Genomic DNA, 115,343 nt, shown 5'->3' with positions numbered 1-115,343 from the left:
AAAACACTCTAAAATTAATTGGAGCAAATAATTTTAAGCCATTCATTTTGAATGGCTTTTTTTGTATCTTAGAATTAAATTAACTAATACCCTATTTTTGGCATACTTTTTACCAATCTGAAAACATTAAAAAATTAAATATGAAAAAAACAATTTTACTTAGCGCAATGTTCCTGGGTTCTTTCACTTTTGCACAACAAAAAGCTCCGGTTTTAGGAGGGGACAGAGATGTCCATGGCTGTAAAGGCTCTGCGGGTTACACTTACTCACAGATTAAAAATGATTGTGTACGGGTTTTCGAACAAAAAATCAAATTAAAAGAAGTCGGCTCGGATAAAAGCTATACCACAATGACCGCCGTTATTTTTAGCAAAAATATGAAACAGGCGGAAATTTTTATTCCGGATGGGAATGCCAAAAGTATTATTCTGGAGAGAGAAGGGAAAGGAAACATCTGGAAAAGTGGAAAACATATAAAAGAAAGCTATGTCCTGGTTCCTTATAAGAAAAAAGGTTATCAGATCAAGAAAGATGATGTTGTTATTTACCAATAAATCAGGAAGGCCATTCGAAAGAGTGGCCTTTTATTTTGATGCCAGAAATGCTTACCATTATGAGAAAAAAGTTACGTATTGGTTTTTATTTGGAGCTTTTTCCCGCTTTTCGTTTCAATCTTTTTTTTCAAAAAAGGATTTCCTCTGCAATCGGGGCTAGCATTGCCTTGAAATTTTCAATGATCACTCTGATTTATTTTTGAAAATAATCAATAGAAATAATTAGTGTTCTTTAAAATTACCCATAGTTTTTAATCAAAATCTAAAACCTCCGTAACAATTTTTCTCTCTCACTGAAAATCCGTATTTTTGTGCATCTAAAAGTAATAAGAAAGAATGAATTCCTACAAAAATCCATTGGAAGAACGCTACTCCAGTGAAGAAATGTTATTTAACTTCTCGCATAATAACAAATTCCAGAATTGGAGAAAGCTTTGGATAGCTCTTGCTGAAATCGAAAAAGACCTTGGACTTGAAATTACAGACGAGCAGATCGCTGAGTTAAAAGCTAATGCTGAAAACATCGATTATGACAAGGCAGCAGAGTACGAAAAAAAATTCCGTCATGATGTAATGGCTCACGTTCACGCATATGGTGATGTAGCACCTTCAGCAAAAGGAATTATCCACCTGGGAGCAACTTCAGCTTTTGTAGGAGACAATACAGACTTAATTCAGATTCGTGACGGACTTTTAATCTTAAAGAAAAAGTTGGTTAATGTAATGAAAAACCTGGCAGATTTTGCAATTCAGTACAAAGACCTTCCGACTTTAGGGTTCACTCACTTCCAGCCGGCTCAGTTGACAACAGTTGGAAAAAGAGCTACTCTGTGGTTGCAGAGTTTGGTTCTTGATATTGAAGAATTAGATTTCTTCCTTGAAACACTTCGTTTCAGAGGAGTAAAAGGAACTACAGGAACTGCTGCAAGTTTCCTTGAACTTTTCAACGGAGATTATTCTAAAGTAAAACATTTAGATAAAGAACTTTCAAAAAGATTTGGTTTCGATAAGGTTTTCGGAGTTTCCGGACAGACTTACGATAGAAAAATTGATGCGAAAGTGGTAGCTTTATTAGGAAATATTGCACAATCTGCACATAAATTCACAAACGATTTACGTTTACTTCAGAACCTTAAGGAAATTGAAGAGCCATTCGAGAAAAACCAGATCGGTTCATCAGCTATGGCTTACAAACGTAATCCGATGAGAAGCGAAAGAATCGGGGCATTGGCAAAATATGTAATGTCTCTGACAACAAGTTCTGCCATGGTAGCTTCAACACAATGGTTTGAAAGAACATTGGATGATTCGGCCAACAAGAGATTAACAATTCCTCAGGCGTTTTTAGCTGTGGATGCAATCTTGTTGATCTGGAATAACATTATGAACGGAATTGTAGTTTATCCAAACAGAATCAATAAGCACATAATGGAAGAACTTCCTTTCATGGCAACAGAATATATTATCATGGAAGAAGTAAAAGCAGGAGGGGACCGTCAGGAAATCCACGAGGTCATCAGGGTTCACTCTATGGAAGCTTCTAAAAAAGTGAAAGAAGAAGGAAAAGAAAACGATCTGATTGAAAGGATTCTGAATGATGATTCTTTAAAGCTCGATAAATCAAAATTAAAAGAAGTTCTGGATCCTAAAAATTTCATTGGCTTTGCACCTATTCAAACGGAGGAATTCATTAAAAATGAAGTTCAGCCGATACTGGAGCAAAACAAAGACATGATTGGACTGGAGGCTGATCTTAAAGTATAATACCATATGCAGTCTTTTCGGCTGCATTTTTTATTTCATTGCAGGTATGAACAGAATACTATTTTTCCTTTTGATACCCACTCTTTCCTTTTCACAGGGAAAAGATGTTTTAACCTACTTTAAATCAAAAGATTCTTTGGTAGGGGTAAAAGATCATACCGGGAAAATTATTGTTCCTGCGCAGTTCAAAGTCTTTTCATTTCTAAAAGACGGCGATCCTGTAAAAGAAGAAACCATTTATTTCGACGGGTCTAAAAAGGATGAGATAAAAGAAAAAAACGCCTGGGGATATGTCTATGATAAAAAAGGGAATTTCCTTTACAGACCTTTCCTGTACGATAATGGTGCTGACTATTTTTCTGAAGGAGTAAGACGGTTTGTTAAAAATGGGAAGGTAGGTTTTGTAGACAGAAACGGTACAACGGTAATTGAAGCCAAACATGATTTTGTTTCACCATTTAATTACGGATATGCAGCCTATTGTGATGGATGTGATTGGGAAAAAACCAATGATGAGCACAAAGCAATGGTAGGAGGAACATGGGGAGTGATGAATTTTAAAGGAGAAGTGATCCAACCTGTTGCGGCACAAACGAACTCCGTAGAAGTTAATGGGAAATTTTATCCAAATCCATTCAAATATAATGAGAAGGAGAAACGTATTCTTCAATTTTTCGAAAAACAAAATACAAAACTTTCGGAAATCTATTATGTCAACTGGTATAATAAATTATCCAAAGAGGAAAAAAGACTTTTTTTTGAAATCGTTGAAAGACCAAAAGAAAACTTTCCTTTTTATCAGGTAAATACATATGATTACAGGAAAATAGATGTGGGATTAACATTTGATTTCAAATTTTTAGTCTCAGCAGAGGGCCAGGAAATTTTTGCACTGGACTATGATAATGAAAAGGTTCCTTTTGAAAAATGGCTTAAGAGAGAAATCGTAAAAGCTCAGAAATATCAGGAAGAACATCCTGATAATCCTAATAAAATAAGTAAATAAGTCTAATAATATAATATCTGACATCTAATGTCTAATAACAAAAGAATTTTCGTAGAAAAAAGAGGTATTTTCGATGTTGAAAGTCCAAAAATTTTTGATGAGGTAAAAGCGGTTGTTCCGGCTGTTCAAAGCGTGAAAGTATACAATGTGTATGATATTTTCAACCTGAATGACGGAGAATTTGAAAAAGTGGTCAATAACACTTTTGTAGACCCTGTTACTGATATTTTGCATACAGAGAACCCTGCAAAAGCTATTCATTTCGGAATGGAATTTTTACCGGGACAGTATGATCAGAGAGCAGATTCTGCACAGCAGTGTATCGCCTTACTGACAGAAAATGAAAAATCAAAAGTAAGAAGTGGAAAACTGATTGAATTTGAAGGAGTTTCTGAAGCCGATTTGGTTAAGATCAAAGATCTTCTAATCAATAAAGTGGAATCTCAGGAAAAAGATTTATCTATTCTGGATATTCCTGCTGATGAAACACCATCAAAAGTAATCATCCACGAAAACTTCATCAATTTCAATGATGCTGAACTTGAAAACTTTTATAATAATCATGGTTTTGCACTTGGATTGGACGACCTGAAATTCATTCAGGAATATTTCAAAACTGAACAAAGAAATCCTACGGAAACAGAATTAAAAGTATTAGATACCTATTGGAGTGACCACTGTCGTCATACAACTTTTGAAACAGAATTGTCAGACATACAGTTTGAAGGTCAGTTCAAACATACATTGGAAACTATTTTCAATGATTATATCGAAAAAAGAAAATTCTTAGGGCGTGAACTGAAGCCGATTTCATTAATGGATCTGGCAACGGTATGCGGAAAGTATTTCCATAAAACAGGGAATCTTGATAACCTTGTTATTTCTGATGAGATTAATGCATGTACCATTCAGATCGAAGCAGAATACGATGGTAAAAAAGAACCTTGGTATTTATTATTCAAAAATGAAACGCATAACCACCCGACGGAAATTGAACCTTTCGGAGGAGCATCTACATGTTTAGGAGGAGCGATCAGAGACCCGTTGTCCGGAAGATCTTTCGTATTTCAGGCCATGAGATTAACAGGTGCTGCCGATGTTTTAGAACCGGTTGATAAAACATTACCGGGAAAACTACCTCAAAAAACCATTACGAAACAGGCTGCCAACGGATATTCATCTTATGGTAACCAGATCGGGCTTGCCACGACAATGGTTTCTGAAATCTATGATGAAGGCTATAAAGCCAAGAGAATGGAGGTAGGTTTCGTTACCGGGGCTGTTCCTGTAGACTGGGTAAGACGTGAGAAACCTGCTAATGGTGATTCAATCATTATCTTAGGAGGAGCAACAGGTCGTGACGGAGTAGGGGGAGCAAGCGGAAGTTCAAAAGAACAGGACGAAACCTCTATTCACACCATGAGTTCAGAGGTTCAGAAAGGAAATGCCGTAGAGGAACGTAAAATTCAGAGATTATTCAGAAACCCTGAAGTAACGAAGCTGATCAAAAAATCAAACGACTTCGGAGCAGGAGGTGTTTCTGTGGCAATCGGTGAGATCGCAGACTCTTTAGAAGTAAACCTTGATGTATTACCATTAAAATATGAAGGATTAAACGGAACCGAACTGGCTATTTCTGAATCTCAGGAAAGAATGGCTGTGGTGGTAGATCCTCAGGATAAAGAAAAATTCATTAAATTCTGTGAAGCTGAAAACATTGTGGCTGTAGAAGTGGCAAAAGTGACAGATTCCGGAAGAATGCAGATGTTCTGGAAAGGGGACAAAATTGTAGATCTTTCAAGAGCATTCTTAGATACCAACGGATGTTCAAAATCTCAGGAAGTGAAAATCACTCACCTGGAAGAAGTAAAACAAGAAACAAAAGCTTTCACAACAGAAAACTTCCTGAACATCTTAAAAGATAAAAACGTAGCTTCCCAGAAAGGACTGCTTGAAATGTTCGACTCTTCTATCGGAGCCACTACGGTAGCTATGCCTTTGGGAGGTAAATACCAGCAAACCCTGATGGAAGGAAGTGTGCAGACACTACCTATTTTAGGAGCAAAAGATATCAAAACCGTTTCTCTCGCAAGCTGGGGATTCGATGCTGAGATCTCAAAACAAAACTCACTGTTAGGAGCATCTTACGCTGTCGTGGAGAGTGTGGCAAAGATTGTTGCCATGGGAGGTGATTATAAAAATATCAGGTTAAGCTTTCAGGAATACTTTGAAAAATTAGGACAAAACCCTGAAAAATGGGGCAAACCTTTAGCCTCTCTTTTAGGGGCTTATGATGCTCAGATCAAATTGGGTCTGGCAGCAATCGGAGGTAAAGATTCGATGAGTGGAACATACCAGGACCTTAACGTTCCACCAACCCTGATTTCTTTTGCATGTGCCAACGGAGATAAAGAAAACATCATCTCTCCTGAATTGAAAAGTGCAGGGAACAAACTGTATTTCTTCAATCACGTTGCTCAGGAAAGCGGACTTCCAAACTATGATGCTTTAAAAGAAGTTTTTGAATTCATTTTCGAAAATATCAAATCCGGGAAAATTGTTTCTGTAAAAATAGTAAAAGAAGGTGGTCTTGCCGTAGCTTTGGCAAAAATGAGTTTCGGAAACAGATTAGGAGCAGAGATCAATGCTGATGAAAATGTATTATTAGCGAAAAATATCGGAAGCTTAGTTATCGAGGCGAAAGAGGAATTAAACGCAGCTTCCCTTCAGTTGATCGGAGAAGTAAAAGACTCAGGAACCTTAAAAATTAACGGTATTGAATCAGACATTATAGATCTTGTAGCGGCCAATACTAATACATTTGAAAATCTTTTCCCGACTGTAGAAAAAGAAAAGATCACGGTTGAAATTGATGCAAAACATAACTCGGTCAACCCAAGAAATATCATCATTAAAAAACACGGAATCGCACAGCCGAAAGTATTTGCTCCGGTATTCCCGGGAACCAACTGTGAATATGACACACTGAATGCATTCCAGAAAGAAGGCGCTGTAGTAAGCAGCTTACCTTTAATCAATATCAATCACCAGTTACTCGATGAAAGCATTGATGCATGGGTGGAAGAAATCAGAACATCTCAGATCCTTGCATTCTCAGGAGGTTTCTCTGCTGGTGATGAGCCGGATGGTTCTGCAAAATTCATTGTAAACGTTCTGAAAAACGAGAAAATGAAAAATGCAGTTCACGAATTATTAGACAGGGACGGAATGATCATCGGAATTTGTAATGGATTCCAGGCGCTAGTGAAATCGGGACTTTTACCTTACGGAAGAATCAAAGATCTGGATGAGAACTCTCCAACATTAGCTCACAACGCCATCAGAAGACACATCTCCCAGATGGTAACAGTGCAGGTAGTAAATGACGAAAGCCCTTGGTTAAAAGGAATGAAAGGACAGACTTTCACCATTCCGATTTCCCACGGTGAAGGACGTTTCATGGCTTCAGAAGATGAAATCAGGAAATTATATGAGAACGGACAGATTGCTACCCAGTACATTGATCTTGATGGAAACATTGCCCACGGGATGCCTTTCAACCCTAATAATTCATTATTCGGAATTGAAGGGATTACCAGTCCATGTGGTAAGATCTTTGGTAGAATGGGGCATCCGGAACGATTTGCTGAAGGTCTCATGAAGAATATACCAACCGCGAACTATCACAATATCTTTAAAAATGGAGTTGAGTACTTCAAATAAAAATAATAAAAAAATGATCGTCATTAATGGCGGTCATTTTTTTGATCTGGCGGGCTTCTATGACGAAGTTTCAGAAGTACTGATGAAAAATGCTGACTGGAAAGTCGGAACTTTGGATGGTTTTGATGATATTCTGTATGGTGGATTTGGAGTTTTTGAACCCCATGAAGAAATTGAATTGATCTGGAAGAAATCTGGAAAATCCGGACATGATTTGGGTTTCGAGGCCACCCGCGAGTTTTATGAGAAAAAAATAAGGCAGGGAAAACCTTTTAATATAGAAATGATCAGAGAAAAACTGAACGAGCTGATAGCACAAAAGGGACAAACTTTATTTGATATTCTCGTAGAAATTATTGAATCACATCAAAATATTAAGCTAATTTTGGATTGAAATTAACAATCCATTAAAGGGGATAAAGATTATGGTCAGGTAACTTCTTACCGCTTTAAAATCTTAGTGATTAAATTATAAGACTTAGAAATGAAAAGAATGATTTATGCGCTGTTCTTTGGGGACAGTATTACATATGGTGAATATGACGGAGTATTTGGTGGATGGGTTGATATTTTAAAAAGATATGCATTACAGAAATTCCATGAAGGTCACAATGAATTGATTGTTTATAATTTAGGAATCGGAGGAGAAACAACGGAAGGTCTGATAAAGAGGATACCTCATGAGCTGGCTGCAAGGAATTCCGCAGATGGGAATGTTGTTTTTATTGCCTATGGGGCAAATGACCTAGCTATTAAAAATGGAAATAAAATGGTAGCGCCTGAGGATTTTAAAGCTAATATTGAGGAGGCCATCAGAATTGCAAAACAATTTACTACAGATATATATCTGGTGAGCATTCTTCCTTTTTCTAAAAATGTAGATGGAATTGAAGTTGCTTCCGGAAAGCTGAGAACCAATGATGAGGTCCTTACTTACAATAGTATTCTGAAAGGCATGACAGAAAAGCATTCTTTAACCTATATCGATTTTTATTCCGCATTGGTAGACGATAAAGAAGTTCTTCTTTCCCAGGACGGCGTACACCCCAATGAAAAAGGGTATGGAATGATGGCCGAAATTGCAATTCCAACCATTGAAAAATATTTATAGATGCCTTATTTATTTTCATACGGAACTTTACAGAAAGAGCAGGTACAGACCCAAACCTTTGGAAGACTGCTCAAAGGTGATAAAGATGTTCTCATAGGTTATACATTAAAAATGCTTGAGATTACAGATCCGGAAGTTCTGAGAAAAAGTAACCAGAAATACCATCCTATTTTAACGTTTTCAGGTCATGTCGAAGACCAGGTAGAAGGGATGCTTTTTGAGATTACAGACGATGAAATTCTGTTGGCTGATGCGTACGAAGTGGACGATTATAAAAGAATCGAAACGATTTTTAAATCCGGAAGGAAGGGCTTTATTTATGTCGCAAGATAATTCTAGGTAACAGTAATTATTCTAAGCAGAGCACGATTTCGGCTTTCTCTAGCTGAATAGATACTTCGGATAAACCAAAATCCCTACAATTAAAGATACAATAGCCATAAGAATTACAGCACCTGCTGAAATATCTTTAATAAAGCCTATTCTTTTGTCAAATTCAGGCTGAATGATATCGCAGATCCTTTCAATGGCAGTGTTAAGAATTTCCGTACTTAAAACCCCAAAAGAAACGATGAGAACGAGGGCAGTATCGAATTTTGATAACTGTAAATAAAAAATAAGGAAAATGTTGATCAGCAGAGCAATACACTCGATCTGAAAATTTCTTTCTGTTTTTATCATTAAAAAAAGACCTCGAAAAGCATTCCGGAAACTTGTATGAATAGGAGGTTTACGCATGATAAAAAAGATTATGTACAAATATAATTAATTGATCAAAGAAAATGCCTATCTTTAGTCCTTAATGATGGTTTATCCATTAAAAAAGTATCCCGGAAGTAGTTTTAAAAATCTTTTACTCGTTGTTAATAACTCTCAGAATTATATTTTTTAATCTATTTTCTATTTATTATATTTGTAAAAATTTATTTTTAAATCTATGAAATTTATTATTTCAAGTGGTGAATTGCAGAAGGCTTTGCAAACTGTAAGTGGCGTAATATCAAGCTCTCAATCGAGACCGATCTTAGAAAACTATCTTTTCGAATTAAACGAAACCCAGGTTACCATTACAGCATCTGATGGCGAAACAACTCTTGTAACTTCTTTGGAAGTAAAGTCTGATGATTCGGGTAAATTTGCTGTTCCTGCTAAAATTTTTCAAGATTTTATCAAAACATATGGTGAACAACCGCTTACATTTTCTGTAAAGGATAATGCTGAGGGAACGGGTAGCCAGCTGGAAATTTTGGATGAAAAGGATAATTTCGCAGTAGCATTGGATAATGCGGATGATTATCCGGAGCTTCCTGAATTTGATGCTTCACAAAGCGTGACCATGTCCGCAGGTATTTTATCTGAAGCACTTACCAATACTCTTTTTGCAACAAGTAATGATTCTCTTCGTCCGGTGATGACAGGAGTTCTATTCCAGTTCGGGGAAAATGAGACGAATTTTGTTTCTACAGATTCTCACAGACTGGTTGTTTACAAAAGAATGGACCTGATGAACGTAGAACCTATGGAGTTCATCATGCCTAAAAAACCTTTAAATATTTTCAAAAATATATTGGCAAGTTCCAACGAAGACGTTACTATCGATTTCAATGAGAACATGGCTAAATTTACTTTTGGTAAACATATCTGGATCTGTAGACTGATTGACGGAAAATATCCTAACTATACTGCGGTTATTCCAAAAGAAAATCCGAATGTATTAACAATCAACAGAAACCTGCTATTAGGTGCGATCAAAAGAGCATCGATCATGTCTAATAAATCAACCAATCAGGTAAGATTTAAATTATCTGCCAACATCCTTCACCTTCACGCAGAAGATACGGAATATGCAAACAAAGCAGATATGCAGATCCCTTGTGATTATAACGGAGAAGATATCAACATCGGGTTTAGCTCTAAGTTTTTAACAGAAATGTTGACTATTCTTGGTTCTGACGATATCACAATGAAAATGTCTCAGCCAAACAGACCGGGAATCATTGAACCTCTTGACGGTCTTGAAGAAAACGAAAATATCTTAATGTTATCAATGCCGGTAATCGGACTATAAGATTAAGCTCAATTAAATAACAGAGGTTTTGAATTTTCAGGACCTCTTTTTTTTGTTTTTGCGTTCAGTTGGGAAGTTAAAAATTTCGTTATTTCTTAAAAAAACACGACCTTTGTAAACGCAAAATTCGAAGTAAAAATTTTCAAAATAAAGTGAATGAAACCTTATAAGGTTGGCATTTAACCGATAAAAAATAGATTTAAGCAGATGAAAATATCAAATAACTGGCTGAGAGATTACATAAAAACGGAATTGAAAACTGAAAGAATCGGTGAGTTCCTTACAGATATTGGTCTTGAAGTTGAAGGTATAGATAAATTTGAAAGTGTAAAAGGAAGCCTGGAAGGAATTGTAGTAGGTAAGGTCTTAACCTGCGAAAAACATCCGAATGCTGACAAACTTAAGAAAACAACTGTAGATGTAGGAAACGGAAAGGTGCTTAACATCGTTTGTGGTGCTCCTAATGTGGAAGCCGGACAAACTGTTCCAGTTGCAGTGGTGGGAACAAAAATCTACGATAAGACCGGAAACTTTTTTGAAATTAAAGAAGCAAAGATCAGAGGTGAAGTTTCACAAGGAATGATCTGCGCAGAAGATGAGCTAGGCCTTAGTGAGGATCATGGAGGAATCATGGTTCTTGACGAAGCACAATATGAAGTAGGAAAGAATTTTGCAGATTATTTTGAATTGGCAACTGATGAGGTAATTGAAATTGGTTTAACGCCTAACAGGACCGATGCTATGTCGCACTATGGTGTAGCAAGGGATCTTTATGCTTTTCTTTCAACCAATCAGCAAAAAGCCCAGTTTGAAAAGGTAGCTTCGGAACCATTAAATAATGAAGGTGCTCATAACTTTACTTTAGAAGTAGAAGATGCTGAATTATGCCCTAGATATATAGGAGCTGTTATTGAAGATGTAAAAGTAGCAGAATCTCCGGCATGGTTGAAAAACAGATTGAAAGCAATCGGTTTAAGCCCGATCAACAATATCGTGGATATTACCAATTATATTCTTCACGGATTCGGACAACCGCTCCATGCTTTTGATGCAGACAAAATTGCTGATAAAAAATTAAAAGTAGGGACCGTAAAAAAAGGAACAAAATTTACGACTTTGGATGGTGTGGAAAGAACTTTAAACGGTTCTGAAGTCATGATCAAAGATGGAAAAGATAAACCGATGTGTATTGCCGGTGTTTTTGGTGGTGCCAATTCCGGAGTTTCTAATGAGACAAAAACAATCTTTTTGGAAAGTGCTTATTTTAATCCGGTAGCGGTAAGAAAAGGAGCTAAACTTCATGGATTGAACACGGATGCATCATTCAGGTTTGAAAGGGGAGTGGATCCTAACCTTACAAGAACAGCTATTACCCACGCTATCAAAATGATCCAGGAAATTGCAGAAGGAAAACTGGTTGGAGAGTTGCTGGAAGAATATCCAAAGAAAATTGAAGACAGCTATGTTATCATAAGGTTCTCTAAAATAGAACAGATTCTTGGAACTAAAATTCACAGAGAAAAAGTAAAAGAGATTTTAAAAGCTCTTGAAATTAAAGTTTTGAACGAAATTCAAAATGGTTTGGAAATTTCTGTTCCGGCTTACAGAGCTGATGTGACGAGGGAAATTGATGTTATCGAAGAGATTTTAAGGATCTACGGATATAATAAGATTGATGCTCCACAAAAGATATCATTTACACCTGTAAAGCTAAGCGCTAATGATCAGGATGAATTGGAAAACAATTGGGCAAGAACTTTACAAAGTTTAGGTTTTAATGAAGTAATGAACAACTCACTTACTTCTGTAAAAGATGAAACGGATGCTGTGAAACTTCTGAATCCTTTGAGTGGTGATTTGGCTTTCATGAGAAAATCCTTGTTGGAAGGGCTTCTTCAAAATTCCATTTATAATATTAACAGAAAGAACCAGGATATTAAATTCTTTGAGTTTGGAAAGATTTATCACAAAAGAGCTCAATATGAGGAAAGAAAACAGCTGGCTATTCTTGTTTCAGGAAGAGAGGTTGCTGAAAACTGGTTACAGCCGAAATCAGCAACGGATTTCTACAACCTGAAAGCTTATGTGAAAGTATTGCTGGAAAGATTGGCAATCGATTATAAAGAAGTTGCTTTGTCCGATAACAGATTCTCGGATGCAATTGCTTATGAAGCTGATGGAAAAGTATTGGTAAGAATTGGAAAAGTGGCTCCGGAATTATTGAAAGATTTCGATATTGACCAGGACTGTTTCTATGCCGAAATTGAACTTGAATTGGCTCAACAATTACGATCTGGGAATGAATTGAAATTCAGGGATATTCCTAAATTCAATAAAATCAGAAGAGATCTGGCATTGCTGATCGATAAGAATATAACATATCAGGAGCTGTATCAGACAGCCAAAAAGAATAAATCTCCTTTCATTAAAAACATCAATCTGTTTGATGTATACGAAGGAAAAAACCTTCCGGAAGGAAAGAAATCCTATGCGATGAGTTTTGAGTTATTAAATGAGGCAAAAACTCTTGAGGAAAAAGAAATTTCCGAAGTAATGGATTCTTTGATTAAATCTTTCCAGAAAGAATTCAACGCAGAATTAAGATCATAAATATAAAGAAACGGGCTAAAGCCCGTTTTTTTGTTATATACATTGATAACGGACAGGCTTTAGCCTTCTAAGAATAATAAAATTCTTTCAAAGCCGTTTAAATAATATAATTTCCGTAAATTTGGTTAAATCAAAAAAGAAAAAAATGAAAAATCTTTTTTTAAGTATAAGTGCAGCCGTGATTTTGGCGTCGTGCGGAACTATGTCAAGCGCATCTGCTTCAAAAGTAGGAAAATCTCAGCCTTCATTGGTCAATACAAAATGGACTTTAGCGGATAATGTAAAAGGGAAAGTTCCTACATTGAATATCGAGGGAGAAAAGATCAATGGAAATGCCGGATGTAATAACTATTTTGGTACGGTAAAGCTTGATGCTTCTACAGGTAATTTTTCAGCAGGGCAAATGGGTTCTACAAAAATGGCCTGTGATAATATGAATGTGGAGCAGAACTTCATGGATATGATGGGAAAAGCAAACAAATACGTAATTTCAGGAACAACTTTGGAATTGTATAAGGACAATCTTTTATTATTGAAATTTAATAAATCAGAATAAAAAATAAAAGGAACTCAATTGAGTTCCTTTTTTATGTTTTAGGGTTTTCTTATTCTTCCTCTTCTTCGTCGTATTTAGCTAATTCTTCGTCACACCATTTGAACGCTGCTTCTACCACTTTAGTAGCTTCGTCTGCCATGGTCTCTTCATCGTCTCCTTCTAAATCATCCAGCCACTCAACTTCTTCTTCCTCAACGTTCAAGATAAATCTTGGGTATTCTGTATGAACCACGAATAAATCCTCAGGAAATTCCGAATTGTCTGCTAATAAAAACTTTGGTAATTTCATTTTTTTAATATTTTAACTTTCTCAAAGATAATAAAATTATTGATATTTGTTCTTGTCGATCCTAATTTTTTGTAAAACTTTGTACTGGGTAAGTGTAGTTTTCTGTAGGGTATCTTGAGGCTTGAATGTCAGGCTTATATTGGAATTGACTGTGCTTATTAATTCTGCAACCTGTATTTTTTCCAGGTCTTCGGTCGTTTCCAAATAAAATGTGATAGGTTTATCCTTAAGATTTTCAGTCTCTAAAAATTGACTGATATTTTTTCTGTTTTCCAGATAATTGCCTTTTGAAAGCCAGGTAAAGAGTATTCCTGACAGCAAACTTAATGCTCCGATTGCATACACTTTTATATTGAAGATATCAAAGAGTCTTTTGAAGTACATTAGCCACAGAGGTAAGCTGAATGGAGCTAATAACCGATAATCTATAGGATTGACAGGATAAAAATACTGAACAAAAAAGGAACATATGATTCCTGAAATTCCAATAACAAGAAAGAACAGATCACTGTCAGATAACCGGATCTTAATAAAAAGAAATACCATCAGACAGATATTCAGAAATCCGATACCATAAATCACATTATTAATCAAACCACCTCCCGGATCTGCAATATGAATAAAAGGATTAAAAGTAGTAGCCAGACCCTGAAACAATTCAACCAACAGCTGTGAAGTAGGGTGGAGACCCATTTCTAAGGATTGCTTAATGTAGTTTTCATTAAAATAATCCAAAAAAGTAAACTTGTATAAAGCTACAAAACCACAACCAATGAAACCTGAAATAATGAAAGTACGGGCATACTTTTTTTTCCATACCAATAATCCGAAAAGCCCTGTTCCCCCCATAATAAACAATGAACTATAGCGGATATTATATAAGGCAATTAATGATAAAGAAAGATAAAATACAGCTTTTCCTTTTTCCAGTTGTCCAGTAATAATTAAATGTGCTGTATACAGGAATAAAAATACAAATGGAAGGATGAGCGCTTCACTCATCGTAAAAGAGTAAATTGAAACGAAACTGAATAAAGCACTGACGATAACAGATTCTTTAAAGAAAAAGTTTTTTTTCCAGGCAAAGGCCACAATAAAAAGAAAAGCCAGAATCCCGATTACTTTACTGCTCCAGAATTCGTCCATCCCCAGATATGTAAAAAGCTTAATACTTAACGGATATCCTACAGGTGTTGTCGTATTATCAATAGTCGGGAATACATGAGCAAATCTCATATACCGGATTGAATCCGGGCTTACCCTGCCTTTCTCATTGAGTAAAAAACGTAAAATGGTCATCATTACAATAATGATGACCAATGATATCTGAATATTTTTTTCTTTAATTTTCATTAGGGTTGTGATCAATGATAACAGCCAGAACAGACCGTTGTTCAAATGTATAACTTATAACTCACAACTGATAATCACTAGAATTATTTCGAGAACATTTTTGAAACTTTTTCAGCTTTTTTGCTTTCGGAGTAGTCATAAAAACCCTCTCCTGATTTTACTCCCAGTTTTCCTGCCATTACCATATTTACCAATAGAGGATTCGGGGCATATTTTGGATTTTTAAATCCGTCATACATCACATTAAGAATAGCAAGACAAACATCAAGACCAATGAAATCAGCCAGCTGAAGAGGTCCCATTGGATGAGCCATTCCAAGTTTCATTACCGTATCAATTTCTTCAACGCCTGCAACACCGTTATATAATGTTTCAATAGACTCATTGATCATAGGCATTAAAATTCTGTTAGCAACGAAACCAGGGTAATCATTTACTTCCACAGGCACTTTTCCTAAAGTTTTACTCATATCATAGATGATATCAAAAGTCTCTTTGGAAGTAGAGTATCCTTTAATGATTTCAACCAGTTTCATAATTGGAACAGGATTCATAAAGTGCATACCGATCACCTTATCAGCTCTCTTAGTTGCAGCGGCTATCTTTGTAATGGAGATAGAAGAAGTGTTGGTTGCAAGAATACAGTTTTCCGGAGCAAATTCATCCATCTGTCCGAAGATTTTCAGTTTCAGATCCTGATTTTCAGTAGCTGCTTCTACGATTAAATCAGCGGTTCCCACAGCTTCTTTCAACTCTGTAAAAGTGGTGATATTTCCTAAAGTTTCTGCTTTTTGCTCCTCTGTAAGGTTGCCCTTTGCAATTATTCTGTCGAGGTTGGTGGTAATGGTTTTTACTCCTCTGTCTAAAGCATCCTGAGAAACATCTACAAGATTTACTTTAAATCCGCTTTGCGCAAAAGTATGTGCAATACCATTTCCCATGGTTCCAGCTCCGATAACTACAACGTTTTTGATCATTTTTCCTTTAATTAAATTATTTTTTATAGATAGTTAAATTTCTTGAATTGGCTAAATCTGCTTTTGTGACGATTTGCGTTTCATCAAAGTTCACATTTCCGCTGTTGCTTTTTCTTACTGCATTTTGAGAAGATATAGCAGCCTTAAGTCCGGATATGAACTTCTTTTTTTTAGTTTTTGCTAAGGAATCGATCCCGATATAAAGATTAAATTCCCCCTCTCTGCCCAGTCCGCTTTGTTTGTAAATTTCAAAAGGTTTTGTCTTATTCTTTTTTTGAAACTTTGATATGTAATTAATCACAGGATCTTCGGAAGGTGTTCCGCAACAAATGCTTGCGTAGCCTACCTGTAAATAGTTCTGGCTCTTTTGAGAAAAAAAGAAGCTGAAACAAAAAATGCTGAAAAGTATTGCTATTTTTTTCATTGTAATAAATAAGATTAGGTTTAATCACGCCCTAATTGAGCGCTTTTTATTTCGCTTAAAATTAAGCTTTAATATTTACTTACTAAAATCATCCCAAACTGCTTTTGAAATATCTGAAATGATTTTACAGTTTGCAGCTTCTGTTTCCATAGAGTTGCTTACAAATACAGCTATGGCATAATGTTTTCCATTCGGAAGGGTTACAATTCCCATGTCGTTTTCAGCACCGGTAAGCCCATCTTTATTTTTACCTGAAGAGCCTGTTTTATGAGCCACAGGTGTGTTTTTAGGAAGCTGCTCAATCAGTTTGTTTGTTCCTGTTTTGGTGCCTAGCATTACCTTCATCAGGTAATCTGTGGATTTTCTGGAAAGTAACTGTCCCTTATAAAACTTTTTCAAAACCTGTACGATGGAGTTCGTTGAACTGTAATTTTGATATTGTGCATTCCAGTCTTTATGCATTTCATCTTCGTTAAAGCGAATCTGGAAATTTTTTATTCCTTTGGTATCCATAAATTTTTGAACTGTATCCGTTCCGCCAATTAACCTTAAAAGAATATCGCACCCATTATTATCACTCTGCGCAACGGTGAAGTCTATAATTTCACTTAAAGGAAGTTCAATATTACCATTGGGATATTTTTCTCTAAGTGGCGACCATGTATCCTCAAGAAAATCTGATTTTTTAACTAAAATCTTCTGATTTAACAACAGTTTTCCTTTATCTACAAAATTGAGAACAGTGGCAGCAATATGAAATTTGAAGACACTTTGCATTGGGAGCTTTTTATCTCCGCTTTTGCTGTAAAGTGATTGATTTTCCATTTCCAGTACAGAAACTCCTACAGTAGCTTTTTTGTCATTGATGATAGAATTTATTTTTTGTTCCAGGGCTGTATGCTGGGCAAAAGTAAATGTAGAAATCAAGAGAAATAGAAATCCTGCTTTTTTCATAATGGTCAATTTATATCGCCGTAAATTTAAAAAATAAATCTCTTTACATGTATAACCATAGCTTAATTTATTAGGATATACTCACGTCTTGACAATAGAAATGAATAATCCGGAAAAGGTACTCTTCCGGATTAAATAATATCGATTAATTGCTAATCTTTTATAAGGCGCAATACATTAAAAGTATGTCCACTTGGTGCCATTGAACACAGCAACCTGATTAGTTGCCGTATCATAGACCATAAGTCCAGTTGGCGGAGAAGAAAATCTTTCCGACGGCTGGCTTATCGATGGCAATACAAGGGCTTTATCTCCCTGTTTTGCTTCTAGAATAAGTATTCCGTCTGCATCAGAAGTGTCTGACCCGATAATCATCTTTTTACCATTAGCATCCGAACCCGAAGGAGCACCTCCTGTAGTACCTCCTGCAGCAGGTGAATTCCATGCCGGAGTGGTACCTCCATAATATCTGAAGCTTCCTGTAGTGGTATCCCAAACCATAGTACCCTCACTTGCATTCATTGTGGTGGCATTTTCTACTTTAGGAAGTACGATTCCCCTGTTAGAGGAATTACCGAATTCTAATATGGTATTATTATTCGTGATGCTTTTCTTACCAATTGCAACCTGGGCATTAATGCCTGAGCTTATTAGCAATACTGAGATTAAGAATATATTTTTCATCTTGTATGTTTTTTTTAATTACAGAAAATAGAAGTGGAAGTAGAGGTTCCTAAAGTTCTCCATTCTGTTCCATTATATACTTTAAATTCTTTTTTCGTGGTATCATATACGATCATACCCTTAAGTCTGTTTCCTGCGGGAATGTTATTAGCATCCGAAACTCTTGTAATTACCATTCCTTTAGATTTGGCATTAAGTTCCAGCCAAGTGTCAGAAGCAGATGGTAATAACCCCGGAATTGATGATATACCTACCTGACCTCCTTTTACAGTACTTCCTGTTATATTAAGATTAGCTTTTGCAAGGGTAAAATATGAATTACTGTTGTCTGCAAAATTGGGGATAACATCAATGGTATTATTTGTTCTTACAACCTTCTGATAAATAGAATTGGTAAATGACGGATCCTGAGAAATAAGCATGTAGTAGTTTTCTCCTGATGCAAGTGCAGGAATGTTGGTTGCATCGAAACGGAGATTGATACATCCTACTTTATTCGTATCGGTTGCTTTCCATTGAAGAGCAAGCGAATTGTTGAATTGGGTACCGTCAGCCGCAGTAATAGTCTTACCGGTAAAAGTCTGTGCTCCATTATTAGATGCAAAAATAAGGTATTGACCATCAGTCAGCTGATTAGCATGGGTATCATTTTGATTGATGAAATTATTATCTGTAGATGCAGTAATAATGTTGGTAGCTTGTCCGCCATCATTGTTGATGGATTTTGAGATCCGTTGGTCTAATCCACCACGTAAATCTTTTGCTACCCCAAAAATGTCATATTGGTATGTTCCGTCAGCAGTGAAAACAGGATTTCCGGTACTGTTGCGATAGTTGGTATCCGTGGTAAAATCCGCCAATGTTGTTCCATATTTTATGGCAAGATAACTTTCTACCTGGCGGCGCTCTGTTTCAGTTAAAGCAAATCCGAACGCAAGGTGTTCTGCAATCTGTGCAGTAACCCCTACCTCGTTACCTGGCATACTCGACTGGTTATTGGCGCCATATACAAATCCTCCTTGTCCTATGTATACAGTCTGCCCTGTAAGATTGGTTCCAATACCACTACCGTTTAATCTATGTTGTACGGTACTATTGGTCGCACTAAGACTTACATTGGAAATATTGGAAAGCGTTGTGCTCAAAGCCGGATTAAGTACTGTGTTGGTCGCATTATTACTGGTTGGGGTATTTCCTCTCGATAGATAATTAGCCTGTGTAAGAGTATTCCAATCATAGATTGCAGCCCCGGCCGCTGAGTTTTTTAAGTCAAAATTAACTCCAAAAAAACGGTTATTGGCAGTCCATACATTATCTTTTATTACGTAAAACATTTCTAATTCGGAATTAGAACCTTCAAAAGGTGCTACGCCTTCATTTCCTATCGCCTGATTGGTATTGGTAAAATCAATATAGGGATTAAAGTTAAAAGTAGCAGCAGTAGCGGCATCATTTACCTGAACATAATTGGGTTTTGTAGTTACATCCGCAACTTGTGAGGTTTTAATCCCGAACATCTGGTCTACCCATTGGTTTACTGTTCCGGAGGCAGCAGTTACATCTTTATCTGCTCTATTCCAGAAATTCCCCAATACTCCTCCGGGGCCTATCGGAGTTCCTGCAATGGTAAAGTAAAAAGTGCCATTGGAAGTAAATCCGTTGAAAGCTTTAGAAGCTACTCTATAGGGTTCGCTAACATACTTCTCTCCGTCCACAGTATGGGTATTGGTGCCAATAGGTATAAAGTGAGTATTACTTGAAAAATCACTCGTTGTACTCATGATCAGATATAGTGGTTTTTCACTCAATGTAAAACTGTTGATCAAACCTCTAAGAACATTGAAATATACGTCATCATTTCCATTTATATTGTAATTGCTGGTTTGGGCTTTCCACACTTTGGAAAACCGATGCGTAACCGATGGGAATCCTGAGTTGGTATAAGGGGTAAATCCAACTGTACCATTGGTTCCCCAGGTGAGAAATTCCCTATCGTTATCAAATGAGTTAGCCGCAGCATGTGTTGCATTGTCTTGGGAAGCAGAATTACCTAAACTGATCAGTATTTCGTTGGTACTGTTGATGCTTTTAGATTGAACTTGTTTCAGGGCACTTGCATCATCACGACCAATTCCTGCAATATTGTTAGAATAACCGGAATTGGATGCCGCATCCCATATGGTCGTACCTTGCGAATTCACATAGCTGTATGGTGTGGTCTGATCCATGGAAGTAGCATATTTAATAGCAAGATAAGACCGTACTCTTTGAAGTTCAGCATCAGTCAGTACCCGTTCGTATGCAATTACCTCAGACATATTCCCATCCGTAACTTCAGGTTGTGAACCTAATATGGAACCGTTAGCTGTTAATGCATATCCTGCCGCAAAAGTCCCTGGTGCAGAAGTAACAAAAGAATTGAGTCCATGTTTCATTCCACCGGCAACTCCGATTTCCCAGGAAACATCTGATAAATAAGTTTTTCCGATATCCAGTTTCTGATTAGGACTGTTAGGTGGATTGTACGGATAAAGCTGCATGGCTTTATTTCCGTTAAAACTTGCTGTCAATACAGGAGAATTGGCTTGCATAAGGCCTGCTCCGGTTCCTGTATTCCCGAATCCCAGGTAGTCCCGGTAAGTAGTGTCGGAGTTTCTATTGACAATAATAAAAATATTACCATTGAGCCTGTTGGCGGTAAATGGCTTACCCGATGGTACTACCATAAATCGTGCATCTGCACCTGTCGTTCCAAAGCTGACAACCGGATTAAAATTATACCTGGCATTGGCAGGTTGCAAAAAAGGTTGTCGTGAAGCGTTGGTTTGCGTGTAATTGTTACCGGCAGGGGACTGGTCAGTCCATTGGGAAGAAGTAAACCCGTTATCTGCCTTAAGCCAGATTCTCAAATCTCCTGATACTCCTCCTGGTGCCTGCGCATGAGCACCAAAAGATCCTATCAGTATTCCGATTAAAGAATACCGAAAATTTTTTTTTTTCATCATTTATTAATTTACAATTATAACGCATGTCTAAAATGATGCCAACGACTGATACACTGTATTTTACGTGAAAATAAGTGTTGTGTTTTGAGAGCTTAAGTCTGTTTTTTTATGTATATTTTTTACGTAATCTACAATTCAATTAAAAAATTAATAAATAAAGCTGAAATAAATTATTTAAGGAATAAAATTTAAAAAAAATGTTAATTCTATTTTTTTTATTTTAAATCACGCTATTATGAATAAATTTATTTAGGCTGTTTTGAAATACTTCTATTTTATTGTGGTTATTTTACTTCAAAATAATTAACATCAACGCCGTCATTTTCAAAAATGATTCTGATCTTGTTTTCCCCTTTTTTAAGATTAACGTTCTTCACAGAACTAGTTTTCCATTGATTTTTTCCTCCTGTTGATGCCAGTGAAACAACTGCAAGCTGTTTTCCTGCGGCGTCTTCAATTCTCAATTTCGAATCATTACCAGCGGCATATCTTATACCGAAGGTATATGCTTTGTCTGCTTTACTATTAATTGTGTATTGCAACCATTCTCCTTTTTCGGTTTTTCCTACATAATACGCATTAGTTACTTTGTCATTACACAAATAAATATCCACTCCGTCATTTCTCATCTGGTGACCTGCATTCCATTCAGATCTTTTGGCAGGATCACTAACCCACAGATTGATGAAGTCTTTATCCAGATATGCTGAACCCATTCTGCCCAAATCATAGTCGGTAGCAAAGATTCTTCCCGGTGCCTGATGATTTTTAAATGGTTTTGTAGAGTCATCGGTTACCTGTCTGAACATAGCATCGATAACGTCTCTTTTTATTTCAACATTACTGAATTTATAATTATCTGCAATTTTCATTAAAGCTTTTGTTGCAAATTCTTTTGAAGGTTTTTCACCTCCGTTTTTCCAATAGTCTAACAGTTTCTGATACTCGGGTGTAATTTTTACATTGGCAATTCCTGCCGTATTATCGATCTTTTTCATTGGCCAGAAAGCATAGCCAATATTGTGTTTATTCATCAGCTGGATCAGTTCCGTAAACCATACATTAGAGTTTTCCCCTGTTTCTCCCAACCATATCGGAATATTATGCTTTTCTCTTAAATCCAGAATTCCTTTTATGGTCGCGTCATCATTGTTGTTCCAATATTTATGGAAGCTGAAGACCAGATTATTATCCCAAAGAGGAGTCAGGCCGTTATAGTTGTTTCCCCATCCGTTTCCTTCCAGAATAATGATGTGTTTTTTGTCCACCTCACGGATGGCTTCTGTAATTTCTTTCTGGAATTTCCATAATGGGGCATTTGACATTTCATCTGTTCCGTTAGGATTTTTTCCTGTGAAATTGATGTTAGGCTCATTGATGAGGTCATAACCACCTATCCATGGTTCATCTTTATAACGTTCTGCCAGCTTTTTCCAGAATGCAATGGTTTTTTTCTGATTTTCTTCATTTTCCCAAAGTGACGGTTTAGATTTATCGTTGTCTGATATGTTTACATCATTTCCCTGGCCTCCAGGAAGAGCATGAAGGTCAAGAATCAGATACATTTTGTTATCAGCGCACCATTTCAGAAGATCATCCGTCATTTTAAAGCCTTCTTCAAGCCATGTATTCTGTCCTTTTACGGGCTCTTGTTCAATTGGCAATGTGTACAGGTTATAATGCATCGGAAGCCTTATAGAATTAAAGCCTGCTTTTGCAAGCAGATCAATATCCTGTTTGGTTATTCCGTTTTTCCAGTATGCTTTATAAAATTCTTTCATCCCATCTTCACCGATCAATTCAGAAATCTTTTGCTTGATTTTATACTGGGGACCTGCAAAATCTGCTGTTTTGAGCATGTATCCTTCCTGCAGCATCCATCCTCCCAAGCCTAGGCCTTTTAGCTGGATATTCTCACCTTTGTCATTAACTATTTTTTGACCGTTTGTTTTCAATAATTGTGATGTCCCAAATTGAGACAATAAAAGTGCGGATATTAGGATGGTTCGTTTCATAGTTGGATTTTATAAGATTATGGGATTGATTTTAGAATTATAAGTTTACTAATCACAAATATATTTAAAAATTATTGAATTAAAATTAAAAATCCTCTTTAAATATATAAACAATTTAAAGAGGAAGTATGATTGTATTTTTACCACAGCCATTTAAACTGAAAGGCTTTCTGGGATTTAACCTTATTAAACAGGTTTTAAAATAATATCAGTGATTAAATGTGAAAGTCCAAAGTGAAAAGAGTAGTTATTTGCTTGTGATTAATTTCATAATTTCCAATGCTACTTTTAGCGCTTCAGTTCCGTCTTCCAGTGATACTTCTACATTTTTATCTTCAGTAATGGAATCGGCAAATGAGTTGAGCTCATCTAATATGGCATTGTTGGGCTGGATGTTAGGATACTCGAATAAAATCTGATTCTTTTCTCCTTCGGCATTTTCGATGATCATGTCGAATGGAGTAGGTGTTTCCGGAGCATCTTTCATACGGATTACTTCTGCTTTTTTCTCAAGGAAGTCAACAGAAATGTAGGCATCTTTTTGAAAGAAGCGACTTTTTCTCATGGCTTTCATAGAGATTCTTGAAGTGGTAAGGTTGGCAACACATCCGTTTTCAAATTCTATTCTGGCATTCGCAATATCTGGAGTTTTACTTACGACACATACACCGCTTGCATGGATGCTTTTTACCTTAGATTTAACTATACTCAATAAAATGTCCAGATCGTGGATCATCAGGTCCAGGACCACAGAAACATCGGTTCCTCTTGGATTGAATTCAGCCAATCTGTGGATTTCAATGAACATGGGATTTTTAATGTAATCCTTAGTTGCCATAAAGGCAGGATTGTACCTTTCCACGTGTCCTACCTGTGCTTTTATTCCATTTTCACGGCACTTATAAAGGATTTCTTCAGCTTGTTCAAGCGTTTGTGTTACCGGTTTTTCAATGAAGAAATGCAATTTTTTTTCAATGGCCTTTAATGCATAATCATAATGATAAACCGTAGGCGTTACAATATCCAGCATATCAATCTGATTCAACAGATCATCAAAATTTTCAAAATAGGTATAGCCAAACTCGGCTTCCAATTTTTTTCCGTTTTCTACATCTTTATCATGAAAACCTACAAAATCATACTTATCTGATTGATTGAGAAGCTTTAAGTGTATTTTTCCCAAATGTCCGGCACCTACCAAACCTGCTTTCAACATAGCTTTTTTAATTTGTGTAAAGATATAAATTAGGTATGATATTTCAGATATAAAGACTTTTGACTTTAATCATCAAAAATTAAGGTAGCTTCCTGAAATCTGAAATCTAATTCTTACTTTTGTGTGAAACTAGCACCAGCAACCTAATAACTACTATCTAAATGACGCAAGACTCGTTTGTACATAAAGGAAAAAGAAAGATTTTAGTTGAATATCTTCAACAGAGAATTGGGATTACGGATCAAAATGTACTTTCGGCAATGAATGAAGTTCCGAGACATCTTTTTATTGAAAGTATTTTTGAAGACTTCGCTTACGAAGACCGTGCTTTTCCCATTCTGGCCCATCAAACCATTTCGCATCCTTCAACGGTTGCAGAGCAATCAGAGCTTTTACAGGTAATCCCGGGAGAGAAAGTTCTGGAAATTGGAACAGGATGTGGGTATCAGACTGCTGTGTTATTGGCAATGAAAGCCCTGGTGTATACTGTAGAAAGACAAAAAGACCTGTTCGATTTTTCTAAGAAAAAATTAAGGGAGCTTAATCTTTTTCCAAAATTTCAGAGTTTTGGTGACGGTTTTGCAGGATTGCCAACTTTCGCTCCATTTGACAAGATCATCGTTACATGTGGAGCTTCAGTGCTGCCCGTGGAATTACTAAAACAATTGAAAGTAGGAGGGAAAATGGTGATTCCACTTGGACCGACAGATGAGCAGGTACTGTACAGGTTTACAAAAGTTTCGCCTACGGAAATTGAGAAAGAGGAATTCGGAGCCTATAAATTTGTACCTATGCTCAATAATACCAATTCTTAGTTAATGATAAATCCTGACATATCAGATTATAATAACGCACAGTCCCCATCAGATCAGGAGATCTGCACAATGCTTTCACTTGTTATTGATCAGGAGCTGGAACATGCTGAAAATAAGATATGGCACAGGCATCCTGTGTGGTTTCTGGAAGGGAATCCGATTGTAGGTTACAGTAAGCTTAAAGATTCTGTACGGCTGATGTTCTGGAGCGGGCAATCATTTGATGAAGACGATTTAAAGACCGAAGGTTCATTCAAGGCAGCAGAAAAAAGATATACGTCTCGTGAACAAATCAATACAGCTGATCTGAAAAGATGGCTTATGAAATCTCAGCAAATTCAGTGGGATTATAAAAATATTGTTAAAAGGAAAGGGGAATTGATAAGATTAAAATAAATTCGTAATTATGATTCAAAATTTCTATAATCTTTTCTAGGCTTTTCGTGACGGAGAATTGAAAGAAAAAGGACAAATCGGCACTGATTTTCGGAACAGAAATTGAAGCTTTTCTATGACGAAATCACTTAAATCTTATGATTATGGACACAAACAGATTTAAATCGTCACACGACTTTAGTAATATTCAGAAAAACATTTACAATAATCCGGGATATAATGTAGAAAGTCATTCTCAAAAAGCAAAGGTTTATTTCAATGAAATGAAGAGCCGAAATCAGGAAGCAACAAAACAGGGTTTTATAAGTCAAGCACAGAAATCGGCGAAAGAGGTCCGGGATGAAATTCAGAAAATGGCTTCCGGGGTCGGCGATAAAAATAGAAGAGAATCAGAAGAGAAGAAGTAATTTTTATATTAAAGTTAAAGCCTCACTTAGACAATGGGTGGGGTTTTTTATTGAAAAAAAGTTAAGATAATGAAAGTATTCATCAATAAAAGAATTCCTGAAGCAGGAATAAAAATGCTGAAAGAAGCTGGAATGGATGTTATTATCCCTGAAAATGATCAACTTTCACATGAAGAGTGGATAAACTATTGCAAGGATACCGATACCATTCTCAATGTAGGAACCCATTCATTTGACAAGGATTTTTTTAACGAATGCCCTAATGTGCAAGCAATTGCTTTATATTCTGTTGGTTTCGATCATGTGGATATTCAGGAAGCGACCCGTAGAAATATACCGGTTGGAAATACACCGGACGTCCTAAGTAAAGCTACCTCTGATGTTGCGTTTTTGTTAATGCAATCAGTGGCGAGAAGAGCAAGTTATAATTATGGGAAGGTAAAGGAGGGGAATTGGGGAGATTTTGATCCCCTTCATGCATTAGGACAAGAGCTATACGGCAAAACCCTGGGGATTTTCGGTTTGGGAAGGATTGGTTTTGAAATGGCAAAGAAATCCCTGAAAGCTTTTGATATGAATATCATTTATCACAACAGGCACCATAACGAAGAAGCTGAAAGGGAGTTGAACGCACAATATGTTTCTTTTGATGAATTGATCAGGCAGTCTGATGTTCTGAGTATTCATGCCAGTTTTATTCCTGAACATAAAGAACTTTTTAACCGATCGGTCTTTGAGAAGATGAAACCCGATGCTATCTTTATCAATACGGCAAGAGGAGGTTTTCATCATCAGGGTGATCTCTATGAAGCTTTGGTTTCAAGGGAAATATGGGGAGCAGGACTGGATGTTACTAATCCTGAACCTATTGTAAAAGACGATCCGATCCTCGAACTTTCCAGTGTATGTGTATTGCCACATATAGGATCCGCAACAGTTGAAGCAAGGAATGGAATGGCAAAATCAGCAGCGGAAAATATTATTGCTTTTTCAAAAGGAGAAAAAATGCCACATTGTGCTAATCCTGATGTTTATTCTGAGCAATAAACAGAACTTGGAATTATTTTTGTTCTCTATCAGTAACACTAAATACAAATACTATGATACCAGAAGATAACATCAACGAACAAAACAGAAAACTGAGAGAGATGGATTACAATCCTAATGAAGATTTCTTCAATCAGGAAAAGCATGTTCCTTTAGACGGGGACGGAAATCCTATTCTCGATGAAAATGAAGACAGTTATGATATGGAAATGGATCTGGACGTTCCGGGATCTGAAGAAGATGACGATATGGAAGAGATTGGATCCGAAGATGAAGAAAATAATTACTGGAGTACCAGTGATAACGATGATGATCATGAAGAGGAAAATGATGATGTCCTTACATAATAAGATAAAGATTTGCATTCATATATTTAAGATAGTAAAATACACCTTACTCAACTGGGTAAGGTTTTTTTATTGCCTTTAGATTGGTTGTTATACTTCAAAACACTGATACATAATAAAACAGGTTAATGGCTTTATTTTTTTTTGGTTGATCTTAAAATTGATATAGGTTCTGGTAATAGCTTTCGGAGAAAGGGAATTTTTTATGTTTTCATTGCATTATATTTTCTATTTTGAATATCTTTAAAACTTTGAATTTTAAACGAAGAATTTACTCATTGCTATGACATTCCAGGAACTTATACAACAAGGTATACCTAGCGTATTGCCACCATTCAAACCATACGAAACCAATATAAATCACGCTCCCAAACGTAAAGAAATTTTGGGTGAAGAGGAGAAAAAGTTAGCATTAAAGAATGCTTTACGTTATTTTGAGCCTAAATTCCATGCAGAATTATTACCTGAATTCAGAGAAGAGCTTGAGCAGTATGGCAGAATTTATATGTATCGATTCCGTCCGGATTATGAAATGAAAGCAAGATCTATCACTGAATATCCGGGGAAATCGGAACAGGCAAAATCTATTATGCTAATGATTCAGAATAATCTGGATTATGCGGTAGCACAACATCCCCATGAGCTGATAACGTATGGTGGAAACGGAGCTGTTTTTCAAAACTGGGCACAGTATCTTTTAACGATGAAGTATTTGTCTGAAATGAATGATGAGCAAACCCTTGTCATGTATTCCGGACATCCGATGGGATTATTTCCTTCGCACAAAGATGCGCCACGGGTTGTGGTAACGAACGGAATGGTTATTCCAAACTATTCTAAGCCCGATGATTGGGAGAAGTTCAATGCGTTAGGGGTTTCCCAATATGGGCAAATGACTGCAGGAAGTTATATGTACATCGGTCCGCAGGGAATTGTTCATGGAACAACAATAACAGTACTGAATGCTTTCAGAAAAATAAATAAAGAAACAAAAGGTGGCTTATTTGTAACTTCAGGATTGGGGGGAATGAGCGGAGCACAACCAAAAGCTGGAAATATTGCAGGATGTATTACCGTGTGTGCTGAAGTAAATCCTAAAATTACAAAGATTCGTCATGAACAGAAATGGGTGAACGAAATCCATGAAAATGTAGATGAGCTGGTAGCAAGAGTGAGAAAAGCTCAGGAAAATAAAGAGACTGTTTCTTTGGCTTATCTAGGAAATGTAGTTGAGGTTTGGGAAAAGTTTGATGAAGAAGGTCTTAAGATTGATATCGGTTCGGATCAGACATCGCTGCATAATCCATGGGCGGGAGGATATTATCCTGTGGGACAAAGTTTTGAAGAATCAAATACGATGATGGCAGAAAATCCTGAATTATTTAAAGAAAAAGTTCAGGAAACTTTAAGGAGACATGCAGCTGCCATTAATAAACATACAGAAAAAGGAACTTACTTCTTTGATTATGGTAACGCCTTTTTATTAGAAGCTTCAAGAGCCGGCGCAGATGTAATGGCCGAGAATCCGACATTAGGAAGGGAATTCAAGTTTCCAAGTTATGTTCAGGATATTATGGGACCAATGTGCTTTGATTACGGTTTTGGGCCATTCCGTTGGGTTTGTACGAGTGGAAAGCCGGAAGATCTTCAAAAAACAGATGATATCGCCTGCAGGATATTGGAAGAAATTCAGCAAAATTCTCCGGAGGAGATCCAACAGCAGATGAAAGATAATATCCAATGGATCAAAGGTGCACAGGAAAACAAATTGGTTGTGGGTTCACAGGCAAGGATACTATATGCCGATGCAGAAGGAAGAATGAAGATTGCTGAAGCATTCAATAAAGCCATAAAAAACGGAGAAATAGGTCCGGTTGTATTAGGAAGAGATCATCATGACGTATCGGGTACAGATTCTCCGTACAGAGAGACTTCCAATATTTATGACGGTTCAAGATTTACAGCGGATATGGCTATCCACAACGTGATTGGTGATAGTTTCCGGGGGGCGACCTGGGTTTCTATTCATAACGGCGGTGGTGTCGGTTGGGGAGAAGTAATCAACGGAGGTTTCGGAATGTTGCTGGATGGGAGTGATGATGCTGACAGAAGGTTAAAGTCTATGCTTTTCTGGGACGTAAATAACGGAATTTCAAGAAGAAGCTGGGCGAGAAATGAAGGGGCTGTTTTTGCTATCAAAAGGGCAATGGAAGTAGAGCCGAATTTAAAAGTTACCCTTCCTAATATAGTCGATGATAATTTATTATAATTTTTGAAAAAATATTCAATAAAAAACTTTGCTTATTGCAAAGTTTTTTTATTTTTATATAAAACCATGATGAAATGAAAATTTCAACTGCTAATATTTGTGATGAGGTTTGGAATGAAATGCAACCCAATCAAAACAGCCTGTTTTAAAGGGTTCACAGTAAAGAGATTTAAGACTTTAGTAATTTTTCCAATGAAGATCTGATCACGAACTTGAATAAGGATAAGGATGCATGTAGAAAATTTTAATGAAAATTAGTTAAACAGAAATTTAAATTTTTCATCGGTTAACAAAAAATAGCTTTGGGATTGCCACAACACATGGAGATTGTTATCTCAAGCAAAATAAAATAAGAATAGGTGTAGATAATTATTTATTAAGTATAATCCGTTTAAATTTAAAGTAAGCCTTTGAAAAGATATACCGCAAAATTTGAAAAGAGGCAGTTGGTCTTGTTTTCAGAAAATAATTCAGAGATCGGAAAAATTGTGGAAGCAAACAAATTGATCTCATGGAGAAGATACATTGTATGTGATTCTAAACGATATCATATTAAAAATGTAGGATTTTTATGGAATGATATTGAACTTTCGGATGGCAGGAAAGTGATTTATTACACAGATTTTGGAAAAGATCTGATTATAAAAGTAGATGAATCGGATATAAAGATTTGTCGTTTCACATCAGATAAAGGAATGCAGTTGTACGAACAAAAGAAATTAATCATTGATATTCAAACCCACAGGAAATGGTTTGGAAATCCTGTTTTCAGCATTGAGGTAGATGATTCAGTTGATGATGCATTGGCCTTATTATTTTTGTATTATTCTTCAGCGAGCTTAATGAATTAGATTCATTATTTTAAATAAAAAACCTCCACCAATTCTAATTGACGGAGGTTTTTATCCTATACGATGAAAACTTAATGTTTCACAGCTTTAATAGCTGCTTCGTAATCAGGTTCTTTTGAAATGTCTGCTACCTGCTCTTCATATACAATTTTTCCTGAAGGATCAATTACTACGACGGCCCGGCTTAAGAGACCTTTCATCATAGAATCGGTGATCTCTACACCGTAAGTTTTTCCGAAATCAGAGCGGAAATCAGAAAGCATAACCACATTTTTTATCCCTTCGGCTCCGCAAAATCTTTTTTGTGCAAACGGCAGATCTTTAGAAATACAAAGAACTACTGTATTGGGAAGGTTAGCTGCATCCTCATTGAAATGTCGGACTGAAGCTGAGCAAACACCGGTATCTACACTCGGAAAGATGTTAAGAATAAGAAATTTTCCTTTGTAGGAATCCAGGGTCTGATCTTTCATTGAAACATCGGTAAGGGTGAACTTTGGCGCTGCTTTATTTACGGCCGGTAGTTTGGAATACGTTTGTACCGGTTTCCCTCCCATCATAATGGTATTGGCATTGTGGGAGTTTTGAGCAAAAAGGAATACGGAAACAGATAATAGCGTGGTGAAAATTAATTTTGAAAACATTGGATTTTATTTTAAGACAAAATTATTCTTTTTTTGGATTGAATATTAATTTTAATTCAAACAGTCTTTAAATAGACCGAATCTATTAGCTGACTATTTTTATAATCATTTGTAAGGTCTACCTTTATTCTAACAAAGTGGACACTTAATTATTAAAAAGATAAAAAATATGAATTCAGCACAGAACACATCATTCCATGAGATTTTTAAAAGCGAAAATGAAATACCGGAAGAATTCAAAGTTCCGGAAATTCATCAGAGAACCTATTTGCTTAATGGTGAACTTATAGAGTGGAAAGGTGATGTCACGGAGATTTATTCCCCAGTTTGTATTCCTACAGAAAATGGGCTTGAGAGAAAGTTACTGGGAAGTATCCCTAATATCAGTCCTGCAGATGCTATGGAGGTTCTTGAGGCTTGTGTAAAAGCGTATGATAATGGTCTTGGGGAATGGCCGACCATGTCTGTAGAAGGACGCATCAAATGTATGGAAAAATTTGTGTATCTCATGATTCAGCAACGTGATCTTGTGATTAAGCTTTTGATGTGGGAGATCGGGAAAACCCTGGCCGATTCTACAAAAGAATTTGATCGTACAGTAGATTATATCAACCAAACCATAGACGCACTGAAAGACCTGGACCGGGAATCTTCCCGTTTTCAGCAGGCGGAAGGAACGATTGCACAGATTCGCAGAGCTCCTCTTGGTGTTGTTCTGAGTATGGGACCTTTTAATTATCCTTTAAATGAAATATTCACAACCCTTATTCCGGCTCTGATCATGGGGAATACCATTCTGTTTAAACTTCCCAAACATGGTGTTTTAGCTCACTATCCTTTATTGAATGCCTTTAAAGAAGCGTTTCCAAAAGGAACTGTGAACACACTTTATGGGAAAGGATCTGAAATCATTACTCCTATTATGGAAAGTGGAAAAGTGAATGTTCTAGCGTTTATAGGATCCAGTAAAGTGGCTAATGGGTTGAAAAAGCTGCATCCGAAAGTAAATCGTTTACGTGCTATTTTAAGCCTTGATGCAAAAAATGCAGCGATTATTACTAAAAATGCCAATCTGGATGTAGCGGTAAACGAGTGTATTTTGGGAGCGCTGTCCTTTAATGGTCAGCGATGCACAGCGTTAAAGCTTCTTTTTGTACAGAAAGAGGTTGCTGCCGAATTCACAGAAAAGCTGAATAAGGCTGTCTCTGCTTTGAAGCCCGGATTGCCTTGGGAAAAAGATGTGAAAGTAACACCGCTTCCTGAAGTTAATAAACCGCCTTATTTGAAAGAATGTATTGATGACGCCATTGCTCATGGTGCTAAAGTATTGAATGAAAACGGTGGCTATACTGAAGCTTCTTTTGTATTTCCTGCGGTGGTATATCCGGTAACAAGTGAGATGAAGTTATACCATGAGGAGCAGTTTGGTCCCGTGATACCTGTTGTCCCTTTTGATGATATTGAGGAGCCTATTGAATACCAGGTGAATGCTTCCCATGGAATGCAGGTAAGTATTTTCAGTGAAGATCCACATGAAGTTTCAAAACTTATTGATTCATTCGTTAATCTGGTTAGCCGGGTTAATATTAATTGCCAGGCACAAAGAGGCCCGGATGTTTTTCCGTTTACGGGAAGAAAAGATAGTGCAGAGGGAACGCTTTCTGTATTTGATGCGCTACGGTCTTTCTCTATAAGATCTTTGGTAGCTGCAAAACTTACAGAATCCAATAAAGAGCTCCTGAATACAATTGTCCGGGAACATGACTCTAATTTCTTAAGCACAGATTACATATTCTAGCCAGTAGGTCAGTCCAAAATAAAAAAACCGTACTCAATTTAAATGAAGTACGGTTTTTTATTTGTTCAGCTTAAAACTTACAATATGAATTCTTTAACCCTATGCTGAAATTGTATTCTTCTTTAAACTAGCACCCCGCCGCCATCTGCAACTATTGTATTACCCGTCCCGAAACTTTGCTCCATCAGGTAAATATAAGCAAGAGCAATATCTTCAGGAGTGGCTACTTTTCTTACCAATAATGCCTCCGCATATTGTTGATACATTTTCTCCCGTTCATTTTCCGGGATAGCTCCCCATAGATCTGTTTTTACTATGCCAGGAGATACGATATTAACTCTCGTTGGAGCAAGTTCAACTGCCATTGCTCTGGCAAAACCTTCCATGGCTGAAGTAATGCTGGCTGCAATACCCCAACCTTTTCCCGGCCGGTTGCCTGCAATTCCACTCGTTAAAGTAATGGATCCACCTTGATTTATTTTCGGAGCACCATATTTTACAGCAGCAAGAGCACCCCAATACCGGATTGTAAAGAATTTTTGCGCTTCTGAAAGGGAAGTTTCATCAATATGGTTCAGTTGAAGGTTTTCACCGGCGGTGTATACCAGATGATCAAAAGAGGATTGAACAGCAAAGAAATTTTTAATATTTTCTTCTTTGCTTAGGTCTGCAACCTGACCTTTTGCATTCCCGGGAAGTTGCTTCAGAGCGGAATCTATACGTTGTTGATTCGAAGCAACAATAGTAATAACAGCTCCTTTTTCAGCGGCAGCTTTAGCGGTTGCAAAACCTATTCCTGCACTGCCTCCCATGACAATGACATGTTTTCCTTCTAAGGGATTTGTTGTTGATATCATTTCTATTTATTTTATGATACAAATTTCCCATAACTGTATTTTATTCGATTTACCAAATGGTAAAAAGAAAATGTGATATCAAACTTTTTATTGATCTATTAGATTTCACTATTTTTTACAAAAGATTGTAACATTTTCTATGAAATGTCACTAACTCCATAGAGCCAGGAACCATGAGCATACTAGAAAAAGAATTTTTAGAAAGAATCGAAAAGCATAAAGGAATCATTTTTAAGATTTCTAAAATGTACATGGATGATAAAGACGACCGCGATGATCTCTTTCAGGAAATTACCTATCAGGTTTGGAGAGCATATCCAGGATTTAAAGGGCAAAGTGAATTTTCAACCTGGTTGTACAGAATAGCCCTGAATACGGCCATTATCTTTCTAAAATCCGAAAAGAAAAGAAGCTTTATAGGAAATGATGATTTTGCCCATTACAAAATCGAACAGGAGGAATATGACCACGAAAAAGAGGAAAAGCTGACGGCTATGTATCAGGCTATCCATCAATTGAATCCTATTGATAAGGCTTTTATATTTTATTATCTGGAAGATTTTCCCGGACGTGAAATCGCTGAACAAATGGGAATTTCAGAAGGTAATGTAAGGGTGAAAATGAACCGCGCCAAAAATAAGTTAAAAGATATCTTAAACACAAATAAGTACTAATTTTAAATCAATAACAATGAATATAGATGAATTGAAAAATACCTGGAATGATGATGTTTTTGAGGAAACACCGGAAATCAGTATTGAAAATAAAAACAAGATTAGCCTTCCTTTGGAAAGGATGCGTAAAAATATGAGAAAGGAATTCTTCTCCACAATTGGGATTTTTATTTTTGGATTTGCCATTGTCTGGTTATGTGGTGCTCCTTTTAAATTTAAGTTTTATCTCACGATACTTTTGGCTTCTATGGCCATAGTTACATTTTTCTTTTTCAGTAAATTTTTTAAGCTTTACAAGGACATAAGTAATCCGCAAATGAAAACTTACGATGGATTAAAGGACCTGCTTCATCAATTTGAGCTCAATAAACAATATTACCTTTCATTTTATCTCAGTTTTATCCCTTTTCTGGTATGTGAAATTATTATTGTGCTTGAATTTATTCCAAGACCACAACCGTTAAGTGATCTTAAGATTGCCGGCATTCTTATAGTTTCTGTATTGTTTGGATTGTTTTCTTTGTATTTACTTGGGAAGTATTGGTTTCAAAAGTTTTATGGTAAGTATATTGTAACAATAGAAAATCTTGTGATAGAATTTCAGGGATAAATTTTCGGCGGGCAGAATGCCCGCCGAAAATTTATCTGCTTAAAATACTTTTTGCTGAGTCAGAAGCTATTACCAATCCGGCACCCAACATGATCATATCTTTGATCACCAGTCTGCCGGCTCCTGAGAGGAAAGGAAAACCATGATCAGGCCCTCCGAGATCCGGAACCCATGTTTCGGGAGTTGTAATCAGAAATGAAAGCGTTACTATTGACATTCCCGCGGTTAAAATCCCGGATAATAAACCAATCTTTGGATAGAATATACCCAATACAACAAGAATTCCAATGCCAACAATGAAACTTCCCAATGCATAGGAAAACACGTAGGTACCATTTGCTTCATGCCATTTTACATTGGCTGGAATCCACTCTCCTTCTTTATTTTTATGGAATTTGTAGTTATCTGCATCTGAAGATTTCGTATTAAGGAAGAAACTCATAAAAGGAGAATTGGCTACGAAAGGAATAATACCTTCCGCTTCATAATGAAATGCTTTTAGTCCTCCGATCCAGGCCATAACGATAAAAACACTAACCCTTAGAATATGGATGAAGTTTTTCTGTGAGTGTGCTAAGAATTCAATCATATTATTTTTTTTGACAAAATTAGATTGAATGTCTAACCTATAAAATGGAGAATTGTGGACGTTATTTGTACAAATCTGCAACGATGGAAATTCCTGCTTCTTTCCTGAAATGAGTAGGGGAAACGCTGGTATGTTTTTTAAAATATTTACTGAAATAAAATTCATCACTGAAGTTAAGTTCTGCTGCAATTTCTTTCATGGATTTCCGGGTCAGGTGAATTTGTTTTTTAGACTCCAGGATAACTCTTTCCTGAATAATCTGAGAAGGTGTTTTATTAAATCGGGATTTGATCTTTTTGCTTAACGTGTTGGGAGTGATATGTAAAAGATCGGCGTAAAACGATAGATTTTTTTCCGTAAGGAAATGAATTTCTACCAAATCCTGGAAAGATTTTAACTCTTTGAAATCATCCTTTATCAGATCCTTGTCCGGGAATATTTTATTTTTTTCTTTACTGCAAATTGCCAGGATTAACTGCAGATAAGATTGTAAAACGGCCTGTGAAAAATCCTCCTCAGGATCTACTTTCCGGATCTTAGAAAAATAGCCTGAAATTTCTTCAAAGACCTCTGCAGTCAGTTTGAAATAAGGAAAGAGGTAAATATTGTTAAAAAGCAATCCGTTACAGGCTACTTCTTTCTTATGAAATTCTATGCAATAAAAATCACTGTGGAAGCTGAGATCATCAATCTTAAGAACGGTCTCAGTGACGATCCGGATATTCTGGAAAGGGGAAGAAAAAAGGACAATGTTTCCCTCAAAATCATATTCCACGAAATCTACAATGATTTTTCCCACTCCTTCCAACAGGAAGATGTGATAAAAAGAATCGCTGGTGATATTTTTATAATATTCCGAATCTCTTTTTTGAACGGAAAAAAATGCATTTTTCATCTGAAGATCTATTTAATCTTTCTGGCTTTCTCTTTTTCAATCTCCTTTTTTACCCACGCAAGCTGTACATCATTTTTGTTGATGATATCCAGTAAAGTTTCTGTGATCGTTACATCCGGGATCACCCCTCTCTGAGAGTTGGTGAGTGTTATATTCGGATTTACCAGCAGTAAGCCGATAGGCAGTGTAAGTTTGGAGTTAGGAAGGACCTGATAAGAATAAAATCCGGCTACGGTTCCGTCATTTGCCCCGCCTGTTTCCTCTCCGACGAGGGTTGCTACCTTATCAAACTTGAGTTTTGAGCTGATAATGGAAGATGCAGAATAACTTCCGCCATTAACCAGTACAAAAATTTTTCCATGAAAAGCATTTTTATTGGGTTTTGTTACATTGTCTGCTTTTATCTTATAATAGAATTTGCCGTCGTTGCCTTTATAAGTATGAAGGGTTTTAAGGAAAAAGTATGTTGGATAGGTAATTCCTTTTAATGCATATTCCAAAGGGCTGCTCTTTTTGAAATAATTTGTTTTTAATGGGGTATAGCCTGAATTGAGCCTCGAAGGTTTTATTAAAGTGAATGGTTCTGAAACAAGATAGGAATAAAGATTATTAATTTCCTGTAAAGAACCTCCGTAATTATTCCGGATGTCTAATATCAGATAGTCTGATTTAGCTTCTTTAATTCTTTCGAATGTATTTTTATAAAACCTGTCAGATTTATTGTTTGAGAATTTTTTTATATTGATGTATGCAATTGAATTGTTCTCATCAAGAAATTTGAAATTTCTGTTCATAGGACAATGAAAGCTTCCGTTAGCCTGGGTTTGAGATTTAGCCTTTTCTGCTTCGCTTTGCTTATCCCGTTCGATAATGAAAGTTTGTTTTTTATTGTTATACAAGGTTTCAATTTTCACCTGTTCCAAAAAGCCGTTTTCCATGCTGAAAAAAACAAAAAACATATCTTTCAGGTAATAGGGTGTAAATGTCGTATTTCTGCCATCACTGCTGATCAGCTTTCTGTATTTGCTGATATAGAAAGATATCGGAATATTATTGATACTCAGTATTTCGGTGCCTGGTTTTATATTCTGAATGGAATCTTTATTCGCGACGATATAAAGATGGTCATCCTTGATGTAATATTTGAAGTACGTAAATAATTTTCTTCCTCCATATTCACGCTTTAATTTTTCAAAAGGAATCATCAGTGAGAGATGCCCTTCTCTGATGCTTGTAATAACGGGTTGCAATTTGAAATAAAACTGTGTTGGAGTAAGAGGTTCGTTGATAGTTTGCTTAATGCTGTCGATTTTAAAATCCAGATCTTTTCTTGTAATATATCTGTAGAGCTGAGGATGCATTTCTTTTAATTTAGTATATGCATAATCCACATCTTTTTTGAGCTGCTCAGGCTCAATAAGTGTCCCTTCCTGCCGCTCGCTATTGGTGAGAGAAGAACAGGACCACAGAAAAATAAGTCCAAATAAAATAAATGTAATTTTCAAAATTTTTGTGTTTAAAACCTACAAATTTAGGCGTTTAAAATCATCCTGATATTAAAATACTAATAATTTTTTAAGTGTGAACTATAATATTGCGTTAAATAAATGAGTTATTTATTAGGCCGGCCTACCAATTCACAGTAAAAGTTAATACATTTGAACTTTATTTATCAAATGATGTATTTATTTATTGCGATTGCCATCCTGCTTATATTAGCATACTACATAATAACAAGCCGGGAAGTTTTTGGTGCCGAACCTGCTGGAAAAAGACTGGAGAGAATGAAGCATTCAAAGCTTTATAAAGATAAACAGTTTCAAAACCTTAGTTATACACCATCAATTGCTGAAGGCTATAGCATGCCAAAGGTTCTGTATGATTTTTTTGTGGCTAAAAAAGATCCGCTTTTAAAGCCACTGAAAAATATACCATCAGTTCATACCATTTTAAAAGAGATCCCAAAAGACCAGGATGTATTCGTCTGGTTAGGGCATTCATCTTATTTCATTCAGACAGATGGAGTATCCTTTCTGATAGATCCTGTTTTGAGTATGTATGGCTCTCCATTTAAATTTTTTAACAAAGCTTTTCCAGGGTCTGATATTTTCAAACCCGAGGATATCCCGGAACTTGATTATCTTGTTATTACCCATGATCACTTTGATCATTTGGATTATCCTACTGTCAAAAAGATAAAAGATAGGGTAGGAAGTGTTATTTTGCCATTGGGAGTCGGAGCACATTTTGAAAAATGGGGTTATCAAGAAAATATGCTTATTGAAGAAGAATGGGGAGGAATGGCATATTTAAAGAATAATATTAAAATTACTTTTACTCCGGCAAGACATTTTTCAGGAAGAAAAATAAAGAGGAACGGAACATTGTGGACTTCTTACGTTTTGGAAACTCCTACTAAAAAGATATTTTTAGGAGGGGATAGCGGTTATGATACCCACTTTAAAATGATCGGTGATCAATATGGTCCTTTCGATTATGCAATCATGGAAAACGGCCAGTACAATGAAGCATGGAAATACATTCATGCACTTCCTGAAGATGTTATACAGGCGAGTATAGATGTTAATGCAAGGAATATTATTCCTGTTCACTCTTCGAAATTTGCTTTAGCCCTACATCCATGGAATGAGCCATTGCAAAAAATAACAAGTTTAGGTAAGGAAAAAAATCTACGTATTCTTACTCCTATGATCGGTGAAACAGTTAGCCTGGATGAGCAGGATCATCAGTTCAAAGCCTGGTGGGAGGATTGATATCAGGCGTGCCAGATGTCGTTATATCGTTTCGGGTGATTTTCAAACTGTTGTCTTACAAAATCACATTCAGGATCTATCAGCAGGTCCTTTTCCTCTGCGTACCGTACCAGTTCATCTAAAAGCATCTTGGCATATCCGTGTCCTTCGAGTTCTTCATTAAGCTTTGTATAATATACAATTAATTGTCTGCCATCAATTGCTATGGACATATAGCCAGCCTTCTTGTCGTCAATTAATATCTGCAATTCATCCTGATATGGAGATATTTCAAATTTTATATTTTCCATAAGTATTGAAATTAGATTGAGTAATAAATGATCTTGAGAGCCTGAAAATCAGATCTCTTCTTTAAAATTACAAATTATAATCATATAATTCACCAATTTATAAGAAGTTAATCGTTATTTATATTCTTTTCAATTAAGCCAGGCAATAGTTGGTATTTGAACATAATGATCAGTAATCCTACTTATTCTTTCTATAACGGATTTCATAACCTGCATTCCACCGGCAAATTTATTCGTTACATTCTCAGTTGCTTATGATCCTTTAACAAATATTAATAAATGATTTCTTTTGCTTTGGCATTTTAATTGAAATGACATGAACACCGTATTAATCACATTTCACTATATATTCAAATTTTTCTTGATGGCTGTTCGTAAGATCAGTCATTTTTTGTGTCGCAAGAATAAGAAGGAAGTTATTTTGTTTTTGTTTGAATTTTATAACTTTGTCTTATGGAATCATCAGAGTCATTACAGGAATTTTATAACCGTACGCAGGTAAGGGTTTATCCTTCCTGCCTTTCTAATTCCGGACTGGGACATTTTAATGTCTTTTCACGGGATAATTGTGCATTGGTTACTCCTTACAGCAGAAGGGATTTTTATAAAGTATCCCTGATTATCGGGAAAGGAAAACTTCACTATGCGAATAAATGGATCCGTGTGGATAGGCCTGCGCTGCTGTTCTCTAATCCGGTAATACCATATTCCTGGGAAGCTGATGATGATAACCAGACAGGGTGGTTTTGTCTGTTTACCGATGAGTTTCTTCAAAATGGAAGCCGTTTGGGAAACCTCCAGGATTCACCGCTTTTTAAAATAGGGGGAACACCTGTTTTCTTTGTTAATGAAGAACAGCAAAAAACAGTTTCTGACTTATTTGTAAAAATGATGACAGAAATTGATTCTGATTATATTCATAAATATGATATGCTTCGAAGCTATTTACATCTTTTAATCCATGAAACCATGAAGATGAACCCTGCCGAAAACTTTGAGTATCATCAGAATGCTTCACAAAGAGTGGCATCCTTGTTCATGGAATTATTAGAGAGGCAGTTTCCTATCGATAGTCCCGAATCCTATTTAAAACTAAGAACCCCTAATGATTATGCGGAGAGTCTTTCCGTACATGTGAACTCCCTTAATCGCTCCGTAAAGGAGATTACAGGTAAAACAACCACACAACAGATCACTTCCAGGATTATTCAGGAGGCCAATGCTTTGCTGAAGCATACGGATTGGAATATTTCTGAAATTGCTTACGGGTTAGGATTTGAGGAACCTGCTTATTTTACTAATTATTTTAAAAAACAAACAGGAAGAACTCCCAATGCACTGCGAAGTAACTTAGTTTGAATTTTATAATTCTTAGTTTGAATTCTATATGCAATCATCATTGATGTTGTTGTAATTTTGTTTCAGTAATTTAAAACCACAAAAAAATCATGAAATTTAGAAAATTAGGAAACACAGGAGAGCAGCTATCTGCAATAGGTTTGGGATGTATGGGAATGAGCTTTGCTTACGGACCTGCAGATGAAAAGGAAAGCATTGATACATTACACAAAGCATTGGATCTTGGAGTTAATTTCTGGGATACTGCAGACATGTATGCTAACGGAGAAAATGAAAAACTAATTTCCAAAGTGCTTGTTCCGAACAGGGATAAAATATTCATTGCCACAAAATTCGGATTCAGGTTTAAGGACGGTAAAGCTAGCCATAGTGGTGCTCCCGGGACTTATTTTGATGGTTCGCCGGAATGGATCAGACAGGCTGTAGATTTAAGTCTACAACGATTAAAAATCGATACGATAGATCTTTATTATGCACACAGGGTAGATCCGAATGTGCCCGTTGAAGAAACAGTGGGAGCCATGGCTGAACTTGTAAAGGCCGGAAAATTAAAATATATAGGTTTGTCTGAGGCTTCAGCAGAATCTATCAAAAAGGCAAATAAAATTCATCCCATTACTGCGTTACAATCGGAATACTCCATTTTAACAAAAGATGTAGAAAAAGAAATTTTGCCAACCATAAGAGAGCTGGGGATTGCCTTAGTTCCTTATTCTCCACTGGCAAGAGGGCTCTTTGCTAACATTAATGAGGTACAGAATTTTGGAGAAGATGATTTCAGAAGGTCTTTACCACGTTACCAGGAAGAAAGTCTTGAGAACAACAGAAAGCTGGTTCAGGAATTTAATGAACTGGCAAGCTCCAAAGGAATCAAAGGAACCCAGCTGGCTTTGGCCTGGGTACTTAATCAAGGGGATGATATTATTCCTATCCCAGGAACCAAGCGTATTAAATATCTCGAAGAAAATATCGGAGCGATTGATGTAGAACTTTCACAATCTGAACTTGATACTATTGATACGATTCTGAAGAAATATCCAAATGTGGGAGAGAGATATAATGAAGGTTCGATGAAACTGGTTAATAATTAAATAAATTTTAAGTTTGGATTTCTGATTATTCGGAAATCCAGATTTTTTTTGAAAGAAAAATAAAAAGAGGAATGAGAACTCTTAAAGAAAAGAATCAATTGATAGCTACTGTGCTGGCTTTTGCAGTAATTCCGATGTCTGGTCTGGCAACGGATATTTATTTACCTTCTATGCCCAGCATGGCAACAGAACTTCATTTACCTGAAAGCAGTATCCAGCTTACACTTTCTATATTTTTAATCAGCTATGGAATAACGCAGTTCTTTGCCGGTAGTGTTGTAGATTCGTTTGGGCGTTATCCGGTGTCCATTTTTTCACTGGCCTTTTTTGTGATCACTTTTTTAATTACGGCAACGACTAAAAATATTATGGTAATCTATGCGATGCGTGTCCTCCACGGTATGTTATCCGGTTTTGCCGTCGTTTCCAAGCGGGCCTTTTTTGTAGACGTGTACGAAGGAGAACAGCGAAAACATTATTTAAGTATCATGACGATCGTATGGTCTGTAGGGCCTATCATCGCTCCGTTCATCGGAGGTTATCTCCAAAAGAGTTTCGGATGGCAATCCAATTTCTACGTTCTGGCGGGATACAGTTTACTGCTTCTTATTTTAGAACTGGTATTTTCGGGGGAGACTTTAAAGGTACGGAATCCTTTTCGCATCAGTTTCCTGATCCAAGAGTATAATTCCATGTTTAAAACCAAAGATTTTTTCTATGGGATGCTGATGTGTGGGCTTAGTTATGCGATGGTAATATTCTTTAATCTATGCGGAGCCTTTATTATCGAGCATAAAATGGGATATTCTGAAGTTACTGCGGGATATGTTTCTCTGATTTTGGGATTGGCCTGGATGACAGGTGGGTTTTTGGGAAAAGCGTTAATCAACAAGGCCTTTCTGCCTAAGATCCGATATGCTAATTTTATTCAGTTGATTTTAATTATTTTAATGTTCATTTTTTCTTACTATGTAAGTAATCTGTACAGCCTTGTTGCTTTTGCTTTTGCAATTCATGTGACAGCCGGATTTATTTTCAATAACTATTTTTCTTATTGTATCGGACGATTTCCAAGTTCGGCAGGTATTGCCGGAGGATTAACCGGAGGAGTGGCATTTATCATTACTTCAGCCATAAGCTATGGTATTGCAAGTCTTATAAAACCTCAGTTCCAGCTGCAGGTAGCAGAAGGTTACTTTGTGCTGGGTATTTTGGGGCTTTTTATTTTAAGTATGATCAAAATCAGAAAAGCACACATTTAATCATGAATAGAAGAGAACTTTTAAAAAATGGAATTTTAGCAGGAGCTTTTAGTATAATTCCTTTTTCCAGCTCGTTGGCGCGGGAGAAAAATTCCTTCAGTATAAGCGCAGAAGATGATCTTTCCGGAGTGAAAAAAATAAAATTGGACGATCTGGACTTATTTATTCTTACAGATGGATTAATCCATGAGGAAAATCTTAATTCCTTTGCTCCACGTGGAAATATATCTGAATTGAAAGCAATACTCAAAGATAATTTCCGTCCGGAAAATTCGATCGACATGGCAATGAATGTACTGTTGGTTAAAACAAAAGACAGATTGATTCTACTGGATACCGGGATGGGAATTTTTGCCGATAGCAGGACCGGATTTTTATTGAAAAGCCTTAAAAAGGCTGGTTTTTTACCTTCTGATATTACAGATGTATTTCTTTCTCACGCTCATCCTGATCATATAGGTGGAGTAGTGGATAAGCAGAATCAATTGGTTTTTCCAAATGCCCGGTTATTTATTTCAAAAGTTGAATATGATTTCTGGATGAAAGCAACAATCAAGGATTTTGCTAACAGCGCACTAAAGGATCAACCCGAATTTCTTAATCAGATTATTCCTGGCATTCAGAATATTCTTAAAGTGATACAACCTCAATTAAAATTTTATGATCTTGAAAAGATGCTGTATAATCAATTCAGTTTTCAGTTAGCTCCAGGACATACACCAGGTCTTACTTTGGTTACGATTACCTCAGGTAATGAACAACTTCTATATATTGCAGATTTAATGCACTCGGATGTCATTTTATTTCCGCATCCTGAATGGGGATACTTTGGTGATACGGACCTCGATATAGCCATTGCTTCAAGGAAAAAAATACTTGAACAACTGGCGGAAACGAGATCCAGAGCTTTTGCGTACCATTTACCATGGCCCGGTTTAGGGTTTACTAAAAAGAAAGGGAATGCATTTGAATGGGTTCCTGAGGTTTTTATGAGCTAAAAAGAATAAGAAAATCCTACTGAGAACAGTAGGATTTTCTTATTAAGGAGAACTTTGAATTAAAATCCGGGTTCATCAAAGATCAATTCCGGACTGTACATTTTTCTGAACATAAGATATGTAACGGAAAGGACTGAAAATGCTATGATCGCATCGATCGTAGAAGGAAATCCTAGAACGGCAATTTTGGAAAAGAATGCGAAAATAATGTCGAAAAACATTCCGGCGAATACCCATTCTTTTAATCTCAGTAATTTGTTTGGAATTAAAAGTACGGTAACTCCTGCAAGTTTAAAAACACCAAGGATATAAATAAAGTGAGGAGGGTATCCTAGCTGCTGGGTAATATCCCATACTACAGGATTTTTAGTCAATTCAAAGAAGCCACTTGCTCCAAACCATAATGACATAAAGATAGCGCCTGACCAATAGATGATTTTTGTTGTTTTTGTTTTCATTTTTTTATTGTTTTAAATTGTTATGTATTGTTTAATGTGTATGTTATTGAAATGTAGCTTTTGATGCACCTGAGATCTGGCCGGTTTTTGTATTTTGAACAAATCCTATAATTTCCCAGTCTGTGATATTGAAGTTTTCAGGTATTGAAAAAGTAGAAACACCTTCAGAATTATTTTGTAATGGAATCTGAATTTGCTTGTGAACAATTTGCCAGTGATTCAGGTGTCGTCCTTCATTTTCACCTTTTGCAACGTTAGTTGATGCTTTTTTCTGTACCAATGTAAGTAAGAGTTTACTATGAGAATCATTTCCTGATACCTTATAGTGAATATTGATCTGCTTAGAATCGGATTCAGCTTTAAGGTCTATAGAACTGCTTGCTGTGTGGCTTACAGCATTGATAATGGAGTTTTCCACGGCTTCCCTGTCTGATCCTACAAATTGTTGTTTTCCGTTGACAACGAGCTGTGGGGTGTATACCTGGGAATCCAGTATTCTGCTGTATTGCTGTTGGCGCTCTGAATTTTCAATGCTGCTGAATCTGTCTTTCCATCCTAGACGGTTCCAGTAATCCACATGATACGCCAGAATATAGACAGGCTGATCTTTGTTGTTCTCTTTAATTTCTCCCATCAGGGCATCTGCCGGAGGGCAGCTTGAACATCCTTCAGAAGTAAAGAGTTCAAGGACCGCAAAGCCATTGCTTTTACCTGATGCAATTTTTTTAAAGCTTTCATGTGGTTTATCTTTCTGCATAAAGGCAGAAACAGTAAATAGTAAAGCTACAAATGCTCCTACTATGAAAAGTTTTTTAGATATCATTTCTTTTAATTTTTATTCAAAAGTAGATACCTGTGGGAAGCTAAAAAATGAAAAAAGGGCTCAACCAGACAAATCGAAAGGTGAACCCTGAAAAATATAGATTTAAGAAATTAGCTGTTAACGATCTTCCAGCCAGGAAAAGAAACTATGCGTTTTTTCTTTATTGATAAGAAGCTTTTCCGGAGTGTCGATAACTAACTTTACATAGATTTTACGTTGGAAATAATGCTCCATTTCTTTAATAGCGCTGAAATTCACAATATACTGCCTGTTCACCCTGAAAAATTGTTTTGGAGAAACCTGCTCAGCGACCTGTCCCAACGATTGTGAAAGTGAAAATTGTTGTTTATCAAAAGTAACCAGATGGGTCATTTCGTTGTGAATGTAGAAATAGGCTATGTTTTCGGTAAGAATAGTGGTGTATTTTTGATTTTTAAAGACCAGGAAACTACTTTTGGTAGCAGTTTGTGGCTGGGCTATTTTTTGTAAAAGTGCTTCCAGTTCCGGGATTTCTGTTTTCTGGAAAAACTTTTTGAGCTCGTCCACTTTTCGTAATGCCTCTGCAATATCTTCACGTGAAAAAGGTTTTAAAACGTAATCTACTCCTTTACTTTTGAAAGCGTCCAGCATATATTGGTCAAAGGCAGTACAAAAGACCACGGGGCAGGTAATATCTGCCTGCTTAAAAATTTCAAATGATAACCCATCAGAAAGGTGGATGTCCATAAAGATCAGGTCGGGCTTTGTATTGTTCTGCAAAGCTGCCACACTGGATTCTATGCTGTCATAAACTCCGGATATAACAGATTCCGGTTTTAGTTCTTTAATTAAATTCTGTAAGGATTTTGCGGCTCTGAACTCGTCTTCAATGATGATGATATTCATGGATAAATGGTAGTTTTATTTGGAAAATTTGATTGTTATCTAAAATGTCGATTTCCTGGTCCAGAAGATGTTTGTAACGCATATTGACGTTATTCAGGCCAACTCCTAATGAATCTTCCGGAACCAATTTCCGCTGGATAGGATTTTCAATAATGATCTTTTGATCAGCATCATAGATGCTGATATGAAGAGGTTTACTCTGGGAAACAATATTGTGTTTAATACAGTTTTCCACCAGTAATTGCAGGGTAAACGGAGGAATAAGGGTTTTGAGCGTATCTTTACCGAGAGTATCCGTAAAGGTAAATCCGTTACCAAACCTGGCTTTTTGCAGGAAAAGGTAAGAATTAAGTATTTTCATTTCTTCTTCAACGGTGATAAGGTCAAGTTTTCTGCTTTCCAGGGTGAAACGATAAAAGTCAGAAAGCTTGATAATGAAATCAATGGTTTCCTCATCATGCGTTTCCACCATGGATTTAAGCGTATTTAAACTGTTGAAAAGAAAATGGGGATTTACCTGTTGTTTTAATAATTCGTATTGAGCACCTAAATTATCGCTTTTTACTTTTTCTAATTCCAGATGAACCTGCTGGCCGGCGTAATTATGCTGTACAAGATTTAAAAACATATAGAAAACAAGGTTGATAAGGATTCCTCTTACTTCCACCATAAGCATAACAGGTCCGAAATTAATATGGGATAAAATAAGCTGCTGGATCCAGGCCAGGCCAAACATTACAACCATTCCCAGGGCAAGGACAACCAAAAGCCGGGAGTATGAGATTCCCTGACGTTTCTTTGTATTACGATTGAGTAAAAAAATGTTGAGGTACCACATAACAACTGCAAATGCTGAAGTAATGGCTGCATTAACCACAGCTTCCATGAGATTAAAATCATGGGAAGCAAGCTGAGGAACCGAGGAAAGCACTCCCAAAACAATAGAGCTTATCCAGATAACAGCCTGTGATATTTTTATTTTTTCTTGTTGCATTAAGAAGAATTGGATTTAAAAATGTGAAATTAATATTTTTTAATGATAACTATTAAATAAATACAATCTGAGACTGCTGGCGAATCTCAGATTGCATTATTTTTACGGCATAACGACCGGTTGATAGCCCATCATATACTGTATTCTTTGTTCTTTAGTCTGAAAGATGCCGGGTTCCTTTTCGTTATCCAGCTCTTTACGGTAAGAGACTGATCCTTTTATACCGTTTTCAACAGTTTCTACGCTCACCAGCTCACCAGTGATAGTACCTCCGGTATATTGCGGGTTTTCATGATATTTCCAGGTGACAAGTTTCATTTTTGTTCCGGGCAGCGGCTTATCATTTTTATTGGATAAAGATTGAAGGGCCTGGCTGTTTCCGTATAGGGCGGACATCGTCTCTTTTTTCGTATTTAAGGATGAGGCAATGAACTGTAGCCCACCGGCATCAAACACGAGACGAACATGCTCCTTGTCCTTGGAATTTTCAGTTTTGCATGAAATTAAAAAAAGAAAACTTCCTATCATGGCTATAATTATTTTATTCATTTTGTCTGTAGTTTTTCGATTAGATTTTTGGTGTTTACTTTCATCGGTACGTCGAATAAATATCCTGTAGGCTCTGCCAGCTGACGATGACAGGCAATACATGATTCTCTGGCAAATGATGCCGTATTTCCGGTAGGATGAAGATCTTTACCCGAGAATTTGGCGAAACCCCAGCCTTCGGTATCGGTGTATTTTTTTGAATCTTTTACCATAAACTGGGCATTAACAAATTCGCCAGGTCTGATTTCTCCATCAGGAGCTTCTGTCTGTTTCCATACTGCTTTTACGACGATGCTGCCGTCCGGCCATGGATGGAAATTGTCTGTTTCAACTGCTTTTACGGCAATGCTGTTTCCATAGATAACGCGGATGGAATTATCAAATAATGTACTCATACTGATTACTTTCCAGTTTTTAAACTCCGGTGTATATTTTACTCCATTTGGTGAAACCGGAAAACCAGAATGGCTTACAGAAGCTGTTTTTATATCTTGTTGAAGGGGTTTTACCTCTTTTGTGTTTGCCGGTGAAGGACTTTTTCCTGAAAGAGATAGTGTGTATTTTCTGATAACTTCAATATCCTTTGCAGAAACTTTTGCAGATGCATGCAGTAAGGTATATTCGTGAAGAGGCATTTTTCCGGCTTGCATCATATTCAATATGGAATACATTCTGCCTTTGTGTTCACCTGGTGAAACCTTTGACCATTCAGAAAAATTCATGACTTCCCTTGCTCTTTCAACATCCTTTTTTACACCCCATGATATGGGAGCAAGCTGATCATACCAGCTTAGTTTTTGTTCATTAGAATGGCAGTTGAAGCATGATCTTTCCAGAACGGCAATCACCTCGTGCGGTGCTTCAATGGTGCCGGTTACAGGTTTACCTTCAATAGGAGAATTGAAAAGCTGTAATCCTGCAAAGACTCCCACAATAGCTATAAATAATATAGCAATGGGTTTTGTTGTTCTCTTTTTCTTTACTGAATCCATAATCGTTTTATTTTTATGATCCAAAAATAGATTGCTGGCAAAGGAAATGAAACCTAAAAAAAGGTGAACCGGACAATTTAGGGGGTGAAGTAGAATTTATGCCCCAGAATATAAAACAAAAAATACCGGAAGTTCTTCCGGTATATGATATGGAGAGTGTTTAACTATAAAATCATTCCTCCGTCAACGAGAATTTCAGTACCTGTCATAAAGCTTGCTACATGCGAATCGGATAAATAAACAACAAGTTTTGCAACATCTTCAGCAGTTCCCATTTTCTTTAATGGGATAGCATCGATGAGCCACTCATTAATGCCTTTTAGTGTTTCGTCATCGAGACCGGCTTTGGTCATAATTTCAGTTTTTGTAGGACCCGGACTTACCATATTGACCCTGATCTTTCTTGGTGCTAATTCAGCGGCAGCTGTTTTCGCAATAGAATTGAGGGCTGCCTTACTTGCCTGATAAACGGAGCTGTTAGGTTTATAGGTTGTTGCAACATTTGATGATAAGAATACCACAGAAGCACCATCATGTAAAATAGGAGTAAACTTACTCAACGTGAAATAAGCTCCTCTGAAGTTGATATTCATTACATTATCAAAATTATCGGCATCCATATTCTCAATAGAGGTCAATGTGCCCGTAATTCCTGCATTGATAAATAAAATGTCAACTTTCCCGTGTTTTTCTTCAATCTCTTTTTTCAACAGATCAATATCTTCCAGTTTGCCCTGATCTGCAACGAATGGAATTGCCCCCAGTTCTTCAGCTGCTTTTTCAATGGCGTCTTTCCTTCTGCCGGTAATAATTACTTTTGCTCCTTCAGCTATTAATTCCTTTGCTGTGGCATATCCGATCCCACTATTTCCACCGGTCACTACTGCCAGTTTGTTGTTAAATTTATTCATTTCTTAAAATTTTTGACAAAGTTATAGTGAAAATGATATACTTTTGTAATCAGTATCACAGAGTATATCAAAATAAATATTTTAAAATGGAAAGAGATCAGACCGAAGAACTCAGAGCGTTGCAGGATACCTTGTACTTTATAGGTGGTAAATGGCGTATTCCGGTTATCAATTCAATTTGCAATGGTAACAGGCGTTTCCGTGAGATTGAACGTAGTATTCCAGGTATTACAACAAGAATGCTTTCAAAAGAGTTAAAAGATATGGAGATGAATAAACTGGTGACCAGAAATGTATATCCCGATACTCCGGTTTTAATAGAATATATACCCACGGAGTATTGTCGTACTTTCGGGAAGATCATCACGGAAATGATCAACTGGGGGAGGGAGCACCGGAAGGTAATCGTAGATAAGCACAACTAAATAAAAAATCCTCTCAAGTGAGAGGATTTTTACTATTTATTAAATACTTCTACAATAACATTTTCAGGTGGATCTGAATAACCAGAGTTGATATTAATCGCATTTATTGAGCTTAAGGAAACAACCTTATTCCCGTAATTAAATACTTTAAAAGGATATCTTTCGGTACTTATTGAGTTTACTTTTGCATAACTTGTCAGGTTATAAAACTCAATACTTTTCTTATCGGTTCCTGCAATGATGTTACTCGCATCAAAATCATAGCTTGATAGTCCTGAGTTGCCACGTGGCAATTGACCTATATAAACCAGATTAGAATTATAGATAACTCCTTCCATAGCTGTTAAGAAACCATTTCCGGTAGGAAGGGATTCAAATATTCTAGGATTTAAAGGATAATCACCGTGATAGGTATCTTCAAATTTATTAACGAATGTTCCGTCAGCATTATAATTAAAGCGAATAAGATTGGTAGGACTTACATTTGTCGTAATAAAAAAGAAACTAGAGCTTGTATTAGCAATCTTTTTTATTCTACCAAATTGATAGCTTCCATTCTCTGATATCAATTGTTTTGTGGTTCTGTCAAAACATTTTAAAGAAACATTAGAAATAGCTCCAGTTGTTCCATATAATTTATTGTCTGCTAAAACAACACTTTTTAATTCGCTTCCAAAGTTTATTTGATCTTTTAACGATAAATCACTAGGATTGTAGATATATACCCAACCATCATTTCTCGGGACATATAATTCTTTCTGGCCATTATAAGAACCTAAAAATGAATAACCTAAAGTTGCTCCGGTAGATATTTCCTTTGTAATTGTACCAGTTGTTACATCATACTTCATAATATTACCAGTAGAACCCAATATAAACATGCTTCCGTTATCAGCATCAAACAGAGCGTCTACAGGTCTGATATTAAGTAATGGTTTAATGGTAGGCCTTTTATAAGAAACGAGGTTACTTTTTACTGGTTCACCATTAGCAGTATACCCGATTATCTGGTAACCTACATATGAAGAATAGGGAACATTGGCATCTAATTTTACAAATGTAGTTCCATTTTCCTGATTCAGATATTCAGGAGTTCCGTTTTCGGAATTGCTTCTTAAAAACTGAAAACTCTGATACGTATTTTTACCCGTCGTGGTCCATTCTAATCTGACAGTGGTATCATTAACAACTATCACATCTTTTAGAATGATTTTTTCCTCTACGGGCTGCGGTGTAACGACTTCATCTGAATCACCAGAGCATGAAACGGTAAATATTAATGCAAAAAATAAAAACCAAAAACTTTTTAGAGATCTAAATTCCATCAATAATTTCATTTAAAACAGTACTTGGTCTCATAGCTGCATAGGTCTTGTAGGTATCAGTTTTGTAATATCCGTCAATATTTTGAGGTTTACCCTGAGCTGCAATTAATTCCTGGTTGATCACTGCTTCATTCTCTTGCATGCTTGCAGCAACAGACTTGAACTTCTGAGCAATTTCAGCATCGTTGGTCTGATTGGCTAAAGCTTCTGCCCAATACATAGCAAGGTAGAAGTGAGAACCTCTGTTATCGATCTGTCCTACCTTTCTTGCAGGAGATTTATCGGTTGCCAGGAATTTAGCATTAGCTTCATCCAGTGCATCAGCCAACACCTGAGATTTTGTATTTCCCTGAGTTTGTGCCAAATGTTCCAAAGAAGCCTGAAGTGCCAAGAATTCTCCTAAAGAATCCCATCTTAAATAACCTTCTTCAAGAAACTGTTCAACATGCTTAGGAGCAGAACCTCCGGCACCTGTTTCAAATAGACCACCTCCATTCATTAATGGAACGATAGAAAGCATTTTTGCTGAAGTTCCTAATTCCAGGATTGGGAAAAGGTCTGTTAGATAATCTCTCAATACATTTCCTGAAACCGAAATGGTGTCTTTACCTTCCCTTGCTCTTTTAAGAGTTTCAGTCATGGCATCTTTTACGTCAAGGATTCTGATATCTAATCCTGCAGTATCATGATCTTTTAGATATTTTTCTACTTTTTTGATGATTTCTCTGTCGTGAGCTCTTCCTTTATCCAACCAGAAAATAGCCGGTGTATCGGATAGTCTTGATCTGTTTACTGCCAGTTTTACCCAGTCCTGGATCGGAGCATCCTTAGTCTGACACATTCTGAAGATATCATTTTCTTCTACTTTCTGAGAAAGAAGAACGTTTCCTGCTTCATCCTGAACTTCAATTGTTCCGTTAGCAGTAGCCTGGAATGTTTTGTCATGAGAACCGTATTCCTCTGCTTTCTGAGCCATTAAACCTACATTCGGAACAGAGCCCATAGTTGTAGGATCCAGCTTACCATGAGCTTTCATATCATCGATTACTGCCTGATAGAAACCTGCATAAGAACGGTCCGGAATGATCGCTACTGTATCTTCTTCCTTACCTTCTTTATTCCACATTTTACCTCCACCTCTTACTAATGCAGCCATAGACGCATCAACGATGATATCCGAAGGAACATGGAAGTTCGTAATTCCTTTATCTGAATTTACCATTGCTACTCTTGGTCCGTTTGCCAAAGCCGTTTCAATAGCTGCTTTAATTTCAGCTTCCTGAGCATTTCCTTTGATTTTCTCAAAGAGATCAGCAAGACCGTTGTTAGGGTTGATATCTAAAGATTTGAAAGTATCTGCATATTTTGTAAATACATCTTTGAAGAAAGTTTCTACAATAGCCCCGAAAATAATCGGATCAGAGATTTTCATCATAGTTGCTTTCAGGTGAGCAGAAAGAAGAACATTTCTGTTTTTAGCCTCCTCAATCGCTTCCTGTACAAAAGATTTCAAAGCGTTCAGGTTCATCACTGAAGAATCAATAACTTCTCCTGCTTCAAGGCTTGCAAAATCTTTCAGGACTTTTTCAGAACCATCATTTCCTTTGAAAACGATTTTGTATTTTGTAGCATTTTCAAGAGTTGTTGAAGTTTCAGTACCATAGAAGTCTCCGTTATTCATATGGGCAACATCAGTTTTACTGTCAGAAGCCCAGTCTCCCATTCTGTGAGGGTTTGCTTTTGCGTAGTTTTTAACAGCTTTTGGTGCACGTCTGTCAGAATTCCCTTCTCTTAACACAGGGTTTACGGCACTTCCTAAAACTTTTGCATATTTTGCTTTAATCGCCTTTTCCTCATCATTTTTAGGCTCAGAAGGATAGTTTGGAACCGCAAAGCCTTTGGATTGTAGTTCTGCAATAGCTCCATCAAGCTGAGGTACAGAAGCGGAAATATTCGGTAACTTGATAATATTAGCATCCGGTGTTGTTGCAATCTGGCCCAATTCAGCCAAAGCATCACCAATTCTTTGATCTTCTTTTAAGAACTCCGGGAAGTTGGCAAGGATCCTTCCTGCCAAAGAAATATCCGGAACGGCGATTTCAATATTTGCTGATTTTGTAAATGCCTTTACGATAGGTAAAAACGAGTGTGTAGCCAGCATTGGAGCTTCATCCGTTAATGTGTAGTAGATTTTTGATTTTTCTGACATTATACTGTTATTTATTATTTGATTTTTTAACTCCCACAAATTTAGTTAAAATTTAATTTTTTTGGATTAATCCTATATAAGTTTTTATACTTTAAGAATTATTTAACCTTTATTTGAACGAAAAAAATGGCATTTTTAACTAAATTTGAAAAACCGTAAAAAATAAATTATGTCCAATATAACGTTAAAAGGAAACGCAGTTCATACATTAGGTAATTTACCAGCTGTTGGAAATACCATTAAGGATTTCGCATTAGTGGATTCAGGATTGAATATTAAAACCCTGTCAGACTTTGAGGGAAAGAAAAAAATATTTAATATTTTTCCTAGTATTGATACAGGAATATGTGCGGCTTCTGCCAGAAAATTCAATGAAGAAGCTTCAAATTTAAATAATACAGTAGTAATTAATGTTTCCAAAGATCTTCCATTTGCCTTAGGCAGATTTTGTGCAGCTGAAGGTCTGAATAATGTAGAAACACTATCTGATTTCAGAAGCAGCTTCGGTGATGATTATGAGGTAACTATTACAGATTCTCCTATGAAAGGTCTTTTAAGCCGGGCAGTGATCGTTACTGACGAAAATAATAAAGTAGTGTATACGGAGCAGGTTCCTGAAATTGGAAGCGAACCTAATTACAATGCTGCTCTTGAAGCATTAAAATAATTAAGAATTTATTTCTTTAAAGAGCCTTGTGGGATTTATTTTTACAAGGCTTTTTTAAATTCAAAATACACAAATAACAAATGAAAAATAAATTGTCCGATAACTACACTAAGTATGGTACACTATTCCAGGTTGACCAAGAACATTTCGGGGAGTTCTTTTCCCTCCTTAAAGATACACATCTTTTAAAGTCTGATTTTTTTCTTAAACAAGGAGAAAAATGCAAATACCTGGGCTTTATTAAAAGCGGAACGATAAGAAGCTTTTACATCAATGATCAGGGCCGTGAGATCAACTTCGGTTTCTATTTTGAAAATGAATTTTTTACGGACTATGAAAGTATACTTTGTGATACGGTCTCCAATATGAATATTCAGGCTATAGAACATTGTGAGATCTTACTTTTAAGTAAAGATGATCTTCAAAATCTATATAAGAAGGAAGCTTACTGGCAAAAGTTCGGAAGGATGATGAGCGAAAAGATCTATCTTGATGCAAAAAAGAGAATTGATGATTTACTATGCTATTCTCCTGAAAACAGATACCTGAATCTTTTAAAAAGAAACCCTATGCTTGTTCAGAAAATAGCCCAGAAGCATATCGCAAGTTATCTGGGGATAATGGAACAGTCACTAAGTCGTATAAGATCCCGGATTATTAATTAACTTAAGTTAACGTGTATTGGTTTTTAAGAACGTAGTTTTACTAGTGTCAAACTTAAAAATAGCAATTATGGATCAAAAAGATTTAACCATTATTTTGGTACACGGAGCGTGGGGAGACGGTTCCCACTGGCAGTATGTTATCCCTGCACTTACGAAAGCAGGATATAAGGTAAGAAGTGTTCAAAACCCTCTCACAACTCTTCAGGATGATATTGACAAGACTAAGGATTTGATAGATGCACAGGATGGGAAAGTTCTCCTGGTTGGTCACTCTTACGGAGGGGCTGTCATTTCAGGAGCCGGAAATCACGATAAGGTTGTAGGTTTAGTATATATTGCCGCTTTTGCACCGGATGCCGGTGATAGTCTGGGCTCGCTTTTAGGAAGAAGAGAGTCTCCTGGAGGAGCAAGCATTTACCCGGACAGCAAGGGCTTCCTTTGGATCAAATACGATGAATTCCAATCAGCATTTTGCCAGGATCTTGATGATGAAAAGGCATTGGTCATGTCATTATCCCAAAAACCGATTCATAGCCAATGTTTTGGTGATACTGCAGGTGAACCGGCATGGAAAACAAAGCCGAGCTGGTACCAGATTTCATCAAAAGATCGCATGATCCCTGCTGAAACAGAAAAGGAAATGGCAGAGCGAATGAATCCTAAGAAAATTATTTCTTTAGATGCTGGGCATGCTTCCTTAGCGTCTCATCCCAATGAAGTAACACAATTGATCTTAGAAGCTGCAGCGGCCTTGTAAGACAATTTAGTAAAAATAGCTATACGCCTTGTGATGATTCTGTGTATCTTCACAAGGCTTTTTTATTGATAAGAACTTCAAAAATATGGTAAAAAGAATTGTAGCTAACATTAAGGCAGAAGACTTGTCCATGGCAGATCATTTCTATCATGGTATTTTAGGTCTGGAAATAATAATGAATCACGGATGGATCAAAACATTCGGAAGCAATGAAGAATCAAAGGTTCAGATCAGTTTTGCAATGCAGGGAGGAAATGACACGCCGGTTCCTGATTTGTCTATTGAAGTTGATGACGTAGAGGCTATCTATAAAAACATGAAAGATTCAGGCTTTGAGATAACCTATGACCTTACAGATGAGGAATGGGGTGTTCGTAGATTTTTTGTCAGAGATCCCTTTGGAAAATTAATTAATATCCTTTCACACGAATAATTTAATTAACAAACATGAGAGCAGAACAAGTAATACCGGTCCTCAGAATTTTTGATTATAATAAAACCATAGAATTTTACATTGATTGGCTTGGTTTTGAAATTGTATGGGAACATCGTTTCGAAGAAAATACCCCTGTTTATCTGGAAGTAAAGAAGGAAAACATGATCTTTCATTTAAGTGAACATCACGGAGATGCAAGTCCTGGAAGCAGTGTTTTTATCTGGGGTGAAGACGTGGCAGATTATCATAAAGAACTGATTGATAAGAAATACAAATACAACAGGCCGGGGTTGGAAAAAACATTTTATGATGCAGTATCTTTCACAGTTAATGATCCTTTCGGAAATAAAATAATTTTTAATGAGAAATTTGATGCAAAGAAACATAAGGAAGTGGAGTTTATTTGATAAAGTAATGGTAAGTGTGAAAGGATTAAAAGATTAAAAGATTAAAAGATTAAGCGTAAGGGAGGAATATTTTTTAATATTATTAAAAGCGGGATTCAGTCCGTTTTCAACAAAACTGTCCAATGGCTTTAGCCAAATCTTATTTATTAAACTCGTCCTAAACATTAGTGTCATGTAAAAAATAATGATTCAAATCATTAAAACCTTATTAAATAACCTCTAACTTTACACCTTAAATGAAACGTTCAGGAACAGCAGATCTCCCTTTACACTATGGCAAAGTACCGCCATGGCTGTATGAGCGTATGTCTACTCTTGGATTGTCCATCATTGAAGTAATTTTGATGGATTATGGTAATGATGAGGTTTTGAGAAGACTGGCCGATCCGTTTTGGTTTCAGAGTTTTGGAGCCGTTATGGGAATGGATTGGCATTCATCAGGCATTACAACCTCTGTAATGAGAGCTTTAAAACGCTCTATTAATCCGAATTCACAATCACTGGGGCTTTATATCTGTGGGGGAAAAGGGAAATTTTCAAGAGAAACTCCTTCGGAACTTCTTCAGATTGCTGATAAAACAGGCCTGAACGGTACTGAGCTGGTAAAGGCGAGCAAGCTCTCTGCGAAAGTGGATAATACAGCAATTCATGATGGGTATCAGTTATACCTGCATAATTTTATCCTGGCAGACAATGGAAGCTGGAGTGTTGTTCAGCAGGGAATGCATGAATCCGATGGAACGGCAAGGCGCTATCATTGGCATTCGGAAAATATAAAATCGTTTATTGAAGAACCGCATACGGGAATAAATGGTGTTCATAGAGGAAAAATTCTTAACCTTACCGATGCGCAGGCTTCAGAAAACAGAAAAGGAATTCTCGAGATTTCTCATACGGATTCCGCAGAGATTATGAACGATTTTTCCCGTCTGATTCTCCCTGATTATCACGATGTCCGCGCTTCTGACGTAGATTTAAAAAGACTGGGGGCTCTTTTATATGTTACCCGTGAACAGCAGCCTCAAAATTTTGAAGATCTTTTAATGCTGGAAGGGGTGGGACCAAGGACGATGCAATCTTTGGCTTTGGTAAGTGAGGTGATTCATGGGGCACCGTCAAGATTTTCGGATCCGGCCAGATTTTCTTTTGCACATGGCGGAAAAGACGGACATCCGTTTCCTGTTCCTACGAAAGTATATGACCAGAGCATCGATATCCTTCGAAAAGGTATTGAAAAATCTAAGCTGGGAAATTCAGATAAACTTAAGACATTAAATAAGCTGCATCAGGTAATAGCAACAACGGAAAAAGATTTCACACCAGATTTTGATATTCAGCAGGTTATAGAAGAAGAAAGGCAGAATTCCTGGAGATTTGGAGGGAAAACTGTTTTCGGAGATGCTAAAAAGCCAATCAAACCTAATGATATTCAGCTTTCTTTGTTTTGAGAAGGCAATCACCATATCAGGTGAAATTATTTATAATGTAGGCAGAAAGTGATTTGATTTCGGGCTATTTACATTTTCAACAACTTTTTTGATTCAGTTCCGATAAAAATTTTAATTTTAGAATCTAAAAAATATTCATCTTATGAGCAGTAAGTCCTTAGAAATTTCATATGATTTCCCTTTTTTTATGCACGAAGAGCTCGATGAGATCTTTCAGGCGCATGAAAAAATAAGTTTTCAGAAAGGAGATTTTATTCTTGAAGAAGGAAAAATGGCTAATGAATATTATATTTTAGATAAAGGGCTTGCAAGATCCTTTGTTAATGATTTTAACGGGAATGAAGTAACCACTCATTTTTTTACGGAGAATGAAATTATCATAGAAGTATTATCTCTTTTCCAACGAATTCCCTCTCAGGAGAATATCATCTGCATTACTGATTGTGAATGCTGGAAACTGGATTATGATACTTTTCAGAACCTGTTTCATAAAATTCCCAACCTGAGGGAATGGGGGAGATCGTGGATGTCCCAGCAGCTCTTTGCTTATAAGCAGCGTTCTGTAGAAATGTTTACCTTATCTGCTACCAGAAGATATCTTAATCTCCTGGAGGAGAAATGCCAGGTGATTCAGTATGCTCCTTTAAAGCAGATTGCTTCTTATCTTGGAGTAACAGACACTTCTTTAAGCAGAATCCGTAAAGAATTAGTTTCCCATCCAAAGAAAAATTAAATCTTGCCATAAGGCAAGATGATTCTGATATCGACTTGGTAATTTTGGTTAAAAGTTTAACACTAAAATTACAAAAAATGAAAGTCAATCAAATTTACGTAAATCTTCCGGTAAAAAGCGTTGAAGATACAAGAGCATTCTGGACGAAGCTTGGTTTTGAAATCAACGAGCAGTTTTCAGATGAAAAAGCTGTTTGTGTGATCATGAAAGAAGACAATATTTATGTCATGTTCTTAATGGAAGAGTTTCTAAAAACCTTTACAGACAGACCTGTTGCAAAAGGCGATACCACTCAGGTACTTCTTGCTATAGGTGTTAACAGCAGGGAAGAAGTAGATCAAATGGTTCAGACAGCGCTTGCCAATGGAGGATCCAAATACAGTGAGCCTCAGGACCATGGATGGATGTACCAATGTGCTTTTGCCGATCTGAACGGACATCAGTGGGAAGTAATGTTTGCAGATATGTCCAAATTACCAACGGAATAGTTTAATTCCCAAAAATACCTATTATGGAATCGAAATCAAACGACATTGAAATCATCAATCTACAGGTTCTTAGTAACTATAAAGTGATTCTGATGAATATCGATGGCATCAGCAACGAAGAAGCGATGGTTTTTCCCAATGGTGATGCCAACTGTATGAACTGGATTTTAGGACATTTAATCTATATACGAAATGCATTTATTAATGTTCTGGGAGGAGAATCAGTATGGGATGAAGAGAAATATTCTTGCTATAACAGGGGAGAGATTCCTTTACAAAGAAAAGATGAATTTGCGGATTTTGAAACATTAAAATCCTATCTGGATGAAACCCAGGACCGGCTGATACAAAAAATCAGCCACCTAGAAAGAATCAACCCTGATCAGGTTAACGATATAGCTACATTATGTCTTCATGAGATTTATCACAGTGGCCAGTTCGGTTATCTTCGGAGAATTCTCGGAAAGCCGGGAGCTATCAAGTAATAATATACTTTAAAAACATGTTTTACAGCAGACCTTTAAAGATTAAAAATTAAAACCATATCGTTATGGATACACCAAAATCAAAAAAATTAGAAATTGTGATTCCTGCCTACAGGATGCACTCACAAAGCTTTTTAAATGTTTTAGAGGGCATTTCAGAGGAAGATGCAATGAAAAGAATTGACGGTAAAACGAATCACATTGTCTGGATGGCAGGTAATTTTCTTAATATGCGCTATGGACTGGGATCAGTTTTAGGTCTTCAGAAAGAAGATCCATACACAGACCTTTTCTTTCAGGGAAAAGCATTGGATGAAAATTTCAGCTATCCTAGCATTGCTCAATTAAAAGAAAGCTTTCACCATATTTCACCAAAGGTTTATCAAAAACTATTAGAGGCAACAGATGAACAATTGGATGAGATTTTTGAAATAGGGATGAATATTTCTTTTTACTCAGAAACAAAACTCAATTTTACGGGAATGTGTATAGGCCGGGAAGATTATCTGTGCGGACAAATGGGATTGATGAGGAAGATTTTAGGATACCCGGGAATGAGTTATACTACCGATGAAAATTTAAAATACTAACCCATGGATCTTAAAGAGAAAGGCTATAAAAAAGTCAATGGAATTCAGATGTATTATGAAGTATATGGAGAAGGAAAACCTTTGGTTTTAATCCATGGCGGGGGTTCTTCAATTTTATTTGATTACAAGGAAATTATTTCCAGGCTTGAATCTCAGTTTCAGTTAATAGGAATTGATCTCCAAAATCACGGAATGAGTGAACACCGGGATATTCCTGAAACATTTGACCAGGACGCTCATGATGTAGCTCAACTGCTAAAAGAACTGAAAATAGGAAAAGCTTCATTCTGGGGTTTTAGTAACGGAGGAAGTACAGTAATGCAAATCGCTCATCATCATCCCGGTTTGGTGGATAAACTCATTGTAGCTTCTGCGTTTTTTAAAAGAAGCGGAATGATAGAGGGCTTTTTCGATTCCATGTCCGAAGTCACTTTAGACTCAATGCCTGAACCTTTAAAGATCAATTTTCTGGAATTAAATCCTGACTTCTCAAAGTTGGAAAATATGTTTCAGAAGGATAGCAAGAGAATGCAGTCTTTTGAAGACTGGGATGAGAAAGTTTTGAAATCTATTGAATCGCCGACTCTTTTTATCTCGGGAGACCGCGATGTAATAAGACCTGAACATGTTGTCGAAATGTGGAGGTTGGTTCCTTATTCTCAGCTTATGATCCTTCCTGCCACTCACGGTTCTTATATGATGACTGATTTTGAGGGTAAAACCGATAGTAAGCTCATCGATTTGACTGTGAACGAAGTAGTCAAATTTTTAAATCATTAAACTTTAACATCAATTGAAGTCAATCATTCTGACAAAACGGTTGCTTCATCTGTTAGTAATGATCTCTTTTACAATATAAACATAATTATAACTTTAAAAACCAAACATCATGGCAAAATTAAATCCGTACCTTAATTTTAACGGTACAGCAGAAGAAGCTTTCAATTTTTATAAATCAGTTTTCGGGGGAGAGTTCAGAGGAGAAGTTCATAAGATGGGCAACGCTCCGGGAACGGAAAACCTTTCTGAGGAAGAAAAAAACAGAGTAATGCATATTGCGTTACCTATCGGTGACGACCTTTTAATGGCATCAGATATTGTTCCCGGATTCGGACAAACACTTACCGTAGGAAACAACAATTATGTTTCCATATTTCCTGAATCAAGGGAAGAGGCAGACCGTCTTTTTAAAGGTTTGTCTGAAGGTGGAAATATAGAAATGCCTATAGAAGACCAGTTTTGGGGAGATTATTTTGGAAGTTTCCAGGATAAATATGGTGTTCATTGGATGGTGAACTATAATGATGAATCGGCAAAATAATCCTATATTTAACTTCATTATCTAAGGGCAGCTGTAAGTTGGTTGCCCTGTTTTTACAACAATCACAAAAATATAACTATGGAACCCATTAAAATAGACATTACCATTTTAGCTCCAGTTGAAAAAGTTTGGGATTATTTTAATACTCCCAACCATATTACAAAATGGAACTTTGCTCATGAAAGCTGGCAATGCCCAAGTTCTGAAAATGATCTGAGAGTAGGAGGCAAGTTCAAAAACAGAATGGAAGCCAAAGATAAAAGTTTCGGATTCGATTTTGAAGGTACTTATGATGTGGTTATTCCGAATCAGAGGATCAAGTATCATTTGGAAGATGGCAGAAATGTGGAAGTGATTTTTGACAGTATTGATGCAAATACAACAAAGGTTACCGAAATTTTTGATCCTGAAAAACAAAATTCTGTGGAAATGCAAAGGGATGGCTGGTATGCGATCCTCGATAATTTCCATAAATATGTTGAAAATCATTAAATTTCTTAACAATCATGATCAATTTAGTCATAATGGCAAAATGTTTAAGTTCCATTTGTGCTGTTAATCATGTTGTTCCCGGAACTTTTCTGCAAGGCGTTCTTTCCATGCCTGCAAGACGTGCCTTAGAAAAAGAGAAAATTGATTCCCTGGAAAAATTATCAGATTATTCTGAGGAGGAAATCCTGCAGCTTCATGGGTTTGGAAAGAACACTTTAAAAAAGCTTAAGATTTATATGCACGAGCATCAAATTTACTTTAAAGAGTTTAAAGAATAATAGCTTGTCAGTTCTTTCGCATGCGGTTCATATTTTCAATCTGAATAAGGAATGAACTTTTTTATAAAGGTATATTTTCATTAGACTATAACGTCATCGATATGCAGTTGGCTGTTAAAAGTGATATCGAAATAAGGAATTGGTTTTAGTTCGGTAAGAGAACAGCATATCCATTACTACAAAATAAAACAATATCAATCACCCTAAAAAAATTAATTATGAATAACGATATTTTTCCGTGCCTTTGGTGCGACGGAGAGGCTAAAGAGGCTGCAGAATTTTACAGCAAAGTATTTAATGGACGAATTACAGCAGATACACCAGTTGTAATGAATGTAGAATTATTCGGGCAAAAGTTGATGCTGCTTAATGGTGGCCCTCAATTTGAAAAAAATCCTTCCATCTCTTTCATGGTAATCTGCGAAACAGAAGATGAAGTACAAAGATATTGGGATCATCTTATTGACGGTGGTTCTGCTTTAATGGCACTGGATTCTTATCCATGGAGTAAAAAATTCGGATGGTTGAGTGACCGTTATGGGGTGAACTGGCAATTGCTTTTCGGCGAAAAGGATGGTGATCAGAAGGTGGTGCCGACATTAATGTTCATGCACGATAATAATGGTAAAGCAATGGAAGCAATGGAATTTTATACCCATACTTTTCCCAATTCAAACATTGTAAATGTCATGAAATATAAAGATGGAGGTGAATCCAATGAAAATCCCGAAAACGTACAACATGCCAGCTTTAAAATAGATGGATACAGCTTGTACTGTATGGACTCTTCTTATGATCATAAATTTGATTTCAATGAAGGGATTTCTATGGTGATTATGACCGACGATCAACAGGAGACTGATCATTTATGGAAAACCTTGATTTCAGGAGGTGGAAGAGAAAGTATGTGTGGATGGTTAAAAGATAAATATGGTGTCAGCTGGCAAATAGTACCCAAAAGACTGATCGAATTAATGAATGATTCCGATCAGGGTAAAGCTCAAAAAGTAGTGCAGGCCATGATGCGAATGCAGAAAATTATTATAGAAAATTTAGAAGCGGCTTATAAATCATAAAGTGTTTTCGGCTTGTTGTTTGATGCTGTTTATAAAAGATCGGCATATGAAAACACAGAACAAATCACAATCCAAATCTAAAGTACCCAAAGAGGGCATGTTTCCCGAGATCATTCGTGAAAACTATTTGGGAAGTAAAAAACTTCTGAATAAGAAAGCCGTGATTTCGGGTGGAGATAGCGGAATAGGACAAGCGGTAGCGGTGCATTTTGCAAGAGAAGGAGCGGATGTAATCATTATTTACAAAGAAAGTGATAAAGATGCCCGCGAAACTTTAAAGCTGGTAGAAAAAGAAGGACGGTCATGTATTTTACTCAAGGGTGATGTTTCCAAAAAAACTTTCAGAACTAAATGTATTGAAAAGGTAAAAAAGGAGTGGAAGACCCTTGATATTCTCGTCAATAATGCCGGAATACAATTTCCTAAAGATGATATTGAGAAAATATCCGACCAGCAGATCCTTGAGACCTTTAATGTAAATATTATTTCAATGATTGCTTTGACGAGGGATTTTCTATCAGTCATGGAAAGCGGAGCAAGAATTATTTGTACCACGTCCGTCACTGCTTACCGTGGAAGTGATCACCTGATTGATTATTCTGCAACAAAAGGAGCTATTGCAACATTTGTACGGTCATTGGCAACCAATCTTGCAGACCGGAAAATTTTGGTTAATGGAGTCGCTCCGGGACCCATCTGGACACCGCTGGTAAAAGAAACATTTGATGACCTTTCTACATTCGGTAAAGATAATCCCCTGAAAAGGGCTGGACAGCCTTCTGAAGTTGCACCGGCTTATGTTTTTCTGGCTTCTGAAGATTCAAGTTTTATTACCGGAGAAATCATTCATATCAACGGAGGGGATTTTGTAGGAGGTTAATGAATGCTGCCAATTTTAGAACAATCACTTAAATATTATATATAACATGGAAAAATTATCGTACGAAATACAAATCAATGCAACTCCTGAAAAAATATGGAGTGTACTTTGGGGTGAAATAACCTACAGACAATGGACAGCAGTTTTTGCTGAGGGATCATTTTATCAGGGAAATCTTGAAGAAGGAAGCATTGTAAAGTTCCTCGATCCCAATAATAATGGAATGTTTAGTAAGGTGGAAAAAAATGTACCTAATAAAGAAATACGGTTTCTTCACCTTGGAGAAATTGTTGCCGGAGTTGAAGCTCCTCAGGAATGGGGGGAGGCAACAGAGTCCTATTTCCTGAAAGAGACCGATGAAGGAACATCTTTAAAATGTGAAATTCAGACTCCTGAAGAATTTAAAGGGTTTTTTGAAGAGAAATTTCCTAAAGCCCTGGAGATTATAAAAAATCTTTCCCAGAATCAGCTGTAATTTTATGATCTACTAAAATCACCTAAAAATATAATATGGAAACTTTATCATACGAAATCGTTATTAATGCTCCCTTACAAAAGGTCTGGGATATTTTATGGGGAAAAGAAACCTACACTGAATGGACTCAGTTTTTCAGTCCGGGATCTCACATGAAATCTGACTGGAAAGTCGGTGGAAAAACGTATTTCCTGGATCCTAATAATGAGGGAATGGTATCTACTATTGATAGTCTCAATGAGCCGCATGAGGTTATATTTAAACATCTGGGCATGGTGAAAGGTGGAGTGGAAGACACAGAGAGTAAGGAAGTAAAAGAATGGAGTGGCTCCTTTGAAAAATACATCCTTATTGATTTTGATGGAAAAACCAAACTCCATGCTGAAGTCCAGGTTGAGAAAAGCTGGAAAGACCATTTAAATATGGGTTTTACAAAAGGACTGGAAGTTGTAAAAAATCTTGCAGAGAAAAATTAATTATGAATTAAATAGTTTCCCCAAACAGGTTAGGATGAATATAGAGGATTTTTGTTTTATTTTTATGTAACTATACAGAAATAAATTTTGAATCTGTAGTACCTTAAAAAAATGAAACTATTATCTATTCTTTTCGTTACGTTTATTATAGCTTTGGTCGGGACAAAGCTGTTTCAGGGACAATGGAACTTTCTTTTTTCCGGAAATCTGGGAATGGCTGTTTTTATCCTGTTTACCGGCTTTGCTCATTTTAAATTCCAAAAGGGAATGGCAATGATGATTCCTGATTTTATACCTGCTAAAATGTTCTGGGTATACGCTACGGGAATTATTGAAATTGCTGCCGGCATCGGTTTGATGATACCATCGTTACGTGAAACTACGGCAATTTTGCTGATTATATTTTATGTATTGGTTTTTATTGCCAATATTAATTCCTCAAGAAAAAAAGTTAATCTTTTCAAAGGTGATTATACGGGGCCGGGAATGTCTTATTTATACAAAGAAAGGCTTCCCATGCAGATCATACTGATTGCCTGGACATGGTATTTTGGAATTTATTTAAATTAAAAATATAGTGTAATTATAAAAAATAACGGAGATAAGTCAGTCTTCGTTATTTTTTTTCACATAAAAGAGAGAAAAAATGTAACATTTGCGTTATATAAACGTCTAATTTATAGAGCATCTTTTTTTGCTAATGTTTTTAATTCAAATCAATCCAAGTCATGAAACTGAAAACCAAAATTATAATAACCGTTCAGGTTGCGATGTCTACAATTATGATCAATGCACAAAACACAACTGCCAAATTACCGGGTGATGCCACCCTGCCAACTGCCAAAGCGAACCTTGATAAGCTTATCTCCTATGATAAAGGAACATTTAAGTACAAAGTAGAGGATTATTTTGCAAGGCCAAAAGCGTCACAATTTAAAATTTCTCCCGATGGCAATTTCCTATCCTATAAAGAAAAAGACAAGGATAGCAAGAATCATGTTTATGTAAAGAACTTAAAAACTGGAAAAGTTACGAAAGCTATTGAGGAGAAGGAAGATCTGATCAAGAGCTATGGATGGCTGAATAAAAACCGACTGTTCTTTACCCAGGATAAAGGAGGAAATGAAAATATTCATTTGTATGCTGCAGATCTTGATGGAGGTAATCTGAAAGACCTTACCCCTTTTGAAGGAGTAACACTAGGTATGGTTAAATTAATAAAAGATACGGATTTCGTGGTAGTTACCATGAATAAAAACAACAAACAGATCTTTGAACCTTATAAGATTAATTTCGTGACAGGAGATATGGTTCAGTTGTATGAAAATAAAGATCCTAAGAACCCTATAGATGATTATATCTTTGATAAAGAAGGTAATTTAAGAGGCTATACAATCCTGGTTAACGGTTTGACTACTCATACTTATTATAAAGACACACAGACCGGCAAGTTTAATCTGATCAAGAAAACCGACTGGTCCGATACTTTTACTATTATTGGATTTAATGACCATTCAGAAAATAAAGATGATGCTTATGTTGTTTCTAACCTTGATAGTGATAAGGCAAAAATCGTATTGTATGACCTGAAAAAAAATTCCGTAATAAAAGAAGTTTATTCTAACCCTGTTTTTGATGTAAGCTCAATAAGCATTGCAGGTAAGAACAGGAATTATGAGCTGGATTACATTAGCTATACCGGAGATAAAAATGAAACGATTCCCGTGAGTGCATTTTATAAAAATGTTCATGCTCAATTGACATCAGAATTTGGAGATAAACAGTTTTATGTCGTTTCCTCAGATGATAATGATAACAAACTTTTGGTTATTGTGAGCAGTGATAAATTGTACGGGACCTATTATGAATATGATCCAAAGACGAAAAAGACAACCCTTCTTTATGATCTTATGCCTCAGCTGAAGCAGGAAGATATGGCTGAAATGCGTCCTATACAGTTTAAAAGCAGAGATGGACTGACGATTCACGGATATATAACACTACCGAAAGCTGCCATAGAAGGAAAAAAGGTTCCTTTAATTGTGAATCCTCATGGAGGTCCGCAGGGAATCCGTGATGAATGGGGCTTCAATCCTGAAACACAGCTTTTCGCGAGCCGCGGGTATGCTACTTTACAGGTTAATTTCAGGATTTCGGGTGGTTATGGAAAAGGATTTCAGAAAGCAGGCTATAAGCAAATCGGCAGAAAAGCAATGGATGATGTAGAAGATGGAGTAAAATATGTCATAGAGCAGGGATGGGCAGATAAAGATAAGATAGCCATCTATGGAGGAAGCCACGGAGGATACGCTACTTTGATGGGATTGATAAAAACACCCGACCTGTATACCTGCGGAGTGGATTATGTTGGAGTTTCAAACATCTTTACATTCTTTGACTCATTTCCGGAGTATTGGAAGCCATATAAAGAAATGGTAAAACAGATATGGTATGATCTGGACAATCCGGAGGAAGCAAAAATTGCAAAAGAAGTATCTCCCGTTTTTCAGATTGATAGAATTAAAAAGCCTCTTTTTGTAGTTCAGGGAGCGAATGATCCAAGAGTAAATATCAATGAATCTGATCAGATCGTGAAAGCACTTCGTGCAAAAGGATATGAAATTCCTTACCTGGTAAAATATGATGAAGGACATGGCTTTGGAAAAGAACCCAACAGATTGGAACTATACAAGTATATGCTGGGATTTTTTGCTGAGAATTTTAATAAATAATTACAACATAGATAAACTTTTATAAGAGGACGGAGTATATTTTAGCTCCGTCCTTTTCTTTTGCTCAGGATAAAAAGTATAGAAGTGTAAAATGAACCATGTTTATTAAGATCTATGAGTCAAAATATGATTAGCAAAAGAAAAGTGAATATTTGATAAAAAATATTTTAAATTTATTAAAGTAAAACAAAACAGATGATCGTCATGTGAGTATGGAGGTTGTCGAAAAAATAACAATGCCACAGAAAGAGAAAGAAAGTATCATCTCACAAACCGTTTCGAGCTACGGAGGAAAACTGATGTCTTTCATTCGTCCGAAAGTGAAAAATACAGAAGATGCAGAAGATATTCTGCAGGAAGTCTGGTATCAGTTCAGCAGTATTACCAATCTGTCTGAGATTGTAAACGTTGGTGGATGGCTGTACAGGGTGACTGCCAATAAAATTACCGACCGTTACCGTAAAAAGAAAACCGAGAATCTTGAAGATTTTGTATACGAAGATGAAGATGGCGACTTCTCCATCAAGGATATTCTATTGATGGATGAAAGTGCCGGTCCGGAAGTGAAAATGTTTCAGGATGAAATCTGGAAGAAATTATTCGAAGCTTTAGAAGAGCTTCCGGAGAAACAAAGATTGGTATATACGGAAAACGAGCTGAATGACAAGACCCTCCAGCAAATCGCGGATGAACAAGGGGAAAATATAAAAACCATCATCAGCAGAAAGAACTATGCAGTAAAACATTTAAGAAACAGATTAAGAAAATTATACGAAGATTTAAATAGTTAGAAAGAAGATATTATGAATCATAAACACAAAAAAGGCTGGATTTTTTTAATTCTATGTCCACCATTAATTCTCTTAGCCGTTACATGGATTGTAATGTCGCTTTGGAACTGCCTTTTGCCTGAAATTTTAGGAGTAAAATCAATTAGCTACTGGCAGGCGATGGGGATACTGATATTAAGTAAAATTCTTTTCGGAGGTTTCCATTTCGGAAAAGGAATGCGGGACTTTAAAGAAAGAAAGATGAGAGAAAGAATGCAACATTTGTCTCCCGAAGAACGTGAAAAATTTAAAGAAGTCTGGAGAAGCAAATGCGAAAACGGATTCTTTAACAGACATAACAGAAATAACGAATAGTTTGAAATTTTTAAAGAAGTAGTAAAGTAAAATTAAAATTCATTCGTCTCTATAAAAAACAAGAAGTAGTAAAATTTAAAATTTTGAAAAAATGAAAAATTCAGTATTAAAAGGTGCTCTTGGAGCATTAGCTGTAGTAGGCGTAGCATTAGCAGTCAAAAAAATGGCAGAAAGAAAAAGATTTATCAGAGGTATTTTTGATGAATACGGAATCAAAGAAAGATCACCTTTCGGGCTTGCAGATAAAATCAGAGAAATGAATAATGAGCAGTATGAGGAATTAAAAGGAAAATTCAAAAAAGAATTTAAATCCAGATGCCACAGAAGACATGAAGCAGCGAAAGCTTAATCATCATTACTCAATTGAAATTGTTTAATTACGGCGCGGGAAGCAAAGCTTCCCGCGCCGTAATTTTTTAATGAAATTTTGAATATACGGATTGGCAAAGCAGGAGATTTCGTCTCTGCAGATTGGACGATACAAAAGTCTTTTATTTTCCTTCATCTTTAAACCAACCTGAGCTTTGAGACTTGTCCAGAGTATCTTGAAAGTGAGGATAAAGAAATAATCTCTTAGTTTACAATGACAAAAATCGTATATGTTTAAGGGCATTTAGAAAAATAAATTCTTACTTTTGTAGGGTTCTACATGAAAGATTACTACTATTTTCTCGGTATTTCTCAGGATGCTTCAGAAGAAGACATCAAAAAGGCTTATAGAAAATTATCATTAAAATATCATCCGGATAAGAATGAAAATGATGATTTTTTTGCAGACCGGTTCCGTGAAATTCAGGAAGCCTACGAAACGCTCAGCGATTCTTCAAGAAGACGGGCCTATGATCAGAATTTGGAGAGTCATCAGAAGAGTTTCAGGTATAATGTTCCACCGGCGATTAAAACGTTTACCTCTAATAAAATTCATGCTAAAAAAGGAGAAGAGATCATTATCAACTGGCAGACAAGTAATGCTGATGTGGTAAAGGTTCTTCCGTTTGGACTGGAAAAGGCTTATGGTGAAAGGACGTTTAAGATTACGGAATTTAAAGATGGTAAATTCCAGCTTTTGCTGCACGCAACCAATTCATTATTACACAAAACGGTGGTGCAGGGAATTACGATTACGGAAGTGTTTGAAAGTAACACGGAGAAATTTAGAAGTGGCGCCGAAGATCTGTTTAAGAGTCAGCCACGGACAGCCGTGAATCCTAAGGGACAGCCGAAAGTTATTCAGATTATTGCGGCGGTTATACTTTTGGTTTTAGCCGGTTATTTTCTGATAAAAAGTTTTAGCTAGATTAAGCCATTTTTTTCCTTCCCGGACACTTTTTACATCTTTTTCCTTTTTTGAATTTCTTGCAACAGGATTTTTTTTCGCAATACATATCTTCATTATTAAAAGAATATACAGGGCTTAAGGGCGGTACTTTAAAAGGGGTAATCATATTCATGTTGCAAATATATTAATTTAGAATAAATATAATTAATAAATTTTCATAAAAATTTTATCACTGAAAATCAGTTTGTTGAAATCTTTATGATTACCCCTTTTTAACAGTGTTTTTTAAAAAGATAGAGAAGATGAAAGCTGGATCCGGAATATATTTGCTTTTTGCCGGCCAAAGTTTTTCAGCATTCCGTAAGTTCCTTCGATACCCATTCTTAGTTTCTTACGCGGTTGAAAGGCCAGGTTAATTCCTGAGTTCTGAAAATTATGGATCATCGTATCCGGAACAAAATCCTTTCTTCCCAATTGAGAGAAGCTGTAATAAATGACCGAGCTCAGTTTTGGATTCCACCAATGTTCATAGATGCCTACAATATTGAATAAATTCAAAGCCACCAGCCTGTTGTTGGCCATATCAGGGATCGCATCATATTTTTCACCGTTTAAAACTACATTATAGCTGGAATATCCTTTTCCGTATGAAGACTGGAATCTGAAATTACTTAATGTCCCACTATAAAGCCGGGCAGAAACCATTCCGCTGTATCCGAGAATTGTATTGGCATCCGTGTGCTTTTGTTCATCATTTTTTATTTCATAGCTTATGGGTGAAACCATTGTTCCCAGCTTACAGTAGTCTCTTGTATTGCCATATCTGTATACAGCTGTGAAGATGGGAAGGATAGATTTCTTCTTCCAGTTCGGAGCGTTATTAGGAAGAAATATGCTCGCCGCATTAGGATCTTCCAGAGAAAGGGAAAGACTTTCTTTTTTCGATAAAGGTGTTGAATAGCGGATCTGAACCGTTCTGATGAACATGGTTCCGTTAGGCCCTACAAAATCAAAAATATTGGGGAAAATATCAAAATCACTGAAATTACTCCAGGTTTGTCCGATCAATAATTTCTTCCATTTGATATAGCCCTGGCGAAACCTTGGGGCAGTAGTTCCGTTAGGACCCAGGAAATCGATTTCTGTGTAAGCCGACAGATCCGAATTTCCATTTTCATCCATCTGTTTTATTCCAAAGCCTATTTGCGATTGTTTAATGCTGAAGTTACTGTTTACCGAATTGTTTTGGGGTATTGCTATAGAAGGAGCTATGAATCCGTCTTTAAATCCCATTTCCTGAAAATCGAGCATGGCATCGGTTTGAATAAAGCCTTTTACGTAGGCAGACCATGTATCACCCGAATTTTCAGGAGATGACCCTCCTGACTGCCGGGTTATTATTTTTACCTGGCCTTTTACGTTGAATAGGGATATAAAGATAAATGAGACCATCAGCCTTTTGTGTTTTTTTTTCGTCATTGTGTTGTGTTTTTGATTTTTTAATTGTGTAGTTTATGTATTCATAGGAGCTGAATGATATTGATTGGTGTAGGGCTTACCTTCTTATCGGACTTGTATTTCTAAATTTTCGGATGAAACTACAAAATTATTTTCTGTGGGTATTTGTTGAAAATTTTAGTCCTTGTAAAAATGAAAAGTATAAATATTCTATGAAAAGGAGTTTTACCCATTAAGTATTCCGTATTTTATTAGAATTATGAAATAAAAATTAGAAAAAATGGCGTGAAATTTTTCTTGTATTTTTTGTATTCGTGCCCTTGTTTTTTTAAACACACGTTTATGGAATAATAGTAATTATCAATATCTGTCAGTAATTTTTGACTATTGTAGAATCCCTTAAAAAATTGTAATTTTACCCATCTTTTTTACAAACAAAATCTAATAAAAAAAATGAATACAGAACAGTTTGTGAGCCGTCACATTTCTATTAATGAAGCCGATAAGCAGGCGATGTTAGAAAGAGTCGGCGTTTCAAGTATCGAAGAGTTAATTTCTCAAACCATCCCTTCTTCTATCCGTTTAGAAAAAGACCTTGATATTTCCGAACCGCTTTCAGAATATCAGATGCTTATTCATTCAAAAGAATTGGCCTCAAAAAATACTGATTATACAAGTTATATCGGTTTTGGATATCACAATACGCTTTTACCATCGGCTATTCAAAGAAATATTTTTGAAAACCCAAGCTGGTATACAGCTTACACACCTTACCAGGCGGAAATCGCTCAGGGGAGATTGGAAGCTCTTTTGAATTTCCAGACTGTTGTCTGTGATCTTACAGGTTTTGCTTTGGCAAATGCTTCATTGCTGGATGAATCTACTGCTGCTGCAGAAGCAATGCATATGTTCTTTAATAACAGAACAAAGGACCAGAAAAAAGTCGATGCAAATAAGTTTTTTGTTTCTGATCTTGTTTTGCCTCAAACGGTTTCCGTTTTAAAGACAAAGGCAGAAGGACTTGGTATAGAAATCGTAGAAGGTGACCATAAAACCCACCAGTTAGATGGATCCTATTATGGAGTTCTATTGCAATATCCTGGTAAGAACGGGATTGTTCTGGATTATACAGAGGACATTGTAGAATACAAGAAATTAGACCTTCAGGTTGCTGTGGCTTGTGATCCAATGGCTTTGGTTAAGTTGAAATCACCGGCTTCAATGGGAGCTGACTGTGCCGTAGGGACTACTCAGAGATTTGGTATTCCATTAGGCTACGGAGGACCTCACGCAGCATTCTTCTCTTGTAGAGAAGATTATAAAAGAGATATTCCGGGAAGAATCATCGGAGTTTCTCAGGATATGTATGGAAAGCGTGCCTTAAGAATGGCTTTACAGACGAGAGAACAACATATTAAAAGAGAAAGAGCAACTTCCAATATCTGTACAGCTCAGGTACTTTTAGCAGTAATGGCTGGAATGTATGCCGTATATCATGGTCCTAAAGGATTGAATTATATCGCTGACCAGATTCATTTTAAAGCCAATGCTCTGAAAGGAGGTTTAAAAGCTTTAGGATATCAGACTGTTGAGGAGCCTATCTTTGATACGGTAAAAATTGAGATGAGTGAAGATGAAAAAGGAAGATTGTCAAGAATGATGCTTGATCATAAGCTTAATCTGAACTATTTCACAGAAGGAGTTGTAAGTATTGCTATTAATGAAAGTACAACATTGGAAAAACTAAATGTTCTGATGGCTTCTTTCGCGCAATTCAAAGATAAGCAGACGTTCAAACTTGAAATAAAAGAAGGATACAGTATTCCTGAAGAGAATTTGAGAAAAGATGAGATTCTTACGGAAGAAGTATTCAATAAATATCATACAGAAACAGAGTTGATGCGTTACATCAAACGTCTGGAAAGAAAAGATTTATCATTAACGCATTCAATGATTTCACTGGGTTCTTGTACAATGAAACTGAATGCTGCAACTGAAATGCTTCCGCTTTCGTGGGATAACTGGGGAAGTATCCACCCGTTTGTACCGGTAGATCAGGCAGGAGGGTATCAGGAAATGATCCGTGAATTAGAAAAAGATCTGGCTAAAATTACCGGTTTTGCAGGAACTTCACTTCAGCCAAATTCTGGTGCGCAGGGAGAATATGCAGGATTGATGGTCATCAGAGAATATCATATTTCCAGAGGAGAAGGTCATAGAAATGTAGTATTGATCCCTCAGTCTGCACATGGAACAAATCCGGCCTCTGCGGCAATGGCGGGAATGAAGATCGTAGTGGTTAAAAACCTTGAAAGCGGGGAGATTGATTTCGACGATTTAAAAGCTAAAACAGAACAGCATTCTGAAAACCTGTCATGTGTAATGATTACATATCCGTCTACATACGGATTCTTTGATGCCAACATTATTGAAATTACCAATCTTATCCACCAGCATGGCGGACAAGTATATATGGATGGTGCCAATATGAACGCTCAGGTAGGATATACAAGTCCTGGAAACATTGGAGCGGATGTATGTCACTTGAATCTTCACAAAACTTTTGCTATTCCACATGGAGGTGGAGGACCTGGAGTAGGACCAATCTGTGTTGCAAAACATTTGGTGCCGTTCCTGCCTACCAATGCCAACATTAAAGTGGGAACTAAAGAAGCTATTGAAGGAATCTCTGCAGCTCCTTACGGTTCAGGATTGATCCTTAATATTTCTTATGCATACATTAAGATGCTTGGAGCTTCAGGATTGAAAAAAGCTACTGAGCATGCTATTCTGAATGCCAACTATCTGAAAGAGATTTTAGCAGAGCATTTCCCAATTTTATATTCAAACAAAAATGGAAAAGTAGCTCACGAATGTATCGTAGATTTCCGTCAGTTTAAAACTTTGGGAATTGAGGTGGCTGATGTAGCTAAAAGATTAATGGATTATGGTTTCCATGCTCCTACCGTATCTTTCCCTGTTGCAGGAACATTGATGATTGAGCCTACTGAATCTGAAAGTAAATCTGAAATTGACCGTTTTGCAGAAGCTTTAATTGCTATCAAAAAAGAAATTGATGAGATTGCCAACGGAGAAGCTGATCCGGCAAATAACGTATTGAAAAACGCTCCGCACACAGAACAGCTTGTTATCTCTGATTCATGGGATAAACCATATAGCAGAGAGAAAGCAGCTTATCCTCTTGACTGGGTAAGAGATCATAAGTTCTTTGCTTCTGTTTCAAGAGTGGATGAAGCTTATGGAGATAGAAACCTGGTTTGTACTTGTGAGCCTATTGAAGCTTATATGTAACAGAAAAGTTCTAAACAATAAATATAAAACCCACTCATCTTTTGAGTGGGTTTTTGTTTACATTTTCTAATGTTTCCTTCTTGTTGATGTATACGCTATCAGAAGCGCTATCGCCATAATGCTAAATGTGATAATTGAGGTTATTTCAATTGCATTTTGGCTTTCATTACCGTGGTAACTATTATTACCTTTTTCACAGGAAAATAGGAATAATGCTGCTATTAATAAGCAAATAGAGGGTAGTTTTTTTATCATGTGTATATATGTTTGGTTATTAGTGGATTATCATCAATAAATATGCCGAATGTATGTGAATTATTATAGAGTTATATGTTTTGAATAATATATAATTCAAAACTATAGCTGTACAGTGGTTTTACAGATATCAAAAAAATAGCGGCGATAAAAAACTGATATGATGAGTTTTTACATTTTGGCGGATTCTGTCCGGGCTTCCAGCTTTTTAATAAGGTTTCCTTTAACAATAGTAAATGCATAATCTTTAGCTTCGGCAAAGGAAATGTTGTATTGGCGCTTAATATCCTTAATATCCTCTGGAAACCGTGCTAAGAGGCTGTCATAAAACTGATCTAAAAATTCTTTGGAAGGCATTTCGTAATTGATTTTCAATTGGAAACGTCGCAATAATGCGGTGTCAATAATTTCCGGATGGTTGGTTGCACAAAGCAATAAAGAATTTTCCGGGTAATAATCAATAAGCTGGAGTAGGGTATTAACAAGTCTTCTCATTTCCCCTACATCCTTATCATCACTACCTCTGGCTTTTCCGATCTGATCAAGTTCATCCAGAAAAAGAACCGATCTTTCGCGCCCTGCTTTATCAAAGATCATTTTTATGTTCTGCGAAGTTTCTCCTATCCTGGAGGATACAATGTTACTGAGATTGAGCACAATGATATTTTTACCCAATGCATTAGCAATAGCTTTTGCTGTCATTGTCTTTCCGCACCCTGAACTTCCCTGCAGTAAAATTTTATTATTAACAGGAAGTCCATATTCCTGGAGTTCTTTGATGTATGTATGTTCTTTAATCAGCTGTACAAACTGTTCCCTATTGGAGGTTTCAAGAAATACATCATTAAGGATAACTTCTTCTTTGTCTTGAATAATAAGGTTGTACAGATTCATGCCTTTGAATAATTTAAAGATGGGTTTTACCAGAATATACTGAAGTGCAAAGATAAATATTTCAAAGTGTATTAAGCGTGATCTGAAACAGATAAAATTTCCCGAATTCTTTCCATATGGTCAGTTTCTGAGAAGTCAATGAAAAATTTTTCCTGCCAGCTTTTTGTTTTTGCAGCCTGTTTGTTGACCGGGATGTCCCAGTTCGGATATATTCTGAATCCGCGTTTTCCTTCTTTGGCGGAGGATGTTATTATATGTTGTCTTGCAAGAATTTGTTTTGGAAAAAAGAAAAAACCGGCCTTGTCTTGGAGTTCTGTGTAAATCATGTAAAAATCAAAAGGATCGGAAATGGTAAAAGGTCCGGTTTGTTGGGTCTGTTGATTTCTTTTCCACAGCGTAACAAACTGGCCTCTTTTTATCGGAGTTATCTTAGCCTTTCTGAATTTGATATGATATTGATTAAGTCGGAAGTTATACCCTAGGTATTCTTCGCTTTCTAAATCGGGGTGTAAATGTGAAATTGTTAGATTCAGTTGAGTGAAAACTGATTTCTCTATAAAGGTAAGTTCTTGAATCATTGGGTTTATGTTTGGGGCTCTTTTACTCTTACTGAGTAAAAGAGCGGCGATCTGACAGAATCAGATGGCAAACATAAACAATACAATTAATAAATAGTGTAAAACTGAATGCAGTATAACTCTTTTATTAATTTCTTTCTCTTCTAACTGTTGTAAAATAAGAAGCGAATACTACTATACATGTTGCGATAAAAGCGTAGGTTACCATTTTTGTTTTTTTAAAATTTTAATTATACTTTCTTTGCTAATTTTCTAATTGCAATATTACAGCTTTCAAATGACATGCCAAATAGAATAATTGTGATGTTTATCAGGTATTTAGGTGTTAGCTTGGTGTTGTTTTTGTGATTATTTGTTTACATTAATTTAATATATTTTTGAAAAAATATGTGTATTATTATTATGTTATTCGTAAAAATTATTAATTTGATAAAAGATTTCCGTTCTGTATTTAAAGATTGATAAAAGGAATGCAGTGCATATTATCGGAAAATCGAAAAAGAGATAAGCCACTTTAAAGTGATAAATTAAAAATTAAATATTAATAAAATTTATTTTTCAAACTGTATAGAAAATAGATCATTACGAAGATTTAATAATGGACAAAAATTGAACTGAATTAAGACTGTCACTTTTGCTATTTTTGTGACTAAAAGATTTTTTAATGGGACGCAGTTATCTCTTTCTTATCCTTGCCATTGTTTTTGAAATTATTGCCACAACGTTTTTAAAGAAATCCGAGGAGTTTTCGAAGCTTATACCCTCCATTGTTACTATTGCAGGGTATTCGGCGGCTTTTTATTTTCTGAGTCTTACACTTCGTCATGTCCCGATAGGAATTACGTATGCGATCTGGTCAGGTGTTGGAATTATATGCATTACCATCATTGGAATGGTAGCATTTAAGCAAGTTCCTGATTTGCCTGCTATTATTGGTATTGCCTTGATCGTAATAGGAGTAATTGTGATTAACCTTTTTTCTAAAATGGGGACACACTAGCAGAATGGGTTACTGTTAAGTCATAGGTATTTCAATAAACCATTTACATAGGGTTATGTAATTTCGCTTTTGCAGATTATAAAGTTTCTTTTATTGCAATGATTTGGGTAGTGAAAGAAAGACTAAGAAGAAAAGAATTAATTTTTACTGATCAGCCTTTACCTGTTCGATAAGTTCCAGCCTTCTGATAATACTCTCTCTAGGTAATATAGTTCCAGGAGATAATACGGCATTCGCTCCGATCCGTGAATCATCACCTACGAGAGAGCCCAACTTATAAGTCTGGGTTCTGATGATCTCATTATTAAAAAGAACCGAAATCTCTTTATCTTTTCTTTCATTATAATGATTTGCACAAATGGAACCTGCTTCAAAATTAATCCGGTTTCCGATAATGCTGTTTCCTATATAATTAAAATGAGCAATGGCAGTATCATTATATATGATGCTTTGTTTGATTTCACATCCGGGACCGATTTTGGAATTTTTTCCTACAAAAACAGGACCTCTGAGATATGCATTGGCTCCAACAAAAGAGTTTTCTCCGATGATGATCCTGTCTTTGAAAATAACATTTTGCTCTATTGTAGCCGTTTTGTGGATAGCAATATTACCCGAAATTTCATATTCATCAGTCAGTTGATTGAATTTTTCTGCCAGAAGATCATCCAGATGGTTGATAACTTCCCAGGGAAAAAGATGTGTGTTGCCGGTGAAATCAAAAAACTCACCAATAAAATCGTTGATATTAATCATAGGAAACTCTTGTATTTAACCGTTATTGGCGGATCACAAAATTAAAATTTATGTTTGTGATTTTAAAATATTTCCAATGAAATGATCACTAATTTTTTGTGAAATAGAATGCCGTTAATAATTAAATGATAAATTCCATCAAAGTATGGATGACAAGAAGCAATGTTACCTGATTTTGTTTAATGATATCCTGGGTTGTTTGTTTTAGCTTCCAGTGTTCTGCTTTTTTTTCATACAGGAAGAATTTTCCCAGCTTATATTTGAATTGTAGATAACCTCTGAACTCAATTCCCGGAAATAATCTATAGGAGATATTTGAATTTTCTTTCAAACTCTGGCTGATTGCTTCGCTATAAACCGTTGGACCAGTAGTAGCATGGATATTGTGGGGATATCGGTGGGTTTCGATATTGTCCAGCATAAGGTCCAGAGTCTTTTTTAGGAAAGGGTGATTTTTATTGAATATTAGTGCCCATTGAACAAACAAGCCATCATGTCTTTCTCTGCTTATTACAGCATCATCATCATCTTTAATGAGATCCCTTAAAGGTCTTGTGATGGCACTGTCTACATCAAGATAGATTCCTCCTTTTTTATATAAAACAGCATATCTGAAAAAATCAGCTTTTGCCGCGCCAATGGTTAGCTTATTGTAATTTTCAATATACTGGGGAGGAAATTCCTCCGTGATGAATTTTTGGATATCGTTATCATCATAGAAATGATATTGGTATTCCGGATTTTTTCTCTTCATTCGCCAAATGTGCCACTGAGTAATTAAAGGTAATTTTTTAGACTTGAATGTTTGAAAAATCTGTTTTGGAATGGACATAATTAAATAATTAACAAGTTTTGATAATACACAATAGTTCACCTGGCCACCATTATTTTGGCGGCAATTCAATATTTAATGTGAAAAAATTTGCTGTGTTGGGAGTTGGATAATGATTTACCAACTAAGTTAAATGAGATGCACTAAAATTTTAATTTTATTTTAGGACTTCGCAAATGGGAAAGGCTTTTATTTGAAGACAGAATGTCGGTTTTGTTGTAGTTTCGAAATTAAAGTTTTGGGGTTAATACAGTTTTTGATCTTTTTCGCAATAGAAGCTACGCCTCTTACCAAGACCGGTTTGCTTTTTTATAAGTTTACGTCCACACTTCGGACAGGTGCTTTTGGTGTGAACCAGCCAGTGCTTTTTCAGCACGAATTCCTTTTTCCATTGTAAAAATTCGAAACTGTAATTCCGGGCTTCATGAATAAGTTCTTTACGTTTTCTGGGAGGAAGATTTCCGATAAGGCTTTCAGGCTGAACTCCGATTCTGAAAAGAACTTCGTTTTTGATAATATTCCCGACTCCTGAAAAAATATCCTGATTCATCAAAGCATCACAAACCATCATTTGTGGATTCGCTTTCAGTTTCTTTTCTGCTTTTTTAGGATCCCATTGGTCACTCATAACATCGGCTTCCCAATCTATGGTGGACAGGAATTCTGAATCCACCATTTTTACAGAACAGGTATAAAAATACATGCTTCCCGTTTTGAAGGCTAACGCTAAACGTAAGCTTTTGTCCGGCTTTGTTTGTTCGTTAATTTCATAAGAACCGAACATCAACAAATGAATACGCACACTTACTGTATCAAAAACAAGATAGGTTTGCTTTCCGAAAGTTCTTATTTCAAGAAGAGTTTTTCCTACAAGTGGCTCTTTTTCAAATTGAGCATTTCCCCAGGCTTTGGTAACTTTTTTTCCTGTAAATCCCTGGAGATTCTCTTTCATAATGAGTATAGACGGACCTTCTGGCATAGCTTTAATTTTCTATAAAAATTCAAATAGTATTCCGTAAAAGTAAAATTTGAAGTAATTTTGAAAAATGATGAATTTAAATCAGATTTTCACCAATCAACGTACGGGAAATAATCCACATACTATAGCGTCCAGAACAGATTTTCAGAGGGATTTTGATAGAATTATCTTTTCGGCAGCCTTTAGGAGATTACAAAATAAAACACAGGTATTTCCACTTCCGGGAAGTGTCTTTGTTCATAACCGTCTCACCCACTCATTAGAAGTTTCATCAGTTGGAAGAAGTTTGGGGAGTATCATAGGAGAGTTTATTTCTGAAAGTTTCAGTCATGATCTTTCAGAAGAGTCTAAGAATTTTTATCTGCACAATTTAGGTAATGTAATAGCAGCAGCATGTTTATGTCATGATGTGGGAAATCCGGCATTCGGACATTCCGGAGAAGATGCTATTGCCAGCTACTTTGAAAGAAATGAAAAAGATCTGAAACCAAAATTTTCTGAAAAAGAATGGGCGGATCTGGTGAATTTTGAGGGAAATGCCAATGCGATCAGGGTTTTGGCTCATCAGCAGCAAGGCAAGGATGAAGGAGGAGTTCAGCTTACTCTAACTACCCTGGCAAGTATTGCCAAGTACCCTTGTGAGGCAATTGCAAGACAAAAAGGAATCATCCATCGGAAAAAATTCGGTTTTTTCCAGAATGAAAAGGAAACTTTTTTGGAAATCGCAGAAAAAACAAACCTGATCTGCGAAAGCAACGAGCCGCATATTTTTAAAAGACACCCTTTTGTATGGCTTGTGGAAGCTGCAGATGATATTTGCTATAACATTATTGATATGGAGGATGCCCATCGTCTGGGGATTGTCTCTACCTCGGATTGTGAAAACCTATTCTTTGAACTGATTAAATCTGAGAATCAGGATGTCAGAAGAGTAGAACAGAAGTTGGCTTCTATTTCGAATGACAATGAAAGGATCTCTTATCTGCGGGCAAAAGTTATTAATGCCCTGATCAATAAATCAATTGAAACCTATAAAGAGAACTTTGAAGATATTCTCCGTGGGAACCTGGATAAAGCATTGCTGGATATTTATAAATCCAATAACAAAACATTGCAGGATATCGAAAGCTTCTCGATCGAAAAGATATACAACCATAAAGCTGTTGTAGAAATTGAAAACGCAGGGTATAATGTTATGTACGAATTGTTGGATCATTTCATTCCTTCCGTTTTAAAATCAAAAGAAGAAAGAAAATCATATGATAAAATGGCTTTAAAACTTCTTCCTAACCAGTTTTTATATGATAGTGGAACAGAATACCAGAAGGTATTGGGAGTGATCGATTTTGTTTCGGGAATGACCGATAATTATGCCACTGATCTCTACCGAAAGATCAAAGGAATCGACATCGGCATGACCATGTAATTATAATTGATTTTTTTGTTAAAAAAATATAACAAAACCGTATCTTATACGACCTATCAATTAAAATTATTAAACTATGACATATTTAGGCATTATTGTTTTTATAGGGCTTGTAACCCTCTTTGCTTCTTTTTTTACGGTAAAACAGGAAACTGCAGCTATTGTAGAACGTTTAGGAAAATTCCATTCTGTGCGCCATGCGGGTTTGCAGCTTAAAATACCATATTTAGACAGGATTTCTAAAAGAATGAATCTTAGAATTCAGCAACTGGACGTTATGATAGATACCAAGACTTTGGATAATGTTTTCGTGAAAATGAAAATTTCCGTTCAGTTTCAGGTGATCAGGACACAGGTTGCCGACGCATTTTACCGTTTGGAAAGTCCTCACGACCAGATCACCTCATACGTTTTTGATGTGGTACGCGCTGAGGTTCCGAAGTTAAAGCTGGATGATGTTTTCTTAAAGAAAGATGATATTGCAATTGCTGTAAAAGCAGAGCTCCAGGAAGCAATGCAAAGCTACGGATATGATATTATCAAAGCTCTTGTAACGGATATTGATCCGGATGAACAGGTAAAACATGCTATGAACAGGATCAACGCGGCTGAAAGAGAAAAAACAGCTGCCGAATACGAGTCCGAAGCACAAAGAATAAGGATTGTAGCTGTTGCAAAAGCAGAAGCAGAATCAAAAAAATTACAGGGTCAGGGGATTGCTGATCAAAGGAGAGAAATAGCAAAAGGTCTTGAGGAATCTGTAAGAATGCTGAACAATGTGGATATTAATTCCCATGAAGCATCTGCTCTGATTGTAGTGACGCAGCATTATGATACACTCCATTCTGTGGGGGCTAGCAGCAGAAGTAATCTTGTATTGTTACCTAATTCTCCTACAGCAGCGAGTGGAATGCTGAATGATCTTGTTGTTGCTATGACTACAGCTAATACAGTGGGAGAGGCAACCAAGGGAAAATACCCGCAACCTCCAAAAGATCATGAACATTAGAATATAAGTCAACTATACAAAAATGCCTCCCTTTAAGGAGGCATTTTTTATTTTTTAGTTTTGGAAACTTGTTGGATCAGTGTGTATTTTATAGAAGATCCGTCTGCAGGAGGGTTCTCTATTTTTTCAGTCTTTACCTTCAAAACATATTCGTAACCCGGTTCATAGGTAAATCCTTCAATATTGCTATAAAAATTCGTCCAGCTTTCTGAAGCATTTTCTTTTACCTGAAGACATTTCATAGGTGCCACTCCCGTACAATCAGCAGTCTGGGGCCCAACAATAAAAGTCTTTTCATTTCCGTTGGAAACTTTTGCAGAAGTTGTACATTGTGTTAATACAGCCAAAGCTAATACAGGAAGCGCTCCTCTTACAATCGTCATCATATTTTTCATAAATCTAAATTTTAAAACTTACTGGCAATTATTGTGCCGAAAGAATGTATGCAACAGTCGTAGTTCTACTCTTGCTTTTTATGTATTTATTATTTAATTTCCGCTCTGTTAATTATTTTAACCAAAATATTTTAAATAGCAAATAATAATATGGATAATCAAATTCACATTGAAAATTACAAAATTCAAAAACCTGAGTCGTGGGCGGGAAGTGTAGACGATCAACAGCTTATTGAAAAGATAAGAGAATCGGATTTCTCTAATAAACAAATTAATGAAGGGCGGGATTATTGCTATTTTCTGGACAAGATCTATTACACGAGCAATTCGGAAAGCAATGAGTATGTATGCATGGCTTACACCCTTAATGAACCTTCCAATCTGGAGAGGGCTTCAGTAATGGATGTAGTGGTCGAAGAAAATGAAGTTTACCATATTCATAGAATCAGTGTATTACGAGAAGGCGTTTTGATCGATAAAATACCAGATACAAAAATTAAGGTTCTGGATAGTGAAAATCAAAGCAGCGGAGGTATCTTAAGCAGTAATAAGAAGATTAATATTACAATAAAAGATCTGAGGCTTTATGATATTCTGATCCTTGAAGATTCCAGGGTAAAGGCTTTTACAGATCGGGATTTTTTAAGGAAGGAATTTTCTAAATACGTATGGGTGAGCCCTGATAATTATTGGGCTTACGGAAGTTATCAGTTCACTTTTGTTAATGAACGTGAAGAGCCGGTTGCCTATAAAAAAGTATTTTTCAGAGATGAGCAGGGAAATGTTTTAAAACCTGAAACTCATCATCTGAAGAAAGGGGAGCGTTTTGTGATCCAGGAAGAAAATTACATCAATCCTGTAGATGCCAGCCGTGAGATTTTTCCTTTCATTGATTTTGCAACAGAAAGCAACTGGAAAGATCTTTCCAATTATATTGCTCCTATATATGAAGATATCTATAATAAGTCCTCATTAAAAGATTTTGCTCCAAAACTTGTCGAAAAACTGGATGCAATTAGCAATCAGGACGAGAAACTCCAGTTTGCCATTGAATACGTTCAGAATAATATCTATTATATATTCAATGCTGATGAAATGAATGGTCACAAGCCTCAGGAACCGTCAGTAACTTACGAGAATAAACAAGGGGACTGTAAGGCGAAATGTGTTTTGCTGAAAGTTGTTTTGGATTATATTGGAGTCGATTCATCCGTTGTTTTGGTTAATTATCATACGGATTATTATATCAAATATTATTTGCCTTCGTTGCTTTCATTCAATCATGTGGTTGTGAAAATCAATTATAAAGGAGAGGAATATTTCATAGATGCTACAATCCGTGATGAGTTCGGGATGATTGAAAACAGGGGCTTTATTTATTTTATGCACTATCTGGAAGTGAAGCGAGATCAGGAATTACAGCAGAGAAAACCATTCCGCTATCCATACTATTGTATAGATGAAAAAGTAGAGTTCAATGCAGAAAATAAGACCGGGAAATTAAAACTAACAACGGTATACAAAGGCAACAGGGCTAACGCTATGAGAAGGTATTTTAAAAATACCAATAAAAGAGAGGTGATAGACAGCTGGAATAATTTCCTGTTTTACAGCCTGAATTATTCCAATGACAGAAACGGAATGGATGTAAGGAACATTTTTAAGGACGCTTCAATAGAAATTATAAGTGATGACAAAAAGCTGAACGAATTCAAGATCGAATATCAGGCAACTGTTGAAAATCCTTATTATGTAGATCCGCAAAACAACCGGTTTTTAATGTATTTTGACCGGAATGTAATCAAAGCCAGTGCCAGGGATTTCCTCCATAAAGATTTGCCTTTCTGGCACAATTTTGATACGGAAAAATATGAGATCAATCTGTATACGGATCAGAAAATAGATACGGAGGAAAAATATACGGTTCAGGAAAGTACAATCAATAACCCTTATTTTGAATATACAAGCCGTAAGAAGATCACCAAAAACGGAGCAACTGTTTTCATCGACTATAAACCTTTGGTCAATCTTGAAATCCCGCAAGAAGAATTTGAAACATTCAGGGCTGCACATCATACAGTTGCTGATAGCAATTTCGGACTTGGAATTGATATTATCGAACCGGGACTGATGAACCAGCTGAAGTTTAGTTTTAAAAAGAGGTTTAAGTAGAGAGAGGTAATGGTTGAAAACTAAAAGTTTGAATCAGCCCGGGTTTTGCTAAGCAAAACCCGGGCTGATTATTTATTATACGTTTGAGATAGTGCATGAAATGTGACTATTTTGTGATAAACTTTTGTTTCCCGATCAGAAGTTCGAAAAATAAGCGGAAATCTGAAATTAATGACCATATGGGATATTTGAAAGTTGCCGGTTTATTTCTTTCAATCAATGCGTGACTGAACCAGGCAAAACCATATCCAAAAATAGGAATGTACCATAAGAACCTTTCCTTTCCTGAACTGATAACATAAGCAATAACTAAAAATACCAGAAGGGTTCCCAGAAAATGAAAAATACGGGTTCCGGTTTTACTGTGCTCGGTAAGATAAAACTGATAAAATTCTTTGTATGTTTTTATTTTTTCAGACATGGTATAATGGTTTTTAAGTTTCCAAAAATCTAAAGCAATAAGTTCGCCAATTTTGGTGAGAAATCAAATCGCTGATTTATGAATGGTGAAACTGCCCTGAACGTGATTTAATTTTAAAATTTCACAATTGAAAATACAGGAATGCTGAATAGACTTCAGGTCTGATCAATCACTGGCGTTAAGAGTAAAATAAAAGGCAAAACTGCGGAATCGCAACTTTGCCTTTTAGTATTTTTTGCGATTTAGCCATTGAGCCTTTTCGCTTATTTGTAATTAGTCTCTGGAAGATTCCTTTCCCAGCTTACTGTTTTTATATCCGTAGCAAAAATAGATCACTAAACCTATAGCGAACCATAATCCGAACCAGAACCAGTTTTCATGGCTCATTCCTGTAAGAAGATAAAGACATGAGCTTAACCCTATCAAAGGAATTAAGGAGAAATTTTTAACAAAAGTAAAGAAACAAAGGATCAGATTAATAATAATGAACACAAAGATTGAAGCTCTGAATTCACCTTCTTTAGGATCATTCCAATCCATGAGGTTGTGGAAAAACTGAGGCTGCCACATATAAAAACCTATTAATCCACCGATAAATATTACGGGGAATATAATTTTCCCGTTAATATAAGGAAGGTGGAATCTGCCCTTGATCTTTTCCTTTGCCGGAAGCATTAAAACTCCTGCACAAACAAGAACGAATGCAAAAATGGTCCCTATACTGGTAAAATCAAGAATGAATGTCTTGTCCGTAAAGAGGATAGGAACTCCTACGGCAATACCTGTAACAATCGTTGCAAATGATGGTGTTTTGTATTTCGGATGTACTGTTTTGAATTTTTCAGGCATCAATCCGTCGCGGCTCATCGCATACCAGATTCTTGGTTGTCCCATCTGGAAAACGAGTAATACGGTAGTAATGGCAACGATTGCAACAAAGGAAACGACGAGTTCCATCCACGCTACATTGGCATTTGATTTTTCAAAAATGAACGAAAGAGGATCGCCGATACCATCAAATTTTCTGTAATCTACCATTCCCGTCAGGACTAATGTTAAAGCAATGTAAATCACTGTACAAAGAACCAGGGAAATGATCATTCCTTTCGGTAAAGTTTTTTGAGGATCTTTCGTTTCCTCAGACAGAACACTTAAGGCATCAAAACCAATGTAGGCAAAGAAAACTCCGGAAACAGCACTCATAACTCCTGCAAAGCCATTTGGCATAAAGGATGGAGTTTGTGTTTCAGGGCTTATCGGAGTCCAGTTATCGGTATTGATATAAGAAAATCCTACAAGAATCACTAAAACAATTACTGCCAGCTTTAAAATAACCAATGAATTATTGAAATTTTTACTTTCCTTTACTCCCACATAGCAGAGCCATGTTATAAGACCATTGATCACAAGGGCAGGAACATCAACGATGAACTTTAAGCTTCCTATTAATGGGGCAGATTTCCAGGCGTTGAGTAACTCCTTATTTTCTGAACCGTTGAGAAATGCTTTTTGGGCTTCCGTATAGCTGCAGGTAAGATAATCGGGAATATGCATACCCAGACGTCCCAGGAAACTTGTAAAATAATCGGACCATGAAAAAGCCACGTAGATATTTCCGAAAGAGTACTCCATGATCAATGCCCAACCAATGATCCATGCAATTAATTCTCCGAAACTTGCGTAAGCATATGTGTAAGCAGAACCTGCTGTAGGAATTCTGCTGGCAAATTCAGCGTAACAAAGCGCTGTAAAGCCACAAGCAAAACCACAAATTAAATATAAAAGAATAACTCCGGGGCCCCCTCTGAAAACAGCTTCGCCCAAACTGCTAAAACTCCCTGCTCCAATAATGGCTGCAATACCAAAAAAAACGATGTCCCAAACACCTAAAACTCTTAAAAGACTGGTAGATGTATCTGTTTCTGAATAGTTTTTCCTCCTGAAAAGTTGATTCATTCAATATTTATATTTGAAGTTGAAAAAAAACAAATGTAATGATAATTATAAAAGTATGTTAAAAAATAGCTAAATTTTCTATATTTTTCCATAAACTCCTGGCCGGGATTTGCCTAAGCAATAAGTTTTCAATACTTTCGTTGATATAATAGACTAATTTTTTTATTCCATAAAGAATGAAATCAAAAAAAATACTTTTAGCGGCTGCCGTGATCTATTTCGGAATCTCCGATGCTCAACAGTCTCAATACTTTACACAGAAAGAAAATTACAGATTCAATCTAGCTGAAAATCTTTACCAAACCAAAATATACAACGCTTCTCAATACGAATATGCCCGACAATATTTTTACAATCAAAATCTGTCGAGATCCAGGAAAGAAGCAGCCCAGTTTTTTGATAATGTGATCGGAGTTATTCTTCAGAAAAATCATGCTGAAGAAGGTTTAACGGCCTTTATCAAAGAATATCCGCATTCAGCATATTTTGCTCAGGCTAATTTGCCTCTGGCGGATTATTATCTGGCTAAAAAAGATTTTGATAAAGCGCTGGAGACTTTGAAAAATGTGAATCAGTATCAGCTTTCAAAAGAAGAAAATACCCAGTATATTCTGAAATTAGGATATGCAAAATTCATGACCGGAGATTCTAAAGGAGCAATAGATGCGCTGGAAGAAGCCTATAAATCGGCTGATGAATCTCAAAAAGGGGATATTGCTTATATGCTGGGACATTTGTATTATTCAAACAGGCAGAATGATAAAGCATTCCAGTATTTTGATTCTGTAAAAGATCAGCCTAAATATTCAAAGCTGGTTCGTCCTTATTACGTTCAGATGTACTACAATGACAAGGACTATGATAAAGCAATTTCTGAAGGAAATCTTTTATTGAATGAGAATATTTCTGATTCCTATAAAGCAGAAGTTCATAAAATCATTGGGGAAAGTTATTTCATGAAGAATGATTATGCTGCCGCATATCCGCACCTGAAGGATTACCTGAGTGTTCAGCAAAGTCCTTCTGAGAACGATTTATATGAAATGGGATTTGTAGCTGCTCAGCTGAAGAAATATGATGAAGCGGTTTCTTATTACAATCAATTGCTGAACAGCAACTCTGCATTGGCTCAAAATGCTTATTACCAGTTAGGGAATGCTTATCTGGCAGTAGATAAAAAACAGGAAGCATTGTCTGCATTCCGATCGTCTTACCAGATGAATTATGATGCAAAAGTAAAGAAACTGGCGCATGAGCAATATGCAAAATTAAGCTACGATATCGGAAACCCTTTTGAAAGTCCTTCAGGAGTTATCCAGAGTTATATCAATGAAAACCAGAATGCAGATAATGCTTCAGAGATGAGGTCTTTGCTGGTGAAATCCTATTTGTATTCAGGGAATTACAAGGAGACATTAAATGCAATCGACAGGTTGCAAAGCTCTTCTCCGGAAATTGATAAAGTAGATCAGGAGGTTTCTTACCTGTTGGGAACAGAGGAGTTCAACAAAGGAAATTATGATGAGGCAGAAAAATATTTCTTAAGAAGCCTTGCGTTCAATATCAATAAAGAATTCAACAGCAGGGCACTTTACTGGCTGGCTCAGACTTACTACCAGAAAGGAAATTATCCATCAGCAATTGTGCGTTATGAAAAATTACTGACCGCTACCTTTCCAGAGAAGCAACAGCTGCCTTATGATCTTGGATATGCCTATTTCAAATCCAAAAAATTTGATCAGGCCCAAACCTACTTTAAACAATACCTTACCAACCCTAAACCGGAATTTAAAAATGATGCGGAACTTCGTTTGGCAGATATTCATTATGCAAATAATGAGCTGAATGATGCAATCGCTATCTATGATAAAAATGAGGATTCTACGGACTATACCTTATACCAGAAGGGGATGGCTTTAGGATTTAAAGGGGATACGCAGGCTAAAATTAATACGCTAAAATCCCTTCTGTCCAAATATCCGCAATCCGACTATTACGATGATTCTCAATATGAGATCGGAACAGCATATGCGGCACAAGATGACTTTACAAACTCTAATGATTATTTTGCAAAAGTAATTAAAACCTCTTCAGATAAAGATCTTGTTGCTAACGCATCTATTTACAGGGCACAAAATTATATTGATCAGAACCAGAACGATAAAGCGATTGCTGAGCTGAAATCACTGGGAGAACAGTATAAGAATACGGCATATGCCCAGAAAATTGTTCAGGCGGCCAAACCTGTATTTACTAAAAATGGAGATGTTGCAGGATACGAAAGTTTTGCAAAAAATATTGGGGTTAATGTAGATGCCTCGGAGATCGATGAGATCAACCTTTCTACAGGAAAACAATATTTCTCGAAAAAAGACTATAAGAATGCCATTTCTTATTATGAGAAATACCTTACACAAAATCCTACTGGAGAAGGACTTTTCCAGGCTAAATATGAACTGGGAGAAAGTTATTATCAAACGAATAATACAACAAAAGCGTTATTGGTACTGCAGGAAGTTGCTAATGTTCAGAATGATTACCAGGATGATGCACAAACCCGTTTAGCCCAGATTTATGTGTCGCAGGGGAACAGTGCAGAAGCTAAAAAATATTTAGAGAACATTAAAAACTCTTCGGATATCAATATTAAAAACTACGCGAATGTAGAATTAATGAAGATGTATGCTGAGGAGAAAAACTTCTCTCAGGCTGAAAAGCTGGCCAATGATGTTATTGCTAATACTAAAAACTCTGCTGCTGTTATTGAGACGGCAAAAGTAATCAAGGCAAGAAGCCTCATGAACTCTTCGAAAGATAAAGATGCCCAGGCAGCTTACGCTTCTCTTGAAAAATCCTCCAATACTGAGGTGGCAGCAGAAGCATTATATGCAAAAGCATTTTACCAGAACAAAGGAAAAGCATTCAAATCTTCCAACGAAACCATCTTCAAGCTGGCTAATAACTATTCTTCTGAGGAGTATTGGGGAGCTAAAGCATTGGTGCTGATGGCGAAAAATTATATTGGTTTAAAAGATAATTACCAGGCAAGTTATACTTGTGATCAGATCATTGCGAACTACAAGGACTTCCCGGAAATTGTTAATGAAGCTAAGGAAGTGAAAAAACAGATCAAAAAATAAAGAAAATGTACGGTCGTATCGACGGGTATTATTTCATTAATATATGCCGTAGATACATAAATACAAAGCAATAATGAACAAGAAAATTCAAATATTATCCATATTATTTTTAGGGGTTTCGCAGATTGCGTTTTCCCAGATCAAGGAAGAAAGGCTGATTCTTAATAAAAAAAGAGAACCGGAAGTTAAAAAGATCGAAAAGAAAAAGACTTCAATAGAAACTATTAAGAACTATCCGCCTGAAGAGAAATCTCAGAATCCTGTACAATACAGGATTACAGATGTTCCTGCTGTTTCAGACTTTAAAACTTCCACAATTCAGGGTCAGGATGTAACGCCAAAATTTGAAGGATCTGCTCAAAATAATTACCTGCAATTTGGGATGGGGAATTTCGGAAAGATATTAGGAGATGCCAATATTTCCAAAACCCTTGATAATAAGCTTGAAGTAGGGGCTGATGTGCATTTTCTGTCAACATTGGGACTGAAAAGAGAATATGCATGGGATTCCAAACAGAGTTCTGCCACTATAGGGGCTTTCTTAAACTCCTATGGAGAAAAAGGAAAATTCAATTTGAACGCCCAATATGGATTGGATAACAACAGGTATTACGGAATCTATGCTCTGGAACCTGCAGCAGATGTGGATCTGACGCAGAGGGTAAACCAATTTAAAGTGAACGGATACTATGATTTCTATTCAAATGAGATCTTAAATGATGTAAGGGTTAAATCCTCTTTCTTAAAGGATCATTTTGACGCTCAGGAAAACCAGGCATCCGTTTTGGTGAATTTATCAAAACATGGTGTAGAATTGTCTAAAAATGACATTCTCATGAATGCTGATTTGGGAGTAGGATTGGAAACCGTTAAAACCGATTTCGAAATCAGGGATAAAAATTCATCCAATTATTTCAACGCTACTTTAGATCCGAAAGTTACTTTCACTAAGGGAGAGTCTTATTTAATGGTGGGTTCTTCATTTGCATTTCTGAATGGTAAAAATTCAAGTGCCATTATGGAGCAGGTAAAAAACAATAAAAGCTATTGGTTTCCAAAAGCTGAATTCCAGGTAGCAGCTTCAAAAGAATTCAAATTCTATGGAGGGGTAGACGGAGGTTTAAAACTAAATACCTACAGTGACCTTCTGCAGCAAAATCCATTTATCCTTTCCGATCAGATGTTGAAGCCTACAGAAACCAAATATCATTTTTATGCAGGTTTAAGAGGGGATATTGATGAAACAATCAAGTATGATTTCTCAGCTGGTTTTGGAAAAATGAGAGATATCCTTTTCTTTAAGGCTAATGATCTTTTCAATAATGATTTTACATTAAACCGTTCTGCATATAATTTTGCGAATACATTCTCTGCTATTTACGATGACGGTAATGTAAGTGATATCAAAGGAAGCATTCAGTATTTTCCTCTGGCAAATCTTGTTTTAGATGCTGAATTGAGATTCACAAAGTATAATTTGAAGAATTACGATAATATTTATAACGTTCCTTTATTTAATGCCAGCATTGGTGCAAAATATTCAATGCTTGATAAAAAGTTATTGCTAGGGTTCAAGGGAATTTTTGCAAGTGACAGAACGACAAACTCTTACTCTATCGAGGGAGTGGCAAATCCTGCTATGATGTATCAGTCTACAGAGAACACTAATGATAAAGTTGGTGGTTATGCAGATTTAAATCTTTCCGCAGAGTATAAATTTCACAAAAATTTCAGTATTTTTGCAACCGGAAATAATCTTCTGAACTCAAACTACCAAACCTACAAAGGATATAAAGTATTGGGAGCCCAGATTTTGGGTGGTGTAAAGATTACTTTCTAGTAGTACTTTAAAGAATAGGAGTAAGAAGGTTTAATTCCTTCTGATCTTGTTACTTCAATCTATTACGGATCGGCTGCATAGTTTAATGGATAGAACTTCGGATTTCGGCTCCGACAGTGAGGGTTCGAATCCTTCTGCGGTCACAAAAAAAGGCAACTATTTGATAGTTGTCTTTTTTTTATAAATGTAAAATCTCTTTATCAACTCTTATGTTTAATCTGTTGTGTTTGATATTTTAGTCTATTTAAAATAAACATTCTGGAAGTGCTACAAATACTGTAGATAAAGTTTGCATAATACTCAATAATGGCTCTGCTCAACTTGCAGCCAACAAAATCTTATGTTATAATTTTTTTCCATCATATTTTAGTTTTTTGTGGTTATATGGTATTCTTTGGACAGTCTATCATAAGGGATATTTTAATAACAATTAATCATCATTCCTTCGAACAATAATTGAATTATGATCTGTGTCATAAACTTTTGTTGAGCAGTCTATTACCTTTACACTTATACTCACTAAATAATTGTAATAAGATTATAATTATTAAACCGAATCAATTACAATCTTTTATCACTGAATATAATAGAGTATATGGCAATTGAGCAATCAGTAACATGTTCAATAATTCGCACTTAATATTGGCGTGTCCTGCTGCTTATTTTCAAATCATAAATTCTTTAAACACCAAATAAATCATATTGATATGGAAAGTAAAATAACAAGGAGAGATGCTATCGGAAAAATAGCTGCAACTGTTGCAGTGGCAGCCGTTGCTCCCGGTGCTTTAGCGCAGTCACAAAGCACTACTACAAGAAAAACGAATGCGAAGGAGCTTACGGATCCCCGGAACAAATATCCCAAGCCGCCTTTTAATAAGCAATCGCAACCTTTTCCCGGATTGGCAAACAAAATGACACCGGTACCCGATCATGGAGAGAAGAGCTACGTAGGTTCTGGAAGATTAGAAGGAAGAAAAGCACTGATCACCGGCGGTGATTCAGGCATTGGTCGGGCTGCAGCTATTGCTTATGCAAGAGAAGGAGCGGATGTAGCAATTAATTATCTGCCTGCAGAAGAGGAAGACGCAAAGCAGGTGATTGAGCTTATTAAAAAGGAGGGTCGTAAAGGTATTGCCATCCCCGGGGATATTCGCAGTGAAGCCTTTTGCAAGCAATTGGTTGCCCAAGCTGTACAGCAACTCGGAGGTCTGGATATTCTGATCAATAATGCAGGTCATCAGAAAGCCAACGAATCTATACTCGATCTTAGCTCCGAAGACTTCGACTGGACGATGAAAACCAATATCTACGCACCTTTTTGGATCACAAAGGCAGCTCTGCCTTATATGAAACCAGGTTCTTCTATCATTGGTCTATCGTCTATTCAGGCTTATGATCCATCCGCTGATCTTTATGATTATGCACAAACCAAGGCAGCAACGACCAATTATGTGAAATCTCTTGCCAAGCAACTGGGCCCGAAAGGGATAAGGGTCAATGGCGTTGCGCCAGGACCTGTTTGGACACCTTTGCAGGTAAGCGGAGGGCAGACACAGGAAAATCTGGAAAAATTCGGTGGTGATACACCGCTCGGAAGGCCGGGGCAGCCTGCAGAACTCGCTTCTATATTTGTTCAATTAGCAGCTGATGACGCCAGTTTTGCAACTGGACAGATTTACGGAGCAGCCGGAGGTAAAGGACAGCCATAATCTTAACAACAATTAGAATATGGATTCGTTACGGAAAAAACATTTTACCATAATAATATTATGGTGTTTCTTTATTTCCTTTCTAAAAGAAGTGGTTTTCAGGACGGTCAATTATTAAAAGAGTATGAAATTTTGTAATTACCACTTTATATTTAAATTTAGGTTTGTTTTGCTAATATTTCCCTCAATTAGAGGGATTTTTTATTTTAACCGGTCTTTGTAATGTATACTTTCACCATGCAGCGAGAAATTACTAGGCTCTCTACTACATCTGTTTCACATTTCTTGTTTTAATTTTCATTATAAACCTAGAACCATTTCATTTTGATTAAATTTATAAAGGTGAATCAGCTTACCAGGCGGGAATTAATTAAAAAAAGTAGCTTAGCCTTTTTCGGTATTTCGTTACCTTTGATTACAAAAACAAGTCATTTATTTATAGAAAAACCAAAACCTACCCATATGATTAAACCATTTTCAGTCAATGTATCACAACAAGTTCTGGATGATCTAAAATTAAGATTAAATCTAATCCGATGGCCGGATCAGATAACAGGATCTGATTGGAATTATGGTACTGATCTTTCTTACCTGAAAGAATTAACCATGTATTGGCAGAAAACATTTGACTGGCGAAAAGTGGAAACTGAAATCAATTCTTATCCCAATTTTATGGCTGATATTGAAGGACATCATATTCATTTTATGCATATCAAAGGAAAGGGCAGGCGGTCAATACCATTGATAATTACGCATGGATGGCCCGGATCATTTCTGGAAATGATGAAACTCATACCTTTATTGACTGAAGATCCCCATTTTTCTTTTTACCTGGTTATCCCTTCTGTTCCAGGATTTGGTTTTTCAGATAAAATTATTGACCCAGGCTGTAACAGTGAATTTGTTGCCGATATTTGGCATAAATTAATGATAGAACTTGGGTATCAACGATATGGAGCTCAAGGCGGCGATATAGGTTCGGGCATAAGCACCTGGCTGTCCTTAAAAATCCTTCTCATATGATTGGTTTGCATCTTAATTACATCTCAGGTTCTTATAAATCTTATATAGCTGATGGTGAACAGCTTTCTGAAGAAGTATTAGCATTTCAGAAAATCGCAGCGAAATGGACTGCAAAAGAAGGCGCATATGCTCATATGCATGCGACGAAACCATTGACAGCAGCATATGGATTAAATGATTCGCCCATTGGATTGTGTGCATGGATCATTGAAAAATTCAAGGGATGGAGTGATAATGACGGAAATATTGAAAGCTGCTTTACTAAAGATGAACTGCTTGCGAATATTACCTTATACTGGGTAACGCAGACTATACATTCTTCCATGAGGATTTACAATGAAAACAGTAAAAAACCACTGGTATTTAAAAAGGATGACTATATAACAGTGCCTGTAGGTTTTGCTAAATTTCCAAAGGAATTACCCACTCCTCCCAGGTCATATATTGAAAAAGGGTTTAATATAAGATCCTGGAACACAATGTCTGCAGGTGGGCACTTCGCAGCAGTGGAACAGCCAGAATTACTTTCAGAGGATATAATAAATTTCTTCTCAGGATTGGACTAAACAATAGGTAGTAAGCGACTATTAAATAATTCTGAAAGTAATTTTTTAAGTAGTCAAAATTATTCCTTGGCTAGATGGAGTTGAATAAAACCGTCCTTAATTTTTTGTTCTTTATACTTAAATTTTGAGTTCAATTCACTGTTATTTCCCAAAATACCTCCGACGCCAGTTATTAATAAATTGATGTTGAAGTAAATATCTGTTACCAAATCTTTATCTATAAAAGCATTAAAAGTACCTGTTCCACCCCCGATTGCTATTTCGTGTAATCCTTTTGCCGAAATGTATTCAATAGCTTCTTCCGGACTTCTAATAGTTTTATAACCATCTAATATGTTTGTTGTGCTAGACAATACTATGATTTCTATTCCATCAAAAAGTTCACGAACATCTTGGGGGAAGTTCAGGAAATTTTCAAAGGTTTTTAATCCTATGACAAGGTTTCCGGCTTGTTTTGCATACTCCAGGTAAAATTCCATTGCTTCCGGTGGTAATTGATGATGGGGATTGTCCGATAATAAGACCTTTCCGTTAGCTGAAATATTGGCGATTAGTGTTACTTTCATTGCGAATGATTTTATTTTACAAACAAAAGTATTGGATATTTGCTTTATATTTACTATTCATTTCCTCTAGGAAAGTCACTATTTATGATCGAAAAAAAAGATATTGATAAGGAAAAAATACTGGCTATAAAAGATGCCCTTGAACTATTGAGTGGCAAATGGAAGTTTTGTATTTTGCATAATTTATATCATTATAAAGTGATGAGATTCACAGATTTGCTGGAGAAGTCTGTAGGCATAACGCCAAAAGTTCTATCCAAAGAGTTAAAGGAGCTTGAAGACAATTTGCTGATCAGCCGGACTGTGAATAATACGAAACCGGTTACCGTTTCTTATACACCTACCCAATATATGGAGGAGATTCACCCGGTCATTGATGCCTTACTTAATTTTGGTCTGAAACATAGGCTAAAAATAAAAGAAAAGTGATCAGAACAAACAAATAGATTTAAATAAGCCTTGTATGTATAACTAGGATTATTATATAGCTATTAAGGAATGATTTCAAATCGGTAAGTATTGGTTTCAATGATTATTGCAGAATTTTCTATGAGGTGTTATTTCCCCAACATCTTTTTTGTTACAAATTCTTTGAAGAAATAATCTCTGTATATGTTTCCAATGGGGATTTCATTCTCCTTAATGTAAATGGTATTATTATCTAGAGAATTTATATGCATGGAATTAACGATATAGGATTTGCTCACTCTTACAAAAATATTCCTTGGCAGCTGATCATGAATTGTTTTAATATTCATTGCTGTAATAATTTTTTGTTTTTCCGTATGCAAAATCACATAATCTTTTAGCCCCTGGATGAAAAGAATATCTTTAAAATGAAGTTTAAACATTCTCCGTTCTGCCCGGACAAATAAATAATCATCTGTACTGGGTTCTATATCGGAAAAACTTTGATCTATTTTCATTAATTTGGAATAGCTTCTTGCCTTTTCTACTGCTTTTTGAAAACGTTCCAACCTGAGATTTTATCAATATTAAATTAATTGCAGTTTCCAAAAGGTATTATGCTTATTTCAGAAAAATACTGAATGCTTCCGGCTCAGAAAGCGGTCCGTTTTCTACGATTCCTACAGCTGTTAACGGAAGTATTATTAATCAGACTAACTCTTCTAATGCTCCATTGGGCTACTTTAGATTATCAGAAGTGGATACCAAAGATTATACTATTCAATAGTGGGTTGGGATAAAATTTTTGCTAATAATGTTTAAAAGTTGACGTTTGTAATCATAACAAAAGGCCTCTTAAGAGGCCTTTTTATATTAAATGACATTGATTTTATTCTTTCATCACTTTTTGCGATAAGGAAGTGCCGTCTGCAAATTGGATATTCAGCATATAGATTCCTTTTGTCAGTGCTGAGACATTGATCTTTTGGGATGAGGTGGTTAGAATGATCCTCCCTGCCATATCAAATAAAGTACATAATTTGATCTTTTTCTCTGTTTTTATATTGAGCTCGCCTTTTACAGGATTTGGATATATGCCGGAATTTTGAATTGAGGTTTCTTTGATACTCAGTTCTCCTGCATCGTAATACCTGGCAAAAACACCATTAGATGCCGATAAACTGTATCCTACAATTATTTTTTTATTGTCCGGGCTAATAACAAGATCAACATTATAGTTAACCCCTCCTGCTGAGAACCCCGGTGTACCTATAGTTACCCAATTGTTGTTATCGAATTTTTTAACGGTAGTTTTCATATTGTTAGTACCGTCTGCATAAGCTATGTAAGGTATGCCATCCGATGCTATGGCAAGGTTGGTAAAAATGGCTGTGCCTGCAGAAAATTGTGCCGGACCTACTGTTTCCCAACTGGTACCGTTAAATTTCATAACAGTTGTTTTTTCACTGTCATTGAAATCTGAATAGCCAATATAAGGAGTACCATTAGGTGCGATTACAAGACTTAGATACATGGCACTGAAATCTACCGAGAATCCGGATGTTCCTACCGTCTCCCAACTGGTACCATTAAATTTTTTCACGGTTGCTTTGCCTCCGCTAACAATGTCTCTGTACCCAGCATATAGAGTTCCATTCTGTGCTACAGCAAGATTGACATATTGGGCATCTCCAGCTGAAAAGCCTAATGTTCCCACTGTTTCCCAAATCGTTCCGTTAAACTTCATTACAGTAGCTTTTTTATTGTTATTATTATCTGAATATCCTACGTATGGTGTTCCATCAGGGGCAATAACTAAACTGATAAAAATGGGACCACTGCTCGTAAATCCTTGTATTCCTACTGTTTCCCAGCTGATACCATTGAATTTTTTTACCGTCAATTTACTACCATTCGCATAATCCTGATAGGCAATATACGGAGTGCCATCCGGGGCTGTAGTGAGATCTATCTGAGATGTAATGCCATCCGAAAATCCTTCTGTTCCTACGGTTTCCCAATTGGTACCATTAAACTTCTTTACAGTGGCTTTACTATTGTTCACATAATCTCTGTATCCAAAATATAGGGTACCATTTGGTGTCATCGTAAGGCTGGTAACGTCAGAAGTTCCGAACGAAGGTTGGTTGGAGTCATCGGGACCCAGGGGCTGCCAGGTATTATTTTGACCGAATAAAAAAATAGAAAGGGAGAATAAATAAAGAAAGATAATCTGTCTAAAGAATAATTGTTGTTTCATTTTAGTTAAAAGTTTGCTTTAAATATACATAAAAAGCGGTATAGAAAATTAAAATGAAATAGCAAGTCTTCATCATTCCACAGCATATAAGGCTAGCTTTTCCCTTGATGAATACGTAAAGGAATAGTTGTCCGACAATTCAGTATTGCCTGAGCCTAATAAATCCGATAGGTATAACCATAGGAATACCTCTTACAGATTTAGAATAATATGCAATAAAAATTATTGTAAGAATACAAAAAAATTAATTGAGATCGTAATTTGCAATTACCAGACTAAGGATAAAGTGAACGTAATCCTGTTCAGCATCTTTTCTGTTGATCAGTTTATTTTTATATTCATAAGAATTTAGTTTCTGAGATAACTTCTGATAATCATCAAAAGTATCTCCCTTGATTTTTACCCTCATATTCCCATCTCTTTTCTGGATGATATCATCATCCAAAGTTCTCACCTTGAATAAAACTTCACACAATTTCGGCCGAGCATTCATTGATCCAGCATACCTCTCAACTATATTGATCTTAAAAGAATCAAACATAATTGTATTAAAAACAATGTTAGAGTTAGGCTCCTGCGTATTAAGCGCAAGTTTGTAGTTCATGAATTTAAATTTTGGCAAATATATGATTTAATTACACAAAATAGCATTCATTTTTCAATAGATTATTTTCATAATTATCAGGTCCTAGTCAAGCAGGAGAGGAGAAATGCGAAATAATTTTATATTTATTCACGTTATACTGAAATAAATAGACTGTTATTCAATAGTAGGGATCGTATATCTGTAAAATTTCGAATAAAGGTGAATTTTTTTCCTTTTTAAAAATCGGAAGATTATCCGTAAAAACTTGTTTTAAACTATCTTCTTATAAATGAGGAAGATGAAAAAAGTCAGGGAATTTTTCTATTCTTTTATTTTTTTCCTCATAGGCTTTGCGTAAATTTATTCTTTGTATAATAAATACCAATACAATGGAAGGATATAGTTATGGGATGGTCGGCCTTGGTGTAATGGGGAGAAATCTTCTTTACAATATTGCTGATAACGGTTTTTCAATCGCAGGATTTGATCTTGATGAAGCGAAAGTAAAAGAATTAGAGGCAGAGGCCACTTCAGAAATGAAAATAAAAGGGATAGGTTCTCTGGAAGATTTTGTTTCCGCATTGGAAAGTCCGAGGAAAATTATTCTTATGGTGCCGGCGGGCAAGCCTGTAGATGCAGTTCTTGAAAGCCTGACTCCGCTTTTAAGTCAAGGCGATATCGTTATTGATGCAGGAAATTCTTATTTTGAAGATACCAACAGACGTATTGCCGATTTGGCCTCAAAAAATCTGCATTTTATGGGGATGGGGGTTTCCGGCGGTGAAAAAGGTGCACGATTTGGACCGAGTATAATGCCAGGAGGAGATTTGGAAGCATTTCGTCTTCTTCAGCCTATGTTGGAGGCCATTTCTGCAAAAGTGGATAATGAAGCCTGTACCGCATATATGGGGAAAGGATCAGCAGGAAATTATGTGAAAATGGTTCATAATGGGATTGAATATGCCATTATGCAACTGATCAGTGAGGCCTATGACCTGCTAAAAAGAGGAGCTAAGCTTAACAATGATGAGCTATATCAGGTTTTTAAAGAGTGGAATAGCGGCGAGATGAACTCATTTTTAATAGAGATCACCCGGGATATTTTTCAACAGAAAGATTCTTTAACCGATGGATACCTGTTGGATCAGATTTTAGATAAAGCAGGGGCAAAAGGAACAGGAAAATGGACTTCTGAGCAAGCCATGGAAATCGGAGTTTCCATTCCGACGATTGATATTGCTGTTACTTCAAGAATATTATCAGCATATAAAGAAGAGAGGGTTCGCGCTTCTAAACTGTATTCAGGCCGCGAAATAACAAATCCGGAAGATACTAAAGCATTTATTAAAGAAGTAGGAGATGCACTTTATCTGGCTACCCTGATCAGTTATGCACAGGGACTGGCTTTACTGGTTAAAGCATCTGAGGAATATGGTTTTGAAATTCCGTTAAAAGATGTTGTAAAAATCTGGAGAGGAGGTTGTATTATTCGTTCCGTGCTGTTAGAGAAATTTTATCTGGCGTACACCCAAGACCCTCATTTATCCAATATCTTACTTGATCAGGATATTTCAGTTATAGTTAAAGAAAAAATAAGCTCATTAAGAAAAACAGCGGCTTATGCTGCCTCTAATGGAATTCCAAGCTTAGGGCTGCAGACTGCTTTAGGTTATTTTGATGCCTATACCACAGCATCTCTTCCTGTAAATCTTATCCAGGCTCAACGTGATTATTTTGGAGCACATACCTATCAGCGAACCGACAGAGAGGGAGTTTTTCATACTTCTTGGCAAAGTCTAAATCAATAAATTCGGAAAAATGAATGAAAATAAAATCTTGCAGCCAACAACCATTATAATTTTTGGTGCTACAGGAGACCTGGCAAAAAGAAAACTTTTTCCGGCTTTTTATAACTTGTATATCGATGGCAGAATGCCAAAAGGCTTTAACATTGTTGCACTAGGAAGAGCAGACAATACTGATGAATATTTCAGGAGCTATATTAAAGAAAATCTGGAGCGTTTTTCCAGAAAAAAAGTGACTTCTGAGGACTGGGCAGGCTTTCAGGCACATATTACCTACTTTCAGCATCAGCTGGATGAAGAAAGTTCATACCTGTCGTTGTATGAGAAGCTGGAGGCTTTTGATAAAGTGTATGGTGTACGGGCCAACAGATTGTTTTACTTATCAATCGGGCCTAATTTCATAGCTACCATTTCAAACCATATTAAAAATACAGCTTTAGCTGGTGATGCTAAAAAAGACCGAATCATTATCGAAAAACCTTTTGGCTATAATAAACAATCGGCAATAGAGCTCAATAGTCTTCTTGCACAGACATTTGAAGAAGAACAGATCTATCGTATCGATCATTATTTAGGAAAAGAAACCGTTCAGAATATATTGGCATTCAGATTTGGGAATTCTATTTTTGAACCTTTATGGGATCATAAATATATAGAATCTGTGCAGATCACTGTTGCCGAAGAAGTGGGGGTAGAGACGCGGGGAGCTTTCTATGAGCAAACCGGAGCATTACGGGATATGGTTCAGAACCATTTATTGCAAATCCTCTGTATGGTTGCTATGGAACCACCTGCATCCCTGGAATCCGGGGAGATTAGGGACCGGAAAGTAGATGTTCTGAAAGCAATCCGTAGAATTTCTCCTGACCAGGTCGATCATTATGCGGTGAGGGGCCAATACGGAAAGAATATTATAGACGGTGTAGAAATAAAGGGATACCGCCAGGAAGATGGGATTGCTAAGGATTCCAACACAGAGACTTTTGCGGCTGTAAAATTCTACCTTGATAATGAAAGGTGGCAGAATGTTCCTTTTTATGTCCGTACCGGGAAAAAAATGAAAGAAAAGCATTCTTATATTACGATCCAGTTTAAACCTTTGCCGCATTCAACGTTCTCGGATAGTCCTCATCTTTTATCAGCAAACAGGCTTATCATCAATATTCAGCCGCTGATGGATATCAGACTTCAGTTTATGACCAAAAAACCAGGGCTTTCGCTGGTCTTAAAACCGGTAGAAATGATCTTTGATAACTTTGTCTGTCAGGAGGATACCCCGGAAGCCTACGAAACTTTATTATTGGATGCGCTTATCGGGGACCTTACCTTATTTATGCGTTCCGATCAGGTAGAAGAAGCCTGGGATGTAGTTACTACTATACAGGAAGCGTGGGAAAATAATAAAGATGCCTCTTTCCCTAATTATAAAGCGGGGAGCTGGGGACCGGATGACAGTATTTCATTGGTTGAAAGACAGGGGCATAGCTGGGTGTAGCAAGTATTAATTTAAAAAGAAAAAAATGAATATCACGATATTTGAAGATCTGGATAAGCTGTATAAAAAAGCAGCAGATACCTTTGCTGATCTTTCAAAAAAATCAATAGAGAAAAACGATAAATTTGTTGTCGCGCTAAGCGGAGGCTCTTCTCCTAAGGCTATTTTCAACTTGCTGGCAACTCCCGGATATGCAGAAAAGATTGAGTGGAATAAAGTGTATTTCTTTTGGGTTGATGAACGATGGGTTCCTTTAGATGATGACAAAAGCAATGCTAAAATGACTTTTGAAGCCTTACTCAATAAGGTTCCGGTTAACAAAGATCAGGTTTTTCCAATGTATAAGGAAGGTATGGCACCTGAAGAATATGCTAAAGAATATGAACAACAGATCCGAAAAGTTCTTGGGCCGGACGGTATTTTCGACTTCATTCTTTTAGGAATGGGAGATGACGGACATACGGCTTCTTTATTTCCGGGAGAAAATGTTTTGGATGAAAAAGAAAAGTGGGTATCCGCTTACTATCTGAAACCTCAGGAAATGTTCAGAATTACTTTAACGGCACCATTGATCAATAAAGCGGATAACATAGTGGTTGTTGCATTTGGGGAGTCTAAAAGGCATGCGCTGAATGAGATACTCAACGGAGAATATAATCCCAAATTATATCCGATGCAGCTTATTGAGAAAAAAGAAGGTTTTCAGTTTTTCACAGATGAAAAAGCAGGAGGTTAAAATCTGAGCTATTTCAACTTATTTTAATCAGAAAATAGAACTTCGCGTCACTGAGCGCTAATTTTTTCAATACTTTATAAAAGTATTCAAAGATTGAAAATTGAATATATTGAGCGTCTAGATCTATAATGGATCTGGACGTTTTATTTTTAAATTGTATGTGGTTTTAGTGCCTTAGATCCTAATATTGAGAAGTTATTTTATCTAATCTTTGTGTGATTTCTCTGGATTTTTCACAAAGAAATATTGATTTTTTTTGAAAAATATTTTAAATAATATTATCTGAAAAATTAATTGTAAAAAGTTTTCATGCATCATTACAAATCAAAATTTCCTTGCTGTTAATATATTCCTGAGGAGTCATTTTAAATTTAGACTTAAAGACTCTGTTGAAAGTTGACCTGTTATAAAAGCCTATAGTAAGATATATTTCCTCCATTGAAAATTCTTCATTTTTGTCTTCAAGGGAAGCAATAAAAGCATTTAATCTAAACTCGTTCAGATAGGTTTTAAAATTATTTTTTGTGTAATTATTGATGGTTGTAGAAACGTATTGGGTATTGGAATTCACATCACGTGCTAATTGCTTGAGACTATATTCCGGATTTTTCCATGGTTTTTCAGTTTGCATTAACAGCTCAATTTTTTTAAATAATTTTTCATAAATAGTGATTGAAAGCTCATCCTCAGAATATTTATTCTTAAACAATCTCATTTTTTTCTGTTTCTCCAGTAAGAAGAAACCTTCTACGCTTATATTATTTTCCATTAAGAAAATGTAGACAGATTTCAATCTAAGAATTTGAATTGCATAGTATAAACAAACAGTAAAGATGATAAATGCCCAGACAATCATATAAGTATTGGAAACTTCATAGTAAAGAATATCATTGATATTTATATTGTCTTTTATAAAATAATAGTTAAATATAATACTTAATGGAAGACCTGTAAGTAAAATGGCCGATATATAAACTGTTTTCTTTACGTTGTAAAATAATAGCAATGCAATAGGAAATATAAAGACATATACAATAATACTTGGAAAATTCTGATATTATACAATGGTCAGAAAAGTATTTAAAAGCATAAGATAAGCCAAGGTAAGTTTTCCAACTTTCTGAAAGTTATAATCCCCAGAAACTAAAGTGAAAATATAACAAGGCCCTACTGTTAAAAGTAATATTAAATCATAAAAAAGGTGTTTGGTTCCCCAAAAATAGAGATCAAACAACAATGTGATGAACTGTTTCACCAATAATAAGAATATGATTTTTTTAGCGAAAGAATATTCTAATTTTTCTATTTTATTTTTTACTTCATCTGCGAGTACATGCATAACAATATATAATTATATAAAAGTGATGTTTTGATAATTTCATTGAATAATATCATGTATCATTTCCGTAGATGTAAACTTTAAAAATGGTTGATTTTAAGTGTTTTATAATTTTTACAAAATGAAACATATCTTTTTTTAAACTATTCGATTTTCAAAAATTGTGCCTATAATTTTGTAGGACATAAATTTTAAAAAAAAATTATTATGAAAAATTACCCGATTATTAGTATCGTATTATTATTGTTTTTATTCTTTAATCCTTTATTTTTTACTGCTCAAGTTGGGATTAATACAACAACACCAAATTCGAATTCTGTGCTTGATTTAACTTCAGATAATAGAGGTTTTTTACCTCCAAGATTAGCATTATCATCTATAAATTCTCCATCTCCTTTGTCCGAACATGTGGCAGGTATGGTTGTCTACAACATTGCTAAAGTAAATGATGTGAGTCCTGGTTTATATGTCAATGATGGAGTGCAATGGGATAAAATAAATCAGCCTTCTGACGATGAGTCGGGTTCCATATTGTTAAAACAAAAATACAGAGGAAGGAATCTACAGTCTAATAGCTTTAATAAACCAACATTAAAAGTGCCTTCCATGAATTTGGAGTTCAGATTTGCAACTTATAATGGTACAACACCTGGAGCCAATAGCGATAATTCCTATACATATATTGAAGTAAGATTATTGTCAGCTCCTGTTTCAGATGTTACTTATTATGCTAGTTTATTGTGGTTTGGGTCTAGCACAAATGGAAGTGTGCAGAATGTTACCTTTACTCCATCGAATTGGGATACATGGTCAAATGCTTTATCATACAATGGAAATTGGACAAGACCATGGGGATTTCAGTTTCAGATTTCTACAAAAGATGGAGTAATACCGGGAAGTAATGATTTAAAAGCGGGGTACTTTTATGGGTTTGATAGTTTTAATAATGGGGCAGGAGCCGAAAACGAAACATATGTTGTTGCATTCGAACAATACTAAGATTATCAAGAAGCAGATGAATATTTTCATTTATAACTGATATCTGTTTCTAAAATAATTATACAGCCTGAGATTATTTTCTAGGCTGTATTTTATTATATATAAGAAAGTAACTTTTACATGATCGTCTTTTTTGTAAAGCTTACTTTTATTTTAAGATGATAGTTATTAAGTTTTTGGAAACTAAGATTTTCACTAATGTAGTTACAATTTGTGTGTAAATTGTAATGATAATACTGCAATGATTGTTTATTATATATAATAATCAACGTTAACTCTTCAAAAAACTTAGATCAATTTTACTATGAAAAAACTTCTGTTAAGCTTAATTTACCTTAGTGTATCTGTTGTTTCTGCACAAAAACTGAAAAAGCCAGTAATATCCAACTCTAAAAAAGAGTTTTTTTCCCATCAATCTATTCAGCTCGAAACCGATAAAATTTTTAATAAACTTGTTGAGATCAGAAGAGATTTTCATAGAAATCCGGAATTGGCAGGTCATGAAATTCGGACTCAGAAGATGCTAAAACAGTATTTGATTGCCTTAGGACTTGAGGTAGAAACGGATATATATGGGTATGGAGTAGTAGGAATCTTAAGGGGTGAACGTGAAGGAAAGAAAATAGCCTGGAGATCAGATATGGATGCGCTTTTAAATGATTTTCCGGATCCGCAGCCTTTCAAATCAGAAACAAAAGGTATTCAACATAGCTGTGGTCATGATGTTCATATGGCGATCGGACTGGGAATCGCTGAAATTCTTGCTAAAAATAAAAAGCATTTAAAAGGAATCGTTTACTTTGTATTCCAACCGGAAGAAGAAACCTTTATGGGAGCTAAAGGAATAATGAATACTAATTTATTTTCCAAAATAGTTCCTGATGAAATATATGGTCTGCACGTAACCGCTCTCCCGGTAGGAGAAATAATAGTGAAGCCGAATGAAGTATTTGCTTATCAGAAAAGAATACGAATTGAATTAAAAAAAGAATTATCAAAAGAGGAGATAAAAAGTTTAACCGGGAAAATTCATACCTCTTTGTCCCGCATGAACGCAGGAAGTAAGCCATGGGAAATTCAGCATATAATAGATCCGGATATAGGATTGATAAACCCTAATACTATTTTTAAAGATTATCGCATCCTGGACGATAAGTTGAGTGTCTATTCTAGAAATGATCACTTCTTTCTCGAAGCTTATCTGTATGAGACCAATGCATCACGTGTTCCGAAAATAATTCCTGAAGTTAAAAGATTGGTGGAGGATGCTTATAAAAGTCAGCTTATTTCAGTTTCATTTATACAAGAAAACCCTATAGTCATCAATGATGAAAAACTGACCGGCACTGCAATAAAAACCATTCGTGATATTTACAGGATCAATGCAATTTCTCCTGATTATGGACAGGTTCCGTTTTTTAATGATGACTTTGCTTATTTTCAACAAAAAATACCAGGTGTATATTTTCTCCTTGGAGGTTCCAACTTTGAAAAAGAAATGATTGCTATGAATCATTCTCCAAATTTTCAAGTGGATGAAGAAAGCATAAGAACAGGGGTGAAGTATTTTTCATCGCTGATTATTGAACAACTTTATAAAAACTAAGTTCTTTCACGAAACTTTTTTTAAAATAATTCCTTTTTGAAAAGGGAACTTTAAAATTTTAAATAAAAAAAGATGTAGTTTTGAATCAAGCATCGTATAGTTTTATTAAACTCATTAGCATAGCAAAAGTAAATTGAAAAAAATTATAAGTATAGCCATTGCTGTTTCAGGATGGATTAATATGTATTCTCAAAGCACCTATGTTTTTTTTGGATCTTTTAACCGTGACAAAGCAGCTGATGGAATCTATGTATATCAGCTGAATACAGATACCGGGAAATTATCAAAAGTATTCAAAACAAAGAATATCCTGAATCCATCCTATATCACCCTGTCGCCCAACGGAAAATACATTTTTGCCTGTACGGAAAGTAAAACACCCAATGCCGGCAGTGTAAGCAGTTTTGAATTTGATCCTGCCAAAAAAACACTTAATTTTATCAATAGCCAAAAGAGTGGTGGTGAAAATCCGGTTTATGTAACTGTTCACAAAAATGGTAAATGGTTGTTGAATGGGAATTATACGGAAGGAAGTATTTCTGTATATCCAATTTCAGATAATGGAAAGATCTATCCGATGGTCCAACGGTTCCAGTTTTCAGAAGGAAGTGTCAATCCTGAAAGACAGGACCGTTCTCATATTCATTCAACCGTTTTTTCACCGGACTTTAATTATGTATTTGCTTCTGATTTGGGTGCGGATAAGATCAGGATTTATCAATTTAAAAATGATGCGGTTCAGCCAATGGATGATGCTGAGCCTGCTTTTATTCCTACTATGGCGGGAACGGGACCCAGGCATTTCACCTTTCACCCTAATGGTAAATTTGCGTATTGTATCGAAGAATTAGGCGGGGCGATTGATGTGTATTCCTATGAAAACGGAAAATTAGAAAACATCCAAAGAATCAGTACCCATAAAAATGAAGTAATAGATAATTTTGAAAGTTCAGATGTTCATATTTCTCCTGATGGAAAGTTCTTGTATGCTTCAAACAGGGGTAATGAAAATAATATTGCTATTTTTTCAATACTTGAAAATGGTACCTTAAAAACTGTAGGATATCAGCCCACTTTTGGTAAACAGGCAAGAGTATTTGAAATAGATGAAGAAGGGAAGTTTTTAATCGTGACCAATGCTGCCAGTGGAAATGTTTTTGTGTTCAGACGCAATCAGCAAACGGGATTGCTGCAGAAAGTAGGGAGGAAGCTAAAAATAAAAGGGGTATCTTGTGTGAAGATAAAAAAATACCACTCTCGTTCCTAATAATTTACTTTATGGACAAAGAAACAGCCAGATATATCATAGCGTATTTCAGCGAATTAATGACTGATCATGAAAAGTTAATCTTAACTTATCGCATGTATTCATTCATGTCTTTTTCCGATATTCAAACGGGAGATTTGGGAGAACTAAAATCAGATGAGTCTTCAGAATATGATCATGAAAAGATTAGATTAAATGTAGCAACCAGGATTATATCTGAATACCCTGAAAAAGTATTTTTTAACAATTGTCCAAAATGCGGAAAACTTGCGCGTACACCAAAAGCAAAGCAATGCAGGTATTGCAAATATAGATGGGATTATGTAGTAACAGCTCAGTTTAAACTTGATTTTGTTTTAGAAATTACCAATAGGCCCTTTTTTCTAATAGGACAAATTATCAATGGTGAAATAAATCAAAGCCACCTGATAGACATGACTAATGTGGGAATAGATAAATTAGTAAAAATTGACAGTATTGAATTTGCGCATTATCATCAAAATGAACAAATATCGGGTAGTATTGGACTGGCAACGAGTGGCCTGACAGAAGAAGAAAAGCAATATTTAAAAGATAAAAGTCCTTTTAGAAAACCAGTTAATATCATTAGTAAATAATGAGTAATCCATATTTCATACCGATTATTCAGTGTAATCATTCTGATAATAGACATATCCTTCAAAAAATGAATTCGTAAATATCTCTCTTGGATATTGAAGAGGAAAAGCTTAACCAATATTTTTAATGAGAAAATGTAAATATTATGCTTTTTATTTCATATTGTAGTGAATTAAATTATTTGCATAACTATTTATTAATGGTAGATTACAGATAATAATTTGTCACTAATTAATGAATTTTTGTAATTTAGCCGAAACTTAACCAGTAAATAAACTGAACGAATTTGCTAAAATTTAGATTGTCGGGGGTATTTACTAATAACCAATACAAGAGGTTGTCTTAAATGACAGCCTCTTATTATTTATTATAAGTAGTCCGAAATGGGAAACATTAGGGCGATAGACAATAAAAAAGCCTTCCGGAGAAGGCCTAAAAAAAACACAAATGTGATTAAATCACAAGATGTTCAAATATAATAAAAAATCCTCAACCTAAGTTGAGGATAAAAACTAATAACCATGAAACTCAAACATGAGTCACGTGCATAGTAAACGGAGCATATGGAATAATATTTTGTAAAAAATAAAGAAAATACAGGAAAACCCGTGTTTAAAGTGGTTGTGTGGTATATATTTTTTTATTCTTCTGTTTTTTTATCGAATATTTTTTGAATAATAAGGGATTTAACTATATCAAATTAAGTATTATAACAAAAGTGGTCCCTTTCTTTTGTTATATTTTTTACTTCTAAATCCCAACTTTTACATCATTAAAGTCTTTTGTCATATAATATTCAAAACATAATAAAAGTGGAATAAAATTAGTAAAGCTGAAAATAATTGACGCTTTATAATGTTAAAATCTATTATCTTAGTTAATAGAATTTTGTTACACTTACCGCCAATGGACAATGAATTTCAACCAGATGCAATTATCGTAGGTTTTGGTTTGGCAGGACTTACTGCTGCTATGGAAATAACGAACGCCGGAAAAAAAGTATTATTGATCGATCAGGAGACAGAACAGAATATCGGAGGACAGGCATTCTGGTCTTTTGGTGGTCTTTTTCTGATTAATTCTCCTCAGCAGCGAAGAGTAGGAATTAAGGACTCTTATGAACTGGCGAAACAGGACTGGATGGGAACAGCAGGTTTTGATCGTAAAGAAGATTACTGGCCGAAACAATGGGCAGAAGCCTATCTGAATTTCGCAGCTAACGAAAAGTATGATTATATTTCTAAAATGGGAATTAAGCTGATGTTCATGGTGGGGTGGGCAGAAAGAGGAGATGGCTCCGCGGATGGGCATGGTAACTCCGTTCCTCGTTTTCATGTAAGCTGGGGCACTGGGACCGGAGTTGTAAAACCTTTTGTAGAAAAGGCTTACGAAGCAAAAGCAAAAGGGCTTCTTGAAATGAGGTTCAGGCATCGCGTTACCGGCCTTATTACAGAAAATGGTAAGGTCACAGGCATTGAAGGAGACATTCTTGAAAATGACAATAAAGAAAGAGGTGAGGCAACCAGCAGAATTGTTGTTTCACAATTCAAATACAGTGCGCCCCATATTATTATTGCTTCCGGAGGAATAGGAGCTAATCATGAACTGGTGCGCAAAAACTGGCCGCAACGATTAGGTAAAGCTCCTGAAAAAATGGTATCTGGAGTTCCTGCTTATGTAGACGGGAAAATGATAGGGATTACTGAAAATGTCGGAGCTGATATCATCAACAGGGATCGGATGTGGCACTATACGGAAGGTCTTCAAAACTGGAATCCTATTTGGCCGGATCATGGGATCAGGATATTACCGGGACCTTCATCCCTGTGGTTTGATGCGAATGGAAACAGGCTTCCAGCGCCTTTCTTACCTGGGTTTGACACATTGGGAACCCTGAAATACATACAGGATACTGGGTTTTCTTATTCGTGGTTTATTTTAACACAAAAAATCATTAAAAAAGAGTTTGCCCTTTCTGGCTCCGAGCAAAACCCTGACATTACAAATAAGGATTACGGTCTTTTTTTTAAAAGAATCTTTGGGAAAAAAGCACCAGGTCCTGTGGAAGCTTTTAAAGAACATGGAAAAGATTTTATCGTATCGGATAATCTTCAGGATCTGATTAAAAGGATGAATGAACTTTCCGGAGATCATCTTTTGGATTATGAAAAGGTAAAATCTCAGATCGAAGCCAGGGACAGAGAATTGGATAACTCGTTTTCAAAAGATACACAGGTGAATTACATAAGAAGTACCAGAAAATACCTTGGAGATAAATTGGGAAGAGTCGCCACACCACACAAGATACTGGATCCACGAAACGGACCTTTAATTGCGGTAAGGCTTAATATTCTGACAAGAAAAACGTTAGGAGGGATTAAGACCAATCTGAATGGACAGGTTTTAAGAGAAGATGATACAATAATAGAAGGACTTTATGCGGCTGGGGAGGTTGCAGGTTTCGGAGGGGGAGGAATGCATGGCTATCGAGCCCTGGAAGGAACCTTTTTAGGAGGCTGTATTTTTTCAGGAATGAAAGCCGGAAAATATATTGCCGGGCTGAAATAAGATAAAGAACAATATCATGAGCACCTACTTTGATGATAAAACAGTTTGGATCACAGGGGCTTCTTCCGGAATAGGAGAAGCATTGGTAATGGAGCTGGCTGCAAAGACTACAGCAAAAATAATTCTTTCATCCAGAAAAGAAGATCAGCTGGAAGCAGTTGCGCAAAAAGCAAAGCTGTCCAAAAATCGGTACGCGGTATTACCACTGGACCTTTACAACTATAAGAATATGGCTATTGTTGCAGCAGAGGCAGCTGGAAAATTCGGAAGTATTGATCTTCTTATTAATAATGCAGGATTGTCTCAGCGGTCTCTGGCAATGGAAACTGATATTGAAGTTGATAAACGTCTGATAGACATAGATTATATTGGAACAGTGGCCCTTACCAAAGCAATAATTCCTTACATGATCAGGAATGGAGGAGGACAAATTGCTGTTGTTTCAAGCCTTATGGGTATTTTCGGGGCTCCGATGCGGAGTGGTTATGCGGGAGCAAAACATGCTTTGCATGGCTTTTTTGATGCTCTTCGGGCAGAATTATACAAAGAAAATATTCTGATAACTATTATTTGTCCGGGGTTTATACAAACCAATATTTCAATGAATGCCGTAACCGGAGACGGATCTTCACAGGGAACCATGGATAATGCAACCCAAAATGGTATGCCGGTTCACGTTTTTGCCAGAAAAATGCTTCGTGCGATTGAAAAGAAAAAATACCAGAAAGCGATAGGAGGCAAGGAAGTTCTGGGTGTTTTTCTTAAAAGATTTTTCCCCGCATGGCTGGCCAGGATTACCAGAAAAGCGAAAGTAGTTTAAAAAATCGTACAGGCAATTCCAATTGATCAAGAATGTATGTGAGGTAGGCTATATATCCTGTTTCATACCAGGTGAGATAAATTCTTTGTAGTAATCCAGAGTGGAAGTAGTCAGTTTTATAAAACCTCCCGGGTAAGCGAGAGGTATATAAACTGTTGAGATTATAATAACACAGGTTATTAGACTATAAAGATATAAAGATTTTAAAATTAATTGTCATTATTTTTGTTAATTATTCGTTATCTGTAGAATAATTATGGTTTTTTTTATTAAAAAAACTATTTTTCGGCTTGTATTTTTAGATTTCTTAACCATTCCTGTAAAGAATGTTCCAGATGGCTCTGGAATTTTTTATGCATCATGGTAACAAGCCACCCTTCCATACTTTCATCTACAACAACGGTCGTGTTTACACCATTCGGAACAAATGTCCAGTTGTGAATCGCAAAAGCACCGAATGCCTGACCTGACCACCCGATTTTGCGATAAGGAATTGCAGTGTGTAGGGTGGATCTGATTGTAAGACCTCCACTTTTCCAATCGAAACTGTTGCCTTTTTGAAAAGGTACCGTCATTACCGGATCCTGGATGTCTTTATTCCAGGCAGACCAATGATTAACATCACTCATGGTCTGATATATCTTTTCCGGAGAAGCATGGATAGTGATATGTTGTTGGGTCTGAACAGGAGCATTTCGGTTGATATCTTCTGAAACTTTATAAGAACTGGTAAGTTCTAATATGCCAATGATCAGGAGCAGCGCTGTTAATAAAGCTAAAACACTAAAGAGAAACTTTTTCATAATGTTGTTTTTGAATATTTTGATACACGAAGCTACCGATTTGTTGTTCACGTTTATTGTAAGAAAACGAAATAATACAGGTTCTGCTTTTGATTTAAAAAAAAATCACACATTATTATTTAAATAGTCATTAAAAAAATCCGGGACCAATTGGCCCCGGATAAAAAACAGTTTAAAACTATTAACACTAATTAATGATTATCTTGAAGTCTCAAAGAATAATCAATTATAAAAAACTGACTTATTATTACTTTTTCTCATCATTTGTGTTTTTTGCTTATTATTAGAAAAACTATATATCTTCTTGAAATTTTTTGATGATCAGTAATTAAATGTATTTTTTAGCGTTTAACTGCAATTTTTTTTTCATTTGTGTTTTTTTTAAGTTAAATTAAGAGATTGTGTTAATTTTTTTTAAAGTGATCTTTATTGAAGTTGATCTTTTGTTGTTTTATTTTACTTTCTGATTTAAATAATTTCCTGTCACAAAACTATAATGAAAAAACTTATAAACAAACCTTAAAGCGCCTATTGTGCAGAGATGTGTTAATTTATGTATATTTGTGTAAGTGCATTTTTTTATATGATTGATTGTGGTCATAAATGTAAATTGGTTAAATGGAAAAACATATAAATACACAAAATATACAGGGATTGAGTTGTATTGAAAAGCAGTCAATAGTCCTGTAAAATAATTACCAATTGTATATATTTAATTAATTTAGAAACATGCTAATAAATAAAGTATTAAAAACATCCACATTCTTTATTGTTTTTTTTATTTTTTGTAGTAATACCGGGGCACAGAATAGCAGTAAAGAAATTGATAGTGTAAGCCGGTTGTTGGAAAAAAATTATATAACAGGAGATAATAATCCAGGACTCACGCTTAAGAATGCTATTGTTCTTTATTATCTATCCCGTGAAAAGAAATTTTACCCTGGGCAAGTTTATTCAATATTTGAAGAAGTTAGGATATATCAACTTAATGGTGATTTTGATGCGGCTTTGGCCAAAATTAATGAAGGTGTTGATCTGGCGATAAAACAAAATGATTACA

Annotated in this window: 114 protein-coding genes and 1 tRNA gene (2 of these 115 running past the window's edge); 74 read left to right on the top strand and 41 right to left on the bottom strand. The window is 36.0% G+C overall.

The features are described 5' to 3' along the window. The 8 genes from bglX to AC0INN_RS08670 all read left to right on the top strand — a co-directional run. Positions 1–31: the 3' portion of a beta-glucosidase BglX gene (bglX, locus tag AC0INN_RS08705; RefSeq protein ID WP_273648358.1), read on the top strand. Its footprint begins 2,300 nt before the window's first position; 31 of the gene's 2,331 nt are visible here — the last part of the coding sequence; the start codon falls outside the window, past its left edge; the stop codon is at positions 29–31. A gap of 109 nt (positions 32–140) precedes the next feature. Continuing rightward, positions 141–554: a hypothetical protein gene (locus tag AC0INN_RS08700; protein ID WP_172278943.1), complete on the top strand. Its 414-nt coding sequence runs from the start codon at positions 141–143 to the stop codon at positions 552–554. A 336-nt stretch (positions 555–890) separates the two neighbouring features. Then, positions 891–2,318, top strand: coding sequence for an adenylosuccinate lyase (gene purB / locus AC0INN_RS08695; protein WP_172278941.1), 1,428 nt, complete (start codon positions 891–893; stop codon positions 2,316–2,318). Positions 2,319–2,364: 46 nt separating this feature from the next. Next, positions 2,365–3,324 carry a WG repeat-containing protein gene (locus tag AC0INN_RS08690; protein ID WP_273648357.1) on the top strand — a complete coding sequence of 320 codons (960 nt, stop codon included), beginning with the start codon at positions 2,365–2,367 and terminating at the stop codon, positions 3,322–3,324. A gap of 27 nt (positions 3,325–3,351) precedes the next feature. Further along, positions 3,352–7,047, top strand: a complete 3,696-nt coding sequence (locus AC0INN_RS08685) for a phosphoribosylformylglycinamidine synthase (protein ID WP_273648356.1) — start codon at positions 3,352–3,354, stop codon at positions 7,045–7,047. A gap of 13 nt (positions 7,048–7,060) precedes the next feature. Then, on the top strand, positions 7,061–7,441 hold the full coding sequence (locus AC0INN_RS08680) for a barstar family protein (RefSeq protein WP_273648355.1): 381 nt from the start codon (positions 7,061–7,063) through the stop codon (positions 7,439–7,441). Positions 7,442–7,531: 90 nt separating this feature from the next. Next, positions 7,532–8,158, top strand: a complete 627-nt coding sequence (locus AC0INN_RS08675; RefSeq protein ID WP_273648354.1) for an SGNH/GDSL hydrolase family protein — start codon at positions 7,532–7,534, stop codon at positions 8,156–8,158. Beyond that, entirely contained in the window at positions 8,159–8,491 is a 333-nt protein-coding gene (locus tag AC0INN_RS08670; RefSeq protein WP_172278932.1) for a gamma-glutamylcyclotransferase family protein, read from the top strand. It abuts the gene before it with no gap. Between the two features lie 48 nt (positions 8,492–8,539). Here AC0INN_RS08670 and AC0INN_RS08665 read toward each other — a convergent pair whose 3' ends face one another. Further along, positions 8,540–8,896 carry a diacylglycerol kinase family protein gene (locus AC0INN_RS08665; RefSeq protein ID WP_172278930.1) on the bottom strand — a complete coding sequence of 119 codons (357 nt, stop codon included), beginning with the start codon at positions 8,894–8,896 and terminating at the stop codon, positions 8,540–8,542. Between the two features lie 199 nt (positions 8,897–9,095). Between AC0INN_RS08665 and dnaN the strand changes: the two genes are divergently transcribed. From dnaN to AC0INN_RS08650, 3 genes are all read left to right on the top strand, one after another. Beyond that, positions 9,096–10,226 carry a DNA polymerase III subunit beta gene (gene dnaN / locus AC0INN_RS08660; RefSeq protein ID WP_172278928.1) on the top strand — a complete coding sequence of 377 codons (1,131 nt, stop codon included), beginning with the start codon at positions 9,096–9,098 and terminating at the stop codon, positions 10,224–10,226. A gap of 207 nt (positions 10,227–10,433) precedes the next feature. Continuing rightward, positions 10,434–12,836 carry a phenylalanine--tRNA ligase subunit beta gene (gene pheT, locus AC0INN_RS08655; RefSeq protein ID WP_273648353.1) on the top strand — a complete coding sequence of 801 codons (2,403 nt, stop codon included), beginning with the start codon at positions 10,434–10,436 and terminating at the stop codon, positions 12,834–12,836. A 145-nt stretch (positions 12,837–12,981) separates the two neighbouring features. After that, positions 12,982–13,392: an META domain-containing protein gene (locus tag AC0INN_RS08650; protein ID WP_172278924.1), complete on the top strand. Its 411-nt coding sequence runs from the start codon at positions 12,982–12,984 to the stop codon at positions 13,390–13,392. A 49-nt stretch (positions 13,393–13,441) separates the two neighbouring features. Here AC0INN_RS08650 and AC0INN_RS08645 read toward each other — a convergent pair whose 3' ends face one another. From AC0INN_RS08645 to AC0INN_RS08605, 9 genes are all read right to left on the bottom strand, one after another. Beyond that, a complete protein-coding gene (locus AC0INN_RS08645; protein ID WP_007845674.1) occupies positions 13,442–13,681 on the bottom strand; it encodes a hypothetical protein in 240 nt (79 codons plus the stop codon). 36 nt (positions 13,682–13,717) lie between these two features. Beyond that, positions 13,718–15,034: a hypothetical protein gene (locus AC0INN_RS08640; protein ID WP_273648352.1), complete on the bottom strand. Its 1,317-nt coding sequence runs from the start codon at positions 15,032–15,034 to the stop codon at positions 13,718–13,720. A gap of 83 nt (positions 15,035–15,117) precedes the next feature. Further along, positions 15,118–16,008 carry a 3-hydroxybutyryl-CoA dehydrogenase gene (locus AC0INN_RS08635; protein ID WP_306612912.1) on the bottom strand — a complete coding sequence of 297 codons (891 nt, stop codon included), beginning with the start codon at positions 16,006–16,008 and terminating at the stop codon, positions 15,118–15,120. 19 nt (positions 16,009–16,027) lie between these two features. Further along, entirely contained in the window at positions 16,028–16,435 is a 408-nt protein-coding gene (locus AC0INN_RS08630; protein WP_273648351.1) for a hypothetical protein, read from the bottom strand. Between the two features lie 75 nt (positions 16,436–16,510). Further along, positions 16,511–17,389: a CGA/CIA family class A beta-lactamase gene (bla-A, locus tag AC0INN_RS08625; protein WP_306612720.1), complete on the bottom strand. Its 879-nt coding sequence runs from the start codon at positions 17,387–17,389 to the stop codon at positions 16,511–16,513. Between the two features lie 177 nt (positions 17,390–17,566). After that, positions 17,567–18,073: a hypothetical protein gene (locus AC0INN_RS08620; protein WP_306612719.1), complete on the bottom strand. Its 507-nt coding sequence runs from the start codon at positions 18,071–18,073 to the stop codon at positions 17,567–17,569. Between the two features lie 14 nt (positions 18,074–18,087). Beyond that, on the bottom strand, positions 18,088–21,075 hold the full coding sequence (locus tag AC0INN_RS08615) for a DUF8202 domain-containing protein (protein ID WP_306612717.1): 2,988 nt from the start codon (positions 21,073–21,075) through the stop codon (positions 18,088–18,090). Between the two features lie 287 nt (positions 21,076–21,362). After that, complete coding sequence (locus AC0INN_RS08610) at positions 21,363–23,093, bottom strand: cellulase family glycosylhydrolase (RefSeq protein WP_273648346.1); 1,731 nt, start codon at positions 23,091–23,093, stop codon at positions 21,363–21,365. Positions 23,094–23,340: 247 nt separating this feature from the next. Further along, a complete protein-coding gene (locus AC0INN_RS08605; protein ID WP_306612715.1) occupies positions 23,341–24,309 on the bottom strand; it encodes a Gfo/Idh/MocA family protein in 969 nt (322 codons plus the stop codon). A gap of 161 nt (positions 24,310–24,470) precedes the next feature. Here AC0INN_RS08605 and AC0INN_RS08600 point away from each other — a divergent pair, with 161 nt between their 5' ends. The 7 genes from AC0INN_RS08600 (at position 24,471) to AC0INN_RS08570 (ending at position 30,441) form a co-directional block, all read left to right on the top strand. Continuing rightward, a complete protein-coding gene (locus tag AC0INN_RS08600) occupies positions 24,471–25,124 on the top strand; it encodes a protein-L-isoaspartate(D-aspartate) O-methyltransferase (protein WP_172278908.1) in 654 nt (217 codons plus the stop codon). Positions 25,125–25,127: 3 nt separating this feature from the next. Next, positions 25,128–25,520, top strand: coding sequence for a DUF1801 domain-containing protein (locus AC0INN_RS08595; protein ID WP_273648344.1), 393 nt, complete (start codon positions 25,128–25,130; stop codon positions 25,518–25,520). A 143-nt stretch (positions 25,521–25,663) separates the two neighbouring features. Continuing rightward, positions 25,664–25,927 (top strand): prevent-host-death protein, encoded by a 264-nt coding sequence (locus AC0INN_RS08590; protein ID WP_306612713.1) that lies wholly within the window; start codon positions 25,664–25,666, stop codon positions 25,925–25,927. A 69-nt stretch (positions 25,928–25,996) separates the two neighbouring features. Further along, positions 25,997–26,974 carry a 2-hydroxyacid dehydrogenase gene (locus AC0INN_RS08585; protein WP_306612711.1) on the top strand — a complete coding sequence of 326 codons (978 nt, stop codon included), beginning with the start codon at positions 25,997–25,999 and terminating at the stop codon, positions 26,972–26,974. 53 nt (positions 26,975–27,027) lie between these two features. Further along, the gene (locus AC0INN_RS08580; protein ID WP_306612709.1) at positions 27,028–27,321 is read left to right on the top strand and encodes a hypothetical protein; all 294 of its coding nucleotides are present in this window, start codon (positions 27,028–27,030) and stop codon (positions 27,319–27,321) included. A 283-nt stretch (positions 27,322–27,604) separates the two neighbouring features. After that, the gene (locus AC0INN_RS08575) at positions 27,605–29,590 is read left to right on the top strand and encodes a urocanate hydratase (RefSeq protein WP_273648341.1); all 1,986 of its coding nucleotides are present in this window, start codon (positions 27,605–27,607) and stop codon (positions 29,588–29,590) included. Between the two features lie 410 nt (positions 29,591–30,000). Further along, positions 30,001–30,441, top strand: coding sequence for a hypothetical protein (locus AC0INN_RS08570; protein WP_273648340.1), 441 nt, complete (start codon positions 30,001–30,003; stop codon positions 30,439–30,441). A gap of 71 nt (positions 30,442–30,512) precedes the next feature. On the opposite strand, the gene tpx (AC0INN_RS08565) is transcribed toward AC0INN_RS08570, so the two are convergent. Next, positions 30,513–31,085 (bottom strand): thiol peroxidase, encoded by a 573-nt coding sequence (gene tpx / locus AC0INN_RS08565; RefSeq protein ID WP_273648339.1) that lies wholly within the window; start codon positions 31,083–31,085, stop codon positions 30,513–30,515. A 169-nt stretch (positions 31,086–31,254) separates the two neighbouring features. On the opposite strand from tpx (AC0INN_RS08565), the gene AC0INN_RS08560 reads away from it, so the two are divergent. Then, positions 31,255–32,883 carry an NADP-dependent glyceraldehyde-3-phosphate dehydrogenase gene (locus tag AC0INN_RS08560; RefSeq protein WP_172278896.1) on the top strand — a complete coding sequence of 543 codons (1,629 nt, stop codon included), beginning with the start codon at positions 31,255–31,257 and terminating at the stop codon, positions 32,881–32,883. A 122-nt stretch (positions 32,884–33,005) separates the two neighbouring features. Here the strand turns inward: AC0INN_RS08560 and AC0INN_RS08555 are convergent, their stop codons facing one another. Then, on the bottom strand, positions 33,006–33,740 hold the full coding sequence (locus tag AC0INN_RS08555; protein WP_273648338.1) for an SDR family oxidoreductase: 735 nt from the start codon (positions 33,738–33,740) through the stop codon (positions 33,006–33,008). A gap of 173 nt (positions 33,741–33,913) precedes the next feature. Here AC0INN_RS08555 and AC0INN_RS08550 point away from each other — a divergent pair, with 173 nt between their 5' ends. Both AC0INN_RS08550 and AC0INN_RS08545 read left to right on the top strand, forming a co-directional pair. Continuing rightward, on the top strand, positions 33,914–34,414 hold the full coding sequence (locus AC0INN_RS08550) for an RNA polymerase sigma factor (RefSeq protein WP_273648337.1): 501 nt from the start codon (positions 33,914–33,916) through the stop codon (positions 34,412–34,414). Positions 34,415–34,430: 16 nt separating this feature from the next. Further along, positions 34,431–35,024 carry a hypothetical protein gene (locus AC0INN_RS08545; protein WP_273648336.1) on the top strand — a complete coding sequence of 198 codons (594 nt, stop codon included), beginning with the start codon at positions 34,431–34,433 and terminating at the stop codon, positions 35,022–35,024. Positions 35,025–35,055: 31 nt separating this feature from the next. Here AC0INN_RS08545 and AC0INN_RS08540 read toward each other — a convergent pair whose 3' ends face one another. The 3 genes from AC0INN_RS08540 to AC0INN_RS08530 form a co-directional block, all read right to left on the bottom strand. Beyond that, the gene (locus AC0INN_RS08540) at positions 35,056–35,613 is read right to left on the bottom strand and encodes a DUF417 family protein (protein WP_172278888.1); all 558 of its coding nucleotides are present in this window, start codon (positions 35,611–35,613) and stop codon (positions 35,056–35,058) included. A 61-nt stretch (positions 35,614–35,674) separates the two neighbouring features. Then, complete coding sequence (locus AC0INN_RS08535; RefSeq protein WP_306612705.1) at positions 35,675–36,508, bottom strand: helix-turn-helix domain-containing protein; 834 nt, start codon at positions 36,506–36,508, stop codon at positions 35,675–35,677. Positions 36,509–36,516: 8 nt separating this feature from the next. Then, positions 36,517–38,013, bottom strand: coding sequence for a S41 family peptidase (locus tag AC0INN_RS08530; RefSeq protein WP_273648334.1), 1,497 nt, complete (start codon positions 38,011–38,013; stop codon positions 36,517–36,519). A gap of 171 nt (positions 38,014–38,184) precedes the next feature. On the opposite strand from AC0INN_RS08530, the gene AC0INN_RS08525 reads away from it, so the two are divergent. Next, positions 38,185–39,282, top strand: a complete 1,098-nt coding sequence (locus AC0INN_RS08525) for an MBL fold metallo-hydrolase (protein WP_273648333.1) — start codon at positions 38,185–38,187, stop codon at positions 39,280–39,282. Between the two features lie 2 nt (positions 39,283–39,284). Here AC0INN_RS08525 and AC0INN_RS08520 read toward each other — a convergent pair whose 3' ends face one another. Then, on the bottom strand, positions 39,285–39,572 hold the full coding sequence (locus AC0INN_RS08520) for a GNAT family N-acetyltransferase (protein WP_172278880.1): 288 nt from the start codon (positions 39,570–39,572) through the stop codon (positions 39,285–39,287). 453 nt (positions 39,573–40,025) lie between these two features. On the opposite strand from AC0INN_RS08520, the gene AC0INN_RS08515 reads away from it, so the two are divergent. From AC0INN_RS08515 to AC0INN_RS08500, 4 genes are all read left to right on the top strand, one after another. Beyond that, complete coding sequence (locus AC0INN_RS08515; protein ID WP_172278878.1) at positions 40,026–40,931, top strand: helix-turn-helix domain-containing protein; 906 nt, start codon at positions 40,026–40,028, stop codon at positions 40,929–40,931. Between the two features lie 89 nt (positions 40,932–41,020). After that, positions 41,021–42,022 (top strand): aldo/keto reductase, encoded by a 1,002-nt coding sequence (locus tag AC0INN_RS08510; protein ID WP_273648332.1) that lies wholly within the window; start codon positions 41,021–41,023, stop codon positions 42,020–42,022. A 71-nt stretch (positions 42,023–42,093) separates the two neighbouring features. Beyond that, on the top strand, positions 42,094–43,284 hold the full coding sequence (locus AC0INN_RS08505; RefSeq protein WP_273648331.1) for an MFS transporter: 1,191 nt from the start codon (positions 42,094–42,096) through the stop codon (positions 43,282–43,284). A gap of 2 nt (positions 43,285–43,286) precedes the next feature. Then, complete coding sequence (locus AC0INN_RS08500) at positions 43,287–44,282, top strand: MBL fold metallo-hydrolase (protein WP_273648330.1); 996 nt, start codon at positions 43,287–43,289, stop codon at positions 44,280–44,282. Positions 44,283–44,341: 59 nt separating this feature from the next. On the opposite strand, the gene AC0INN_RS08495 is transcribed toward AC0INN_RS08500, so the two are convergent. The 7 genes from AC0INN_RS08495 to AC0INN_RS08465 all read right to left on the bottom strand — a co-directional run bounded on the left by AC0INN_RS08495 (position 44,342) and on the right by AC0INN_RS08465 (position 49,894). Further along, the gene (locus tag AC0INN_RS08495) at positions 44,342–44,740 is read right to left on the bottom strand and encodes a DoxX family protein (RefSeq protein WP_172278870.1); all 399 of its coding nucleotides are present in this window, start codon (positions 44,738–44,740) and stop codon (positions 44,342–44,344) included. Positions 44,741–44,783: 43 nt separating this feature from the next. Continuing rightward, positions 44,784–45,563, bottom strand: a complete 780-nt coding sequence (locus AC0INN_RS08490) for a DUF1223 domain-containing protein (RefSeq protein WP_273648329.1) — start codon at positions 45,561–45,563, stop codon at positions 44,784–44,786. A gap of 117 nt (positions 45,564–45,680) precedes the next feature. After that, on the bottom strand, positions 45,681–46,448 hold the full coding sequence (locus AC0INN_RS08485) for a LytR/AlgR family response regulator transcription factor (RefSeq protein ID WP_172278866.1): 768 nt from the start codon (positions 46,446–46,448) through the stop codon (positions 45,681–45,683). Beyond that, positions 46,429–47,442, bottom strand: coding sequence for a sensor histidine kinase (locus tag AC0INN_RS08480; protein WP_273648328.1), 1,014 nt, complete (start codon positions 47,440–47,442; stop codon positions 46,429–46,431). The genes AC0INN_RS08485 and AC0INN_RS08480 overlap by 20 nt, the downstream gene beginning before the upstream one ends. Before the next feature lie 102 nt (positions 47,443–47,544). Then, positions 47,545–47,991 carry a hypothetical protein gene (locus tag AC0INN_RS08475; protein WP_273648327.1) on the bottom strand — a complete coding sequence of 149 codons (447 nt, stop codon included), beginning with the start codon at positions 47,989–47,991 and terminating at the stop codon, positions 47,545–47,547. Then, positions 47,988–48,983 (bottom strand): heme-binding domain-containing protein, encoded by a 996-nt coding sequence (locus AC0INN_RS08470; protein WP_273648326.1) that lies wholly within the window; start codon positions 48,981–48,983, stop codon positions 47,988–47,990. The genes AC0INN_RS08475 and AC0INN_RS08470 overlap by 4 nt, the downstream gene beginning before the upstream one ends. Before the next feature lie 164 nt (positions 48,984–49,147). Next, positions 49,148–49,894 carry an SDR family oxidoreductase gene (locus tag AC0INN_RS08465; RefSeq protein ID WP_306612698.1) on the bottom strand — a complete coding sequence of 249 codons (747 nt, stop codon included), beginning with the start codon at positions 49,892–49,894 and terminating at the stop codon, positions 49,148–49,150. Between the two features lie 86 nt (positions 49,895–49,980). Between AC0INN_RS08465 and AC0INN_RS08460 the strand changes: the two genes are divergently transcribed. After that, complete coding sequence (locus AC0INN_RS08460; RefSeq protein WP_306612695.1) at positions 49,981–50,319, top strand: winged helix-turn-helix transcriptional regulator; 339 nt, start codon at positions 49,981–49,983, stop codon at positions 50,317–50,319. 32 nt (positions 50,320–50,351) lie between these two features. On the opposite strand, the gene AC0INN_RS08455 is transcribed toward AC0INN_RS08460, so the two are convergent. Then, positions 50,352–51,644 carry a PQQ-binding-like beta-propeller repeat protein gene (locus tag AC0INN_RS08455; protein ID WP_273648324.1) on the bottom strand — a complete coding sequence of 431 codons (1,293 nt, stop codon included), beginning with the start codon at positions 51,642–51,644 and terminating at the stop codon, positions 50,352–50,354. Further along, entirely contained in the window at positions 51,634–53,853 is a 2,220-nt protein-coding gene (locus AC0INN_RS08450; RefSeq protein WP_273648323.1) for an NADP-dependent isocitrate dehydrogenase, read from the bottom strand. The genes AC0INN_RS08455 and AC0INN_RS08450 overlap by 11 nt, the downstream gene beginning before the upstream one ends. A gap of 169 nt (positions 53,854–54,022) precedes the next feature. Here AC0INN_RS08450 and tpx (AC0INN_RS08445) point away from each other — a divergent pair, with 169 nt between their 5' ends. The 24 genes from tpx (AC0INN_RS08445) to AC0INN_RS08330 all read left to right on the top strand — a co-directional run bounded on the left by tpx (AC0INN_RS08445) (position 54,023) and on the right by AC0INN_RS08330 (position 70,701). After that, positions 54,023–54,520, top strand: coding sequence for a thiol peroxidase (tpx, locus tag AC0INN_RS08445; protein ID WP_172278849.1), 498 nt, complete (start codon positions 54,023–54,025; stop codon positions 54,518–54,520). 80 nt (positions 54,521–54,600) lie between these two features. Then, positions 54,601–55,185 carry a Crp/Fnr family transcriptional regulator gene (locus AC0INN_RS08440; RefSeq protein ID WP_306612692.1) on the top strand — a complete coding sequence of 195 codons (585 nt, stop codon included), beginning with the start codon at positions 54,601–54,603 and terminating at the stop codon, positions 55,183–55,185. 67 nt (positions 55,186–55,252) lie between these two features. Then, on the top strand, positions 55,253–55,942 hold the full coding sequence (locus AC0INN_RS08435) for an alpha/beta hydrolase (RefSeq protein ID WP_273648321.1): 690 nt from the start codon (positions 55,253–55,255) through the stop codon (positions 55,940–55,942). Between the two features lie 85 nt (positions 55,943–56,027). Further along, complete coding sequence (locus AC0INN_RS08430; RefSeq protein WP_273648320.1) at positions 56,028–56,375, top strand: VOC family protein; 348 nt, start codon at positions 56,028–56,030, stop codon at positions 56,373–56,375. 14 nt (positions 56,376–56,389) lie between these two features. Continuing rightward, positions 56,390–56,785 (top strand): glyoxalase superfamily protein, encoded by a 396-nt coding sequence (locus AC0INN_RS08425; protein WP_273648319.1) that lies wholly within the window; start codon positions 56,390–56,392, stop codon positions 56,783–56,785. Between the two features lie 236 nt (positions 56,786–57,021). Next, entirely contained in the window at positions 57,022–58,233 is a 1,212-nt protein-coding gene (locus AC0INN_RS08420; RefSeq protein WP_306612690.1) for a DUF763 domain-containing protein, read from the top strand. A gap of 142 nt (positions 58,234–58,375) precedes the next feature. Continuing rightward, entirely contained in the window at positions 58,376–58,966 is a 591-nt protein-coding gene (locus AC0INN_RS08415; RefSeq protein ID WP_273648317.1) for a Crp/Fnr family transcriptional regulator, read from the top strand. Positions 58,967–59,043: 77 nt separating this feature from the next. After that, positions 59,044–59,454 (top strand): VOC family protein, encoded by a 411-nt coding sequence (locus AC0INN_RS08410; RefSeq protein WP_172278836.1) that lies wholly within the window; start codon positions 59,044–59,046, stop codon positions 59,452–59,454. A gap of 23 nt (positions 59,455–59,477) precedes the next feature. Then, positions 59,478–59,939 carry a hypothetical protein gene (locus tag AC0INN_RS08405; RefSeq protein ID WP_273648316.1) on the top strand — a complete coding sequence of 154 codons (462 nt, stop codon included), beginning with the start codon at positions 59,478–59,480 and terminating at the stop codon, positions 59,937–59,939. Between the two features lie 65 nt (positions 59,940–60,004). Then, positions 60,005–60,529, top strand: coding sequence for a DinB family protein (locus tag AC0INN_RS08400; protein WP_273648315.1), 525 nt, complete (start codon positions 60,005–60,007; stop codon positions 60,527–60,529). 3 nt (positions 60,530–60,532) lie between these two features. Then, positions 60,533–61,309, top strand: a complete 777-nt coding sequence (locus AC0INN_RS08395; protein ID WP_273648314.1) for an alpha/beta fold hydrolase — start codon at positions 60,533–60,535, stop codon at positions 61,307–61,309. A gap of 109 nt (positions 61,310–61,418) precedes the next feature. Further along, positions 61,419–61,850, top strand: a complete 432-nt coding sequence (locus AC0INN_RS08390) for a VOC family protein (protein ID WP_273648313.1) — start codon at positions 61,419–61,421, stop codon at positions 61,848–61,850. A 78-nt stretch (positions 61,851–61,928) separates the two neighbouring features. Further along, positions 61,929–62,342, top strand: a complete 414-nt coding sequence (locus AC0INN_RS08385) for an SRPBCC family protein (RefSeq protein WP_172278824.1) — start codon at positions 61,929–61,931, stop codon at positions 62,340–62,342. A gap of 32 nt (positions 62,343–62,374) precedes the next feature. Then, entirely contained in the window at positions 62,375–62,620 is a 246-nt protein-coding gene (locus AC0INN_RS08380; protein WP_273648312.1) for a DNA-directed RNA polymerase subunit alpha C-terminal domain-containing protein, read from the top strand. A 218-nt stretch (positions 62,621–62,838) separates the two neighbouring features. After that, complete coding sequence (locus AC0INN_RS08375; protein ID WP_273648311.1) at positions 62,839–63,696, top strand: VOC family protein; 858 nt, start codon at positions 62,839–62,841, stop codon at positions 63,694–63,696. 46 nt (positions 63,697–63,742) lie between these two features. Next, positions 63,743–64,576, top strand: coding sequence for an SDR family oxidoreductase (locus AC0INN_RS08370; protein WP_306612686.1), 834 nt, complete (start codon positions 63,743–63,745; stop codon positions 64,574–64,576). Between the two features lie 46 nt (positions 64,577–64,622). Continuing rightward, positions 64,623–65,051, top strand: a complete 429-nt coding sequence (locus AC0INN_RS08365; RefSeq protein ID WP_172278817.1) for an SRPBCC family protein — start codon at positions 64,623–64,625, stop codon at positions 65,049–65,051. 35 nt (positions 65,052–65,086) lie between these two features. Beyond that, positions 65,087–65,527: an SRPBCC family protein gene (locus AC0INN_RS08360; protein WP_273648309.1), complete on the top strand. Its 441-nt coding sequence runs from the start codon at positions 65,087–65,089 to the stop codon at positions 65,525–65,527. A gap of 111 nt (positions 65,528–65,638) precedes the next feature. Then, the gene (locus AC0INN_RS08355) at positions 65,639–66,097 is read left to right on the top strand and encodes a DoxX family protein (protein WP_273648308.1); all 459 of its coding nucleotides are present in this window, start codon (positions 65,639–65,641) and stop codon (positions 66,095–66,097) included. Positions 66,098–66,255: 158 nt separating this feature from the next. Beyond that, positions 66,256–68,259 carry an alpha/beta hydrolase family protein gene (locus AC0INN_RS08350; RefSeq protein ID WP_273648307.1) on the top strand — a complete coding sequence of 668 codons (2,004 nt, stop codon included), beginning with the start codon at positions 66,256–66,258 and terminating at the stop codon, positions 68,257–68,259. 236 nt (positions 68,260–68,495) lie between these two features. Beyond that, a complete protein-coding gene (locus tag AC0INN_RS08345) occupies positions 68,496–69,050 on the top strand; it encodes an RNA polymerase sigma factor (protein ID WP_228456954.1) in 555 nt (184 codons plus the stop codon). A 12-nt stretch (positions 69,051–69,062) separates the two neighbouring features. After that, on the top strand, positions 69,063–69,404 hold the full coding sequence (locus AC0INN_RS08340; protein WP_172278808.1) for a hypothetical protein: 342 nt from the start codon (positions 69,063–69,065) through the stop codon (positions 69,402–69,404). A gap of 91 nt (positions 69,405–69,495) precedes the next feature. Further along, positions 69,496–69,753 (top strand): hypothetical protein, encoded by a 258-nt coding sequence (locus AC0INN_RS08335; RefSeq protein ID WP_172278806.1) that lies wholly within the window; start codon positions 69,496–69,498, stop codon positions 69,751–69,753. 300 nt (positions 69,754–70,053) lie between these two features. Then, entirely contained in the window at positions 70,054–70,701 is a 648-nt protein-coding gene (locus AC0INN_RS08330) for a J domain-containing protein (RefSeq protein WP_273648306.1), read from the top strand. 267 nt (positions 70,702–70,968) lie between these two features. Here AC0INN_RS08330 and AC0INN_RS08325 read toward each other — a convergent pair whose 3' ends face one another. Further along, on the bottom strand, positions 70,969–72,162 hold the full coding sequence (locus AC0INN_RS08325; protein ID WP_306612680.1) for a DcaP family trimeric outer membrane transporter: 1,194 nt from the start codon (positions 72,160–72,162) through the stop codon (positions 70,969–70,971). Positions 72,163–72,594: 432 nt separating this feature from the next. Between AC0INN_RS08325 and gcvP the strand changes: the two genes are divergently transcribed. Next, positions 72,595–75,453: an aminomethyl-transferring glycine dehydrogenase gene (gcvP, locus tag AC0INN_RS08320; protein ID WP_172278800.1), complete on the top strand. Its 2,859-nt coding sequence runs from the start codon at positions 72,595–72,597 to the stop codon at positions 75,451–75,453. A 426-nt stretch (positions 75,454–75,879) separates the two neighbouring features. Here gcvP and AC0INN_RS08315 read toward each other — a convergent pair whose 3' ends face one another. Together AC0INN_RS08315 and AC0INN_RS08310 are read right to left on the bottom strand one after the other, a co-directional pair. Next, complete coding sequence (locus AC0INN_RS08315) at positions 75,880–76,602, bottom strand: AAA family ATPase (protein WP_273648304.1); 723 nt, start codon at positions 76,600–76,602, stop codon at positions 75,880–75,882. A 71-nt stretch (positions 76,603–76,673) separates the two neighbouring features. Then, entirely contained in the window at positions 76,674–77,180 is a 507-nt protein-coding gene (locus tag AC0INN_RS08310; protein WP_273648303.1) for a MepB family protein, read from the bottom strand. A 664-nt stretch (positions 77,181–77,844) separates the two neighbouring features. Here AC0INN_RS08310 and AC0INN_RS08305 point away from each other — a divergent pair. Then, a complete protein-coding gene (locus AC0INN_RS08305; protein ID WP_273648302.1) occupies positions 77,845–78,180 on the top strand; it encodes a DMT family transporter in 336 nt (111 codons plus the stop codon). Positions 78,181–78,324: 144 nt separating this feature from the next. Here the strand turns inward: AC0INN_RS08305 and AC0INN_RS08300 are convergent, their stop codons facing one another. The 3 genes from AC0INN_RS08300 to AC0INN_RS08290 form a co-directional block, all read right to left on the bottom strand. Then, positions 78,325–78,936 (bottom strand): DapH/DapD/GlmU-related protein, encoded by a 612-nt coding sequence (locus AC0INN_RS08300; protein ID WP_273648301.1) that lies wholly within the window; start codon positions 78,934–78,936, stop codon positions 78,325–78,327. Between the two features lie 121 nt (positions 78,937–79,057). Next, positions 79,058–79,768: a glycosyltransferase family 32 protein gene (locus AC0INN_RS08295; RefSeq protein ID WP_172278790.1), complete on the bottom strand. Its 711-nt coding sequence runs from the start codon at positions 79,766–79,768 to the stop codon at positions 79,058–79,060. A gap of 244 nt (positions 79,769–80,012) precedes the next feature. Next, entirely contained in the window at positions 80,013–80,747 is a 735-nt protein-coding gene (locus AC0INN_RS08290) for a DNA-formamidopyrimidine glycosylase family protein (protein WP_273648300.1), read from the bottom strand. A 70-nt stretch (positions 80,748–80,817) separates the two neighbouring features. Here AC0INN_RS08290 and AC0INN_RS08285 point away from each other — a divergent pair, with 70 nt between their 5' ends. Both AC0INN_RS08285 and AC0INN_RS08280 read left to right on the top strand, forming a co-directional pair. Continuing rightward, positions 80,818–82,173, top strand: coding sequence for a deoxyguanosinetriphosphate triphosphohydrolase (locus tag AC0INN_RS08285; RefSeq protein ID WP_172279687.1), 1,356 nt, complete (start codon positions 80,818–80,820; stop codon positions 82,171–82,173). Positions 82,174–82,249: 76 nt separating this feature from the next. Beyond that, positions 82,250–83,182: an SPFH domain-containing protein gene (locus AC0INN_RS08280; protein ID WP_172278786.1), complete on the top strand. Its 933-nt coding sequence runs from the start codon at positions 82,250–82,252 to the stop codon at positions 83,180–83,182. A 47-nt stretch (positions 83,183–83,229) separates the two neighbouring features. Here AC0INN_RS08280 and AC0INN_RS08275 read toward each other — a convergent pair whose 3' ends face one another. Further along, on the bottom strand, positions 83,230–83,577 hold the full coding sequence (locus tag AC0INN_RS08275) for a DUF4377 domain-containing protein (RefSeq protein WP_172278784.1): 348 nt from the start codon (positions 83,575–83,577) through the stop codon (positions 83,230–83,232). Positions 83,578–83,727: 150 nt separating this feature from the next. Between AC0INN_RS08275 and AC0INN_RS08270 the strand changes: the two genes are divergently transcribed. Then, on the top strand, positions 83,728–85,749 hold the full coding sequence (locus AC0INN_RS08270) for a DUF3857 domain-containing protein (RefSeq protein WP_273648299.1): 2,022 nt from the start codon (positions 83,728–83,730) through the stop codon (positions 85,747–85,749). A 106-nt stretch (positions 85,750–85,855) separates the two neighbouring features. Here AC0INN_RS08270 and AC0INN_RS08265 read toward each other — a convergent pair whose 3' ends face one another. Further along, the gene (locus AC0INN_RS08265) at positions 85,856–86,170 is read right to left on the bottom strand and encodes an Mpo1-like protein (RefSeq protein ID WP_273648298.1); all 315 of its coding nucleotides are present in this window, start codon (positions 86,168–86,170) and stop codon (positions 85,856–85,858) included. Positions 86,171–86,443: 273 nt separating this feature from the next. Beyond that, a complete protein-coding gene (locus AC0INN_RS08260; RefSeq protein WP_273648297.1) occupies positions 86,444–88,126 on the bottom strand; it encodes an APC family permease in 1,683 nt (560 codons plus the stop codon). Positions 88,127–88,302: 176 nt separating this feature from the next. Here AC0INN_RS08260 and AC0INN_RS08255 point away from each other — a divergent pair, with 176 nt between their 5' ends. The 6 genes from AC0INN_RS08255 to AC0INN_RS08230 all read left to right on the top strand — a co-directional run bounded on the left by AC0INN_RS08255 (position 88,303) and on the right by AC0INN_RS08230 (position 96,407). Beyond that, complete coding sequence (locus AC0INN_RS08255; RefSeq protein ID WP_306612674.1) at positions 88,303–91,266, top strand: tetratricopeptide repeat protein; 2,964 nt, start codon at positions 88,303–88,305, stop codon at positions 91,264–91,266. Positions 91,267–91,339: 73 nt separating this feature from the next. Then, positions 91,340–93,106: a TonB-dependent receptor gene (locus AC0INN_RS08250; RefSeq protein WP_306612673.1), complete on the top strand. Its 1,767-nt coding sequence runs from the start codon at positions 91,340–91,342 to the stop codon at positions 93,104–93,106. Between the two features lie 71 nt (positions 93,107–93,177). After that, positions 93,178–93,249, top strand: a tRNA-Arg gene (locus AC0INN_RS08245). 564 nt (positions 93,250–93,813) lie between these two features. Next, the gene (locus AC0INN_RS08240; RefSeq protein ID WP_306612671.1) at positions 93,814–94,818 is read left to right on the top strand and encodes an SDR family oxidoreductase; all 1,005 of its coding nucleotides are present in this window, start codon (positions 93,814–93,816) and stop codon (positions 94,816–94,818) included. Between the two features lie 462 nt (positions 94,819–95,280). Next, complete coding sequence (locus AC0INN_RS08235) at positions 95,281–95,841, top strand: epoxide hydrolase family protein (protein ID WP_306612669.1); 561 nt, start codon at positions 95,281–95,283, stop codon at positions 95,839–95,841. Beyond that, complete coding sequence (locus AC0INN_RS08230) at positions 95,838–96,407, top strand: hypothetical protein (protein WP_306612667.1); 570 nt, start codon at positions 95,838–95,840, stop codon at positions 96,405–96,407. The genes AC0INN_RS08235 and AC0INN_RS08230 overlap by 4 nt, the downstream gene beginning before the upstream one ends. 59 nt (positions 96,408–96,466) lie before the next feature. Here AC0INN_RS08230 and AC0INN_RS08225 read toward each other — a convergent pair whose 3' ends face one another. Continuing rightward, positions 96,467–96,973 (bottom strand): dihydrofolate reductase family protein, encoded by a 507-nt coding sequence (locus AC0INN_RS08225; protein ID WP_306612665.1) that lies wholly within the window; start codon positions 96,971–96,973, stop codon positions 96,467–96,469. An 84-nt stretch (positions 96,974–97,057) separates the two neighbouring features. On the opposite strand from AC0INN_RS08225, the gene AC0INN_RS08220 reads away from it, so the two are divergent. Continuing rightward, positions 97,058–97,402 (top strand): winged helix-turn-helix transcriptional regulator, encoded by a 345-nt coding sequence (locus AC0INN_RS08220; protein ID WP_306612664.1) that lies wholly within the window; start codon positions 97,058–97,060, stop codon positions 97,400–97,402. 128 nt (positions 97,403–97,530) lie between these two features. Here the strand turns inward: AC0INN_RS08220 and AC0INN_RS08215 are convergent, their stop codons facing one another. Further along, positions 97,531–97,950, bottom strand: coding sequence for a LytR/AlgR family response regulator transcription factor (locus AC0INN_RS08215; protein WP_306612661.1), 420 nt, complete (start codon positions 97,948–97,950; stop codon positions 97,531–97,533). An 11-nt stretch (positions 97,951–97,961) separates the two neighbouring features. On the opposite strand from AC0INN_RS08215, the gene AC0INN_RS08210 reads away from it, so the two are divergent. Further along, on the top strand, positions 97,962–98,168 hold the full coding sequence (locus AC0INN_RS08210; RefSeq protein ID WP_473046828.1) for a DUF4249 family protein: 207 nt from the start codon (positions 97,962–97,964) through the stop codon (positions 98,166–98,168). Between the two features lie 102 nt (positions 98,169–98,270). Here AC0INN_RS08210 and AC0INN_RS08205 read toward each other — a convergent pair whose 3' ends face one another. Together AC0INN_RS08205 and AC0INN_RS08200 are read right to left on the bottom strand one after the other, a co-directional pair. Then, positions 98,271–99,641, bottom strand: coding sequence for a T9SS type A sorting domain-containing protein (locus tag AC0INN_RS08205; RefSeq protein ID WP_306612659.1), 1,371 nt, complete (start codon positions 99,639–99,641; stop codon positions 98,271–98,273). A 244-nt stretch (positions 99,642–99,885) separates the two neighbouring features. Beyond that, entirely contained in the window at positions 99,886–100,245 is a 360-nt protein-coding gene (locus tag AC0INN_RS08200) for a prevent-host-death protein (protein WP_172278770.1), read from the bottom strand. A gap of 371 nt (positions 100,246–100,616) precedes the next feature. Here AC0INN_RS08200 and gndA point away from each other — a divergent pair, with 371 nt between their 5' ends. The 3 genes from gndA to pgl are packed head-to-tail and all read left to right on the top strand — an operon-like array spanning position 100,617 to position 104,263. Beyond that, entirely contained in the window at positions 100,617–102,035 is a 1,419-nt protein-coding gene (gene gndA / locus AC0INN_RS08195) for an NADP-dependent phosphogluconate dehydrogenase (protein WP_306612657.1), read from the top strand. A 10-nt stretch (positions 102,036–102,045) separates the two neighbouring features. Then, entirely contained in the window at positions 102,046–103,527 is a 1,482-nt protein-coding gene (zwf, locus tag AC0INN_RS08190; protein WP_172278766.1) for a glucose-6-phosphate dehydrogenase, read from the top strand. A gap of 25 nt (positions 103,528–103,552) precedes the next feature. Next, complete coding sequence (gene pgl, locus AC0INN_RS08185) at positions 103,553–104,263, top strand: 6-phosphogluconolactonase (RefSeq protein WP_306612654.1); 711 nt, start codon at positions 103,553–103,555, stop codon at positions 104,261–104,263. A gap of 307 nt (positions 104,264–104,570) precedes the next feature. Here the strand turns inward: pgl and AC0INN_RS08180 are convergent, their stop codons facing one another. Further along, a complete protein-coding gene (locus AC0INN_RS08180; protein WP_306612652.1) occupies positions 104,571–105,032 on the bottom strand; it encodes a helix-turn-helix domain-containing protein in 462 nt (153 codons plus the stop codon). Positions 105,033–105,320: 288 nt separating this feature from the next. After that, a complete protein-coding gene (locus AC0INN_RS08175; RefSeq protein ID WP_306612651.1) occupies positions 105,321–105,602 on the bottom strand; it encodes a hypothetical protein in 282 nt (93 codons plus the stop codon). A 207-nt stretch (positions 105,603–105,809) separates the two neighbouring features. Here AC0INN_RS08175 and AC0INN_RS08170 point away from each other — a divergent pair, with 207 nt between their 5' ends. The 6 genes from AC0INN_RS08170 to AC0INN_RS08145 all read left to right on the top strand — a co-directional run bounded on the left by AC0INN_RS08170 (position 105,810) and on the right by AC0INN_RS08145 (position 113,480). Continuing rightward, complete coding sequence (locus AC0INN_RS08170; protein WP_306612649.1) at positions 105,810–106,601, top strand: hypothetical protein; 792 nt, start codon at positions 105,810–105,812, stop codon at positions 106,599–106,601. Between the two features lie 304 nt (positions 106,602–106,905). Continuing rightward, complete coding sequence (locus AC0INN_RS08165) at positions 106,906–108,207, top strand: M20 metallopeptidase family protein (protein ID WP_306612647.1); 1,302 nt, start codon at positions 106,906–106,908, stop codon at positions 108,205–108,207. A 133-nt stretch (positions 108,208–108,340) separates the two neighbouring features. Continuing rightward, a complete protein-coding gene (locus AC0INN_RS08160) occupies positions 108,341–109,474 on the top strand; it encodes a lactonase family protein (RefSeq protein ID WP_306612645.1) in 1,134 nt (377 codons plus the stop codon). Positions 109,475–109,485: 11 nt separating this feature from the next. Continuing rightward, positions 109,486–110,091, top strand: a complete 606-nt coding sequence (locus tag AC0INN_RS08155) for a hypothetical protein (protein WP_306612643.1) — start codon at positions 109,486–109,488, stop codon at positions 110,089–110,091. 907 nt (positions 110,092–110,998) lie between these two features. Next, positions 110,999–112,660, top strand: a complete 1,662-nt coding sequence (locus AC0INN_RS08150) for an FAD-binding dehydrogenase (RefSeq protein ID WP_306612641.1) — start codon at positions 110,999–111,001, stop codon at positions 112,658–112,660. Positions 112,661–112,676: 16 nt separating this feature from the next. Further along, positions 112,677–113,480, top strand: coding sequence for an SDR family oxidoreductase (locus AC0INN_RS08145; RefSeq protein ID WP_273648284.1), 804 nt, complete (start codon positions 112,677–112,679; stop codon positions 113,478–113,480). A 278-nt stretch (positions 113,481–113,758) separates the two neighbouring features. On the opposite strand, the gene AC0INN_RS08140 is transcribed toward AC0INN_RS08145, so the two are convergent. After that, entirely contained in the window at positions 113,759–114,283 is a 525-nt protein-coding gene (locus tag AC0INN_RS08140) for an SRPBCC family protein (RefSeq protein ID WP_306612639.1), read from the bottom strand. A 729-nt stretch (positions 114,284–115,012) separates the two neighbouring features. Here AC0INN_RS08140 and AC0INN_RS08135 point away from each other — a divergent pair. After that, a protein-coding gene (locus tag AC0INN_RS08135) for a tetratricopeptide repeat protein (protein WP_273648282.1) crosses the window boundary here: on the top strand, positions 115,013–115,343 show its beginning. It continues 1,214 nt past the right edge of the window; only the first 331 of its 1,545 coding nucleotides appear in the window; it begins with the start codon at positions 115,013–115,015; its stop codon lies beyond the right edge, outside the window.

It is taken from the genome of Chryseobacterium subflavum, from assembly GCF_055762745.1.
This window is presented reverse-complemented; position numbering and strand designations above follow the sequence as displayed.

What these genes read in the sequence shown, in the direction of transcription:
- AC0INN_RS08155 (WP_306612643.1), top strand. Translation starts at nt 109,486, where the DNA reads ATGGACAAAGAAACAGCCAGATATATCATAGCGTATTTCAGCGAATTA.
- AC0INN_RS08405 (WP_273648316.1), top strand. Translation starts at nt 59,478, where the DNA reads ATGGAATCGAAATCAAACGACATTGAAATCATCAATCTACAGGTTCTT.
- gndA (WP_306612657.1), top strand. Translation starts at nt 100,617, where the DNA reads ATGGAAGGATATAGTTATGGGATGGTCGGCCTTGGTGTAATGGGGAGA.
- AC0INN_RS08180 (WP_306612652.1), bottom strand. Translation starts at nt 105,032, where the DNA reads ATGGAAAATAATATAAGCGTAGAAGGTTTCTTCTTACTGGAGAAACAG.
- AC0INN_RS08380 (WP_273648312.1), top strand. Translation starts at nt 62,375, where the DNA reads ATGGCAAAATGTTTAAGTTCCATTTGTGCTGTTAATCATGTTGTTCCC.
- AC0INN_RS08370 (WP_306612686.1), top strand. Translation starts at nt 63,743, where the DNA reads ATGAAAACACAGAACAAATCACAATCCAAATCTAAAGTACCCAAAGAG.
- AC0INN_RS08140 (WP_306612639.1), bottom strand. Translation starts at nt 114,283, where the DNA reads ATGAAAAAGTTTCTCTTTAGTGTTTTAGCTTTATTAACAGCGCTGCTC.
- AC0INN_RS08615 (WP_306612717.1), bottom strand. Translation starts at nt 21,075, where the DNA reads ATGAAAAAAAAAAATTTTCGGTATTCTTTAATCGGAATACTGATAGGA.
- AC0INN_RS08395 (WP_273648314.1), top strand. Translation starts at nt 60,533, where the DNA reads ATGGATCTTAAAGAGAAAGGCTATAAAAAAGTCAATGGAATTCAGATG.
- AC0INN_RS08490 (WP_273648329.1), bottom strand. Translation starts at nt 45,563, where the DNA reads ATGATATCTAAAAAACTTTTCATAGTAGGAGCATTTGTAGCTTTACTA.
- AC0INN_RS08640 (WP_273648352.1), bottom strand. Translation starts at nt 15,034, where the DNA reads ATGAAAATTAAAGAAAAAAATATTCAGATATCATTGGTCATCATTATT.
- AC0INN_RS08390 (WP_273648313.1), top strand. Translation starts at nt 61,419, where the DNA reads ATGGCAAAATTAAATCCGTACCTTAATTTTAACGGTACAGCAGAAGAA.
- AC0INN_RS08250 (WP_306612673.1), top strand. Translation starts at nt 91,340, where the DNA reads ATGAACAAGAAAATTCAAATATTATCCATATTATTTTTAGGGGTTTCG.
- purB (WP_172278941.1), top strand. Translation starts at nt 891, where the DNA reads ATGAATTCCTACAAAAATCCATTGGAAGAACGCTACTCCAGTGAAGAA.
- AC0INN_RS08540 (WP_172278888.1), bottom strand. Translation starts at nt 35,613, where the DNA reads ATGATTGAATTCTTAGCACACTCACAGAAAAACTTCATCCATATTCTA.
- tpx (WP_273648339.1), bottom strand. Translation starts at nt 31,085, where the DNA reads ATGTTTTCAAAATTAATTTTCACCACGCTATTATCTGTTTCCGTATTC.
- AC0INN_RS08415 (WP_273648317.1), top strand. Translation starts at nt 58,376, where the DNA reads ATGAGCAGTAAGTCCTTAGAAATTTCATATGATTTCCCTTTTTTTATG.
- dnaN (WP_172278928.1), top strand. Translation starts at nt 9,096, where the DNA reads ATGAAATTTATTATTTCAAGTGGTGAATTGCAGAAGGCTTTGCAAACT.
- AC0INN_RS08240 (WP_306612671.1), top strand. Translation starts at nt 93,814, where the DNA reads ATGGAAAGTAAAATAACAAGGAGAGATGCTATCGGAAAAATAGCTGCA.
- AC0INN_RS08645 (WP_007845674.1), bottom strand. Translation starts at nt 13,681, where the DNA reads ATGAAATTACCAAAGTTTTTATTAGCAGACAATTCGGAATTTCCTGAG.
- AC0INN_RS08460 (WP_306612695.1), top strand. Translation starts at nt 49,981, where the DNA reads ATGGAAAGAGATCAGACCGAAGAACTCAGAGCGTTGCAGGATACCTTG.
- AC0INN_RS08610 (WP_273648346.1), bottom strand. Translation starts at nt 23,093, where the DNA reads ATGAAACGAACCATCCTAATATCCGCACTTTTATTGTCTCAATTTGGG.
- AC0INN_RS08280 (WP_172278786.1), top strand. Translation starts at nt 82,250, where the DNA reads ATGACATATTTAGGCATTATTGTTTTTATAGGGCTTGTAACCCTCTTT.
- AC0INN_RS08510 (WP_273648332.1), top strand. Translation starts at nt 41,021, where the DNA reads ATGAAATTTAGAAAATTAGGAAACACAGGAGAGCAGCTATCTGCAATA.
- AC0INN_RS08515 (WP_172278878.1), top strand. Translation starts at nt 40,026, where the DNA reads ATGGAATCATCAGAGTCATTACAGGAATTTTATAACCGTACGCAGGTA.
- AC0INN_RS08205 (WP_306612659.1), bottom strand. Translation starts at nt 99,641, where the DNA reads ATGAAACAACAATTATTCTTTAGACAGATTATCTTTCTTTATTTATTC.
- AC0INN_RS08285 (WP_172279687.1), top strand. Translation starts at nt 80,818, where the DNA reads ATGAATTTAAATCAGATTTTCACCAATCAACGTACGGGAAATAATCCA.
- AC0INN_RS08455 (WP_273648324.1), bottom strand. Translation starts at nt 51,644, where the DNA reads ATGGAATTTAGATCTCTAAAAAGTTTTTGGTTTTTATTTTTTGCATTA.
- AC0INN_RS08350 (WP_273648307.1), top strand. Translation starts at nt 66,256, where the DNA reads ATGAAACTGAAAACCAAAATTATAATAACCGTTCAGGTTGCGATGTCT.
- AC0INN_RS08150 (WP_306612641.1), top strand. Translation starts at nt 110,999, where the DNA reads ATGGACAATGAATTTCAACCAGATGCAATTATCGTAGGTTTTGGTTTG.
- AC0INN_RS08580 (WP_306612709.1), top strand. Translation starts at nt 27,028, where the DNA reads ATGATACCAGAAGATAACATCAACGAACAAAACAGAAAACTGAGAGAG.
- AC0INN_RS08290 (WP_273648300.1), bottom strand. Translation starts at nt 80,747, where the DNA reads ATGCCAGAAGGTCCGTCTATACTCATTATGAAAGAGAATCTCCAGGGA.
- AC0INN_RS08200 (WP_172278770.1), bottom strand. Translation starts at nt 100,245, where the DNA reads ATGAACTACAAACTTGCGCTTAATACGCAGGAGCCTAACTCTAACATT.
- AC0INN_RS08255 (WP_306612674.1), top strand. Translation starts at nt 88,303, where the DNA reads ATGAAATCAAAAAAAATACTTTTAGCGGCTGCCGTGATCTATTTCGGA.
- AC0INN_RS08650 (WP_172278924.1), top strand. Translation starts at nt 12,982, where the DNA reads ATGAAAAATCTTTTTTTAAGTATAAGTGCAGCCGTGATTTTGGCGTCG.
- AC0INN_RS08620 (WP_306612719.1), bottom strand. Translation starts at nt 18,073, where the DNA reads ATGAAAAATATATTCTTAATCTCAGTATTGCTAATAAGCTCAGGCATT.
- AC0INN_RS08480 (WP_273648328.1), bottom strand. Translation starts at nt 47,442, where the DNA reads ATGCAACAAGAAAAAATAAAAATATCACAGGCTGTTATCTGGATAAGC.
- AC0INN_RS08145 (WP_273648284.1), top strand. Translation starts at nt 112,677, where the DNA reads ATGAGCACCTACTTTGATGATAAAACAGTTTGGATCACAGGGGCTTCT.
- pgl (WP_306612654.1), top strand. Translation starts at nt 103,553, where the DNA reads ATGAATATCACGATATTTGAAGATCTGGATAAGCTGTATAAAAAAGCA.
- AC0INN_RS08315 (WP_273648304.1), bottom strand. Translation starts at nt 76,602, where the DNA reads ATGAATCTGTACAACCTTATTATTCAAGACAAAGAAGAAGTTATCCTT.
- AC0INN_RS08485 (WP_172278866.1), bottom strand. Translation starts at nt 46,448, where the DNA reads ATGAATATCATCATCATTGAAGACGAGTTCAGAGCCGCAAAATCCTTA.
- AC0INN_RS08700 (WP_172278943.1), top strand. Translation starts at nt 141, where the DNA reads ATGAAAAAAACAATTTTACTTAGCGCAATGTTCCTGGGTTCTTTCACT.
- AC0INN_RS08685 (WP_273648356.1), top strand. Translation starts at nt 3,352, where the DNA reads ATGTCTAATAACAAAAGAATTTTCGTAGAAAAAAGAGGTATTTTCGAT.
- AC0INN_RS08675 (WP_273648354.1), top strand. Translation starts at nt 7,532, where the DNA reads ATGAAAAGAATGATTTATGCGCTGTTCTTTGGGGACAGTATTACATAT.
- AC0INN_RS08555 (WP_273648338.1), bottom strand. Translation starts at nt 33,740, where the DNA reads ATGATATCAACAACAAATCCCTTAGAAGGAAAACATGTCATTGTCATG.
- AC0INN_RS08430 (WP_273648320.1), top strand. Translation starts at nt 56,028, where the DNA reads ATGGTAAAAAGAATTGTAGCTAACATTAAGGCAGAAGACTTGTCCATG.
- AC0INN_RS08550 (WP_273648337.1), top strand. Translation starts at nt 33,914, where the DNA reads ATGAGCATACTAGAAAAAGAATTTTTAGAAAGAATCGAAAAGCATAAA.
- AC0INN_RS08175 (WP_306612651.1), bottom strand. Translation starts at nt 105,602, where the DNA reads ATGCATGTACTCGCAGATGAAGTAAAAAATAAAATAGAAAAATTAGAA.
- AC0INN_RS08305 (WP_273648302.1), top strand. Translation starts at nt 77,845, where the DNA reads ATGGGACGCAGTTATCTCTTTCTTATCCTTGCCATTGTTTTTGAAATT.
- AC0INN_RS08535 (WP_306612705.1), bottom strand. Translation starts at nt 36,508, where the DNA reads ATGAAAAATGCATTTTTTTCCGTTCAAAAAAGAGATTCGGAATATTAT.
- gcvP (WP_172278800.1), top strand. Translation starts at nt 72,595, where the DNA reads ATGAATACAGAACAGTTTGTGAGCCGTCACATTTCTATTAATGAAGCC.
- AC0INN_RS08595 (WP_273648344.1), top strand. Translation starts at nt 25,128, where the DNA reads ATGATAAATCCTGACATATCAGATTATAATAACGCACAGTCCCCATCA.
- pheT (WP_273648353.1), top strand. Translation starts at nt 10,434, where the DNA reads ATGAAAATATCAAATAACTGGCTGAGAGATTACATAAAAACGGAATTG.
- AC0INN_RS08605 (WP_306612715.1), bottom strand. Translation starts at nt 24,309, where the DNA reads ATGTTGAAAGCAGGTTTGGTAGGTGCCGGACATTTGGGAAAAATACAC.
- AC0INN_RS08505 (WP_273648331.1), top strand. Translation starts at nt 42,094, where the DNA reads ATGAGAACTCTTAAAGAAAAGAATCAATTGATAGCTACTGTGCTGGCT.
- AC0INN_RS08545 (WP_273648336.1), top strand. Translation starts at nt 34,431, where the DNA reads ATGAATATAGATGAATTGAAAAATACCTGGAATGATGATGTTTTTGAG.
- AC0INN_RS08360 (WP_273648309.1), top strand. Translation starts at nt 65,087, where the DNA reads ATGGAAACTTTATCATACGAAATCGTTATTAATGCTCCCTTACAAAAG.
- AC0INN_RS08410 (WP_172278836.1), top strand. Translation starts at nt 59,044, where the DNA reads ATGAAAGTCAATCAAATTTACGTAAATCTTCCGGTAAAAAGCGTTGAA.
- AC0INN_RS08375 (WP_273648311.1), top strand. Translation starts at nt 62,839, where the DNA reads ATGAATAACGATATTTTTCCGTGCCTTTGGTGCGACGGAGAGGCTAAA.
- AC0INN_RS08385 (WP_172278824.1), top strand. Translation starts at nt 61,929, where the DNA reads ATGGAACCCATTAAAATAGACATTACCATTTTAGCTCCAGTTGAAAAA.
- AC0INN_RS08665 (WP_172278930.1), bottom strand. Translation starts at nt 8,896, where the DNA reads ATGCGTAAACCTCCTATTCATACAAGTTTCCGGAATGCTTTTCGAGGT.
- AC0INN_RS08495 (WP_172278870.1), bottom strand. Translation starts at nt 44,740, where the DNA reads ATGAAAACAAAAACAACAAAAATCATCTATTGGTCAGGCGCTATCTTT.
- AC0INN_RS08355 (WP_273648308.1), top strand. Translation starts at nt 65,639, where the DNA reads ATGAAACTATTATCTATTCTTTTCGTTACGTTTATTATAGCTTTGGTC.
- AC0INN_RS08345 (WP_228456954.1), top strand. Translation starts at nt 68,496, where the DNA reads ATGCCACAGAAAGAGAAAGAAAGTATCATCTCACAAACCGTTTCGAGC.
- AC0INN_RS08465 (WP_306612698.1), bottom strand. Translation starts at nt 49,894, where the DNA reads ATGAATAAATTTAACAACAAACTGGCAGTAGTGACCGGTGGAAATAGT.
- AC0INN_RS08475 (WP_273648327.1), bottom strand. Translation starts at nt 47,991, where the DNA reads ATGAATAAAATAATTATAGCCATGATAGGAAGTTTTCTTTTTTTAATT.
- AC0INN_RS08325 (WP_306612680.1), bottom strand. Translation starts at nt 72,162, where the DNA reads ATGACGAAAAAAAAACACAAAAGGCTGATGGTCTCATTTATCTTTATA.
- AC0INN_RS08165 (WP_306612647.1), top strand. Translation starts at nt 106,906, where the DNA reads ATGAAAAAACTTCTGTTAAGCTTAATTTACCTTAGTGTATCTGTTGTT.
- AC0INN_RS08600 (WP_172278908.1), top strand. Translation starts at nt 24,471, where the DNA reads ATGACGCAAGACTCGTTTGTACATAAAGGAAAAAGAAAGATTTTAGTT.
- AC0INN_RS08525 (WP_273648333.1), top strand. Translation starts at nt 38,185, where the DNA reads ATGATGTATTTATTTATTGCGATTGCCATCCTGCTTATATTAGCATAC.
- AC0INN_RS08265 (WP_273648298.1), bottom strand. Translation starts at nt 86,170, where the DNA reads ATGTCTGAAAAAATAAAAACATACAAAGAATTTTATCAGTTTTATCTT.
- AC0INN_RS08365 (WP_172278817.1), top strand. Translation starts at nt 64,623, where the DNA reads ATGGAAAAATTATCGTACGAAATACAAATCAATGCAACTCCTGAAAAA.
- AC0INN_RS08220 (WP_306612664.1), top strand. Translation starts at nt 97,058, where the DNA reads ATGATCGAAAAAAAAGATATTGATAAGGAAAAAATACTGGCTATAAAA.
- AC0INN_RS08330 (WP_273648306.1), top strand. Translation starts at nt 70,054, where the DNA reads ATGAAAGATTACTACTATTTTCTCGGTATTTCTCAGGATGCTTCAGAA.
- AC0INN_RS08335 (WP_172278806.1), top strand. Translation starts at nt 69,496, where the DNA reads ATGAAAAATTCAGTATTAAAAGGTGCTCTTGGAGCATTAGCTGTAGTA.
- AC0INN_RS08300 (WP_273648301.1), bottom strand. Translation starts at nt 78,936, where the DNA reads ATGATTAATATCAACGATTTTATTGGTGAGTTTTTTGATTTCACCGGC.
- AC0INN_RS08560 (WP_172278896.1), top strand. Translation starts at nt 31,255, where the DNA reads ATGAATTCAGCACAGAACACATCATTCCATGAGATTTTTAAAAGCGAA.
- AC0INN_RS08670 (WP_172278932.1), top strand. Translation starts at nt 8,159, where the DNA reads ATGCCTTATTTATTTTCATACGGAACTTTACAGAAAGAGCAGGTACAG.
- AC0INN_RS08260 (WP_273648297.1), bottom strand. Translation starts at nt 88,126, where the DNA reads ATGAATCAACTTTTCAGGAGGAAAAACTATTCAGAAACAGATACATCT.
- AC0INN_RS08590 (WP_306612713.1), top strand. Translation starts at nt 25,664, where the DNA reads ATGGACACAAACAGATTTAAATCGTCACACGACTTTAGTAATATTCAG.
- zwf (WP_172278766.1), top strand. Translation starts at nt 102,046, where the DNA reads ATGAATGAAAATAAAATCTTGCAGCCAACAACCATTATAATTTTTGGT.
- AC0INN_RS08270 (WP_273648299.1), top strand. Translation starts at nt 83,728, where the DNA reads ATGGATAATCAAATTCACATTGAAAATTACAAAATTCAAAAACCTGAG.
- tpx (WP_172278849.1), top strand. Translation starts at nt 54,023, where the DNA reads ATGTCCAATATAACGTTAAAAGGAAACGCAGTTCATACATTAGGTAAT.
- AC0INN_RS08440 (WP_306612692.1), top strand. Translation starts at nt 54,601, where the DNA reads ATGAAAAATAAATTGTCCGATAACTACACTAAGTATGGTACACTATTC.
- AC0INN_RS08470 (WP_273648326.1), bottom strand. Translation starts at nt 48,983, where the DNA reads ATGGATTCAGTAAAGAAAAAGAGAACAACAAAACCCATTGCTATATTA.
- AC0INN_RS08690 (WP_273648357.1), top strand. Translation starts at nt 2,365, where the DNA reads ATGAACAGAATACTATTTTTCCTTTTGATACCCACTCTTTCCTTTTCA.
- AC0INN_RS08225 (WP_306612665.1), bottom strand. Translation starts at nt 96,973, where the DNA reads ATGAAAGTAACACTAATCGCCAATATTTCAGCTAACGGAAAGGTCTTA.
- AC0INN_RS08295 (WP_172278790.1), bottom strand. Translation starts at nt 79,768, where the DNA reads ATGTCCATTCCAAAACAGATTTTTCAAACATTCAAGTCTAAAAAATTA.
- AC0INN_RS08420 (WP_306612690.1), top strand. Translation starts at nt 57,022, where the DNA reads ATGAAACGTTCAGGAACAGCAGATCTCCCTTTACACTATGGCAAAGTA.
- AC0INN_RS08520 (WP_172278880.1), bottom strand. Translation starts at nt 39,572, where the DNA reads ATGGAAAATATAAAATTTGAAATATCTCCATATCAGGATGAATTGCAG.
- AC0INN_RS08340 (WP_172278808.1), top strand. Translation starts at nt 69,063, where the DNA reads ATGAATCATAAACACAAAAAAGGCTGGATTTTTTTAATTCTATGTCCA.
- AC0INN_RS08680 (WP_273648355.1), top strand. Translation starts at nt 7,061, where the DNA reads ATGATCGTCATTAATGGCGGTCATTTTTTTGATCTGGCGGGCTTCTAT.
- AC0INN_RS08575 (WP_273648341.1), top strand. Translation starts at nt 27,605, where the DNA reads ATGACATTCCAGGAACTTATACAACAAGGTATACCTAGCGTATTGCCA.
- AC0INN_RS08235 (WP_306612669.1), top strand. Translation starts at nt 95,281, where the DNA reads ATGATTAAACCATTTTCAGTCAATGTATCACAACAAGTTCTGGATGAT.
- AC0INN_RS08170 (WP_306612649.1), top strand. Translation starts at nt 105,810, where the DNA reads ATGAAAAATTACCCGATTATTAGTATCGTATTATTATTGTTTTTATTC.
- AC0INN_RS08425 (WP_273648319.1), top strand. Translation starts at nt 56,390, where the DNA reads ATGAGAGCAGAACAAGTAATACCGGTCCTCAGAATTTTTGATTATAAT.
- AC0INN_RS08500 (WP_273648330.1), top strand. Translation starts at nt 43,287, where the DNA reads ATGAATAGAAGAGAACTTTTAAAAAATGGAATTTTAGCAGGAGCTTTT.
- AC0INN_RS08435 (WP_273648321.1), top strand. Translation starts at nt 55,253, where the DNA reads ATGGATCAAAAAGATTTAACCATTATTTTGGTACACGGAGCGTGGGGA.
- AC0INN_RS08400 (WP_273648315.1), top strand. Translation starts at nt 60,005, where the DNA reads ATGGATACACCAAAATCAAAAAAATTAGAAATTGTGATTCCTGCCTAC.
- AC0INN_RS08230 (WP_306612667.1), top strand. Translation starts at nt 95,838, where the DNA reads ATGATTGGTTTGCATCTTAATTACATCTCAGGTTCTTATAAATCTTAT.
- bla-A (WP_306612720.1), bottom strand. Translation starts at nt 17,389, where the DNA reads ATGAAAAAAGCAGGATTTCTATTTCTCTTGATTTCTACATTTACTTTT.
- AC0INN_RS08275 (WP_172278784.1), bottom strand. Translation starts at nt 83,577, where the DNA reads ATGAAAAATATGATGACGATTGTAAGAGGAGCGCTTCCTGTATTAGCT.
- AC0INN_RS08310 (WP_273648303.1), bottom strand. Translation starts at nt 77,180, where the DNA reads ATGATTCAAGAACTTACCTTTATAGAGAAATCAGTTTTCACTCAACTG.
- AC0INN_RS08450 (WP_273648323.1), bottom strand. Translation starts at nt 53,853, where the DNA reads ATGTCAGAAAAATCAAAAATCTACTACACATTAACGGATGAAGCTCCA.
- AC0INN_RS08585 (WP_306612711.1), top strand. Translation starts at nt 25,997, where the DNA reads ATGAAAGTATTCATCAATAAAAGAATTCCTGAAGCAGGAATAAAAATG.
- AC0INN_RS08630 (WP_273648351.1), bottom strand. Translation starts at nt 16,435, where the DNA reads ATGAAAAAAATAGCAATACTTTTCAGCATTTTTTGTTTCAGCTTCTTT.